The organism is Peptoniphilus raoultii, from assembly GCF_900099555.1.
Taxonomy (GTDB): domain Bacteria; phylum Bacillota; class Clostridia; order Tissierellales; family Peptoniphilaceae; genus Peptoniphilus_A; species Peptoniphilus_A raoultii.
Genome location: NZ_FMWM01000002.1, coordinates 288358 through 403700, shown reverse-complemented (window position 1 = coordinate 403700; position 115343 = coordinate 288358). Strand labels below are relative to the sequence as shown.

Genomic DNA, 115343 nt, shown 5'->3' with positions numbered 1-115343 from the left:
ATAATTTGAGGTTTTTATGTATAGTAGAAATAATATTTTAGAAACTGTCAATATGCTTGACAATGAACTTTTGGATATAAGAACTGTAACTGTTGGAATTTCTCTTTTGGACTGTATTGATTCGGATATTAATAAGTCCATAAAAAAAGTCTACGATAAAATTTCAAGGACCTGTGAAAATTTAACCGCTCTTACAGACAAAGTTTCCAGAAAATATGCAATTCCCATAATTAATAATAGAATTTCTGTAACTCCAATTTCAATTATTGGGGCTGCTACTGGCGAAAAGTCTTATGTCCCCTATGCAAAAATTTTAGATAAGCTTGCAAAGGACCTTGGGATAAATTTTATTGGCGGATTTTCAGCTCTTGTCCAAAAAGGTTTTACTAATTATGACAGAGTATTAATTGATTCAATCCCTGATGCCTTAACAGAAACTGATCTTGTCTGTGCATCAGTAAATGTTGGATCCACAAAAGCTGGTATTAATATGGATGCAGTTAAAAAAATGGGCGAAGTCATAAAAAAGGCTGCTTATTTAACAAGGGATACTGATTCTTCAGCCTGCACAAAGCTTGTTGTCTTTGCAAATGCCATTGAAGATAATCCCTTTATGGCTGGAGCCTTTCACGGTATTTCTGAAAGTGAAAATTCTATTAATATTGGCGTTTCAGGCCCTGGAACTGTCTTATCTGCCCTGAAAAAAATTTCTAATAAATCCTTTACTGAAGTTTCAGAAACTATTAAAAAAACTGCTTTTAAAATCACAAGAATGGGGGAACTCGTTGGCAAGGAAGTTGCAAAAGAATTAAATATTCCCTTTGGCATCATTGACCTTTCCCTTGCACCTACACCCGCTGTTGGAGATAGTGTCGGAAGAATTTTAGAAGAAATGGGAGTAGAACATGTTGGCGGTCATGGCACAACTCTTGCCCTTGCCCTTTTAAATGACTGTGTTAAAAAGGGAGGAATTATGGCATCATCTCATGTTGGTGGCCTAAGCGGAGCCTTTATTCCAGTTTCCGAAGATGAGGGTATGATTGAAGCTGCCACAAATTCCTATATTAATTTAGATAAACTTGAGGCTATGACAAGTGTCTGTTCAGTTGGCCTTGATATGATTGCCATTGCAGGGGATGTTCCGGCTGAAACCATTTCTGCGATTATAGGAGATGAAGCTGCGATTGGAGTTATAAATGCTAAGACAACAGCAACAAGATTAATTCCAGTCTATGGCAAAAAAGTTGGCGATACTGCAAATTTTGGTGGCCTTTTAGGATACGCTCCAATAATGGATATTGGATCTTATTCTTCAAAAAAATTAATTGACAGAACCGGACAAATTCCGCCACCAATTCATTCATTTAAAAATTAAAGGAAAAACATTATTGTGCCAGTTTTACATAAACTTGACATAATAATGTTTTTATCTTAAAATAAGTTTACTGTGTCCACGTAGCTCAGTTGGATAGAGCACACGCCTCCTAAGCGTGGGGCCGGAGGTTCGACTCCTCTCGCGGACGCCAAAAAACCGGGAACTTTGAATCCCGGTTTTTTTATATAATATTATCTAGGCATCAGACCTTGAAAAAGAATTTTTCATATATAGAGATGCTATATATAAAACCTCGTCTAAATACTTATCGGTTGCTTCTTTCGTAAAGTCTGCAACTTCTTCATTTGCTTTTTCAAGGAACTTTTTAATGTCCTTAATACTTCCTTTATTTTTCTTAAATTCCTTGTCATATTTATTAATAATTTCATGCCCCTTTGATAAAACTTTCATTTGGTAAGCTTCCGTTGAAGCTTGAGTTTCGGCAAAGTTTGAATCACAAAGGACTCCAATAATTCTATTGACCCAGTAAAAATTTTCACTTGTTGGTGTCAAGCTTGTGTTTGCAAGATATTTTGGAGTTTTTGAAATATTTGTATAAAATGGAATTAAGCCGTTAAAAACATTTGAACCAAAGGCAAGCCATTCAATGGCCTTAATTTCTTCATCAACATAAGGCCTAATTTGTGTAAGGGCCAAAACATCATCTCTATTAATTCCAATTGGCCTAAATTTTCCTCTTTGATCTCCTTGGCCATGTCTTCCATAGGGATCATAGGGCGTTCCTTCATAATGATTTGAAAGGATTGTCTTAACATCTTCAATTGTAATTTTTCCTTCAGGAACCATTGACCATGGAAGATTATTAGAAGATGGTTTGAATTCCGCATCAGGTCCATCAAAACTATAGGTATTTTTGTTAAAATATCTTAACATCACCCATGCACGAGGAGTGTTGTAAACATGGTCTTCATAACTATCTGAACCAAAGGCTTCTCTAGGATTAAAATTTCCCTTTAAGCTTAAATCTAAATGATTTTCCTTAATAAATTCTCTTAAATCTTCTGAACACATATGAGATTCTTTTTTTGAAAAAGCATCTTTAAAGTCAAATTCATCAATACCTAATTGGTTTGGCATAACAACATATGCGTCGTCAGGAACTTTCTTTGCTATCCAGTGATGACCTCCTATTGATTCAAGCCACCAAATTTCATTTTCATCTTGGAAGGCAACGGCATTACTTTCATAGGTTCCATATTCTTCAAGTAACTTTCCAAGCCTTTCAACCCCTTCTCTTGCTGATGAAATATAGGGAAGAACTATAACAATAAAGTCTTCTTCGCCAATCCCTCCCTTTTTAATTATTCCTTCTTCATATTCAACTAGTGGATCTGCTCCTAAAACCCTTTCATTTGTTGTAATTGTTTCTGTAGCTGTCATGCTAACATTTTTTTCATTAATTCCGCAAGCTCCCCAAACGCCTCTCCATTTTTTTACATTGGGAAGGCAGGTGTAAGAAAAAGATTTTTCAGGGAGTTTTATTTCGCAGTCAGTTCTAACAGATTTATAATCAACTACTTGATCTTCTGAAGATACATAGATAAATTTTTTTGCCTTAAACATACCTGAGGATGAATCTTCAATACGTGCCACCATAGTTGAACCGTCATAACTTGCATTTTTACCAATTAATATAGTTGTACACATAATATCTCCTTTTAATTTCCCTATCTAATTATAAAATATAATTACTCCTTAAAAACTTTCTTAATTTTCTAAAGGGATTATATTAATAACGGGTATTTCGTAGGGATGATTTTCCTTTATAATTCTAAAGGTCTTGTCCTTATTTTCACTTTTTATCCTAAATTCTAACTTTAATTCCTTAACTTCCTCTATTTTCATCTTTTCTCCAATAAAGGGATTAGAGTCCTCAAGGGGCCTAAAATGGCCAAGAACTTCAGTTGCTGCAAAAACATAGTCATAGGGACCATCAATTAAAAGTGAATTTTTATTTAATTCATCAATTAATTTCTTGCTATTTTCCTTAGGTATAAAAACTTCAAATTTAAAATAAGTCATAAAATCCCTCCATCTATTAATTATACTAAAAAATGTTTAAAATTCTAGTTTTTTGGATAAATAAGAATTGGAGGGATAAAAATGATTAAATTAATAATTAAAATTTTAGTTAGTGCTTTAGCTATTTTAATAGCTTCATGGCTACCAGGTGGCTTTACTGTATCTTCTTTTGGAACTGCAATTATGGCTGCAATTGTAATCGGAATTTTAGACTGGGCAATTAATAAATTTGCCGGTATTGACGCATCACCTTTTGGAAGAGGAGCTGTTGGTTTTATAGCTTCTGTTGTAATTTTATTTTTAACAGGAAAATTTATTAAGGGATTCCAAGTAACTTTATTAGGAGCAATTGTTGGTTCTGTTATTTTAGGAATCGTTGATATTTTCATTCCTGCAGATAAAAGGCCTATGTAATAAAAAAAATATTGTCCATCTTAGGCAATACTTTTTTTGGTATAAAAATCCCCTAAACCCTTTGATGTAACTAGGATTTGGGGGATTCTTCAATATACATTATACTTATCAATTATTTTATCAATTATTTCAGAATTTCTCCTATTTAAATAATACCAGGTATTATTTACCCTTATAGTCTGTCCGCCCTTCACAAATTCAATTTTCTTTCCAGTCACCAAATAAACATTTACATAATTAACCGCATCAACTGATGAGTCGGGGCTGGTTTTTTTGCCCCTTAATTTATTTAAGGACCCAGCTATATCCTTTATTTCCTTAGAATTTTTTATTGTCTTCATGACATCTGTTTTTCTGGCAATTATTTCAATATACTCAACTTCTCTTAAATTAATTTTTGCCAGGCTATTCCTCGATGAAATAATGCTTGTTCCAACAATTATAAGTAAGGCAAAAAAAAGGATTAAAACTATTCTCCATAATTTATTAGATTTTGAATTTCTCCTCATTATATCTTCAAAACTCCGTTCATAAAGCTATAAGCCCTGCCCCCAACTTTAACATCATTTGTAACTTCATTATATCCAGCAATTATTTTAGAAATTCTTCCCAAAAATTTTCCTTGATTTGAATAGATAATATTAGGTTTTTCCCTTAAATTATTGTGAAGATAATACATTGTTGCTGCTGTTGAAGTTCCTGATCCCATTTCTTCATTCATACCAATAATTGGAGAGAAGGTTCTTTGAGTTGTATTTTCCCCATCTTTTGTTGTAAAGACATTAAAGGAAATTATATTTTCTCTTTCAGAAAATTCTATAGCCCTATCTATATCTAGCTTAATTTTATTTAATATTTCCTCATTCTTAACGGGGATTATAATGTCCCCAAGGCCTGTTGAAATTTTTTCTGGATAGCAATCGCAAATTTCAAGTCCCACATCTTCCTTTTTAAGATTCAATATATTTAAAATCTTTGAAAAATCCTTAATTTTTTCTTCATTTCTAAGCTTTAAAGTCATAAATATATGCTTGATTTTATTGTCCCTATATTCAAGCTCAACTTTAATTTTTCCAGCCTTAGTATATTGTGTTATCTTTTGTATGCCTTCTTCCTGAGGAAGAATGTACTCATTTTCTGCTAATGCATAAAAAGTTGCCATTGTTGCATGACCACAAAGCTGTATTTCCTTTTCAGGTGTATAAAATTCCGTATTATAGACACCTGTATCCAGCCTCTTTATAAATACGGAAACAGGCTGTTTTATGTCTTTAGCAATGTTTTGTTTTTCTTTTGGGCTTAAATCACCTTTGTCAATTATAACTCCTGTTGAATTTCCCTTAAAGGGGCCATCTGTAAATGCTGACACCAAGTACATATTATAGAATCTGGCCATCTAAATCCTCCCTAAAATTAAATCGCAAATCCTTTGTAAATCATCTTCATTGTAATATTCTATTTCTAGTTTTTTGACCTTGCCTCTTCCTTTAAAAACAACTTTTGTTCCCAAAAAGCTTGTGAGTTCATCCTTAATGTTTTCTGTAAAGATATCAATACCTTGATCTTTTTTACTACTTAACTTTTCAGTTTTTGCAACTGATATAGAATTTTTTACAATTTTTTTTGCTTCCCTAAACTGTTTTTCCTTATCCTTTATTGATAAAAGAGCCTTTCCATGAGATGGAGAAAGATCTCCTTTAAAAATTAAATCAATTACCCTTTCATCTAAATTTAGAAGTCTAATTGTATTTCCAATATATTGACGGCTTTTGCCTACTTCCTTTGCAAGGTCTTCCTGCCTTAAATTATATTCTTCAATTAAGTATTTATAGGACCTTGCCTCTTCAATAGCGTTTAAATCTTCTCTTTGAATATTTTCTATTAAGGCAATTTTATCTGACTCTTCAGATTCTATGTCCTTAATAATTGCCGGAACCCTTTCAAGACCAGCAAGTTTTGCAGCCCTAAATCTTCTTTCTCCTGAAATTACTAGAAATTTATCGCCATCTTTTTTTAAGATAAGCGGCTCAATTATTCCATAATTTTTAATGGATTCAGATAGCTCCTTTAAGCTCTCCTGATCAAAATATTTTCTAGGCTGATTTTCATTGGTCATTATTAATTCAAGATTAATTTCCATAAAAATATTTTTTTCGGGATATATAATCTCATCAATTTCACTTTTATTTGATAAAAAATTACCCAGACCTCTTCCCAAGGCTTTCTTTTTTGTCATTTTACACCTACAACTTCCTTAGCTAATTTTAAATATGCCTTCGCACCCTTTGAAGATGAATCATAATCAAAAATTGTGACACCAAATGAAGGGGCTTCTGCTAATCGAACGTTCCTCGGAATTATTGTTTTAAAAACTTTTCCCTTAAAAAATTTTTTTACTTCCTCTGCCACTTGCTGAGATAAATTATTTCTCGGGTCATACATGCACATTAAAACACCGCCTATTTCTAAATTTTTATTAAAATTATCTCTAACAAGATTTATGGTGTCCATAAGCTGGCTTACTCCTTCTAAAGCGTAATATTCGCACTGAACAGGAACAATAATAGAATCTGTTGCTATTAATGACATCATTGACAAGATGCCAAGGGATGGTGGACAATCAATAATTACATAGTCATAGGAGTCCTTAATTTCATCAAGGGCCTCCTCTAATTTATATTGCCAATTTTCATCTCTTGCAAATTCAATTTCAGCACCAGCAAAATCGCTGCCTGAAGGTACAAGGCTAAGATTTTTATATTTAGTATTATAGACCGCTTTTTTTTCCTTAGAATTTAAGAAGTCATAAATCATATAATCATAATCTTTCAGATCAAGGCCTGAACTGGTGTTGGCCTGTGGATCCATATCAATAATTAATACTCTTTTCTTTAGTTTTGCTAGGCCGTGACTTAAATTAATAACAGTGGTAGTCTTGCCAACGCCGCCTTTTTGATTAAAAACAGTAATTACTTTCGCCATTTCAAACCTCATTTCTATTTATATGATAACAGAATTTTATAGATTTTTAAATATATAATAAAAAATGCTCCTTGTGGAGCGTAAAAATAAATTTTAATAAATCTTAAATCCTAGCCTCTTTATTGACGTTAATTAAAATAATCAATTTATTATTTTAAAAATTTTGTTTAAATGTTCAATTTATTTCTATACCATTTTTTCTCAAAATATTTTTAATAATTAATTCACTTACAAATAAAAAATGCTCCACGTGGAGCAATTGATTTTTTTAATTTATAAGGGCTTGTTTTTAGGTTTCCCTCCAGCCCTTGGATATTTTTTATCTGTCATATTTATTTTTTTAATTATTAAAAGATAGTGAGTTATTTCTAGGGGGAGTTTTATTTCAACTAAATCTTCCACTTGTCCTCCTAAAATATTAATAGCTCTTTTTCCTTCTTTTAATTCTTCCGCAGCTTCTGGTCCTTTCATGGCAATAAAATATCCGCCTACTTTTGTGAAAGGAAGACAGTATTCTGAAAGGGTCGAAAGTCTTGCAACTGCCCTTGATGTTACTATGTCAAAACTTTCTCTAAAATTTTCATCTCTTGCCATTTCCTCGGCCCTTCCATGGATAGGTCTAATGTTTTTTAATGCAAATTCTTCAATAACACTTTCCAAAAATTTTATCCTTTTATTTAAAGAATCTACCAGAGTAATGTCTAAATCTCTATTGTATAGTTTTAATGGGATTCCTGGAAATCCCCCTCCAGTACCAAGATCTAAAATTTTACTATCATTTTTTATTAAGCCAATTTTGAAAAGTGAAAGAGAATCTAAAAAGTGCTTTACATTAAATTCATTTTCATCTTCAATCCTTGTAATGTTAGTCTTTTTATTATATTGTAAAAGATACTTTCTAAATTTTTCAAAATCTGAAATATACTCTTCAGAAAGATTATAAGCTTTAAAATAATCACTTAAGTTCATTTTGTCTCCTCATCTGTTCAAGGTGAATTAATAAAACATTTATATCAGCGGGGGAAACTCCAGTAATTCTCATAGCCTGACCAATGGATTCAGGTCTTGTTCTTGCAAGTTTTTCTCTAGCCTCCAGCCTTAGACCTTCAATTTTTTTATAGTCTAAATTAAAATCAAGTTTTTTATTTTCAAGTTTTTTAAACTGTTTAATTTGAATTTCCTGCTTTTTAATATAGCCTTCATATTTTATTTCTATTTCAACATTATCTACTATATCTTTTCTTAAGTCAGGCCTTTCAGGGTCAAGGGTTTCAAGTTTTTTATAGGTTAGCTCCGGCCTTTTTAAAAGTTCCGCCAAACTAATTGTCTTTTTTAGGTCTGTTGAACCCAAATCCATTAAATTTTTATTTACTTCTTCTGTAGGATTGATTTTTATCGATCTAATTCTTTCAAATTCTTTTTCAATATTTTCTTTCCTATAGAGATATTTTTCATACCTTTCGTCATCAACAAGACCAAGCTTGCGTCCAATTTCAGTTAATCTTAAATCTGCATTATCCTGTCTTAAAGTTAATCTATATTCACATCTTGCCGTCATCATTCTATAAGGTTCTTTTGTTCCCTTTGTAACTAAATCATCAATTAAAACGCCAATATAGGCCTGAGATCTGTCTAAAATACAAGGGTCTTTTCCTTGAACTTTTAAGGCAGCATTAATTCCAGCAACAAGACCTTGAGATGCCGCTTCTTCATAACCTGATGATCCATTTATTTGACCTGCAAAAAATAATCCGTCAAAATCCATATGTTCTAAACTCCTCTTTAAAAGAGTAGCATCAATTGCATCATATTCTATGGCATAAGCTGGTCTTAAAATTTTACAATTTTCAAGGCCTAGAATTTCCCTATAAAATTTATTTTGAACCTCCACAGGAAGGGATGATGAAACACCTTGTATATACATTTCATCAGTGGTTAAGCCTTCAGGTTCTATAAAAACTTGATGAGAATCTTTGTCTTCAAACCTCGTTACCTTATCTTCAATTGACGGGCAGTATCTTGGACCCTTTCCAGTAATATCACCAAGAGATAGGGCAGACCTAGAAATATTTTTCCTAATAATTTCGTGACACTTTTCTGTAGTGTACGTTAAATAGCAAAGCTCCTGATCTATGTCCATATCCTTATCATAATTTAAAAAGGAAAAAGGCGTAACTTGTGGGTCGCCTTTTTGCTCTTCCATGCCTGAAAAGTCAATTGATGACCTTAAAACTCTTGCTGGTGTCCCCGTTTTTAACCTCATAAGTTTCATAGAAAAATCTTCCTCTAAAGATTTTGAAAGGTGATTTGCCGGTCCAAAACCAGTAGGGCCAGAAGAATAGTTAACTTCCCCCATATAAATCCTACCCCTCAAATAGGTTCCAGTACATAAAACAACAGCTTTAGCGCCATAGCGAGCCCCATTTCTTGTTAAAACGCCGGTGATTTTATTGCCATCTCTTAAAATTCTTATAGCTTCATCTTCTTTAAGGTCTAAATTTTTTTCATTTTCAAGGACTCTTTTCATTACTTCGTGGTATTTTCTCTTATCCGCTTGAGCTCTAAGGGAGTGGACAGCAGGGCCTTTTGAAGTATTAAGCATTCTTGACTGGATAAAGGTCTTGTCTATATTTTTTGCCATTTCTCCACCAAGAGCATCAATTTCCCTAACTAAATGACCCTTTCCTGTCCCACCAACATTGGGATTACAGCTCATAGATACCACTGAATTTAAATTTATACATAATAAGAGAGTCTTAGCTCCCATTCTTGCAGATGCAAGAGCAGCTTCACTGCCTGCATGGCCTGCACCGACAACAATTGTATCATAACTGCCGGCATCAAAATATTTTACTTCTGCCATAATACCTACTTTCCAATACAAAATTCACTGAAAACTCTATCTAAAACTTCTTCAGTCGTTATAAGGCCTGTAATTTCTGAAAATTTACTAATAACTTCTTCGAGATTTACTTCAATTAAATCCAAAAATATTTCATTTTCCAGGTCTTTCTTAGTTTCTTCCATAGAACTTAGAGCCTTTGTAAGGGCATTAATATGCCTTATATTATCAATATAAATTTGATCCTTTTGGACAATATCTCCTGCAAAAAACATTTCTCTAATTTTGTCCTCAATTAATTTTATCTTTTTAGGATCAATAACTGAAAGTTTTAGAAAATCTCTATTTCCAATTAATTTTTTAATATCCTCATCTGTAACTTTTTCTTCCAAATCATCTTTATTCATTATGATAATAGACTTTTTATTCTTGATTAAATTTATTATTTTATAGTCATCATCATTAAAATCCTTTGAAATGTCAAAAAGAGTGATTACAAGATCTGCATCCTTAATCTTATCTTTGGCAATTTCAACTCCAATTTTTTCCACCTTATCTTTAGTTTCACGAATCCCTGCCGTGTCGGTTATTTTTAATAAAAGACCATCTAAATCAATATAATCTTCAATTATATCCCTAGTGGTGCCAGGGATGTCAGTAACTATGGCCCTATCATATTTTAGCATGCCATTTAAAAGAGAAGACTTACCTACATTAGGCTTACCTAAAATTACTGTATTTATTCCGTCCCTTAATAACTTTGCTTTTTGTGAATTTTCTAACAAAAATTTCATCTTTTCAATAATTGAATCACATCTTGTCTTTAATTCCTTATAAGTTGCATCTTTGATTTCATCTTCAGGAAAATCTATGTTAGCTACAATTAAAGCCTGCATGCCCACTACTTCATCTTCAATTTTTTTAATTTCTCTTGATATGCTGCCTTTTAACTGGTCCATAGAAATATCAAATGCTGATTCTGTTTTTGATTTTATTAAATCTATCACAGCTTCTGCTTGGGTCAGATCAATTCTTCCATTTAGAAAAGCTCTTTTTGTAAATTCGCCTCTTTCTGCAAGCCTTGCTCCTCTTTTTAAAAGAGCCTTTAAAATTCTTCTTACGGCAACAATTCCTCCATGGCAGTGAATTTCAACAATATCCTCACCACTATAGGAGTGAGGTCCAAGCATTTTAACTGCCAAAACTTCGTCAATAATTTGTCCATCTTCATAAATATGACCATAGACAAATTTCCTATTTTTGCTTTCTTTTAAGGTCTTTTTATTTTTTGCCCTAAAAACTTCATCAGCAATTTTAAGGGCTTCTTCGCCGCTCATTCTCACAATGGAAATTCCAGCTTCGCCAATGGCAGTAGAAATGGCAGCTATTGTATCATAAGTTCCCATAATTCTCCTTCAAATAAAAAGGGACTTAAGTCCAAGTCCCTTAATACTTTCTTTCTTTTTGAATGACAACTTTTCTAAAAGGATCTTTGCCTTCCGAATGAGTTAAAATTCCTTCATAATCTTGAAGACTTTCATGAATAATCTTTCTTTCGTAAGCATTCATAGGTTCAAGTCTTATAGAATGGTTAGTCCTTAAAACTTTAGCTGCCATTTTATTTGCCAATTCTTCTAAGGTTTCTTTTCTTTTTTCTCTGTAACCGCTGGAGTCAAGGCTAACCTTAATATATCTTGAAGCTTTTTTGTTAACAATAAGATTTAAAATATATTGGATGGAATCAAGAGTTGCTCCCCTTTTACCAATAATAATTCCAAGTTTATTTTCATCTCCCATAACATTAATCTTTAAAAGATTTTCTTCAAGAATAGCTTCAATCTCAGCTTCCAAGCCAAGAGAATCTATAATCTTATCTATAAATTCTCTGGCAGTTTTTATAATATTTTCATTTTCATCATCTAAAGAAAGTTCTTTAGATGGTGAAACTTTATTTTCAATTTCTGTGTGAACCGTGGGTTCAACATGGCTCTCCTCTTTTTCAATATCTTCGTTAAATATTTCCTTTAAAATATCTTCTGTTGAATCTTCAATTTTAGTAACTTTTACTGTGGCTTCTTTGTTGCCTATTATGCCCAAAAAACCTTTAGTTCCTTCTTCAAGAACTTCGATTTTTGCTTCATCTCTTGAAATATTTAACTCACTAAGAGCCTCACTTACTGCTTCATCAATATTTTTTCCTGTTTTAATTACGTATTTCATCTGACTCCTCCGCTGACTGTCTTATACTTCTATTAACAAATAATTGTTGGAAAATTGCAAAGATATTTGAAACTGTCCAATATAAAATAAGTTCTGAATGTAGCGATCTACCCATAAAGAAAATCATAATAGGCATCATATACATCATAGTATTCATCATGGACTTTGCTTGATCTTGTCCTGGTCCTTGACTTGTAGTTTTTGTCGTTAAATAAGAAGTCAAAAATGTCGTTGCTGCTGCAAGTAGGGGAAGAATCATAGTCTTGTCAATTTGATCCAAACTTTCAATATAGAAAAAGTTCTTGTTTATAGAATTATAAAATCCCGGCTCTGTAAAAATAAATTTAACCGGTTCGTAAAAACATCTGTAAAACCCTATTAGTACAAATAATTGTACTATTAAAGGAAGACATCCACTTAAGACATTATAATTTGCGTCTTTATAAAGTTTTTGCTGTTTCATCGCAAGAGTTTGTGGGTCGTTTTTGTATTTCTTTTGGAGCTTTTGAAGTTCAGGTTGAAGCTCTGCCATCTTCTTTTGATTTTTCATTTGAGAAAAAGTAATTGGAAGAATTAATAACTTTAAAATTAAAGTTGTAATAATAATAGATAGGGCATAAAAAGAAATACTATCAGGTTCAGCCATAATATTTACAAGGCCATTATAAACCATTCTGATAAACATACCCAAAACGATACTTATTGGTTTTGTCATTTTACCTCCAAATTTTTAGATAAGAGGATCGTAACCGCCCTTGTGAAATGGATTACATCTTAAAATTCTCAAAATAGTTAGGTAAGTTCCCTTAAAGAAGCCATATTTTTTATAGGCCTCGTAAGCATATTGGGAACAAGTTGGTGTAAATCTGCAGTGACTGCCCACTAATATATATTTAGAAATAAATTTTTGATAAAATATAATTAAAAGTATGCAAATTTTACTCATTTAACCACCTTATTTTGCCTTTTTAAAACGTAAAAAAAAGATTTTTTTAGGTCCTCAAAACTTGCAGACGCAGCTTCCTTTTTTAGAACAAAAACATAATCATAAGCATTTGCTATAAGATCATAATTTTCCCTTAAAAGAGCTTTCATCCTTCTTCTCAAAAAATTTCTCTTAACAGCATTTCCAACTTTTTTTGTAGTGGTTATACCAAACCTCTTTTGCTTTAAAGAATTTTTTTTAGTGAAAAGTGTAAGGAGTTTTGAAGAAGAAATTTTTTTGGCCCTATAAATCCTTTGATAATCACTGTCTTTTTTTAATAACGAATTCTTATCCATTTTACTTAAGCTGATAGTCTCTTTCTGCCTTTACTTCTTCTAGCTTTAATTACATTTCTTCCAGCTCTTGTTCTCATTCTTGCACGGAATCCATGTTCTCTTTTTCTTTGTTTGTTTTTTGGTTGAAAAGTTCTCTTCATAATCTCACCTCTTTCTATCCTTAAAATTATATTTATAAATCCCCAATTTGTCAAGAAAATAGACCTTTAAATATGCTAGATATGAACTAAACCTGTTGATAAGTTATGGTTTTTTTGTTAAAATATATGTGGATAAAATTTATATGCTGTTTAAAACTTATAAATTGTTGATAAATAAAGTTATTAACAATTTGTTTATAACTTGTTAACAACTTTATTTTTATTAGTTTTTTTACTTAAATTTACTTATTTTTACTCTCCATACATAAATTTTTTCCATAAAATGTTAATAATTTAAACAAATTATCTACATTTGTGGTTAAAGTTATAAATAAATTTTACCCACAAATCAAAAAATGTTAATAGGAGGCAAGGATATGGAAATTTCTACAATTTGGAATTTATTTTTAAAAGAATTAGAAAAAAAATCCATGTCATCTGTTACATATAATACTTGGTTTTCAAGAATGATACCTAAATCTATTGACTATGAAGAGAAGAAAATTATAATTAGCGTCCCTTCAAAGTTTATTAGGGATTATTTAGCCAACAACAAAAGACATTTAGATCTTATTAAAAAATCACTTTTTGACGTTTCAGGCTATGATTTTGATATCACCATAATTTCGGAAGATGAAGACGAAGGACCTGCTATAAATATTAAGAGAAGTGAATCAAATGAATCAAGGCTCAATCCCAAATATACCTTTGAAAGTTTTGTAGTCGGCAAGAGTAATGAGTTTGCCCATGCAGCATCCCTTGCCGTGGCAGAAAATTATGATGATCCATCTAATGCCTTTTCAAATCCTCTTTTCATCTATGGAGGAGTAGGTCTTGGAAAGACTCACTTAATGCATGCAATTGGTAATTTTATTATGAGTCAGGATCTATCAAAAAAAATATTATATGTGACCAGTGAACAGTTTACAAACGAACTTATATATTCAATACAGACTAATAAAAATGAAGAATTTAGAAATAAATATAGAAAAGTTGACCTGCTGCTGATTGATGATATCCAATTTATAGCTGATAAGGATAGAACTCAAGAGGAATTTTTTCACACCTTTAATGAGCTTCATGAGCAAAATAAACAAATAGTTTTAACTTCAGATAAACCTCCAAAGGAAATTAAATCCTTGGAAGAAAGGCTGATTTCAAGATTTGCTTGGGGTCTTGTTGTTGACATTGGCCAGCCAGACCTTGAAACAAGAATTGCAATTTTAAGATCAAAGGCTGATGCCGAAGGTTTTGAAATTTCTGATGAAGTAATAAACTATATTGCAGAAAATGTAAAAAGTAACATTAGAGAGCTAGAGGGTGCTCTTTCACGAGTCGTAGCCTATTCAAAACTATCTGTAGGCCCAATAAATACTGAAAATGCTGCCATTGTTTTAAATGATATTTTTGAAGCTAAGAAAAAGAAGATTATTAATGCAAATTTTATAAAAAAAGTTGTGTCCAAAGAATATGATATTACAGTAGAAGATTTAAATTCCAAAAAGAGAACAAGACAAATTGCCTTTCCTAGGCAAATTGCCATGTATATTACAAGGGAACTTACTGATTTATCACTACCAAAAATTGGCGAAGAATTTGGCGGAAGAGATCACTCAACTGTTATTCATGCCTATGATAAAATAGAAAAGACTATGAGTGATGATCCAATTTTTAAGATTAAAATAAATGAACTAATTAATAAAATTAAGACCTAGTGGATAAAATTTAATATATTAAAAACTTATCCACAAGTTATTAAAGGTGAATAAAATAATAATCCCAAATATTTTAGGGTCTTATCAACATATTAACAGGCCCTACTACTATTACTACTTTATATACTCTATTAGGAGGAAAAGAGAAAATGAAAATAAAAGTTAATAGAGCTGAACTTGCTAAACATATTTTTATAGTACAAAGAGCAATATCAGCAAGGACAACAATGCAAATACTTGAAGGTATACTTATAAGGTGCGATAATAATCTTATAAATTTAACAGCAACAGATACTGAAATTTCTATTATTTCAAAGATGACTGCTCTAGTAGAAGAAGAAGGAGAAATTGTTGTTAATGGCAGATTATTTGGAAACATCATTAGAAAATTAAATGCTAATGATGTATATATAAAAGTAGAAAATTATAATATGAATATAAAATGTGGCAGTTCTGAATTTAATATTTCTTGTCAAAAGGCAGATGAATATCCAGAACTTCCGAAAATTGAGGAAGACAAGACCATTAACTTTACAAAAAATGAAATAAAAGAAGCCATAAGAAAGACTTCTTTTGCAGTTTCTCTTGATGAAACAAGGATTGCTTTTACTGGGGTTTACCTTGACTTTAAAAAGGATTATATAAATTTTGTGGCCCTTGATGGTTTTAGACTTGCTATAAAAAAACTATATAAATCTATTGATTTTGAAGGTTCAGCAATTGTTCCAGCAAGGTCTTTTAATGAACTTGTAAAGATTTTAGAAGATGGTAAAGAAGATTTAAAGGTAAAACTTTCTCACAATCATATAGTCTTTCTTTTAGAAGATACAGTATTTTATTCCAGCCTTATAAGTGGTGATTTTTTCCCCTATGAAAATCTTTTAAAGGGCAAGTATAAAATTAAAGCTGAAGTAATAAAATCAGACTTTCAAAATGCAGTTGAAAGGGCATCACTTCTTGCAAAGGAAGATAAGGCAAATTTAATTGAAATAAATATTAAAGATAATGAAATTTTTATAGATTCAAATTCTGAAATAGGGAATGTTCATGAGATTATTCCATGTTCCCAAACAAAAGAAGAACTTAGAATTGCCTTTAATTCAAAATATATATTAGATGGAATTAAGGTAATGGACACAGAAAAAATTCTTTTAAACTTTTTTGATTCAGTAACACCTTGCATAATTAATGAAGATGGAAATGACGACTATATTTATTTAGTCCTTCCAGTAAGGCTGGCAAGTTAAATGGAAAAGATGGTAAAAATAAATTCTGACTTTATAAAACTTGATTCTTTTTTAAAATTTGTAGGAGCTGTAAATAGCGGAGGCGAGGCAAAAATTTTTATAAAAGATGGAAAAGTTAAGGTCAATGGAAATATTGAATGCCAAAGGGGCAAAAAACTCCATAAGGATGACTGTGTGGAGTTTAATGGAAATAAATATATATTAGGTGACCAATGAAATTAAAATTTATAAGGCTCTATAACTTTAGAAATTACCTGAATTTTGAAATAAGTCCCCATGAAAATATAAATATTTTTTATGGAAAAAATGCCTCAGGAAAGACAAATTTATTGGAAGCAATTTATATGTCAATTAAGGGTCAAACATTTAAAAATGCAGGGGATAGTGAACTTATAAATTTTAATAATAATGAAACAAGTATTTATAGTCTTTATGAAAATCTATCCTACTTTGATGAATATAGGATTGAAATTTCAAGGGAGACCTTTAAAAAATACTATGTAAATGATGAAAGAAAAAATTCTAAAGAATATAGAAAAAATAAGTATTTAGTATTTTTTTCACCTGATCATTTAAATATAATAAAAAATTCGCCCTATGACAGAAGAAAATTTTTAAATGACTCTATTTCAAATTTTGATTTTTCCTATGAATATTATTTAGGTATTTATAGAAAAATTTTAATGGAAAGAAATAAACTTTTAAAAATTTCAAAAAATTTGGCTCTTTTGGAAATCTATGACAGGGAACTTGCTAAAAATGGGGCAAAAATTATTATTTCAAGGCTTAAAGCCATAAAAAAATTAAATGAATATGCCCTAATTCACTATAAAAATTTGACTAAGGGTGAGCTTTTAAAGACTACCTATCTTTCAACAGTTCCCCTTACAAACGATGAAGAAGAATTAAGAAAAAATCTTTATTCCTATCTAAAAGAAAACCAAAAAAAAGATTTAGAAAAAAAATTTACTTGCATAGGCCCTCATAGGGATGACATAGAATTTAAAATAGATGGAAAAAATGTAAAAAATTTTGGGTCTCAAGGAGAGCAAAGGTCTGTTGTTCTTGCCTTAAAATTAGCTGAATGTGACCTTATAAGTTCTTTATCAAGAAATAGGCCTATACTTTTACTGGATGATGTTTTTTCAGAAATTGACAATGAAAGATCAGTTTACTTACTTAATTCCATAAAAAATAGACAGACTTTTATTACAACAACAAACATAAAAACTTATTTTAAAAATAGCAATGCAAAATATTTTGATATAGAAAATTTGATTGAGAATAGGAGATAAAATGGCAAATACAAGACATTATGGTGCAGAGGATATACAAGTTTTAAAGGGTCTTGAACCTGTAAGAAAAAGACCCGGAATGTATATTGGATCAACAGGTTCTAGGGGACTTCATCATTTAGTTTATGAAGTGCTTGACAATTCTATTGACGAAGCCTTGGCGGGAATTTGTGACCATATACAAATAGTAATTGAAAAAGATGGTAGTGTCTGCGTTATTGATAACGGATCGGGTATACCTGTTGAAATTCACCCTGAAACTGGCAAATCAACAGTTGAAACTGTTCTAACAATCCTTCATGCAGGTGGAAAATTTGATAACAAGGCCTATAAGGTCAGCGGTGGACTTCACGGTGTTGGGATATCTGTTGTAAATGCCCTTTCAAAGCTTTTAATTGCAAGAGTTCAGAGAAATGGAAAAATTTATGAACAAAAATTTGAAAGAGGCAAGGCAATTTCCGAATTAAAAGTTATTGGAGAAACTGAAAAAGATGACACAGGAACATCAATTACCTTTATTCCAGATGAAGAAATTTTTGATACTGTTGAATTTTCTTTTGACATACTTTCAAAGAGATTTAGAGAAATGGCCTTTTTAAATAAGGGCATAAAAATAGAATTTATTGACAATAGGACGGATAAAAAAGAACTTTACCATTATGAAGGTGGAATAAAATCCTTTGTTTCCTTTATTAATGAGGAAAAAAAATTTAATCCTCTTCATGACGATATTATTTATATTGATGAAGTACGTGAAAATACAGCAATTGAAGTTGCCATTCAATATACAAATTCTTATCAAGAAACAGTTTTAACTTTTGCTAATAATATTAATACTGAAGAAGGTGGAACTCACCTTTCAGGATTTAGGTCAGCTATTACAAAATCTATAAATGACTACGGCAGAAAATATAATTTTATAAAAGAAAAGGAAGAAAATCTTTCAGGAGATGACGTAAGAGAAGGGATAACTGCAGTTATTTCTGTTAAACTTCCAAATCCTCAGTTTGAAGGCCAAACAAAGGCAAAACTAGGCAATTCTGAAACAAAGGGAGTTGTTGATTCAACTGTCTATGAAAGGCTTTCAACTTATTTAGAAGAAAATCCAAAAATTGCAAAAATTATTTTAGATAAGGCTTTGGCAGCAAGGCGTGCAAGAGATGCAGCAAGAAGAGCTCGCGAAATTTCTAGAGCTAAAAATAATTTAGATATGACTTTACCTGGAAAATTAGCCGACTGTCAAGAAATTGGTGAGGATGAAAGTGAAATTTTCCTTGTCGAAGGTAATTCAGCGGGAGGTACTGCAAAAGACGGCAGAAATCCAGTTCATCAAGCAATTTTACCCCTTCGTGGTAAAATTATGAACGTTGAAAAGGCAAATGAAGCAAAGATGCTTGATTCATCTGAAATTAAGGCAATGATCACAGCCTTTGGAACAGGATATGGAGAAAATTTTAATATTGAAAATTTAAGATATAATAAAATAATAATTATGACAGATGCCGATGTTGATGGTGCCCACATTATGACATTACTTTTAACATTTTTCTTTAGATTTATGAGACCTTTAATTGAAGAAGGTCATATCTATGTGGCCCAAGCTCCACTTTATGGACTTGAAAAAAATTCAAAAATTTTGAGATACTGCCACAATGAAGAGGAATTAAAATTGGCCTTAAATGAACATAAAAATGAAAAGAATGTAAATATAAAAAGATATAAGGGTCTTGGAGAAATGAATGCAGAGCAGCTTTGGGAAACTACAATGAATCCTGACAATAGACTTCTTTTAAGAGTAAATATAAATGATTTTGAAGAAACGGATTCAACTTTTAATATTCTTATGGGCCAAGATGTAAAACCAAGACGAGAATTTATTAGCGAAAATGCACAGTATGCTGATTATATAGATGCATAGGAGGAAGTATGACTGACACAAAAAAATTTGAAAATGGAATATTTGATGTAGATATAAATAAAAAAATGAGGTCATCTTACCTTGACTATTCAATGTCTGTAATTGTTGCAAGGGCCCTTCCAGATGTTCGTGACGGTTTAAAACCAGTTCACAGAAGAATTTTATATGGTATGAGCGAACTTGGCCTTGCTTCAAATGGCTCCTATAAAAAATCAGCAAGACTTGTTGGGGATGTAATGGGTAAGTATCACCCCCATGGTGACTCTTCAATTTATGATGCAACAGTTAGACTTGCTCAAAATTTTAATATGCGTTATCCACTAGTTGATGGCCAAGGAAACTTTGGTAATATTGACGGAGATGGTGCTGCAGCCATGCGTTACACAGAAGTTAAAATGACAAAAATGGCTGAAGAAATGCTAAGGGATATTAATAAGGATACAGTTGATTTTGTACCAAATTTTGATAATGACCAAACAGAGCCTGTTGTTTTGCCTGCAAGATTTCCAAATCTTTTAGTAAATGGATCATCAGGTATTGCAGTAGGTATGGCAACGAATATGCCACCTCACAATATGAATGAAATTATTGATGGTGTTGTAAAATATATTGACAATGATGAAGTAACTATAAAGGAACTTGAAGAAATAATAAAGGGGCCTGATTTTCCGACAGGAGCTCAAATTATGGGCAGGGAAGGAATTGATAAGGCCTACAGGACAGGCAGGGGAAAAATAAAAATTAGGGCTGTCTGTGAAATTGAAGAATCAAAAAAGAATAGGGATAGAATTATTATTACAGAACTTCCCTATCAAGTAAATAAATCAGCCTTAGTTATGAAAATAGCAGAACTAACCAAAGAAAAAACCATTGAAGGTATAACAAAAATAACAGACTCTTCAACAAAAAGAGGCATAAGAATAATAATAGATTTAAAAAGAGATGCTAATGCTCAGGTTATTTTAAATAAATTATACAAGGAAACTCAAATGGAAGTAACTTTTGGCATAATTAATCTTGCCCTTGTTAATGGTGAGCCTAAAGTTTTAAATTTAAAACAGCTTATAAGATATTATGTGGACCACCAAGTTGAAGTAATCACAAGAAGAACTCAATATGATCTAAACAAAGCTGAAAAAAGAGCTCATATTATTGAAGGACTTTTCATTGCCCTTGATAATATTGACAAGGTTATAAAAATAATTAGAGGGTCAAAAGATGATAGCGAAGTTAAGGAAAAATTATTAAAGGAATTTGGCTTAACAGATGAACAGTCTCAAGCAATTCTTGATATGAGACTAAGAAGATTAACAGGACTTGAAAGAGAAAAACTTCAAAGTGAATATGACAAGTTAATTGAAGACATTAAGAGATATAAAAATATTCTTGAAAATAATTCAGTTTTAATGGATTTAATAAAAACTGAACTTTTAGAAATAAAAGATAAGTATGGAGATTTAAGAAAAACTGTTATTTCAGCTGACGCATCAGATATTGAACTTGAAGACGTTATTAAGGAAGAAGATGTTGTTATAACTCTTACAAATATGGGCTATATAAAGAGGATGCCTGAAGGAACTTATAAGCCTCAAAAACGTGGAGGCAAGGGAATTACTGCTCTTTCTCAAAAGGAAGATGACTTTGTAAATGACCTTTTTGTAACTTCAACTCACGATAGGCTATTATTCTTTACAAATCTTGGAAAAGTTTATATCTTAAGGGCCTTTGAAATTCCAGAAGCAAGTAGAAGTTCAAAGGGCATGGCTCTTGTAAATCTTTTAAATCTTTCTAAGGGAGAATTTGTAACATCAGTAATTAATTCAAGAGAATATGATCCTGAACTTTATCTTTTAATGATTACGGAAAAGGGACTAATTAAGAAAACGTCTAATAAAGAATTTAAAAATATTAGAAAAAACGGACTTATAGGCATAAGCCTAAGAGATAAGGACCAATTAATTTCAGTTCACATTGTTAAGGGTGATGAGGAAATTATGCTTGTAACGAAAAATGGTAAGGCTATAAGATTTCCTATTGATTCAATAAGACCATCAGGCAGAAATGCTATGGGAGTAAAGACCATAAGTCTTTCAAAAGATGATATAATAGTTTCATCAGATCTTACAAATGAAGGTAAATATTTACTAACAGTTTCTGAAAATGGTTATGGCAAATTGACAGAACTTGAAGAATATAGATCTCAAAGCCGTGGTGGCAAGGGACTTATAACTTATAAAGTAACTAATAAAACAGGTTTTGTAACAGCTGGACGCATAGTAAATAAGTCTGATGATCTAATGCTTATAGCTGATTCAGGAATAATTATAAGATTATTGATTGAAGATATTTCTGTAAATGGAAGAAATACTCAAGGTGTTAAACTTATGAATGTTAAGGATTCAAAGATAGTAGCCATAACAAAATATATTGGCGATTAAGGAGGGAAAATGGATTTTAAAGTTGATTCTAAAGTAGAAGAAGACTCATTAATTTTAAGTCTTTTTGGAGAATTAGATGTCTATTCCACACCAAAATTTAAAGAAGAAGTAAAAAGTGCCTATGAAGAAAATAAATTGAATATTATTTTAGATTGCAAAAATTTGGAATATATGGATTCCACTGGTCTTGGTTCTTTAATTTATCTTTTAAAAATTGTTAATGAAGACAATAAAAAAATATCCATAAAAAATTTAAGCAAACAAATCCTAAAGCTTTTTAAAATAACAAAACTTGATGAGATTTTTGAAATTATGGTGGATTAAATGGAAAGAATAATTTATAACATACCAAATAATGCCAAATATTTTTCATCAGTAAGGCTTGTTGTAGGCTCAATATTAAATACCCTAATGCTGGACATTGAAGAAATAGAGGATATGAAAATAGCAGTAACGGAATGTCTTAATATATGTTTAGGACTTTGCCTGTCTCCGGAAATAAACATTAATTTTTCTATAGATTCTGACAAAATTGATATTAAGATTTCAAATATTGATTCAGATCTTTTAGAAAATTTTGATGACCTAAGACTTTCCCTTACTATAATTAAGTGTCTTGTAGATGAAACTCATTTTAATGAAATGAGCATCCATATAGTTAAAAATTTGTGATGCTTATGAATATACAACAATATCGTAATTTAAATAGAAAACTTACAAAAGAAGAGAGAAAAGAATTATTTAATGAATATTATGAAAATAGGGATCCTGATCTTAGAAATATTTTAATTGAAGAATACCTCTATATAGCAGAAATTCTTTCTAAAAAATATACAAATAGGGGCATAGATTACGACGACATCTTTCAAATCGCTTCAATTGGTCTTATCTATGCCGTTGACAGATATGATCCCACAAAAGGTTTTGAATTTTCATCCTTTGCAACGCCAACAATTATTGGAGAAATAAAAAAATATTTTAGGGACAAGGGCTGGACTATTAGAGTTCCCAGAAGAATTCAGGAGCTATCTAAAAAAATAATGCTTGCAAAAACAAAGCTCTCCCAAACCTATCAAAGAACTCCAACTATTGAAGAAATTGCAAATTACTTAAATGCAAGCCAAGAAGAGATTATAGAATCTATGGAGGCTTCAAAAGTTTATTCTCCTCAATCCCTTGATCTTGTTTACGATTCTAATGATGATAAGGAAATATCCTTTGCAGATTTAATTGGAGAAGAGGAAGAATATTTTGAAAAAATTGAACTTAAGGACTTTATAACAAAGTCCATGGAAGATTTAAACGAAGTAGAAAAGACAATTTTAATAGATAGATATTTTAATAAAAAGACTCAAGTTGTTATAGCAAAAAAATTAAATATATCACAAATGACAGTTTCGAGAATTGAAAAGAAAGTTTTAGAAAAAATGAGGAAAGAAATAGAAAAGTCAATGGAGGTATAATGAACTATAATAAATATGTAAGCTTTTTATACAAAATTGTAAAAATTTTTGAAATAGTTATATCAATCCTTTTAATTATTGGGGTAATAATTGCCATTCCCGATATTTTTAAGTATTTTTGGGAAATTTTAGTTTCAAATGAAATGAGATCCTACATCCTATTTCAAAAAGTCCTATCTCACATTCTCATTCTTGTAATTGCAGTTGAATTTTTAGTCTTAATGACAGCTCATAGGGACACTAATATTGTCCACTTAATTTTACTTGTAATAACAAGAAAAATGATGGTCTATTCTGATAATATGATAGATCTTTTAGTGGCAACAATTGCAATTTCAATTTTATTCTTTGTAAGAAAATATTTAATGGATATAGAACTTGAAAGTCCATTAAATGGCAAAAAAGACGAATTTTTTGCTTCTACAGAAATAGAAAAGATAAATAAAAAATATAACTTTAATATTAACTATAAGGATTTTCATACCTTGGGAGGATATGTATATTCTCTTTTAGAAAGAGATCATCTTCCCGTTGAAGTAAACCAAGTTGTCAGTGACGATTCCTATATCTATACAGTATTAAAGGCGAATAATGGTTTAATAGAAAGTGTTTCTATAGAAAAAGCATAAAAAAAGCTACGAAAAAAATCGTAGCTTTCTTTTTTTAAAAATTTATCCTTCAATAGAAGCCTTGTAATTTTCTTCAATAGAAAAATCTAAGGTCTTAGTAAATTCTTCATCACTTTGACTAGCATTTAATCCTTCTGTTAAGGCTCTTGAATAGGAAGCGATAAGGTCTTTATTTTTTGCTAATTTTGCATTTGCATCTTTTCTTGAATAGCCGCCTGAAAGGGCAACAACTCTTATAGTATTTTTATAATTATAAAGGTCATGATAAAAATTAGCTTCTTCTGGAAGACTTAATTTAAACATTAAAGGATAATCAAATTTAAAGGCTTCAAGTTCTTCAAGTAAATATTTCTTTAAAACTTTTTCAATTTCTGCCTTGTCCTTGGAATGGATATCAATTTCAGGTTCAATTATTGGAACAAATCCCTTAGATCCTATTTTATCAGCATATTCAAATTGCTGTCTAACAATTTTTTTAATTGCTTCAGGATTATTTTCCCTTATAAGGGATCTCATTTTTGTGCCAAAAATATTTCTTTCTCTGGCATTTTCTAAAAGTTCATCTAAATGTTTAAAGGGCTTCATTAGCTGAACTCCATCTTTTTCTTCATCAAGACCTTCGTCAACTTTTAAAAATGGGACAATTCCCTTTTCTTCCCAAAGATAATCTCCAGTATATTTATCATCAACTTTTGAATTCATAGTAACCTTAAATAAAATTGCTGCTAAAATTTTTTCACTTGTAAAGGCACTATTTGTGATAATTCTCTTTCTCATTTCGTGCACAAGTTTAAACATTTCTTCTTCATTTGAATATGCGTCTTCTCCAATGCCATAATTTTTTAGAGCCTTAGGAGTAGAACCGCCGCTTTGGTCAAGGGCAGCTACAAAACCCTTGTCATTTTTCATTCTTTCTAACTGTTTAGTATTCATAAATCCCTCCATTATTAAGTAAATTATATAATAAAGGAGTCTATAAAACAAATTAATAAAATATGGTAAAATAAAAATTTGAAAGATGAATATAATAAAATTAACTATAAATATTTGGAGGTTATCTTGTTTTATTATGCAGTAAAAATTGGAAAAAATCCTGGCATCTACAAAACTTGGGACGAATGCAAAAAAGAAGTAATAGGTTTTAAGGGTTCTGTCTACAAAAAGTTTTCAAATTTAGAGGATGCTGAAAATTTTGTAAATAATGAAAGTAGGCTTATAAATGAAAATAAGGACTTAAAAATTAATGAGGATGAATTTATTGCCTATGTTGACGGATCTTATAGAAATAATGATAAGTCTTTTTCTTATGGGGTATATATTTTTAATAAGAGGGAAGATTATTCTTTTTCTAAAAGATTTTATAAGGAAGATTCATCAATGAGAAATGTCCTTGGTGAAATTAGGGGAGCAATAAAAGCTATGGACTTTGCTTTAGAAAAAGGAAAAAAAAAGCTCTATCTTTATTATGACTATGAAGGAATAGCCGCATGGCCCTTGGAAAATTGGACTGCAAATAAAAAGGCGACAATTTCTTATAGGGACTATTATAAAAAAATTAAGGATAAGCTTGAGGTGGTTTTTATTAAGGTGAAGTCACACAGCGGCGTTAAATATAATGAATTAGTTGATAAACTAGCTAAGGAGGCAAAATGAGAAAATCGTGGAATGAATATTTTATGGAAATTACACAGCTCGTTGCTGAAAGATCAACTTGTGACAGGGCTTTTGTGGGCTGTGTACTTGTAAATAAGGACAATAGAATTGTTTCAACAGGTTATAATGGCACGGCATCCGGAAATCCTCACTGCATTGATGTGGGCCATAGAATGCGTGATGGCCACTGCATTGCCACAATTCATGCAGAAATTAACGCTCTTTTATATTGTGCCAAAGAAGGGATTGCCGTTAAGGGAGCAAAATGTTATGTAACTCATTTCCCCTGTCTTAACTGTACTAAGGCCCTTATTCAGGCAGGAATAACTTCTATTTATTATCATGAGGCCTATAGAGTTGATGATTATTGCTTAGAGCTTTTAGAGAAAAATAATATAATCCTAAAAAAAATTTAGGAGGAAAAAAATGAAAAAATTTTTAAATGAGTTTAAAGATTTTATAGCAAGAGGAAATGTAATTGACATGGCAGTTGGTGTAATTATTGGAGGTGCTTTTGGAAAAATTATTGCCTCTCTAGTAGATAATATACTTATGCCCCTAATAGGAATTTTAATTGGCGGAGTTAGTTTTGAAAGCCTAAGCATAACAGTTGGAACTGCAGAAGTTACCTATGGAGTCTTTTTACAAAACCTAATGGACTTTTTAATTATTGCACTTGTAATATTTATTTTTATTAAACAAATTGCAAAAGTTCAAAATAAATTTAAAAAGGAAGAAATTCCTGAAGTTACAGAAAAAACTTGCCCCTACTGTTTTAGTCAAATTCCTGTAAAGGCAACTAGATGCCCTCACTGTACTTCAGAAATTGTAGATAAATAATGCCAAAATACGGTTTAGTTTTAGAAGGCGGAGGAGCCAGAGGTTCTTACGAAGTGGGAGCCTATCTTGCCCTAGTAGAAATGGGTTTTAAATTTGATGCAATAGTGGGCACAAGTATTGGTGCCTTAAATGCAGCCCTTTTTGCTGGAGGAGATGCTTACAAGTGCTTAAAGGCTTGGAGATCACTTGATCTTGAATTTTTTAATAAAAATATTGCCATTTCAAATAAAAAATTCAAAGAAGAGGACTTTATTGAAATTATAAAGAACAAAGTAAAGGAAGTTGGTAGAAAAATTACTGACATTGGTATATCTCCAAAACCTTTATTTGATGTTGTTGAAAGTCTTGTCGATGAAGATAAGATAAGAAATAGTGAAGTTTCCTATGGCCTATGCACAGTAAATTTAAGTGATTTTAAAATTGAAAAATTATTTGCAGAGGATATTGAAGAGGGCAAATTAAAAAACTACATTATTGCATCTTGTTATCTGCCAATTTTTAAAATGTATCCCCTTGATGGAAAATATTACTTAGATGGGGGTTTTGCATCCCAAGCTCCAATTGATATGGTAACAGGAAAAAATCTGACTCCAATTGTTATAAGACTTAGAAACACACCTTCAAGAGATAATCTAAAGGATGCAAAATATATAATAAGTCCCAAAAAATCTTTAGGCGGACTTATGGATTTTGATCCTGACAAAAGTTACAAAATTATTCGCCTTGGCTATTTTGATGCTTATAAGGAAATTGAAGGTCTTAAAGGTGATGACTATTATATTAGACAAATCCCTGAAGAGGACTCCCTAAAATATATTTACCAACTTTTGAAAAATGAGGCAAAGAAAAATAATAGCCTTATAATGAAATATGTTGTGGAAAAACTAATACCTGATTTGGCAGATGAATTTAACTTAAAAGATTTTTATGACTATAGGGACATTTTATATAAACTTTTAGAAAGAGAAGCAAAGAAAAAGAGAATTGAAGAACTTAGGATTTATGATGTGGAAGAATTAGTAGGAGAAATTTTAAATGAGTAATTTTAAGGAAGAAATAAGAGCAATAGAAAATAAATTAAAAGGTAAAAAATCTCTTCCCATAGACATTAAAAATTATTTTTCTCTTCTTATTCCCCTTATAAATATTAATGGATCTCCCCACCTGCTTTTTGAAAATAGAGCCATGACTTTAAGAAATCAGCCAGGCGAAGTTTCCTTTCCTGGAGGAAAAATTGAAAAAGGTGAAAGCCCAAGGGAAGCTGCCATTAGAGAAAGCTGTGAGGAACTTTTAATTGATCGGAATAAGATAAAAATCCTAGGAAAAGGCAACTACTTAGTAAATCCCTATAGGGCAATAATTTATTCCCACATAGGTCTTCTTGATCTTGATTTTGAAAAAATTTCTCCCTATCCAGGGGAAGTTGAATCAATTTTTACAATTCCCCTTTCATTTTTTATGAAAGAAAAGCCTAGCCGTTATACAATGAAGGTAAATTTATTAAGAGATGATAATTTTCCTTATGAATTAATTATGGGCGGCAAAAATTATAAATGGCAAAGGGCAGATGAAGAAGTTTATTTCTATACCTATGGAAAGAATATAGTTTGGGGACTTACAGCCAAAATGACCTATAATTTCGTAAAGAATTTACAGGAAAAAAATTAAAAATTTATTTGTAACAAAACTGTAATATTGGAAAGCAAATGTCTAATTTTAGCGATTAAACCTTTGCTTTTCTTTTTTCATTAAATGAAATAAGGAGTGAAAAGCCCATTATGACAAAGGTTACAAAAGAGTTACAAAAAATTTGACAAGTTGGCCTCCATAATTTATACTTATAAAAGTAAAAGATTACAAAATAGTAACAATTACTATTTAGGAGGTTTTAAGTTGAAGAAAAATAAAAAAAGGAACAGCTATTTTAAAATCCTTACAGTAGCTATGTTTCTTATATCACTACTTACAATGGGTTTCTCAACTATCCTTGGTAAAAATATTATATTGATTAGAAATGGAGAGGCTACAGAAATCTTTACTTATTCAAGAACTGTAGAAGAGGTCTTAAAAGAAGAAAATATAAAACTTAAAGACAACGAAGAATTAAGCACAGATAAAAAAGATGAAGTTTATGACGGCATGGAAATTAAAATTGCCGAAGTTAAGACTTATAAAATTTTAGATGGAAAAAAATCTTACACCAAGCTTTCTAATGGAGCATCAGTTGCCGAGGTTTTAAGTAATTTAGGCATAAAAGTTGGTAAGCTGGATAGGGTAAATCCAAGCCTTGATACTGCAACAGATAAGGCTGTAAATATGGAAATTACCATTCAAAGAGTAAGAGAAGAAAACCTATCTGAAGAAAGTGAAATTGTCTTTAAAAAGACAATTAAAGAAAATTCTGATCTTGAAAGAGGTAATGAAAATATAATTACAAAAGGAGAAAATGGCTTAAGAGAAGATAAGATTAAAGAAACTTATGTCAACGATGAGCTTGAGTCAAGAGAAGTAATAGAATCAAGTATTATTAAAGAACCCGTTAATGAAATTGTAGAAGTAGGAACTAAAGAAGTTAAGGAAAGCCCCAAAGGCGACATATCTGGAAGATGCATAACAATGGAAGCAACAGCCTATGATTATAGTGCAGGAAATGTAACAGCCCTAGGAACCCAAGTTAGGGTTGGAGCCGTTGCAGTAGATCCAAATGTCATTCCCCTAGGCTCAAAACTATATATTGAAAGCACAGATTCATGGCCTTCATATGGCTATGCAGTTGCAGAAGATACAGGTGGAGCAATTAAGGGAAATAGAATTGATTTATTCTTTACAAGTTCTGAAACTTCAAATAATTTTGGCAGAAGAACTGTTAAAGTTTATGTATTAGACAAATAATTATAAAGAAAAGCAGATTATTAGGCTGCTTTCAGACTGATGATAAAGTAGGTGTGAAAAATAAAAATCATACCTACTTTTTTTACATATAGATAGCTAAAAATAGGTCAAGAACAAATGATAGCAAAAGAATTTCGTGGATTTATATAAACCAACATGATCCGATTAGCAAAAATGGACCTATTTTTATAAAATCATTAATTAGTATTTTAAAAAATCTAAATTTAATAAAAATATTTATGTGATATATATTTATGTATTTTTAGATTGCGTGAAAATTTAAAAAAGAGGGACTATCCATTGCGGCTTGTCATTCTTTACTGATATTTTTAGGCTCTATGTCAAATATTGGGGAGGCTTGATAATATCGGGTCTCTTCTTTTATGTAAAAATGAATATATAGAGGCAAATAATAATCCTAAGGGGAAATAAATAAAAAACTACTAAAAATAAACATAGCAAATAAAACCCCTAGGGGTTTTGCGAAATTTTTCCTGTTTTTTGTCACTACTTACAAGCAAACATAATTCTTTTTCTAAATAAATTAAAATTTTTCATACCAAAGCAATTTCTCTTTAAAGTCTTTATCTTAGTATGTGTGCCTTCAAGAGGACCATTAGACCAAGGATAATCAAAAGAATTACATATTTCATCAAACCAGTTATTAAAAGCAGTTATACAAGATTTAAATTCACTTAAATTAGATTCTTCGGCTCTTTTTATCCATTCTCTTAAAGATTTAGCTGCTCTAACTCTACTGGGTTGAGTAAGAACATATTGGTAAAACAGTTCCTTTAACCTATATGCCAATTTTAAATCTTCACTAATATTAAGCATTAGAGAAACATCTTCAGCTTGATCAGTTGTTAGCTTAGAAGCAGGCTTTGTAAGTAGACTCCTACTTCTCTTAAAATATTTTCTAAGCTTAGAAGAAATATCTTTTTGAATCCTCTTTCTAACATTCTCCAAAGCCCATGAAACTTGCCTAATGAAATGATACCTGTCAACAATATGGATAGACTTCTTAAAGAACCTATTCTTAACAGACTTAAAGGTATTAGACATATCACTTACAAAAAACTTAACAGCTTGTCTCTCCTTGTTAGGAACTTTTTTAAAGTAGCTGAACAAAAAATTCATATCTCTAGTAGGTAAAATATTAATGATAGAGTGTTTAGCTCCATTTAGAAGTGATGTTTGGTACTTAATATTTCCACTATCCCCTTTAAATTCATCTATACAAAGGACTTCAGAAAGCTTATCTCTCGAAACACTTAAACAATTTAAAATTCTAAAAACAGTGTTAGTAGAAACATTATACCTTTTAGCAATAGATGAGATAGAGTAGAGCTCATCAAACTCAGCAACAATAGCAAAAACAAGTCTATTAGTCATAGTATGACCCTTAGCAATAAAATTAAGTTCTCTTTCAAAACGACAGCCACAAGACTTGCAATCATACCTTGTTTTCTTTAAATGAATAAGACATTTCTTTCCACGAATGTGAGTATCCTTAATCTTTTGAATTCTATGATCATGAACCCAAATCTTTTTAGAACCACAGTGAGGACAAGCATTCATCTTTTTAACAGACGCATGAACATAAACAAAGTCATTATCCTCGTCAAAGCTATCAAAAACTACATCTTTAAAACCTAACAAATTAATGTTATTATTATTTTGCACTTATATGCACCTCCTAGCTTTGTTTGTTGTTATTTTAAGTTTAGGATTAAATGCGTATAAGTGCAAATTTTTTTCATAATAATATCTGTTAGAGATTTACTCCCCAACAGATATTATAGAGCCTATTTTTAAATATATAATCACAAAATACTTGCTATTTTTTAAAGAGATGCCTATAATTTAATTGCAATTATATAAAATAGGAGATGATTCCATTGGGAAATTAAAAAATATCTGTTTGAATATTTATAAAATTTTTAGGAGGAGTTATTATGAAAAAAGAGATAGTTTAAAAAGAGTTAGTTTTATATTAGTATTAAGTTTGTTGTTATCCCTTATGAATACCTTTGCATACTCAAGTAGAAATATTGATCCCTTACCATTAAATATTAACAATAATGTTTTATTAAGGGATAATCGATATTATTATACTATAAGTCATGATAATGAAAGGAATTATATAATGACTATAAGTGAAGATGAAGCGAGAAATGAGAAAATTTATGAGGATGCCATAAAGCTATATGCAACAACCGTTTTAGGAGTTTATGGTGCAACATTTAGTGCTTTTGTTGGATTTGTAATGCTTTTTTATAATGGATATAATTCAGCTGGAGATTATTATATAACGAAGTCAACTTGCAAAAGAATTAGGCATGATAGGCTAACTGGAGAAGAAAAGGTTGTAGATATTGGAAACGGATTTGAAATTTCCCATAGTGGAGTAACTAGGTCTGGAGATTTTTGGTATTAATGAAAAAGAATAAAAAAAATATTTATGTATCTGATGCATACTTGAGCGTCTTTTCGATTATTTATTTAATTTGCATGGATTATATAACTGTAAAATATCTTAATTCAAGTCCTAAATATTTTATAATTTTTTATATAATCTTTTTTGGGCATAAAATATATTTTAAAGATTACTACAAAACTCACACAAGTTTATCTTTAACTTTATATTTTGTATCTATGTTTATATTAATTACAATCGGATTTAAAATTCATTTTTTTGAGATAATATCTAATGAAAGAAGTAGAGGGCTATTTAATATTTCATATTTTTTTATGTCTGTATCAGTAACATCTATCATAGATGACTTATATAATATTTATAAAGATAAGAATTGGGAAAGTATGGAAAAATAGGTTCTTATAAAAGAAACTTAGACTGATGAAAAAGTAGGTGTGAAAAATAAAAATCACACCTACTTTTTTTACATATAGATGGCTAAAAACAAGTCTTTAGACTGTTTTTTTATTAAATTACTATCTTGCCTTTAGGACAAAATTATTTTTATAGTCATCATAGGAAGCTAAAACAATTTTATTTAGCATTATTAGACCAATAATATTTGGTACAACCATTAGAGAATTGAAAAAATCTGCTAAATTCCAGACAAGATCAATGGATTGGCTAGAGCCAATTATTATAAAGGCCATAACAAGAAATCTATATATGTTTAATTTTTCCTTGCCAAAAAGATAAATTACATTTGTTTCTCCAAAATAATACCAGCCGATAATTGTTGAAAAGGCAAAAAATGTTAGGCAAATTGTTAGTAGTGCTCCACCATAGTGACCAAAGGCTTTTGTAAAAGCAAATTGCGTAACTAAAGCACCATTAAGACCTGAAGATTCAGCTCCTGTTACTAAAATAATTAGGCTTGTGGCAGTGCAGACAATAATTGTGTCAAAGAAAACACCAACCATTGCTGAAAAGCCTTGAATGGCAGGATGGGCAACATGAGCTGTTGCGTGAGCATGAGGTGTAGAACCCATGCCGGCTTCATTAGAAAAAAGTCCTCTGCCAACACCCTTTGAAATAGCAGCCTTTAAAGTAATACCAAGACCACCACCAAGAGCAGCCTTAGGATTGAAAGCTGATTCAAAAATAAGTTTTATTGTTGGAAAAATATTTTCCCTAAATTTGAAAATAATAATAAGGGAAAGACCAATATATATAATTGCCATAAAGGGAACAATTAATTGGGCAAATTTTGCAATCCTCTTAATACCTCCAATAAAAATAAAAGCACCAATAAGAGCAATAATAATTCCTGAAATATAGGTTGAAATATTAAAAGAAGATTCAATGGCAGTTGCAATAGAATTTGACTGAACCATATTTCCTATAAAGCCAAGGGCAATAATTATAAGAACAGAAAAAATTCCGGCAAGTGTCCTTCCAAGTTTTGGATATTTTTTTCCAAGGCCATTTTTTAAATAAAAGGAAGGGCCGCCATAATAGTGACCCTTTTCGTCAATTTCCCTATAGCTTTGGGCAAGAATAGCTTCAGCAAAAATTGTAGACATACCTAAAATTGCTGCAAGCCACATCCAAAAAATTGCTCCAGGGCCTCCTGCAATAATTGCAGTTGCAACTCCTGCCACATTTCCCGTTCCAACCTGAGCAGCAATGGCAACAGCAAGAGCTGAAAAAGAAGATATGCCCTTTTCATTTTTCTTAAAGACATCCTTAAAAGTCAGCCTAAAGGCATTTCCTAGTTCCCTAAATTGAACCCCCTTGGTTTTTATGGTAAAAAAACTTCCACATCCCAAGAGGGAAACAATTAAAATAATGTCAGATAAAAATCCATTTATTTTTACTATAAGTTCGTTTAAAAAATCCATTTCTTCCCTCCTTAGATTTTGTATTCTATTGTAACTAATATTTAAAATCATTTCAATAGTTTAGCTGAAGAAGATATTTATATTTTTAAGGTCTTTAAAAATTCTTTTAAAAATTTTCATTTTATCATATTGCAAGAGGCCTTTTATCCCTTATAATATATATAGGATACGAAAAGGTGATTAAATGAAATTATTAGACAATGATCTTATAAATAGATATATATATTATTTATGCCGTTATATTCCCTACGATAAAAAAGAAAATGCCAAAGATGAAGTTTTGAAAATTTTAGAAGAAAATTTGTCTGAGGATTATGATGACAAGGATATTAAAACTGAATTAAATAAATTGGGCAATCCCTATGAAATTGGCCTTAAATATAATAGTAAGGGAAATTTCTTTTTAAGTGGAAAAAATTATGAAATTTTTCATTCACTTGTATATTTATTGGGTATTTCTGCCCTTATAGCTATGACCTTATTTTTCTTCAACTATTTTTCCAAACTTTCTAAGGGAAATATTTTTGAACTTATAAAGACTTTTGTGGTAACTATTATTTTATTTTCTATCTTTCCCTCATGGGTAGCTGAAAAGGTTAAGACCACAAAAATTTTAAGAACACTTATGGAGCCATGGACTGTTGATGACTTATTTGAATCAAAGGCATTGAAACAGTCGCCCTATAATCTTTTAAAAATTATTGCTTATGGTTCTATGTTTTTTCTCCTCCAGCTATATATGAAGACTTCAAACATTCAAAAGACAACTTATTATATAATTCTATCACTATTTTTTCTAAATATTTTAAGGGACTGCCTTAAAATTTCAGAAGATTCTCAGGTTTCAAATGTCTTTTATGTGGCCTTTATTATTGATCTTCTAACTATAGTTGTCTTTGCCATGCTATTAAGGGTTGCAATTCCAAATTTATTTTCCATTAGGATTATAATTTTTGTAAACTTTTTAGACATGGCATTAATGGGAAGGGACTTAATAAAAAATAGAAATATTATTAATCTTAGAAAAAAAAGAAGACGTGAAAAAATAAATAAGAAATAAAAATTATGTTAAATTTATTTTTAAATGATGACAAAATAAGATATTAAAAATATTTTAATATTAAGAATTTAAATCAAATTTTTAATATTAAATATTTATAAATTAAAAAACCGGGCATTAACCCGGTTTTTTCAAATTCTTCCAGCCCTTTTAAAGGCATAGAAAACAAGTCCCATTATTAAATAAAATATTATAAGGTAAAGGGTGTTTTTCTTCCTATCCAAATAAGTTAGGATCAAAAGGTCAAGCATGGTTAAAAGAATTAGGCCCAGCTGAAGATTTTTAAGGCCTTCGGGGATGACTTTACCAGCACTTTTAAACATTCTTCCCCTCCAAATAATTACCACTAAAAAGCTAGTAAGAAATAAGGTAAGCTTTGTGAATAAATTTTTTACTTTTTCCCTATTCATCTTTCCTTATATTTCTTTAATCCTTCCCTTAAAATTGCCATTGATTTTTTAAGGTCATCTACATTTAAGACAAAGGCAAGTCTAACCTTATTTTTTCCCTCATCAGAATTATAGAAAAATCCATCAGCTGGTGCCATCATTAGAGTTTCACCGTCAAGGTCAAAATCTGTTAAAAGCCATTTTGCAAAATCTTCTGTGTCATCAACGGGAAGGGTAGGCATAATATAAAAGGCTCCCTTTGGATTATAAACTTCAACTCCGTCAATTTTTTTAAGTTCTTCGTAGATAGTGTTACGTCTTTTTAGATATTCATCATTAACTTCTTTAAAATAGGATTCGTCACTTGTAAATAAAGCTGCTGCGCCCACTTGTTCAAGGGTTGGAGCTGCAAGCCTTCCTGTTACAAGTTTATTAATGGAAGTCAGGATATCTTGATTTTTTGTTACAATTGCACCAATTCTTGCTCCGCAGGCTCCATATCTTTTTGAAATTGAATCTAAAAGAATAAGTCTATCTTCAATACCTTCGATTTCTGCAAAGGATGTGTATTCTAAACCATCATAGACAAATTCCCTATAAACTTCATCTGTAATAATATACATATTATGTTTAATGGCAAGGGCTTTTAATCTTTCAAGCTCTTCTCTTGAATAAACAGCCCCCGTTGGATTTGTGGGATTAGAAATTAAAAAGGCAACAGACTTTTCAGAAATAACTTTTTCAATTTCTTCAGTTGAAGGAAGAGCAAAGCCATTTTTTGGGCTTGTGTCAAAGGCATTCATAGTAAGATTTAATTGATCAAAATAAGTCTTGTAATTTGAATAGAAGGGATTTGTTGTAATTATTTCATCACCTTCATCAGCAATAGTCATAAGTACAAAAAGAAGGGCTTCACTTGCACCGGATGTAATATAAATTTCATTAGCTTCAAAATTAAGATTTCTTCTCTTATAATAAGCTGCCCAGTTTTTTCTAAGTTCTTCAATGCCTGCAGCTGCAGGATATTTTAAAACTCTACCCTTAAAATTATCAATAGCTTCAAAAAAAGTTTCTGGAACTTCAATGTCAGGTGCACCTATATTTAGGTGATAAACTTTTTTGCCATTTTTTACTGCTTCTTGAGCGTAAGGCGTCAATTTTCTAATGGCAGAAAATTTAATTTTTGACGCTCTGTCTGATATTTTCATAATTTTCCTCCTCATTGCCATCTCAAATCTTCTCCGAAGAATTTAAGAGGCGTAAATTTTTGAAAAACCCTGGAAAAAACTCTATCCGTATAGGTTTTTGAAAGCTCCTTAGGTGATAAATTTGTAGAAATAATTGTTTTCTTACCCCTTATGAGTCTTGTATTTATTATGTTGAAAATTTCTGAATTTGTAAAGGTTGTTATTAGTTCAATACCCAAATCATCGACAATTAAAAGTTCGCTGTCAAATAAAAGTGAGTATTCCAAATTTTCAATCTTTTTAAATTTTTTATTTTCTAAAACTTCAATCATTTCATAGGCCGTTAGATAAATTACAGAAACATTTCTATCCATAAGCTCCTTGGCAATGCAGTTGATCATAAAAGTTTTGCCCTGACCTGTTGGTCCATAAAATAAAAGATTAAAATCATTATCTTCCTTAAAAGTAATAATAAAATTTTTAGAAAGGTCCGTAATTTTTTTAATATTTGCCCTTGGAGAGAGACCTTCCCTTTCATTTATTTCATCTGAAAAAAGATTAATATTAAATGTTGAAAAATTTTCCCTTAAAAGCACATGACTAAGATTAGAATTTTTATAGAGCTTATCAATAGTTAGTTTTTTAAGACAGGAACATTTGCTTCCATCTTCTAAAAATCCAGTGTCCTTACAAATATGGCAGTCATAGGGCATATCTAAATAATTTTCAGGATAACCCTTGGCCTTTAAAATTTTTCTCTTTTGGTCCTTAAGCTCTGAAATTTCCTGAGTTGCCTCTAAAACTAAAGAGGAGTCAGGCTTTGCAAAAATTTCCCTACAAGATTTTAAGGCAAGTTCACTTATAAAGGCATCTAAATTTTTAATGTCCGGAATTTTCCTATATATTTCATTTTTTCTTTGGCTTAAAAGATCCATATTTTTAAGCCTTATATTTTCATAATGAAGAGATATTTCTTGACCTAGTTCCATTAAATACCAAACTTTCTAAATGATTCTTCTCTTTTTTTCTTTGCCACATCTTCCAAATCCTCTTCACTATATTTATCAGTAATCTGCTTAAAATTGTGAAATTTTGTTTTGGGAGATGGGCTTTTTATCCTATCTTTTTCGGGAATTTCTTCCTTATTTCTTATATTTTTTTCCTTCCAAGATTTTAAAATCTTGTCCACATATTTTATATTGGGATTTGAAATGGCAGAAGTTCTTTTGCAGGCCTCTAAAACCATATCCATATCAAAAGTCATTTCATCAAACCATGAGCTGACAACATTAAAGTCCACTAAATTAAATTTTTTCCTTTCAAGGCCCAAAAAGGCCCTTACCTTAGAAAATCTATAATATTTTTCATCATGTTCAATATAGGATTTTTCCACATCTTCCATGGTTCTAATCCCGTCTTTTGACCAGTTTCTAATAATTCCTTCAATATATTTTATGTCATATATATCCTTAACTTCAGATGCATAATAAAAGGCCTCTTCAATTAAATCAGGGGGCATATTATAGACACTCACCCAAGAGGCAATGTCCATTTTTTTAAGGGGAGCAATGGGCTCTCTCATAAAAAATTCAGCCTTAGTGAGTAAATTTGCAATTTTTGGATCTTCAACAACTTCCGAATAGGGAGTCTTTTGACTTTCATCCTTTAAATTATAGACATCCCTAATATATAATTCCTTTAAATTTAAAAATTCAATTCCCTTATTTTCAAGGATTTTTATAATACCCTGCTTTTCCCAGTATTCCCATGCTCTTTCAATGTCAGACTCCAGCATATCCAACATATCAGCAAGAATTTTATTATCTATTTCTTCATTTGTGCCTTTCAGGGCAATTTTATAGGCCAAAAGATAGACCTTCACAAAATCCCCATTGGCATTAGGCATAAAATCATTAAAAAATATATTTGGAATGGGAGTTTCGTCAAAATCATATTTATTTTTTTCAAGTTTATAATTCATAATGAAAATCCTCTTTCTTAAGTTCCATTTTATAGGCATAAAAATAAGTTTTGCCAAAAATAATTTTAAAATTATCCCTTTCCCTTAAAAAATCCATATTTTTCTCATCAAAATCTCCATTAGGAAAGGCCATAAGGTTTTTTCTTATTATAGTAAAGCCAAGTTTTTTATAGAGGTGGAGGGCTCTTTTGTTATAGGAAGCAACTTTAAGATGTACTCTATTTAAATTTAAATCCCTAAAAGAATATTTTAAAATTGTCTTTAAGGCATCTTCTCCATAGCCATGATTTACAAGAGAGGGATTTAAAACAATGCCAATACTTGCCCTCTTAAAAATATTATTAATTGATTTAAGAGAAACATAACCAATAGGCACATTATCTTTTAAAACTGCAAAATAATGAGAAGAAGGATTTCTTGTCTTCCATTTGTACCATTCAATTATTTCTCTATCTGTTTTTGCGTAAAAATTATAGTCCCATAAAAGGACAGAGGGGTGTTTTGCCCAGTTTACAAATGAATATACATCATTTAAATTTAAATGTCTTAAAGAAATAATATTTCCCCTTAGCATATAACCACCTATCCATATTATATACTATTTTTTTCTTTTATCCTATTTACATTTTACAATTACTCATTATTTGTTGAAGTAAAAAAATCTATTGTTTTATCTTGTTTTTTTTAGCTAAGCGCTATAATAAACACGTACATTAATGTATAAATTTATTAATTTTTTTGGAGGTATATCATGAAAAAATCAATAAAGTATTTTTATTTACTTTTAATAGCATTTTCTCCAATTATAGCTGATGTTTTAATGACTTTTTGTTTTGAAATCACTTCTAGAATGACAGCGGGCAACATTGACCTAGGCATTTATTCAATTAGGCTAGGTGAAAGAATAGATGCTGTTCATAATTTCTTTTATATTTCCTCTATACTTGCCAGTTACTTACTCTATAAAATAAAATGTGACAAATAAAAATTTACCGACTTTAAAAATAAGAAATACAAACTTCTTTTTTTAAGTCGGTTTTTTGTACATTAGATTGTTTTGTATCTATAATATTTGCCAACAGTAAATAAGAGCAGATATTTTCAGCAATAAAACTTGGGAAAATAACTAATAGCAATACAAAACAAGCAATATATTTTCCTTTAAAATGACTCTTTATCAATTTACTAAATTATACAAAAAGCAATAAATCGGCTTCTTAGGTCCACACAAATAAATTTTACTTTATTTTCAGAAATATAATAAAAATATTACTAATAAAAAAAATTATAGCAATTTTTTTTGAAATAGTTTATAATTTAATTAAATGTAGTAAAGGAGAAAATTATGTTGGATGATATTGATTTAAAAATTCTTGAACTGCTTTCAGAAAATGGACGTATGAGTCATGAGGAAATTTCTAAACATCTAAATCTTACAAGGCCCGCCATCCATAGGAGAATTTATAAGATGGAGGAAGCCAAACTAATTAAGGGCTACAAGGTTATAATTGATTGGGAATCCATTGGTTATAATGTTGATACTTTTGTCCTTGCTAGGGTTAACACATCTAATTTTGACAAACTCATAAAAGAAATCAAAGATATCAAAGACCCATCCTTTAAAATTTTTGAATGCTTCAGAGTTACAGGCGAGCACTGCATTATGCTTAGGATTAAAACAGTTGCCACAAGCGATTTGAGAAGATTTTATGATATGGTTCTTGAGCTTGATGGAGTTTTGGATACAAAGACCCTCCTCATTTTAAAGACTGAAGAATTTGACAACACTATCTTTTATAACAAAAAAGAAAAGTGATTTTTAAGGGAGCCTAAGGGCTCTTTTTTTAATTACTTAAATTTAAGGAATTTTTAATCTTTTGAAGATCCCTTCAAATTTTTATTTGTAAATTTATATGATATAATACTTTAAAAGGTGGTTAAATGGATACAAAAATTTTAGTAGTCGATGACGAAAGTGCTATTGCAGATATAATAAAATTTAATTTTGAAAGAGAGGGCTATGCAGTTGATATTGCAAAAGATGGCCTTGAAGCTTTAGACTTTGTTAAAAAAACTTCTTACTCCTTGGTTTTACTTGACATAATGATGCCTAAATTAAATGGTTTTGATACATTAAAAGAGATTAGAAAAGAAAATGAAATGCCTGTCATTATGATTACGGCAAGAGAAGATGAAGTGGATAAAATTTTGGGCCTTGAACTTGGAGCTGATGATTATGTTGTTAAACCCTTTTCAATTAGGGAGCTTTTGGCAAGAGTTAAGGCAGTTCTCCGCCGTTTTACGGCACAAGCCGAAAATGCTGATCAGTTTTTGGAAATAGGAGAACTTGAAATAAATTTAAATAAATATGAAGTTAAGAAAAATAATAAAATAATAGAACTTACCCTTAGGGAATTTGAACTTTTAAAGTTTATGGCAACAAATGCCGGCACTGTTTTTTCAAGGGAGGAGCTTTTAGAGAAAGTCTGGGACTATGAATATTATGGGGACATTAGGACTGTTGATGTAACTATAAGAAGGCTTAGAGAAAAAATTGAAGACACTTCTAAGGACTATAAATATATAATTACCAAAAGAGGAGTGGGCTATTATTTTGACAAAGAGGCCGATTAATGTTTAAAAATGCCTTTCAAAGTATTAAATTTAGAATTGTATTAATATATTTTATTCTTGTACTTATTTCCATGTCAATTGTGGGATCTTTTATTGTCCAAAGACTTGAAAGTATCCAAAGGGATAAGGTTCAGGAAAATATGCAAAAAACTATATCTTCTATTGCAACGGCAACTTCAACTCTTTTAAATGGAGATAAGGCTTCTTTTTTAAATTTGGACAGAAGTTTAAAAAATTGGGGCCTTAGTTTAGGTCAAAGCGTATATATTTTGTCAACAGACAAAAATCCTAAAGTCCTTGCTAGTTCAGTTTCCCAAGATGCTGATCTTTTAAATAAATCTGCCTATGCCCTTCCTTTTTTAGAAGCCTCATTAATTTCAGGAGCTCTTGAGGGCAGAGAAAGTGAAAGAGTTGTAATGAGTAAAAAAGATCCTCATTCAGTAAAACATATTGCAAGGCCCCTTCTTTTAAGTGAGGGCAGCGTTGCAGCAATTATTTATATGACAGAAAACCTGTCTTCAATTTATGAAATGACCTCAGAATCTAAGGTCATTCTTTCCTATGCAACAATTATTGCCCTTCTTATCACATCAGTTTTAGGCTATATTATAGCAAATTCAATTACAACACCTATTCGGGACGTTACCAGAAAGGCCAAGGAAATGGCCAAGGGAAATTTTAATCAGAGAGTTGATGTAAAATCAAATGATGAAATTGGTCAATTGGGAACAATGTTTAACTATTTAACAGATGAGCTAAATTCTACAATTGCAAAAATTGGCCTTGAAAAGTCAAAACTTGACACAATTTTTAATTATATGGCAGAGGGAGTTATAGCCATAAATAGGAATAACACTTTGATTCATGCCAATAATATAGCAAAAAATCTTCTCTCTCTTACAGATGATAGATTAAATACAAAAATTGACATTTCAAAAATCGGCCTTAAAGATATTGACTATAATAATGAAAAAACTTTAAGGGGTGAGGCCCTATTAGAAATAAATAAATATTTTTATAAGATAAAATATGCTCCCTACAAATCAGATTTAGATGAAAATGAAGGCCTTATTATTGTTTTTGCAGACGTAAATAAGGAGCACAGGCTTGATGTTTTGAGAAAGGAATTTGTGGCAAATGTAAGCCACGAGCTTAAAACTCCTATAACAACAATTTCATCCTACACCGAAACTTTAATAAATGGAGTTGACAAGGCGGATGAAATAAAATTTTTAAGGGTAATTGAAAGGGAAAATAATAGGATGTCAAGGCTTGTAAAAGATCTTTTAGTCCTTTCAAATATAGACTACAAGAGAGAGCATTTGATAATCAGTGACTTTTCTACCTATGAATTTATTGAAGAGGCCCTAGAAAGTCAAAATCTTTTAATTTCTCAAAAATTCCAGGAAATTTCCATAGACGTACCCCTAAGAATTAGAAATATACATACAGACAGGCATGGAGCTGACCAAATTTTGACAAATATTATTTCAAATGCCGTTAAATATACAAAAGATCATGGAAAAATAAAAATTTCTGCAGAAAATTATGCCTATGACAATAAAAATTATATTTTAATTAAGGTTAGGGATAACGGCATTGGCATCCCCAAGGGCGACCTTCCACAAATTTTTGAGAGATTTTATAGGGTTGAAAAGGGAAGGTCAAGGTCTATGGGCGGCACAGGTCTTGGGCTTTCCATTGCAAAAGAAATGATAAAATCCCTTGGGGGAGATATTTTAATTGATTCAGTTTTAAATAAGGGGACAGAAGTTTCCCTATATTTCCCGGCAGGTGAATTTTATGAATTTTAAATCAAAGGATTTTTATAAAAATCTTGCCCTCTTTCTTTTAATAATTTTACTTCTTTTACAGGCATCCTATTTGTGGCTAAGATTTTCTATACCAAAAAAATCAGATGAAGGCGATTTTAAATCTCATGACCTTTCCGTGGAAGTTTTTATGCCGGTAAGCCTAGTAGTAAATTTAGGACCTAAAGAGCACTATATGCTAAATAATTTTAAGAATTATTGGAGGGCCTATGCAAGAGATATTTCTGAAATTATGTTAAATGTAAGATCAGAAAATGTTGTTCTTATAAGCCCTGAAGAATATTTATCCCTTCAGGACCAAAAATCCCTAGTCTTTAAATTTTCATCTCCCCTTTCAGGCTCAATATTAATAAATCTTATGGGCGAGGAAAAACTTGATAATAATATTAATATTTCAGTTTCTTCCATTTATATTTCAAGAGAAAATGAGGTCTATATTGGTGGGTCCAATAATTATTATAGGCTGACTGGTCTTAAGACAAATTTAAATATTCAAAGGCTCCTTGATAGTGCCCCGGAAAGAGGGAAAAATTACTTAAATTTTAAAGAAGTTTTTGGTATTAATAAGGACCTATTAATTCCCGATTCATTCTTTATTGAAAGCCAAAGAATTTATTATGAACCTTCAATTAATGAAATTGACGAGTCCATAAAAAATAATCTTGCCATAAGATTTTTGGGTTCAGATTTAGATGCCATAAGGGAAATTAAAGAATTTGACAAGACTTCCTATATTTTTGAAAATAAATATCTTTCCTTTAACAGCAATTCAATCCTAGAATTTTCAGACGAAAAATTAATTGATATAGGGGATAGAAATCTCTATTCTTCCATTGTTACATCCCTAAAATTTCTATCCAAAAATTCTGGTATGTATCAAAAAATTTATTTAGATAAAATTGAGCCATTAGACTTTCAAAATTCTAAGGGCTATAAATTTTACTATAATTTTAAGGAATCTGGGAAAAATTTAGTTTTTAATTCTAAGGACGGGGCCTTTATTGAAATGGAAGTTTTTTCAGATCATGTAAAATCCTATAGGGAATTTTATTATAAAAAAACCCAAGACCCAAATTATATGCCGGTAAATATAAAAATTTTAAGGATTGATGATGTGGTTTCAGAAAACCTTCCTTATCTTGAAGGGACAGACCCCATGGAAATTTTAAAAAATATAAGTGACTTAAATATAGTCTATATGACTGAAGATTTATATGAGGCTACTTCCCTAAATCTTGCCTATGAACTAACCTATGCAAATAAAAAATTTTACTTTGACATTTCAAATGGCAAACTTCTTTTAATAAGGTGATAAAATGGATTGGCAAAAATCAAAGACAACACTAATTGTTTCCTTAATAATTACAAATTTAATTTTATTTGTATTGGTCCTACTTAATTTTAGCGAATCCTTGGATCAGTCCCTTTCTCCAAAGTTCATAGAAAATACAAAAAAGATTTTAGAGGACTATGACATAGAAATTTCCTGTGCCATCCCCAAAAGGCATCCCAAACTTCCAAGCCTTTTAGTGGAATTTGAATCCTATGATGAGGATAGCCTTAAAAGGAGATTTTTTAACAATGCAGGCACAATTACTCATCCTTCCACAGATAGGGTTGAAATAAATTGGAATGATGAGCATATAAATCTTTTTAATTATAGAAGAATTTTTTATGAGTATTCGGGAAGTAAGGAAAAATATGAACTTGAAGACAAAAAAGATGCAGAAAAAATTGTAAATGATTTTTTAGTTAGCCATAAGTACCGTATAGATGATATGAATTTAAATTATTGCACTGAAGATGAAGGAAAATTTTATTTAAATTATACAAAAATCTATGAGAGGAAAATTTTAGAATCCTCCTACACAAATTTTGTTGTCGACAAGAGAGGGGTACTTTCCATGGATAGGTTGTGGCTTAATGTTTTGGAGAAATCAAAGAGAAAAATCACCCTATCATCAGCCACAAGAGCCTTACTTGGTCTTGTTGATAAGGAGGAGGCCTATGGCAAAAAAATAATTTCCATAAAAGACTGTTTTTATTTTAATCCTGAAGACCAAGGCTATATTGAAGATATAACAAAGGCCCTTCAAGGCAGGGCAATTGCATCTTGGAGAATTGAATTTGAAGACGGCGACAACATAGTTATGGATGAATATTAATTTAACAAAAATTTAGACCTATGTTAAAATTAATATTGGAGGCATTATGAAATTTATATCAATAGCAAGCGGTTCATCAGGCAATTGCCAGTTTTTAGAATATAATAATACAAGAATACTTGTGGATGCAGGCTTATCAGGCAGAAAAATTGAAGAAAATTTAAAAAGCGTTGGCATTGATCCCGAAACAATTGATGCAATTTTTGTGACTCATGAGCATACTGACCATGCAAAATCTGTAGGAGTTCTTTCAAGAAGGCATAATATAAAAGTATTTACAAACCTTGAAACTCTTCAGGCCATGGAAGTTACTGTCAAAAAATTAAAGGCAGAAAATGTCTATATATTTGAAAATAATCGACCCTTTAAATTTAAGGACCTATATATAAATCCCATAGATACTTTTCATGACTGTGCAAAGGGCTGCGGTTTTGCCATAGAAGGTGACAAAAAAGTTTCCCTGATAACAGATACAGGCTGGGTAAATACAGAGTCCCTTCAAAAAATGGAAGGGTCAAAACTCTATTATATTGAGGCAAACCATGATGTTGAAATGCTTATAAATGGAAGATACACTTGGCCCACAAAAAAAAGAATAATGTCAACAAAAGGTCATCTTTCAAATGAAAATTCGGCAGAAGTTTTAGAAAAATTATTGAAAAAAGAGGGCGAGCAAATTGTTTTGGCCCACCTTTCAACAGAAAATAATATGCCTGAACTTGCCCAAAAAACTTGCACAGATTTTTTAAGAGGAAAAAATATTTTAGAAGACATAGACTATAAATTAGACGTGGCACCGAGATATGTTCCCGGCAAAAGTTATGACTTATAGGAGGTTAAATGGAAATATTAGTTACAAATGACGATGGAATCTTAGCAGAAGGAATAAAGGTCATTGCCAAAAAATTAGTAGAAATGGGCCATAAAATTACAATAGCGGCACCAAATGTAGAAAATTCAGGAAAATCCCATGCCATAACTTTTAAGACCCCTCTTGTGGTTCAAAATTTAAAACTTGAAGGCCTTGAAGAAGTGGAAGCCATTAGAGTTTTTGGAACTCCAGCAGACTGCGTAAGGGCAGCAGTCCATTTATGTAAAAAGAGATTTGATTTTTGCTTTTCAGGTATAAATTCTGGCTACAATGCAGCCACAAATGTTTTATATTCAGGCACAGTTTCAGCAGCAATAGAGGCAAATCTATTTAATATAAGATCTCTTGCAGTTTCATCGTCCTATGTCAATGGTCAGGTAAATTATGAAAGTGCCGCCCAAATAGCCATGGATTTATTTGAAAAAATAAAGGACATTAAAATTAATCAGGTCTACAATTTAAATGTGCCCTATCTTCCCTATGATGGTATTAAGGGAATTAAAGTTGCAAAAGTTGGAAGAGATGTAATGAGCATTTATGATATAACTAGTGAAGGAAATGAATACAACCTACAGCTAAAGGGCTTTCCAAAACAGTTTAATGGCGATAGAGATTCGGATATATATTATTTAAACCAAGGCTATGCAACAGTAAGCCCCCTTATTTATGATTCAACAAATAAAAAATCCATAGAAAGTTTAAAGGAAATTATAGACTAAGGCTAAATACTAGCCTTATTTTTTTGAAATAAAATAAGGCTAAAAATTGCAAAAAAATAAGAGGGAGGTCCCTCTTAAATAAAAAATAATTATTTTTCACTAACATTATATCCCATATCCTCTAAAAATCTCCTAACAGAATTTTCCGGGGCAACATGGGCAGCTCCAATTACAACAAATATGATCCTGCCCTTTTTTTCTCTTAAAATCTCGTCAATTTTCTTTGCCATATATTCATCTCTGCCATCAGTAATTGACTTATTATATTCATTATCTGCCTCATTTGAAGCTTCTGTTCCAATTAAATTATTAAAATTTTTCAAATCATTTTGAATCCATGCTTCCTGTATTAAATATAAGCCCCTATTTATATTTTTATAGGAATTTTTGTCAAGCTCATCTAAAATATTTTTTATTAATTCTTTATAGGTTTCTGTGGAAAGTCTTGTAAAAAGTTTGGACTGCATTTGAGCATTCTCAAGTTCTCCAACTTCTTTGCCTTCTCTTTCGCTTAAAAATAGAAAATATCTTTCTACTCCAAGGACCTTGCCATATTTATTTTCATGGTCCATGGAAAGAGTGGAATAAATGGCCCATGGTCTCACTTTATCAAGATTTTTTATATTTAAATTTAATTTTTTTAAGCTTTCTTCCAGCCTTTTATAAAGGTCATCTCCCAAGTCTTTTTTAAGAGATCCTTCATCTTTATAAAACATTTCTTGGTCATAAAAATTTTGAAGGTCTGGGTCAGTTAAGTCGATTTCAAAATATAAAATTTCACTTTCCTTAAAAGCCTTTAAAATTTCATCTTTAAGAGGATACATTTCATTAGTCCCAAGGTGGATTGATCCCAAAAGATAGGCCTTTGATCCATCTTTTGTGGCCTCATAAAAGAAAGCCTTGGCAGCCTTGCCGCTTTCGTTTATTCTAATCCTTGTAGCTCTTGTATATAGGGAAATTGCCTCTTCAAGAGGAATCTTCACCATCAAATAATCATCTTTTTTTGAACCAAAGAAGATTTTTTGAGAAAAAGAGTCATCTGTATTTAATAAAAAATTTATGGAAGACAAGATTTCCTTTCTGCTAAAATCCTTAAAAATAAAATTTTCATTTTTAACAGAAATACCAAGTGCTCCTAATTTTTCCTTAGTGAATTTATAAAGGGTGTCTAAATCTTCCTTGTCAGCTATTCTTTTGTAGTCGGCCTTTGCCTTAATTTTATCTAAGGGATAGATCCCGTAAAAACCAGCATCATTTAAATCACTAACTGCCCAAGGGCTAATATTAATTTTTTGACTTTGGCCTTTATTTTCTCCCTTAACTTCTTGACCACTTACAAAAATCAAAGAAAAAAGTAAAATGAATAGATAAATTTTAAATATTTTTTTCATACAAAAGCTCCTTTAACTTTTGGCTAAAAATTTGATTAGAATTTTTATCTAAAAGACAAAATCTGAAATATTTTTCTGAAAGCCCCTTGAAATTTGATAAGTCCCTAATTATGATTCGGGACTTTTTTAGTTTTTCCCTAAGGTCTTTTGCAGAAAAATCTCCCTTTATTTTAACAAGGATAAAATTTCCATAGGATTTAAAAAGTTTAAGAGATGAAATTTCTGAAAGGTCTTCAAAAATTCTTTCCCTTTCATTTTTCATAAATTCATAGACTTTTTTAATATATTCTTTGTCGGAAAACATCTTTTGACCCATAAGGTCGGCACAAATATTTATTTGCCAGAGGATTTCCCTATTTTTAAAGGCTTCTAAAAGTTTTTTAGAGGAAGTTAATCCATAGCCCAGCCTAAGGCCCGGAACGCCAAAAAATTTTGAAGTCCCCCTAGTGACAAGAAGATTTTCATAAGATTTTGTCAAATCTCCTGCAGAATAAAGATTCATATCAGTAAATTCAACATAGGTTTCGTCAGTTAATACAAAGCTCTTAGTTTTTTCTAAAATACTTTTTATCTCATCCTTTAATAAAATTGACCCTGTGGGATTATTGGGATTAGCAAACACAAATAGGTCAATATTTTCTTTATTAATTGTATCTATTAAAAGATTTAGGTCTATGGCAAAATTATTTTTTTCCCTTAAAGGATAGTAAAAAATTTCAGATCTAGCTTTTTTTAATTCCTTTTCATATTCACTATAGCAGGGAGATAAAAGAAGGGATTTTTTAGGTCTTATAATTTCAATTGCATTAGAAAGCACTTCTGTTGATCCAAGGCCTAAAATAATATTTTGAAAATTACCGCCAGCATAGGATGAAATGGCAGCCTTTAAATCCTTGTAATTTGGATCGGGATAGGTCCTAATTAAAGATAGGTTTTCCCTTAAAAATTCAAGGGCTTTGGAGCTTGGACTCAGGGGATTGATATTAGATGAAAAATCCATAATATCTTCAGTTTTGCAGTCAAGTTCCCTTGCTAATTCAAAAAGATTGGCACCGTGAAAATTTTCCAAGCTTATCACCTCCTTTATATTTTATCAGTAATGAAATTAAAGTTAAATAAAAAAGGAAAAATAAAAGAGGAAAGCCTTAGGTAAAATTTTCTGAAGCAAAATTTACTAAAGACCGTCCTCTAAATAAAAAAGGACGCAAAAGCGTCCCCCAAAAAATATTTTTACATCATACCGCCCATTCCTGGATTCATAGGCATTTGTGGTTTATCTTCTTTTATATTTGCAACAGCTGCTTCTGTTGTTAAAATCATAGCTGAAGCTGAAGCTGCATTTTGAAGGGCAGATCTTGTTACCTTTGTTGGGTCAACAATACCTTCTTCAATCATATTCACATAAGAATTAGTAAGTGCATTATAACCAACGCCTTTTTCTTTATTTTTAATATTTTCAACGATAATTGAACCTTCAACACCAGCATTTTCTGCAATTTGTCTTACAGGAGCTTCAAGAGCCTTTAAGATAATATTTGCACCAGTTTTTTCATCGCCTTCTAAAGATTCTACAAGTTTTTCAACTTCATCACAAGAGTCAAGAAGAACAGTTCCGCCACCTGGAACAATACCTTCTTCGACAGCTGCTCTTGTTGCAGAAAGGGCATCTTCAATACGAAGTTTTCTTTCTTTTAATTCAACTTCAGTTGCAGCACCAACTTGAATAACAGCAACTCCGCCAACAAGTTTTGCAAGTCTTTCTTGTAATTTTTCCTTGTCAAAATCAGAATCAGTTTCTTCAATTTGTGATTTAATTTGACCTATTCTCTTGTCAATTTCTCCTTTATCTCCAGAACCATTAACAATAACAGTAAGTTCTTTTTCAACTCTAACCTTGCCGCATCTTCCCAGCATATCAATTGTAGCTTCTTTTAATTCTTGTCCAAGGTCTTGGGAAATAACTTTGCCGCCAGTTAAGATTGCAATATCTTGCAGCATATCTTTTCTTCTGTCCCCATAGCCGGGAGCCTTAACGCCAACAACATTTAAAGTTCCTCTTAAAGAGTTAACAACAAGAGTTGCAAGAGCTTCTCCTTCAATATCTTCAGCAATAATTAGAAGAGGTTTAGATTGTTGAAGAACTTGTTCAAGTAAAGGCAAGATATCTTGGATATTTGAAATTTTCTTGTCAGTAATTAAAACAAATGGATCGTCAAGTTCAGCAACCATTTTTTCAGAATCAGTTACCATATAAGGAGATAAATATCCTCTGTCAAATTGCATACCTTCAACAACTTCAAGGCTTGTACCCATAGATTTTGATTCTTCAACAGTAATAACACCGTCATTGCCAACTTTTTCCATGGCTTCTGAAATAAGATTTCCAATTTCTTCGTCAGCAGCAGATACAGATGCAACTTGTGCAATTTCATCTTTTGAATCTACAGATTTTGAATATTTTTTAATAGCTTCAACAGTTTTGTCAACAGCTTTTTTAATACCCTTTTGAAGAATCATAGGATTTGCACCAGCTGCTAAATTTTTCATACCTTCTAAAATAATAGCTTGGGCAAGAAGAGTAGCAGTTGTTGTACCGTCACCAGCAACATCATTTGTTTTTGTTGCAACTTCCTTTAAAAGTTGTGCACCCATATTTTCAAACTTATCTTCACATTCAATTTCACGAGCAATAGTTACACCGTCATTAGTAATCAGCGGAGTTCCATATTCCTTATCTAAAATAACATTTCTGCCCTTTGGGCCAAGAGTTACTTTTACTGTATTCGCAAGTTTATTAATGCCTTCAATAAGGCCAGCTCTTGCATCTTCTGCAAATTTAATTTCTTTTGCCATATTTATCACCTTTCTTCTTATTCAATAACTGCTAAAATATCTTGGAACTTAATAATAGTAAATTTTTCCTTTTCAATTTCAATTTCGCTACCCGCATATTTTGAAAATACAACCTTGTCTCCAACTTTAAGAAGACCTTTCATATCTTCATCCTTGTCAATTTTATTGCCAAGGGCAACAATTTCAGCAACATTTGATTCTTCCTTTGCACTTGATGGAAGAACAATTCCTGACTCTGTTCTTTCTTCTTTTTCTATTTTTTTAATAACTATTTTGTCATCTAAAGGTCTTAAATTCATAATATACCTCCAATTCCATACCTTTTAACTTAGCACTCACTTGCTTCTAGTGCTAACACTTATTATAATAATATATTTATAGGGAATTTGCAAGAGAAAAGGAGCTGAAATTTAAAATTTAACAAAAATTTCACATTTGTTGAAAAAATCTAGGGACTGTCACCGTAAAAGAAAACCTGGGGACTGTCCCTTGTGGACGGTTTTCATAAATTAAGAAATGTAATTATCATAAAATAAAATATAAATAAATATAATTCAAAATAAAACAACTTTAAAAAAAGAGGGACAGTCCCTCACACTTAAAAAAAATAAAAATTAAAGAAAAATAGAAAAATAATTATAAATAATTCATAAAAAAAGCGGACAGTCCCTCGCATTTTTAAAATAATATAAAAACTATCTTATTAAATTAATAATAAATTCATAAATAAGAGGAAATAGAAGTGCTGGCAGGGTATTGGCAATTTTAAAATCTTTAACATCAAGCATTTTAAGTCCAATGGCAAAAATCATAATGCCGCCAATGCCTGATATATTTGCAATAACACTTTCAGAAAAGATTGGTGCTAAAAATCCTGCAAGAATGGTAAGCGTACCTTGGTAAACAAGAAGTGAAAGAGAAGAAAAGACAACACCAAGACCCATTGTTGTTGCCAAAATAAATGATGTAATTCCGTCAATTGATGCTTTGGCAAATAAAATGTCATAGTTTCCAGAAATTCCTGCATCAAGGCATCCTAAAATTCCCATGGAACCCATGCAAAACAAAAGAGTTGAAGTAACAAAAGCATCTACAAAATTTGCGTTTTTTGAATCGCTGCCCTCTTTAATAAAAAATTTTTTAATCCTTATGCCTAGTTTATTAACTGCCCCTTCAATGTCAAGGGCCTCTCCAATAATTATTCCAAGAACAAGGGATACAATAATTACTATTGTATCGCCCTTAAGGCCGGCATTAATTCCTATCATTGATATGGAAATAGGTATAAAGGATAAAATTGTTTCTTGAAAAGTTTTTGGGATTTTATGGCCCAGCCTATAACCTAAAAAACTTAAAATTAAAACAGCAAGTGCATTTGCTATAACGCCTATCATTTTTTTACTCCTATTTTATTGTCACGTCCATAATAAAATAAGTATTGGTTGGCAAAACCGGCATAGGGTCCGAAAACTTTCCTTCCATAGTCTGCCACCTTGTTTTTGGGAACTTTCTTATTTAAATAAAGTTCTTCCATAACTCTTTTTATCCAAACATCAACAGGGAAGGATTCATGTCTTTTAAAGGCAAAAAGGAGAATGCAGTCTGAGACTTTTGGGCCAACACCAGGTAGGACCTGCAAATTTTCCCTTGCATCTTCAAGATTCATTTTGTCAATTTCCTCTAAATCAATAAGACCTTCATCAATCATTTTTGCCGCCTCAACAATTCTCTTGTCCCTAAAGCCAACTCCAGTTTTTTGCCTTAATTCTGCTGGGTCAACATTTTTTAAAACAGATGGAGAGGGAAAGGAATAGTAGGCCCTATTGTGATCTGCTCCCAAAAAATCACCATATAAATTGGAAATTTTTTCAATTGATCCCCTAATTCTTTTTATGCCATTATTGGCAGAGATTATAAAGGAAATGACAGTTTCAAATTTTTCTTGATTTAAAATTCTTATGCCTTCGCCATATTTTATGGCTTCATCCATAAGATAAATTTTTGAAAGATCATCCTTTATTTTTTTGTAATCTCTATTTAAATCAAAATATTCTTTCCAAATATTATTAAAATCCTCTTCATTTGTTCCTTTTATAATAAGGCCATGAGATGTTTTTTTAAGATTAATAACCCTTTTGTGGGCAACAAGGGTAAAAGACTTATCTTCTTCTTCATAAAATCTAAAGGTCTGACCGCAGGTCAAGACATCTTTAGGGTCAAAAGAATCAGCATTTTCTATAAGTACATAATCAGGGAAAATTTTAAAATCCATAAAATTTAATTTTCCTCTTCTTCTAACAAATTCTTTAGATAATAGGAAAGAATGAGAAGAGAATCATTAAGTCTAACATTTTCAACCACAACCCCATCAGGAGTTTTTAAGTCATGGGGAGAAAAATTCCAAATTCCTTTTATGCCTGATGAAATCACAAGATCGCAAACATCTTCAGTGCTAGATGCCGGAACTGTTATTATTGCAACTTCAATATTATGATCACTTACATATTTTTTAAAATCTTCCATTGGAAGAACAGGAAGCCCCTCCACATCGTCAATTTTTTTAACATCAAAAAGTGCCATAATATTAAAACCTGAAGTCCTAAAACCGCTATATCTTGCAATAGCACCTCCAAGTCTTCCTGCCCCTATAAGCACACTTTTATATTCACGATTAATTCCAAGTATTTTGTCAATTTCTTTTCTTAATTCTTTTGTATTATAGCCATATCCTTGTTGGCCAAAGCCTCCAAAATTATTTAAGTCTTGTCTTATTTGCGATGCAGTAAATCCTGTCAGCTCACTTAACCTTTGAGAAGAAACACGATTTTCACCTTCATCAATAAGATTTGATAAATATCTATGATAAATAGGCATTCTTCTTATTACCGTATTTGAGATTTCCTTAGATAATTTAGGCATAATTCACCCCCAACTTAAAATATTATAACAATCTTTTAAAGCTTTGTAAATTCTGTTAAAATACAAGAGGAGGTTACTATGCCGGATTTATCCTTAACAAACATATCAAAAACTTATATAGATAAAGAAGTCATAAAAAAAGCAGACCTAATTGTGGAAGAGGGCGACAAAATAGGCTTGATTGGCACAAATGGGGCTGGAAAAACAACTCTTTTTAAAATAATTTTGGGAGAAATATCCTATGACGGTGGAGAAATTTTTAAGAAAAAGGATTTGTCTATGGGATATTTAGAGCAGCAGCTAAATTTAGAATTAAAGGGAACAGTTTATGAAAACTGCCTAGAAGTTTTTAATCATCTTATTAAAATGGAAAAGGACCTTTCAGAACTCACCAAAAAAATTTCTGAAAATCCCGAATCTCTTGACCTTTTAAATTCCTATGCCCATCTTTTGGAAAAATTTAATGAAAGAGGGGGCTATTCTTACCCTTCAAAAATCAGGGGGACCTTAATTGGTCTTGGCTTTACAGAAGATGAATTTTCGAAGGAAATAAAAAAATTAAGCGGCGGGGAAAAGGCAAGAGTTGCCCTTGCAAAACTTCTTTTAACAGACTCCTCACTCCTACTTTTAGATGAACCGACAAACCATCTTGATATAGGAGCCATATCTTGGCTTGAAAAATTTTTAAAGGACTATAAGGGGTCATTAATCTTAATTTCCCATGACAGATATTTTTTAAATAACGTTGTAAATAAAATAGTTTTGCTGGACCATGGAGTTTCCCATTCCTATAGGGGAAATTATGATACCTATTCTTCCCAAAGAAAAAAAGACCTAGAACTTTTAAAGAAACAGTATGAAAATCAGCAAAAAGAAATAAAAAGGCAGGAGGAAATAATAAAAAGATATTTGAGCCTAGGCAGGGACAGATTTATTCGCCAAGGTAAGTCAAGGCAAAAACTCCTTGACCAAATGAAAAAATTAGACAAACCCCTAGAAGAAAAAAAGGGGAAAATCAGCTTTTCCACTCAAATTGAATCAGGAAAAGAAGTTTTAAAAATTAAAGACCTGTCAAAATTTTTTGGAGATAGAAAAATTTTTGAAAACCTATCAGCAAATGTCTATAAAAAAGATGTGGTGGGCTTAATTGGATCAAATGGTGTAGGCAAATCAACACTTTTTAAAATAATTACAGGGAAAATTCCTCAAGATAGCGGAGAATTTATTATAGGAACCAATGTAAAAATAGCCTATTTTGACCAAGAAATGGAAAATTTAAATTACGAAAACACAGTGATTGATGAAATTTGGGATGCCTATCCCCTGCTTAATCACTTTCAAATTCGTTCTTATCTTGCTCAATTTTTATTTGTTGGTGATGATATTTTTAAAATAATTTCAGATTTATCAGGGGGCGAGAGGGCAAGACTGTCCCTTTTAAAAATAATGCTATCAAAGGCAAACTTCCTTTTACTTGACGAACCCACTAACCACCTTGATATAGATTCAAAGGAAATTTTAGAAGATGCTATAAAATTATATGAGGGAACAATTTTAACCATCTCCCATGACAGATACTTTTTAAATAAGGTGTGCAGCAAAATTTTTGCCATGAGTGGAGACGGCATTGATGAGTATCTTGGAAATTATGACTATTACTTGGAAAAAACAGAAAAGGAAGAAGAGGAAGAAGTCTATATTTCCAAAACAGAAATTCAAAAAAAGAAAAAAGAAGACCAAAAAAATCGCAGGGAAAAAAAGATTCTAAATGATAAAAAGAAGAAGCTGGAAGAAGAAATAAAAAAACTTGAAAAAGATTTATCCACAGTCGATGAAAAACTGGTTAATAATAAGACCTACGACGATTTTTCTTTAATTTCATCACTTTCAAAAGAACGTGAAGGCCTTGAAAAATCAATAGAAAATCTTTATGAAGAATGGTTTAGTTTAGATGAGAAAAGTTAAAAAACTTTGAAGAATTTTCCACAGGCAAATAAATAGGCCAATACTTTATCCCCAAAGTTATGAACATTATCCACATAAAAAAGGACCTTTTAGGAAAAATTTATAAACATTTACTGTGAATTTACAATTCATGGTCCAAAATATTAAAATTTATAGTTTTCCCCAGCCTATTATCAATTAACATTAAAACTTATCCACAAAAATAATTAACAAATTAATAATTTTTTGAAGCAGGACAGCCTTACGCTCATTTTATTCGCTAAAGACAGCCCTGCTTTTTTCTACTTTTTTGTCCTGCTTTTAAACATAAAAAAGAGGGACTGTCCACCCGTTCGCTAACGCTCATTCATTAAAGACAGCCCTCCAATATTAAAAAACAAAAAAATTAAATTTTTCCAACTAAATCAATGCCAGGCTCTAAAGTATCATCGCCTGGTTCCCAAGCTGCAGGACAAACCTTGTCGCCATGTTCATAAACAAATTGAGCAGCTTCAACCTTTCTCAAAAGTTCTTTAGCATTTCTACCAATGCCAGGTGAGTGAATTTCATAAGCCACAATTTCAAGATCAGGATTTACAATAAAAGTTCCCCTTAAAGCTTGACCTTCTTCTTCAATTAAAACACCAAAAGATTTAGTAAGTTTTAATGCCCTATCACCAATCATAGGGAAGTTAGTTTTACCTACAGCTTCAGAACTTTCGTGCCATTGTTTATGAGAAAATTCAGAATCAGTAGAAACAGAATAAACAGTAGTATTAATATTTTGGAATTTATCATAAATTTTAGCAATGTCTTCTAATTCAGTAGGACAAACAAAAGTGAAGTCGCCTGGATAGAAAAAGAAAACAGACCATTTTCCCTTTAAATCATCTCTACAAACATCAATAAATTTTCCGTCATAATAAGCCGGAACCTTAAAGTCTTCAATTACTTTACCAATAAAATTTTCGCTCATTTTTTCCTCCTTCTTTCTATTATATATAACTTATATTGCTTATATATAGATAATATACCACAAGATTATATTTTTAAATCAGAATTAAGGACATAAAATTTAAATAAATGGAAGAAATTTTAGTTCTGAAAAATAAACACACCATTATATATATCTTTGAAATAAATATAAGAAAGAAATTTTTTATACAGTATTATAAAAACAAAAACTTATTTTTTATAGATTAAAAAGCAAAAATTTTTTTAAAATTTATAGCAATTTTTTAAAAAAATTAGTTTTTCATAATGGAATTTTGAAAGTAATATTTTACAAAAGTCAAATATTACTTTCAAAACCCAAAAACAAAAAGAAAAGATTTACTAAAAGAAAATAAAAAAAAAAAAAACAACAAAAACGTAGAATTTCTAGTAAATCAGCATCAATTGCAACTTTAATGCTATAATTAGGTTGTAGTGTACGAGTATACTTTTATTAATAAAAGTAGTGCCCTAAATTTTTTATAAGGAGAGATAATATGAAAAACAAAGTTATTTCAATGTTACTGGCATTTGCAATGATTTTCTCTATTCTTGCACTTCCATTAACAGCTCTTGCACAAAATGATCGAGGAGATGATCAGAGAGAAAAAACAACAGGCTCTGTAACATTGCATAAGATGTTACTAAAGGAAAAGGGAGCAGCTGAATACTTTGGCAAAGAAGGCAAGCAAGAAGGCTTTAAAGAAGTAGATGGCAAAAGAATCAAATACACAGGTGAACAAATCACTGATATTGGTAATTATTTTGGTGAAGGTGCTTCAGAAATTGCAGGAGTTTACTTTGTATGGCAAAGATGGACTGCAGCAGATAACGTAGACAAAAATAGTGCTGAAGAACAAAAGAAAGATGCAAACTGGTCTTATATTAACGTAGATGGGGATGAAATAGAACGCAACCCAGGTGAAAGTGAAGCTGATTATACAAAAAGAGCTTTAGCTCAAACTGATATTATGGGGAAAAAGACTGAAACAGGTGGTGCGGTTTTTCAAACTCAAGGTTTTACAGGACTTTATAGAATCCTTGAAGTAAAAGAAAAATCTACTTACAAGGGAAATGTTGATGGAAAAGAAACATCACTAACAGGAATGTATGCAGTACCAGTTATCTTAACTCTTCCCCTTGTAAATGAAAAGGGAGTAGTTACAGATGCTCATGTTTATCCAAAGAACACTGAAGATGCTCCAAAAATTGACAAGAACTTCAAAGGAAATACTGCAGAAGCTACTGATACTGAAATCAAGTATGATCAAAACCAAAGAGTAAAAGATACTGTTAGTAGAAAAATTGGCGATGTAGTAGAATACGTAGTTCAAACTGAAATTCCAAAAGATGCTGACTACAAGTTCTTAACATGGAATGACTCCATGATGGATGGTTTAACTTATAAGAAAGATTTAGTTATAAGTGGAAAATACACAGAAGGTGCAGACGAAAAGACCTTAACTTTTGATAAGGGAACTGACTACACAGTTCAAGAAGATGCCAGAGGATATAAGGTTGACTTTACAGAAGCAGGACTTAAAAAAGTAACAGATGCTGCAAAATTTAGTGCAGTTACATTAAACTTTGCATATTCTGCAATGCTTAATAGGGATACTCCTGTTGAAGTTCCACAAGCCAATGACGTTATCTTCTATTATGGACACAAACCACAAGTAAAATCAGAACCTAAGACTGGTAATCCTAAAGACAAAAAAATTAGTGTAGAAAAATCTTGGGATAGAGATGGCGACAACAAAACAACTGAGGCAGACGCAAACGCAATTGTAACCTATACTCTTTATGAACAAAAAGGAAATGATTGGGAAGAAGTTAAGTCTGTAACAGTTGGTGCTAAAGAACAATTTAAATATACTTTTACAGATCTTGACGATAATAAAACCTATAAGGTTGTAGAACGTGTTGCAGGTTATGAACCGGAATATGTATCATTTGAAAATGGTGTTGTAAAAATTACAAACAAAGGTGACAAGGACAATCCGAAGCCACTAAATCCATCAGAACCAAAGGTTGTAACTTATGGTAAGAGATTTATTAAAATCAATAACGTTGATTTTAATAATGATGGAACTCAAGAAAAAGTTGAAAGATTATTTGGTGCTGAATTTGTAATTAAAAATGATGGAGGAGAATTCCTTGCTTATTTAGATGATGCAGAAAAAGCTAAAGCAGACGAAAAGATTAAAACTGCTAAAGAAACCTTAGACAAAGCTGTAGAAACCTACAATAAGTTAGAAAAAGATAAACAAACGGATGAAGAAAAGCAAAAAGTAACTGCTGCACAAGATGCTTATAACAAAGCTGTTCTTGCAAAGACTGAATACAAGTGGGTTAAAAAACAAGAAGATGCCATTAAATTTGTTTCAGATAATGAAGGTAAATTTGAAGTAAAAGGACTTGATAAAGGTTCATATACTTTAGTGGAAACTGCTGCACCAGAAGGATATGCAAATAACAACAATACTTATACATTTGTAGTTGATGAAGGAACTTACAATGGAACAGCTGCAGAAATGAAGTACGAAAAAGAAATAAAAGATGGTGAAACTCAACATTACGGTCAACAAATTAAGAATAAGAAGGTAAGTATTCCACAAACTGGTGGTATTGGTACTTTAGTATTTGCACTTGCAGGTATCTCTCTAATGGGTGGTGCTGCATACGCAATGAAGAAGAATAAGGTAGAAGACCAATAATTTTTAGGGCAAGATTTTAAATCTTATAAAATAATTTAGAAAGTAGGAGGAATTATGAAAGAGAAATTTAATTTAATAAACAAGGCTCTATTTGTCCTTATTTTCCTCCAAGTGCTTTCTTTAACAAATGTTTTTGCATATGAAGATAAGGGGAATGTTACTATAAAAATTCCCCTATCTCCTTATATGCAGGACCTTGAAGGAAGAAGTTTTGAAATCTATAAGATTATGGATGCTCGTCCCTCAGATGAACAAAAACTTTTGTCTGAGCTCTCAAAAAAATCTGATGATGATCTTAAAAAGACCTATGATCATTTTTTGGTGGGGCCAAGTATACTTAATGAAAGTAAGGATATGGGCTTAATTACTTTTGAATTAAAAGATGGAACTTATCTTGTAAAGGAAACTAATGATGGCAAGTCTCCAAAGGTTGAGGCATTTTTAATTATTATGCCTTCAAGAGATGGCAGGGATTTTGATGTACTTCCAAAGTATGAGTACAAAAAACCTAAAAAGCCGCCTGAATATCCACCAGATAAACCTCCTAACCCACCACCAAAATATAGGGTTGAACTTTATAAGCTTTCAGATGACGGAAATAAACTTCCGGGAGCTGTTTTTAAACTATATAAGGTTTTTGACAAGTCTTTGGAAGAGGTTAAACTTTCTGGAAATTCTTATGATGATAAGGGAGAGACAAGGGAGCTTGTTACTGATGATAATGGGCTGATTGCCATTGAAAATCTTCCTGAAGGCAAATACATTTTTAAAGAAATCAAAGCCCCTAAGGGTTATGTAATTGTTAATGAAGACACTTCCTTTGAAATTTACGGCAATGAGGGCACAAGACTTGAGGTCGTAAATAATAAAAATCCAGGGAATTTTGGCAGCTATAAGTTTATTAAGGTTGATGAAAATAATAATCCCTTAGAAGGAGCTTATTTTAAAGTTCTTAAAGTTACGGAAGATGGTGAAGAGCCCCTTCTTGTAAATGGCAAGGAATATGTTTTAAAATCTGATGTCAATGGCAATTTTACTGCTGAAAATTTGGCATTTGGAGATTATATTCTTTGGGAAACCATGGCTCCGGAAGGTTATATCATCAGCAGTAATAAAATTAATTTTACTGTAGATGAAAATTATTTTGAAGAGGCAAAAAAAGCAATTATTAATAAGAAGGATAAGCCTAGGGTAAAGATTCCAAAAACTGGCGATATTACCCAAATAGTTGCAATTATTTCAGGGTCTATACTTATAGCTATGGGCTGTGTGTTTATTTTTTCTAAAGAAAAATCGTAGTTAGTTAGGAATTTATATAAAAGCGGCAAGGAGTTTTATGGACAAAAAGAAAAAAAGAAAGACGCCTTTAAAGGTTTGGATTTTAAGATTTGTATTTCTTTTAGGTTTTTTAATTATGTTATATCCTTTGGTTAGCCGTTTTTATTATAGAATTGAAGCTAATAATCAGGTTGAAGATTTTGATGAGGGAAAAAAGGAACTGACAAGTGAAGATATTAAAAATCGTATAAGGCTTGCAAGGGCTTATAATGATTCTCTTCTAAATGTTGTTTCTGAAGACCCCTATAACAAGGAAAGACTTGAAAGCGGCAGGGCTGAATATGCCAGGATGCTTGAAATTCATGAAAAAATTGGTCACGTTGAGATTCCAAAAATCGGTGAGGACCTTCCCGTTTATGCGGGCACTTCCGAAGAAGTTTTACAAAAAGGCGTTGGTCACTTAGAGGGCACCTCCCTTCCAATAGGAGGCAATAGTACACATACAGTATTGACTGCGCACACTGGACTTCCGGAAGCCAGACTTTTTACGGACCTTACTAAAATGGAAATTGGCGACAAGTTTTATATTCACAATATTGAAACTACTCTTGCCTATCAGGTGGATCAAATTAAGGTTGTCCTTCCTAGTGAATTTAATGACCTATTAATTGTAGAAGGTCATGATTATGCAACTCTTTTAACCTGCACTCCGATTATGATTAATACCCACAGGCTTCTTGTTAGAGGCCATAGGATTGACTATGTTCCTGAAATTGAAGAAAAAGATATTAAAGAACACAGAGCAAATAACATCTATAAAAATCTTTTCTATGCTTCATTAGTCTTAATATTAATTATGCTTATCTTAATTTTAAGACTTAGGAAGAAGAAAAAATTAGCTGAAAAGAAGTTAAAAGATTTAAATAGTGGTCCAGCTGATGAAAATAATATTAATAATAATGTTAATAATGAAAGCACAAGGACAAAAAGTATTTTTGATTTAGATAAAAATAATTTGAGAGCAAGAGGCAAGACAGATGAAGAAGATAAATAAAAAAAATATTTTATTCATTTTAGTCTTTATTATAGGCTTCTTACTTACTGTATATCCTCTTATCAGCCAATGGTATTACAGGATTGAAGCCAAGGACGAAGTCGATAAATTTAATGCCGGCACAGAGGAACTGGATTCTAGTGAAATTCAAAGAAGAATTGAACTTGCCAGGGCCTATAATAGTTCTCTTGATCCCTCAAAACTTTCTGATCCCTATACTGAAAAGGAAAAAGAAGGCAGGGCTGAATATGCCAGAATGTTGGAAGTTGAAGAGATGATTGGTCACGTTGAAGTTCCAAAAATTGGAGAAGACCTTCCCATATATGCAGGGACTTCCGATGATATTTTGGCAAGAGGTGCAGGCCATTTGGAAGGCACATCCCTTCCTGTTGGAGGGGCAAGTACTCACGCAGTTATAACTGCTCATAGAGGGTTGCCGTCTGCAACGCTTTTCAGACACCTTGACGATTTGGATGAGGGCGATGTTTTCTTTATTCATAATATTGAAACAACACTTGCCTATAAAGTTGACCAAATTACTACTGTTGAACCTTGGGATTTTGAAAAAGTTCTTGTTATTAGTGGCAAAGATTATGTTACTCTTTTAACCTGCACGCCTTATATGATAAATTCTCATAGGCTTCTTGTTAGGGGCCACAGAATTGAATATACACCGGCTGTTCAGGAAGAGGCGCTAAAGCAAAATAAGAGAAAAATCAATTATTTAAAACTTTTAATAATTTCACTAATTATTCTTATTGTCCTAATTATTATATGGTTTAGGGAAAGAAAAAAATTTAGATCTTTAAGAAAGAGGTAGGCCCATTGAAAAGTAAAAAAAGTCTAAAAAAAATCATAGGCTATATTTTAGTAATTGTTGGAATAGGACTGCCTTTATATGGATTTTTAGGAATGTCTATATCTGAAATTAGGAGTAACAAGGCTTACAATGATTTTTTAGAGAATCAAAGACAAAAAGAAGAAGGCACATTAGAAGAAGAAAATAAAAAGGCTTTAGCTTATAACAAAAGCATTAATGGTGATGTACAGGCAGTGGATCCTTTTGATGCCATTGATTATGAAAGTATAAATAAGATACAAAAAAATAATGAAGTTTTTGCCTATCTTTCTATTCCATCACTTGATATTAAAAAACCTATCTATATAGGGGCAAGTGATGCAAATATGGCAAAGGGATTGGCAACTGTTGATGGGACGGCTCTCCCTATTGGTCAAGTGGGAACAAGATCTGTTATTGCTGGTCACAGGGGTTATTATAAGGACCTTATGCTTTTAAATCTTGGCGAAATAAAAAATGGCGACAAGATTTATATAGAAAGAGGAGGAAAAGGCCATGTCTATGAAGTTATAGGCCAAGAAATTATATATCCTAACGAATGGGAAAAACTTGCCCCCATAGAAGGCAAGGATATGATAACTCTTTTAACCTGTTCACCCTTAAAACCGCCGAGGAGACAAAGGCTTTTAGTCAATGCTGAAAGAGTGGCGGAAGATGATAAGAAAGTTGAGCAAGTAAAAGAGGAAATAAAAACTGACAAGAAGGTCAGTAATAGAATTAAGCTAGTAAATATTTTATCTATAGTTGGACTTTTAGCAGAAATTTTTGTAATAGGACATTTTATAAAGTTTTTGCTATGAAAGTGAGGAGGAATTAGGTGAAAAAGACAATTAAATATTTCATAATACTTTTACCTATATTCATTCTTGGACTTCTCCTTGTTTTTATTACTTATTATTCTAAGATGAAATCTCGTGAGATTGCTAGCGTAAATGGCAGAGGGATTTTAGCTGATGATTTTAAAAAAGAGTATGAGATTAGGAAGAAGTATTATATAAAAAAGGCGGGATCTTCGGATTTCTTAAACAAGCCTTCCGGCAAGGGTGGTTTAACTATTGACGAATATTTAAGAAAAAAAGTCTTAGACGACATGATTATCTATAAGTTAATAGAAGAAGATTCTAAAAATAAGGGCATAGAAATCGAGGATACTTGGGCTAAAAATGAAATTTCTCAACTTAAGAAAAATAAAAATTTAAAAAAAGAATTGGAAGAAGAAGGAATTAGTGAAGGCTATTATAAGGACAAACTAATCAGAGATAAGATAAAAGAAGAACATGAGAAGCTGATTGTAAAGGGCTTTAATATTAATGAAGACCTTATGAAAAAATATTATGAAGATCACAAAAATGATTATTTCTTAGCCAAAATTTCTCATATTCTTTTGAATAGTCTTGAAGATGCAAATAAAGTAAAGGGCGAGATTGGCACTCACACCTTTGAAGAACTTGCAAATAATTATTCAGAGGATAGAAAAAGTGCTGACCAAGGAGGATTTATTGGAGAATTCAAGCCAGGTGTTATGGAAGAAGTTTTTGATGAAACTATAAAAAAATTAAATCCTGGTGAGATTTCAGAACCTGTAAAATCCAAGTTTGGCTACCACATTATTAGACTTGATGATAAACTATTTCAGCCTTTTAATAGTGTGAAAGATGACATAAATCAAAAAATTAAGGATGATATGTATCAGGAATATGTAAAAAAGCTGAAAGAGAAGGCAGATATAAAAATGTATGTGGATGAAGTTGGAAGTAAGGACAATAAAGAGATTAACTTGAAAATGAGTAAGGAGGATAAACTATGATAAAAAAAATTACATCTTTTATGCTGGCAATTCTCATGCTAGTTGAAATTTTTCCAAGTAGTTTTGTTTTTGCAGCATCAGATAATTCAAGTTCTAATAATTCTAAAACAGGTTCTATTATCGAAACAGACAGTATTTTAGATAGAGAAGTAAAAAATGACTCAGGAGATGCATCTTCATCTATTATAAAAGATGGAATTATAGATAGGGAAAATGAATTATCTGAAGAAAAGCCTATTATAAATAATAATGACAATAGAGAAAAGAATATTGAAAAGAGTAATGATGGAAAAAGTGATTTTAATTCAAAGGCAAATGAAGAAAAAGAATTAAATAGGGACGATGAACTTGTCTTAACGCCTGCGAATTTAGATAAGAAAGATCAAAATAATAGTTTTAAAATTAATGAAGATATTCAAAATAAAGAAGATATAGAAAAGAAGGCGGAAGAAGTTCCGGAAATCAAAAAAATCGAAGGTACAAATCTTGAAAATGAGGAACTTTTAAGTAAATTTTATGAAACTCGCAATTTTGAAAATAATAATAGTGAAAATAATGGAATTGAAGGCATTTATAAAGTAGACTTAAAGGATATTCATTATAGGGAAGATAGGGACGGAAACTGGACCTATGAAACTGGTTTAAACTGTTATTATAATATTCCAAATACAGTAAATCCCGGAACTGAATTTAGCCTTGATTTGCCAGAAGAATTAAAATGTGGCGGCATTAATAATTCAGACATTAGCCTTGGCATAATTAAGAACCAAAAAGGCACAGGCCTTATAAATGTATATTTAAATAATAACAGGGTTACTTTTAAGCTAACAAATGAAGGGGCAGAAATTATTAAAAATACACCCTTTGGAATTTCAGGTGAATTTTTAATAGGACTTAAAGAAAATCCTGAAGACCTTGTTAAAATTGATGACCTTGACAATGAAGACTTTTCAAATTTTGAAATTTATAAGGGTATTAGCATTGACAAAAAATTAATTGACAAGGCTCTTGAAGCTGGTAAAACAGCAAGTTTACTTGAAGGCAATAACTCCTACAATGGAGAAATTATTGATAAGGATGAAGTAAAACTATCCTATATTTCAACATTTGGCGATAAGGAAAATAGACTTGAAGATAAGTTTAAATTATATGGCAGCAGGAATTTTGATGCCAAGACAAAGTATATTTATACTTATGACACAAGTCTTGCAAAAGATGGGGATGACTATATAAAAAGTCAAGCTTTTGAAATTAATAGATTTAATCTATTAAAAAAGGCTGAAGGAAAAAATTCATCAAAAATAAAAGTAAGAAGAGAAAATCAAGAAGAAATCCCCTATGGTATTGAAATTTATGATGATGAAAACAATAGACTTTATCCTGGAATTTGGGATGAGAAAGTAAAACTGCAAAAAGACGGATTTGATATAAACCTTCCTACAAATGGCAGCGACCTACCACGTTTCAGCTTTATTTATAAAACAAAAATTGCAGATTTAAAAGAAGACACAAAAACGGAAGTAATTCTGGCTGATAAATTAGTTGCTGAAAATGACTTTTTTAAGAATTATAAAAATATAAGCATAAGTCAAAAACTTGATTCTGGCAGAGAAGTTGAGAATAATCTTGAAGAATATAATAGAGAATATTTTACAGAAAAAACACCTCTAAAGGAAAAATTAGCTACAAAAACTGAAGTAAGTTTATTATCCACAAAATCATCTGAAGGAAAAGATGAAATTATGGATATGATTATGATGGCAAGAGAAGCAGGCAATTTAAATCTAATGGCAAGCCCTAGTGCCCAAAAATCTGAAGAACAAATTTGGCTTGAAGGTGAAATTAAAAAGTTAGGCAAATACTATGGAGAAATGACTCCTGAAGAAAAGGCGAAGCTAAAAAATGATTTTACCCAAAGATACCAAAGCAAGTATCCTAATAATGTTGAGGCAGAATTTAATAAGCTTGTAGCTGAAATATCTAAACATGATGAACAAATTTGGCTTGAAGGGCAAATTTTAAAACAAGGTAAACCTATAAGAAAATTTACTAATGATGAAAGAAATACTTTAAAAAATGCTTTTATTGCAAAATTTTCAGATTTAGCTCATCAAACTGGTACAGAAGAAAATTTCAATAGATTTATTGTTCAAATAAATAAAGAAGATGCCCAAAATTGGATAAATGAAAAACTACTTGCTTTAAAAAATCAAGGGAAATTAAATTCAACTGAGATTTCAAAAGTTAAAGACGAATTTAAGGCGGAATTTCCAGACCTAAATCTTAATGATTTAAATTGGCAAGAAAGTCCTGAAGGAGAAAAAACAACATATCCCTATCAATTAGCATATAAATCCAGCCAAAAGCTTTGCTATAAAGACGGGGTAGGCATAAATTATGGAGCTATTGATTGGACTAGAGAGCCACAAGTTTGGTGGGATATTGAAGTTGATGTTAGTGATTTAAAAAATAATCCTAATATAGAATATAATTATTTAAATCTTGCTTTATATGCGCCAAGAGGTCAAGGGCTAAAAGAATTTGAATTTGGAGCAGGATATAATTATGACAATATACAATTTACAAGAGCGCTAGCACTTGGAAATGAATTTGATGCAGGATCTTTGAAAATCACAAAGGAACAACTGCAAAATGCAACTGATAATAAAATAAGAATCAGGGCTAAAGCATCAATAGAAGAATTGCATTCAGAATACTCCCTAGGTCTTAGATTAAATCCAGATCAAAATTATATAAAAAAGATTTTAGATGATTTTAAAGCTGAATTTAATAAAATTCCGGTAATAATTAAATGGATGGAAGGCGTAGAAGAAGCCGAAAAATATGCAAGTCAGCCTTTCAATCTTATTGATGCAAGAATTATTGCAAAGGGAATAAAAAGTGAAACAAAAACTGAAAACTTTTATATGGATCCAACGAGAACTATTGTTGCTGAAACCAAGGGTTCAAAAGGCTACTGGATACTTACAGACCTCTTAAGAATTGGTGAAAAACCTGATGAAGGAATAGTCACAAGCACTGGAGAAAAAAAGGTACAATTAAATCCAGATACATCCTTTGACGGACCTATAGTTTATGTTCCATTAATAGATGGTGGCTATAAAAAAGTAAATTCTCTATCCGAAGCTAAAAATTCTAATGGAGAGTATTTTCCAGGCACTCTATTATTTTATAAATCAGGGAACCAACCTGTAGACAAAGGTAAGAAAATTGAAATAAATGTGGATTTACAAAACAAGTATACAAATCAATCAAGTTTAATTGCACAAGAAGGAGAAACTACTGGAGGTTTTAAACAGCTTTCTGTTGAAACAAAAACTCAAACGGATCTTAGTTCTGAATACAGAATGTATTATGAAACACCTTTCTCTTCTCGTGTTTTTAGAATAAATAAAACTTTTGAAATTGTTGTCTGCATAAATTATGGTGTTCCAGATCCTTCAACAACGGAATCTTATGAAACAAGACTTACAAGAACTGAAGACCCTTCAGGGCAATTAATTTTTAATTCCATTAGTAATAGAAATAGGGGACAATCAACTCTTACGCAAAAAGTTAATAATCAATACAATGTTGGTGATAGGATTAATTATTATGATCCAAAGATTGGAACTACAGAAGAAAGAGTAAAAGACTTATTAAAAAGAGTTTATTATTATACTGACCAATTTAAGGCTCAGTATGAAAAAGATACTGGCAAGAGATTGCACAGGGTTTATGAGTCACAAATTGTTCAGCTACTCGTCCATAATTTAACAGATAATAGGGACATAAGCTCTTCAGTTACACCTTTTTTAGTCGATACAACAAACCCATATACAGCTGGGCAATATTCTGATTTCTATTCAAGGAAAATTTTATTTGGAACACTAGATGCTGAAAATAGAACAACACTATTTCCACAAAATATTCCTGATGGTGAAGCCGAATTTGGCTATCAGTATAAAAATATAAATGACAGCTTACATGATTATAGAATTGCAAGAATGGCAAGAATGATAAGGGAAGATGTTCGTAAGTCTTATAACTCTAATGATGATTGGACTAAAGAAAAAGCTGACTCTGTTGATCTTGTACTTTACACACATGGTTCTCTAAATGACTACCAACAATTAATCGGGGCCTATGTTCATAGACCTGTAAAAGTAACAAAAGTCGATAAAGATAATAAAGAGTTGGTAGGCGCAAAGTTTAGAACAATCAATAGGGAAACAGGAGAAATAAAGGAATGGACATCAAAAGGGACTGAAGATAAAGTTTATTTAAAGGAAGGAAAGTATAAACTTGAAGAAATTCAGGCTCCAGAAGGTTATGAACCAATTAAGCCTGTTAATTTTCAAATTTTCAAAAAGGAAGAAAATGCACGTGATGCATACTATCCATCAATAAGAGGAGATATACACATCAATGACTATGTCCACAATGTATTAGATATTGATGGTAAAGCTGAAATTCCTGTGGCTTCAGATGGAACAATTTTAATGGAAACCGATAATGAACTAACTGTTAAGATTAAAAATATTCTTGATAATTTAGGAGAATTAAGGTTTACAAAAACTGACGGCCATAGACCTTTAGATGGTGCCGAATTCACACTTACTAAAGTTGATGATAATGGTCAAAAAATTTTAAAAGATGGAAAAGTTGTATATGAAAAAATTTCAAAGGGAACTAAGGGTGAATTTGTATTTGATGGTTTAAGTGAAGGAACCTATATTTTAGCAGAAACTAAAGTACCAAAGGGTTTTGAAAAGCATAAAGATTTAAAAGTTATTGTTAAAAAAATTGATGGGCAAAAGAAACCTGTAGTTATATTTGAAGATCAAACAATTGAAGAAAGCAAAAATATTGTAGATGTCCCAATAAAGACTGAAATAGAATTTCAAAAATATGATTCAATTGCTAATACTCCATTAAATGGGGCAAAGTTTAGACTTTATCAAAAGTCAGGTACTGGGTATTCCTATGATAAGACAGCAACATCTGAAGTAGTAGGTATAAAAGAACAAGCTCCAAAAGAAATGCATTCTAAAGATGGAAAAATCACAATAATAACTTCTTGGGAGCGTGGCAAAGATCAAAAAGATACTAGCCCAGACACAAAGGTTAAAAGAATATATAAATTGCAAGTTAAAGATGATTATGGAAATTGGCAAGATGTTAAAAGCCTTGAAGGAACAGGAAGTTCATCTAATATAGTTTTTGATGGCCTTGATGACAATAAACTTTATAAAATATTTGAAGAAATCAATGGATATTATGTAAAACATGAAACAATTAAGCAAGATGGTGAACTGAATCTTATCAATAAAGAAGTAAATGAAAAACTTGGTACTTTTAAATTTGATGACTTATCAGCCGGGGAATATATTCTTGAAGAAATTGTTGCACCAGATGGCTACAAAACCCCAGAAAACACAAAATGGCTTGTAAAAGTTTATTTAAAAGATAAATATGACGGTACAGGAAGTCCCTTGACTTACGATGTAAAGGTCCTTAATTATGATAAAGAAGGGAATGCAGTTGAAGGAATCCCTATTATTGAAAATGGAGAAAATAAGTTAGTCTATAGAATAGATAATGAGGCCTTTGTAACAAGTTTAAAATTTAAAAAGTATGTTGAAAATGATCAAGGTGGCATAGATGCATTGCCAAAAGATAGACTTGTTGATGCTGAGGGAAAAGATGTTGCATTTAATTTATATAATGCGGATTATTACGGACAAAAACTTCCAGCAAAATTCGGAGATACTGAAATTAAACCTATTCAAGAAAATATTACTGCTGATGCAAATGGTGATTTTAATCTTACTAATCTAAGAACTGGTATGTATTACAAACTTGAAGAAGTTAATCCTCCGGATGGATATGTAAAAGATAAAACTGGATTTGTACTTCACGTTGTATCTTATGGTGGACCTAATCTTAAAGTTATAATAAGAGATGCTTCAAATAATGCAAAAGTAAGCCCAGATAATATTTTGGAAGGAGTTATTAATAGAAAGCCAGGTCTTGGCAAACTAAGAGTTAGAAAGACTGGTTCTGCAATTCCACCTGCAACTGGTGAAATCGGAATTAGACGTGCGACATTTAGGCTATGGTTCGCAAATGAAAATTTTATAAAAACAAAAGATCCAAAATCAGGTCAAGATTATATTCAAAAGGTAACTGAAGGCAAGGCTCAAACAGATATCCCAGATCCTAGTAAGCAAGATGAAAATCAAGGACTAGCTGAATTTGAGAATTTAAAACCAGGTTACTATGTTCTTGAAGAAAGTAGAGGCCCCGCTGGTTATGAGAGGACAACTGATACTTGGAATGTAACAATATTTGATGATGGAAAAGTAACAGCAGAATATGTTAAAGGTCATGGTAAAAATACAGATGTTTCTGGAAGGTCAAGAGCACCTTTAAAAAAGAATTTGGAACTTGAAAATTTAATAAGAAATGAAGGGCGTTCAACAAATTATAGTGGAGATTTTAATGAAGTGTCTGAAAATGGTCTTTATCTTTATAATAATCCTCTTGTTACAACAAGGGAATATTCAGAAAGGCTTAACTATGCAAGGGTTGTAACTAATAATAATTTAAGAGTACCAGCGAATAACGGCGGCAGCATTTTATATGATGATGATAATATCCAAGTTACTTTTGACAAGAGTCAATATGAAACAAAAAATGGTAAGGCACAAGTTACACTTGAATTAATAGGCAAGGGAAAGAAAACAAAACCCAATGTTTTGATTACACTTTTAGTAGATAGATCTATGGATTTTGCAGAAAATTATGGTAATAATACTACTAATAGCACACAAGACAATAATATTAATTATTTTATTTCGCAAATGGCAAAAAAAGCTAAAGATAAGGCTAATTTATATTTTACACTTATTGAATATGACGCTGATGCTTCAAATATAGTTGTGGGTGCTTATAATAGAAGTCTAATGTCTTTAAATGAAATGGAAGAGAACAGTGGATTTATTAATTACAAACTTGCTGAGCCTGGAGTTGAAAAGTTACCAGGAAACACTATAGAAAGCAATGTTGTAAATTATGGACCAGAAATTCAACTGAAAAATTACCTTGGGGCGTTAGATATTAAAAATAGAATCAATAGAGGAAATGATGGTAGTGCACACTTATTAAGTTTAGTAAATTCTGAGAGAAATAAATATTTTGGGGACGTAAATAATAAATATGTTGATGGTGTAAAGTTTAATGAGACCTATTTATTTAATTTTCAAAATACAACAGGAGCTCCCCAAAAAAGGGGAGGATCCTATTATATGGACCAAGTCTTCACAAATCTTAGTAGCGCTAACTATGATGGGATTTATTTCACATACCAAGGCAATTTTAGAGAGGATAATAATTTAATAAAGCTTTATAATCAAGCGATGGGAAACCATAGTGATATAAATTATCGTTACTATAATGGAAATGTACAATTTATTAGACCTTATGGAAGCGCAAATGAATTAGGCGTATTTTATCAACTTGACTTGCTAAATAGCTTTTTAAATGATATAGACAATGGTAATGTTTTTAGAAAAACAGCCGAAGGACAGGATGCAATTAATCAAGGTTATGTATCTATAAGTCCTAAAGATAATATAAAACTAAAATTAATAAGAACCACGAATAAAGATGGTGAGAGTGCTTATGTAAACAATAGAGATTATAATAGGTATTTTGAAGGATTGGATACAAGTACGGAACTTGGTAAATGGAAATTTGATTTATTAAGGTTAGTTGGCATAAATTCAACAGGTAGTTATCAAACTGGTTTTAACTTGGGTAAGGGTGAAAGGATTAAATTAATTTTGGAAGCTGAAATTATTAATCCTACAGATGATACACCCTATGATGTATTAAGTTTAAAAGTTAAGCCAGAGAAAGATAAAGTAGAATATGAAATAGATAATATACCAACTATAAAAAAATTAAAAGAAGAAGAGCACCCTCCGGCTAAAGACTCCTATAATGCAGAGATTAGCTTTGTTTATACAGACTATATTAAAGCAGGAGATCAGTCTACTGCAAAACCAATAGGCGAAGTTGGAAAAATGACTCTGCAAAGGAAGGATGGCTCATCATGGAATGATGTCGATAATTATAAAGATATTCCAGTAGAGGCTGAGGACAAAAAGTTAATTAAAGATTTAGACCCAAATGGTGATTATAGAATTAAATATGTCCTAAATGAAAATTTAAGAAGTAATTGGACCTATCCGAGAGGTAAAATTTATGATGATTCTTATGACATAGAAAATGGAAAAAGAGTAAGAAAAAGTGATGTAGACTTTTATGAACTTAATTTTTCAGATGCCAAAGCTCAAGGTGAAGGAAAAGCTAAACTTCTAAAACTTGAAATTCAAAATGGATCCGTATTAAAAATATTTAATATTAATGAAACGGGTTGGAGAATACCCCTAAGAATTAAAAAATGTTCTGAAGCAGGCTATGCTCTTGATGGCTCTGAATTTAGAGTAAGAAAAATAAAAAATGGTAAGCAAGGTGAAGCATATTATAATGAACCTTATGATCAAATTTCATCAGCAACTGGACTTCAAGGTGATAATTATTTTAGAGAACTTACACCTGGTATCTATGAATTAACAGAAACAAAAGTCCCTAAAGGATTTAGAGAAGATGTTAAAAATCAAAAATGGTATTTTAAAGTTGAAGCAAATGAAAATGTTCTACCGACTGAAGCAAATTATATGAAAGTTATTTTTGATTTCGCTGAAGAAGTTGAAATTAATGGAAAAACAGAAAAAATTTACGGTTTAGGTCATACAGATTCAATTGCAAAGTATAAGGACTATATAAATCTTGTTCCTCATGAAAAAGATGATGGAAGATCTAACCCAGCAAGACCTGATGCTCCATATCCAACTATTGATGAAATAGGGGTTACAAATTTTAATGATACGACGACTTTTGAATTCCAAAAATTAGATGAAACTGGAAGAAATTCACTTTCTGGTGCGAAATTTGAACTTGTTAAGGTTGACGAAAAAAACAATCCTATCACTGGAGATGAAGCATATAAGAAAGAAGTAACATCTGAAAATGAAGGTGGTAAAGTCATCTTTAGAGGCCTTACTATTGGGAAATATAGGTTGAAAGAAATTGAACCGCCTAAGGGCTATCAATTAAACAAGGAAGTATATTATATAGAAGTAAGTATTGATGCCAATGGGAAGTGGATAACAAAATATTTAAAGGATAAAGAAGATCCTAATATTGTTGATTCAGATAGAGATGGAGCCATTGATGCAATTAAAAACAAACTTCTTGATACAGAACTTAAATTTGAAAAGGTTGAGGCTGATGGTTCACCTAATGGTAAACCTGTGAAGTATGCAAAATTTAAACTTGAAGGTATTTATAAGGATGGAGAAAAGGCTGGCCAAGTTATTCCTGAAGGTTCTAATGGATATTATTTTAATGAACAAGAAGGAGAAATTGATTGGAATTTATTAGAGGTCACAAAACACATATTTACTTTTAAAAATTTAAAGGAAGGTAGGTATAAGCTTACCGAAACTGATTCTTCTAGTTATTCAAAGCCAAGATCTTGGATTTTTGATATTGATGAAGTAAATAATGGCACGGAAACTAAATTGAAAATTAAACTTGTAGATACTGATAGCATGAGAAATGATATAAAATTTAGTGATAGTTTAGATACAAGTGATTACCATGAAATTCAAGAATTTAAAATAATTAATTATAAAAAAGTAGACTTAAAACTTGAAAAGCTTGATGAAAATGGAAATCCATTAAAGAACTCAGCTTTTGCTCTTAAAAAGACCTATGCAGAGCCGCCTAAAAATTTATCAGGTAGTTATGGTATTGGTATAGGAGAGATAATTTATAGTGGAGATAAAAATCCTATAGCTACAGAAGTTCGATTTAGTAACCAAGAAATTATTAGGGGAGATGAGGCTAAAGACTTTGGCTACTATAAACAAAATTCTCTTTTAGGTTTAAGTGAAACAACTTTTAAAGACTTATCTGAAGGGATTTATGAACTTGATGAAATTGAAGCGCCAACCGACTATGAGACTACAACATATCAAAGAAAGTGGGTCTTAATAGTTAAAAAGGATTCAGATGCTAATAACAATCCAACAGGGCTGAAGATAATTCATAATAAGGACTTCGAGTCACAATATTTGCACCAAAAATATGACGATAAACCTAGGTTCAATGTAGCTGATGATAGGACAGAATTAATCGCTATGGAAAATAAAGGCCAAGGGGATAATGAGACTTATAAATTTGGATCTAAAGTTAAGATTACAAATAAAAAAGTTACAACAGAAATTGAATTTACTAAAGTTGATAGTAAAAATGAGAATGAGAAACTTAAAGATGCTGAATTTATTCTTTATAAATTAAGCAAAGACCCTGATGATAGTAAAATTGATAATGTTTATGCCAATACTGATTATAAGAGAAATTCATTAAAAACAATTAGTGCAATTTTCTCCGAAGATCAAGGTAAATTTGTTATTGATGACTTAAATGTTGGCTTGTATTTACTAGAAGAAGTTAAGGCACCAAAAGACTATAGCATCGCCAATAGGAAAATAGCAATTCAGGTTAAGGAATATTCTATACTTCAAAATTTTCCTGGATTTCCAATAGTTACAAATAGTCCCAAGGTTACAAGATTTGAAATCAAACTTTATGAGTGGGAAGAAAAAAATGGCAAGGGAGTTTTAATTAAGGATGAAAAAGACTTTAAGTATCTGAAAGTTAAAAATGAAAAAATTGATCCTGCTACAGGTTATGAAACATTAGATACTAATAATTTTAAGTATAAGGCCGACTTTGCCAATAAAAAAATAGGCTTTAAGTTTTTAAAAGTATTCTTAGAAGATAAGGATAAAAAGACCTATAGCCCTGTGAAGAGAGGAAAACTGACCTTGAAACTTGAACATATTGGCAAAGACAATAAGGTTGATAAGACTTTGACAAAGGAATTTGACCTTTTAGACTTAAACGATACAAATCAAATTAAATTCATTGCAACAAAAGACTTTGATGGCGAATGTATCTTGACAGAAGAAAAGGCACCTTTTGGATTTGGGAAGACTGTTAATAAATATAAAATAAAAATTGATGCCGAAAATGAAAAGTCATATTTATTAGAAGTTCTTAATGAAGAAAATAAAGCTCTTGTGAATGATAAAAATCAAAAAGTTACTGATACTGGAGTTATAATTCCCAGTGGTGGTCTTGATATTAGTCTTGATGCAAATGATGTTAACTTTAAGATTGTAAATGATAGAGGTGTGTTCCCTCAATCAGGTGGAATTGGGGATTTAGTATTCTACGGTGGAGGATTTGCTCTAATGATTTGCGGAGCTTATATGTACCTTAGAAAGAGAAAATATGCTGAATAAATTTTAGATTTATTCTAAAGAAAATAAACCGAAGGCAATAATATGTCTTCGGTTTATCATTTTATTTTTTATATTATCTATTTACAAAAAGGATGTTTAGGCTATGCTCTTGTAAATGGAATTAAGTATTTAAGGCTATTATAAAGTTTTTATGGCATTAGGGTTTTATGGGAAATCCAGCCCCAATATGAATTGCCATCTTCTTGATTTTTGGCCTGTACATAGCACCATATTCTTTCCTTGCCTTCAATTTTTGTTTCTTCAATATAAAGGTCAGTTCCCTTTTTTAAAATTCTAACTATATCAGCATCAACACTCGGGTCTGTTCTTAAATTTGCCTTTTCTGCTGTTACCTTTTGAAAGGTGTGAAGGAGGGAATCTGAAAGTTTATTAATTTCAAGGCCATCTTTTCCCCTTTTTTTGTCCTCTTCAAATTCTTCTTTAATATCCTTTGAAAGCCTTGCTTCCCTATCGCTATTTATATCTGCCAGTAAATTTGATGCTCTAACAGATTCTGGAGATATAATAAGATATTCATTAAGCATGAAAAGTGCCTTATCTTTATTTCCTTCCCTATATTCATTAAGGGCCTTTTCTAAAATTAAATTTTCAAGCATTTCCATATTTTCTCCTGCTTGCCTATAATTTTTTTCATCCTCTCCTATAACTTTTTTGTAGTCTGAAAAGGCTGCAAGATATTTTCCTGTCAAGACTTTTTCCTTAGCTGAGTTGAAATTATTATCTGACTCAATAAGTTCTTTCACTTTTTGGATTTCCTTATCCATATCCTTCATGGGATTTAAATAAGAAATTTTTTGGTAGCTTTCATAGGCCTTTTGATATTCGCCGCTTTCTATCATACTTTTGGCAAGGGCAATTTGCCTTGCGGTATATATATTTCTGCTAAGAAAGACTAAGATTATAAGGATTAAAAAAGTGCCAAAAATTTTTTCTATGCTCTTTAGGGAAAATTTAGATTTTTTGGCGGGTTTAAGTTCAGCGAGGTCCTCTTCATTTACCCTTGTATCTGAAATTTTTTCTGCATTTGGTGCAACTTTTGTGATATGATCCCTAGTTAAGTTTCTTTCAAGGTTTTCAATTTCTATTTTTGATTGGGTTGAAGTATTTTGGATAATATTTACGATTTTTGAATTGATTAAAGGCTCTGTTAAATTATTTAGGACAAAATTTTTGTGTCTGCCACAAAATCTGCATTTTTCTTCTTCTATGGGATTTATGGCTGTGCATACGCATGACCAATAGCTTATGTGATTTTCGCCATAGGATTTAATTTCCGGACCCAAGGTTTCTCTTATCTTTTCAAGTTTTTTTTCAGGAATTAGGGGAAGATTTATGGGAATTTCATCTGTAAAATCAGCGTGGACTCCGCCCTTATCTGTTATGTAGGAAAAAATTCTTATGTCAAGGCTACGGGCATCTGCAAAACGCTCGTCAAGGGAAAAGGGTTTTAAAAAATAGGTGGAATAGGGGCCAAGGTTAACATCTGCTGTAAAATAAAATTCGCTGGAATTTAAAAGATAGGCTCCTGAAAAGTTTTTAAATTTCACACCAAGGGTAATTTTTTTTATTATTTCCTCAGACATATTTATTATGTCACAGGCTAGGGAAAAATATCCTGACACAAGTTCAGCATTAGAAATTTGAAGGCTTTCTTTTGGATTAAAATATATGGTTGTTGGGAGGGTTCTAAAATTTTCCATTTATTATCTCCTTTATTTTTTGTTGGAGGCTGTCCTCCTTTGTATTTTATTATTTATCTTTATAATTTTATTTTAAAGTGGGACAGTCCTGCAAGTTTTTATAGATACATAATTCCGGTTTCTAAAGCTATGCCCAAAACTGCCCCCATAATTATTAGTTTAAATAAATTGACTTTTTTATTATATAAAATTAGGGCAAGGATAAAGCAAATGCCAGCTGGCACGCTTAAGTTTTTAATGGTTATAGCTCCCTTAAAGACAGAGCTTTTAAAAAGATCAAGGGCGGTAATAAAAATTAAGGGAACTATGCCGGCCTTTATTCCAATTAAAGAATAGTCTAAAACTGCAAATTTTTTATTTTTAGTGAATAGGTAATATCCAAGGAGCATCAGAAGGATAAATTGAGGAAGGACAATGCCTCCAGTTGTTATTAAGGCTCCTCTAAGACCCCAAATTTTTTGGCCCACAAAGGTTGCGGCATTTATGGCAATAGGGCCGGGAGTCATTTGTGAAATTGAAATTAAATCCACAAGCTCCTTCATTGTAAGCCAAGCATTTTCGTGAACCACATATTTTGAAATTAGAGGTATAACTGCATAGCCGCCCCCAAAGGATAGGCCACCAATTGCAATGAAAATAAATAATAATTTGAGAATCATACTTCATACCTCCTTTTTAAAGTAGAAAAAGTTGATATGCCAATAACTGCTGAAAATAAAATTAATATTCCCGTATTTATTCTAAAGAAGTAAGCTGCAACAAATATAAGAGCAATTAAAATTAAAGTAAAGCCTGGATATTTTTTGTAGGATGCTATTCCCATTTTTATGACAGTTATAAATAAAACGGCAGAAATTACTCCAGATATTCCTTCTAAGGCCGATCTTATATAAAAATTATTTTGAAATTCAATATAAAATTTTGAAATTAAAGATAGGATTATTAGGCAGGGAAGGACGCTTGCCAAAAGGCAAACCAAAGCTCCCTGGGGGCCTCTTAATTTATAGCCAGTTAAAATAGAACAGGAAATTGCCATAGCACCAGGGCTTCCCTGAGATAGGGCAACAATATCCATCATCTTGTCATTATCAATAAGTTTTAAATCTTCTACAAATATATCCTTAATAACTGGGACAATGGTATATCCTCCGCCAAAAGTTATGGAGTTAATTTTAAAAAATGTTGTAAATAATTTTAGAAGCGAAATTTCCTTCATCTCATCACCTATAAATATTATAGCACCCATAGAAATTTTTATTAAGTATAAAAATATAGTATAATAAAGTAAGGTGATGAGATGAAAATTGGAATTATAGGCTTAGGATCTATGGGATCAGCCATTACAAAAGGAATATGCAAAAATGGGGTCAAAGTAAATTTTCACTCCCCCCATTATAATGAATCAAGAAAAATTGAAGGAGCAGAATATTTTGATTCAAATTCAAAAGTTGTTGAAAATTCTGACCTAATTATTCTTACAGTAAAACCTAAAATGTATGAAAAAGTTTTAAATGAAATTAAGGATTCAGTAAAAAATCAAATTATTGTTTCTGTAACCTCATCTTTTGGCTTTGAAAAATTAAAAAACATTTTAGGAGCAGGAAGATTTTTATTAATGATGCCAAATACTCCTGCCATGGTTTCTGAATCTATGACGGCAATATGCCCAGGAGAAGGCATTTCAGAAGAAGAAATAAAGGAAATTAAAAAATTATTCTCATATTTTGGAAAGGTAACGCAAATTGAAGAAGAAGATTTTTTAACTTTTGAAGCAGTCTGTGGCTGTTTGCCAGCCTTTATATATGTAATTATTGAAGCCTTAAGTGACGGGGCAGTCCTTCATGGGATGAAAAGGGATGAGGCCTATGAATATATTTCTCAAACTGTTCTTGGCTCTGCAAAAATGGTTTTGGAAACAAAGACTCATCCAGGTCAGCTGAAAGATAGGGTTACAACACCAAAAGGCTCAACAATTGTTGGCATAAAGTCCCTTGAAAATGACGGATTAAGAGGAATTTTAATAAACGCCATTGATAATATAATAAAATCAAGGCTATAAAATTAAAAGAAATGGGTAGAAATTAAGTAAGAAAGGAGAAGGGGTATGAAAGATTTATTAGTTTTATTGGCAGATGGTTTTGAAGAAGTTGAAGCACTAAGCGTGGTTGATATAGCAAGGCGTGCAGGGCTGGTTTGCGAAACATGTTCAATTAGGGAAAGCAAAAAAGTGAAAAGCGCTCATGATGTTTGGATTTTGACAGATACAAATTTAGATTCAATTAATATTGAAGACTACAGGGCTTTATTTATCCCTGGAGGAGGTCAAGGGGCAAATAATTTAAAAAATGATCCAAAGGTAATTGAAATCATTGAAGTCTTTAATCAAGATGAAAAAATTCTTGCCGCAATTTGTGCAGGTCCGTCAGTTCTTGATAGGGCAGGAATTTTAACTGATGGAGAATTTACTTGTTATCCTGGCGTTGAAAAGAGAATGTCTGTAGAAAATCCTAAAGATTTGCCAGTATATGTTAAAGATAATATAATTACTGGAATGGGACCTGGCCTTTCTCCATACATGGGATTAAAAGTTGCGGAAGCATTGGCGGGAAAAGAAAAAATGGAAATGGTTAAGGAAGAATATCTTTTGAATAAACTTGAAAATTTTATAAAAAAAGATAAAATTTCATAAATACTTCTAAAAAGCAGCTCTTCGGAGCTGCTTTTTTAAGATAAAATAGATTTTCCTAGTTTTTAATAATCTAAACTTTTAATTATTTTTTGGAGGGACATTAAGGGCTTTAGGCTGCCTTTTTTTTAATTGTAAATTTTTTTCTCAATTGTAAAATCCCAAAAGAATTGTAAAAACTTTGCAAAATATTTACAAATATTATAAATAAACTTTAAAAAACAAATATTTTATATTAGAATAAATTATATAAAATTTTGTTAATTAGGCTTAAAATAAGCGATTTTAAGCCTTTTTATTTTTTCCGTCAAAAACTGGTCAAAAACTTAAATTATCGAACGGATAAACTCAAATTTATTCTCCATATTATCTTTATTTATTTCCACATATCGCCTCATTATGGTGTTTATGTTATCTCCAATTACATATGCAACAACTGTTAAATCCATTCCCGAACTTACAAGAATTGTCGCCCTGGTATGCCTAAAGCAGTGTGGGGAAGTACCATATCTATTTAAATGATAGTATATCATGTTGTAGGAGACATCATAAAATATGCGACCTTGGATATCAAAGGTTGCTTTCTTTAATTTTTTATATAGATCCTCCGAAATTGGAACTGTCCTATAAGAGTTTTTTGTTTTTAACTCATCAGTCAGCACTCTTTTATCTCTTAAAAATTGCCTCTCTATTTTAACTGAACTGTCGAAAACACTTTGTGTGCAAAGACCTAATGCCTCACTAACTCTTAAACCTGTCTCATAAAGAAGCTGGATTAGTAATTTTAATTTATCTTTTTCTGCACCCTGGAGGATTTTTTGATATAAATCCTCTGTGATAAATTTAATCCTGGAGTCGTTATCTGACTTGTCATAATATAGTAAATCACAGGGGTTATGCTCACAAGCCTTGACTCTCTTTATAGCGAAATTAAACAAAGTGCTTAAAAAGGATATATTAACATTGTATTTATATCCAGTAGATTGTCTTTTTTCCTCTATGAAATTAAATAATTCAATGGATTTTATGGAGCTTATTTCTCGTTTCATAAAATCAGAGAATATTGATATTTGATTACGATATAATTCTTTAGAGATTTTTGAATTTCCATTATTGGATTTACTCATCCTTGCGAGATAGAGTTCAAAAACTTCTTCAAGAGTATATTCATTTCCTAAGATGCCACTTTTTTCCAATTTTTGTAGCTCAAAAGACATTTCATTAGCCCAAAGGTTGGCATCTTTTCTTTTCTCAAACCCACCTTTGGATTTTTGCAGCCATTTCCCTTTTTTGTTTTTATAGCTTATTATGGCTTGCCATTTTCCATTTTCTCTTTGTCTGATTATTATATTCATAACTACCTCCATTTTCTATGGAGTAACACTGGGGAATGTTTTATGATATAATCTTTTTAAGGGAAAAATTTTATATTTTTTTTAAAGGGGATATTTTAAAGTATCCCCTTTTTTTATTTAAATATCATAAGTTACAGTAATTTCTTCGCCGACATTTTCAAAGTTTGAATTTAAAGGACTTCCTAAAACAAATTTCACATTATTAATTTCTTCAGCATTAGAATCTAATATAAATACGATATTTCCTTCCTTTACTACTTTTCCTATGAAATCACCGCCGACTTCATCAGATAAGAAAACTTCAGCTTCTTTTTGTTCTTTTGTGTTAGTTACGACTGTTCCTTGGTCAGGGTAAAAGCTTATAGTTTCGTCACTTGTATTTTCAACTTCTACTGCTAAAACCACGGATGTAACTTCATCTTTATCGCCGAACATAGACTTATAATCTGGCTTAGGGTTAACTTTAGAAATTTGAATATCAGTTACAGTTAGTTTAATAGGTCCACTTTCAAATAGGTCATTAATATTTTTCTTTTCTTTGATGACCTCAAGCCTTCCAAAGTCACTTTCATCTACATTTCCAACGCTAGAATCTGTTTTTTTATTATTTTCGACAGATGCTGCAACATTGGTTTTGTTTTCTTTTTCAGGTTCGTTTTTCACCTCATTTGTTTTTCCACCACAAGCTGTTAAAAGCAATGCAATAGATCCAACTGCTAATACATTTTTAAGATTTTTGTTCATTTTGTTTTCTCCTTTCTATTTATATAAACCTTTAAAGTTTATCCTAACTTAAAGTACCATTTCTTATTTTGGTAATTAATTTTCTTGTAAAAAGTTCGTCTTGATACATTTTCCCCATCCTAGTGTTTATCATCTCAGTACTTACACAGAAAGTATTTTTAATAACCTTTTGGTTGTTTGCTTTATAAAATTTTTTATATTTTATTGGCAACAATAGATTCTGTGCAAATATATCTGCTTGTTGCTCCCATATTCCTTTTTTATCGGGACTATGCATTAAAATATAATTGTCAATATATACATGATGATATAAATATATGTGTCCTATTTCATGGGCTATGGTAAACCTATATCTTTCATAACATTTATTTTTCAATTCTGGGTTATACATTATGAAGAAGTTATTCCCATCTTTTATAGTAAATCCATCTTTTGAAATTGAAATGAAAGTTTGAAATTTATCTGCAGGATAGGGTATCAAATACCAGCTTTTTTCTTTACATAATTTTTCAAGGTTAGTATTAACTCCAATTTTATTTTCGTGTGAAAATTGCATTATTTTATAATATAAATAATCTTTGCTTTTCCAATTCAATCACATCACCCAATATTATTAGTTTTCTTAAATTCGTCTATAACATTTTTAACAACCTGTAATTGCTCTTTTGTCAAATTGTTAGCATCACGGGCAAGTAATAGGGTTTCAGAATCTTCGCTTGGTTCTTTGCCAGTTAGCAAATAGTCCATTGATGTTCCTAGAATCCTAGAAACTCTTTGGAGTTTATCAGCTGCAGGAATTGATGTATCCCATCTCCTAATAACTCCATTTGCTATTTGCGCCTTCCTCTCAAGTTCAGATATAGGCATACCATGAAGCCCACACAAATCTTTAATTCTTGTAAGAATGTTTGAATTATCCATATTTCACACCTTTCTAAAATGGTGCAAATAATTTAGAAAAAAACCTAAAATAACTATTGACATTTAGGTTATAATCCATTACACTTAATTTAAGCTAAAAAATTAAGCATATAATCAGCACCTGGATTTTAAAAACTTTTGATTAAAGTGGGAACTTATAATCATGTATTGTTTTTTATGCTCAAATATTAGCATATAATCTAAAATAATTCAATAGATTTTAGAAAATAGTAAAAATAAAGGCAGGTGAGAATATGGCAATTAAAGATTTAACCTTTGAGGAGAAAGTGAAGATTTCCATGAAGAGAAAAGGCTACACATATCAAAAGTTAGCTGATGAAATGGAAATTAGTATTGGTTATGTTTCTGACATTATCAGAGGGAATAGAACTAATGAAAAACGATTAAAACAATTAAGAGATATTTTAGAGGTTTAAAAAGTAACACTGGGGAGTGTAAAAAAATGAAAACATTGTTAAGTAGAAGTGAGTTAGCCGAAAGGTGGGGATATGAAATATCCTCAATAACCAGATTAGAGCAAGAAGGCATAATTCACAGGGTCAAAAATTTACAAGGTGTTAGATACTCAATAAGAGAAATTGAGCAAATAGAAAGCCTTGGGAAAAAAGATTTGAGAGAAATTTCATTTTTGGATTACAAAAAATTAGAAAATGAAAAAGATTTTTGGAAGGGGGAATACTTAAAACTTAAAAATGCAATTAGCAAAAGCGCTAATGATTTGGTAAAAGTCTTGGCAAGTGGTGTGGAGCTAATAAAGTGAGGTTTTTATGGAAGTTAAATTTTTAGAAAAAGGTGAGGTTAAATGAATAAAAAAGAAAAATTTATAAAAAAAATGAAAGACCTATATGGCTTAAAACTGCCATATGATAAATCTGATGTCTTTAACAGGCACAGAAATACCATATACACAGAAATTCCCGAATCAGAAACATATGCATTAAGCTCTATAGCTAATGATGAGGAAGTAAGGAATGTAGAACAACATATAGGTAATAAGGTGTGGATACACCTAAAATAGGGAGATAAAAATGACCGAGGAAATGAAAATTTTAATTACTAGAAGAAATTATCTTAAGAATCAGGCTAAAAAAGATGAAGAGTTAAAGAAGAAAACTGCTGTGCTCTTAGAAAAAAGTAGAAAAAAAAGAAATACTATTAGGGGGATCACGATTATGTTTTACACGGGTTTAGGTGTTTTAGGAATCTATATCAGTTTTTTCATGGGTTGGGTTTGCTTTGGTTGAGGTTAGAGATTTTAAACTACACAAGGGCAAGAAAAAAGTCCAAGGTCGGCAAAAACTCAAGGACTTAAGAATTATTATCTTGCCTTTATTATAACACAAATAAAGGCATTTTGAAGGAGAAAATTATGGACTTAAATAAAATTAGAAAAGTTATTGCATATACAGACGGACAAGGATTTTATCCAACTGAGCAAGAAGCTATTGAAGCTGTAAAGCAACAAGAAATTGAAAAGATAATTTACAGTTGTTTAAATAGCGTTTTTGACTATGACGAAAAATATTTGCAAGAACAAATTGCAAAAAAGTTAGTAAGTAGAATTGATGAAATTATAGAGATTATGGAGGCATAAAATGAATATTAGCTTATACGAACTTAAAGATATGTACTTGAATTTAATGGACTTAGATTTAGAAGACAAAGATTTAAAGGCTGCATTAGAAAACATTGATGATGAAATCGAAGTTAAGGCAGAAAATTATGCAGGGCTTATTAAAAACTTAGAAGCCGAAGCAGAAGCCTATAAAAAAGAAATCGAAAGAATGACAAAAATTAAAAAAGCCTTAGAGAATAGAGCGTTACTTTTAAAGAAAAATCTTGAGGAAGCCATGATTGAACTTGATAAGAAAAAATTTAAAACTAAATTATTTTCTTTCAACATTCAAAGAAATGCACCAAGCGTGCAAATTCTAAATGAAGACAAGGTTCCGGAAGACTTTGTGGAGTATGAAAGAAAGATAAAAAAGAACGACTTAAAGAAAGCAATACAAAATGGGTTAATTACTGATAGTGCCATATTAGTTGAATCTGAAAGCTTAAGGATTAGGTGAGGAAATGAGTGCTATTTTAGAAAAATTAAACATTATACAAAGCAAGTTAAAAGCACCGAAAGGACAGTATAACAAATTTGGGGACTATCCTTATAGAAGTTGCGAGGACATACTTGAGGCTTTGAAGCCTCTCCTTGCAGAAACTAAAACTGTACTAGTGATAAGCGATGAAATTGAGTTTATGGGAGATAGGTTTTATATAAGGGCGACTTGTAATTTATTTGATGTTGAGAGTGGAGAAAATATATCAAGTTCAGCCTTTGCAAGAGAGCCAGAAATCAAAAAGAAAATGGATGCTGCACAAATTACAGGTAGTGCCTCATCTTACGCCAGGAAGTATGCTTTAAATGGGCTTTTTGCCATTGATGACACAAAGGATAGTGATAGCAACGAAGATCAAGGACAAACTAATTCTGTGAAGCCTGCTAATGGGAATGGGCAAGCTGTAAATGTGCAAAAAATCAGAAATGAAATTGCACAAATGTTAAAAGTCAAAAATTATGACTTTAATAAATTTGTCGGTTATTTAAAGCAAAATTACGGAATTGAAAAAATAGAAGCATTACCAGTTGAAAAACTTATGCAGCTTAAAAAGACAGTTGCTAGTTGGTAAAGGAGAAGATTATGGAAAGAGGTTATTACTCAATTTTACCTGCAAGCATAAGGTACGATAAAAACTTGAACGCTAGTACAAAATTATTTTACGCAGAATTAACTGCATTAGTAAATGAAAAAGGATATTGTTGGGCAAGTAATGGGTATTTTGCAGAATTATATGATGTAACGAAGCAGACTATCTCAACTTGGGTTAAGTTATTAAAAGAAAAAGGATATATAAGAATTCAGTTCGAATATTACGAGGGAACGAAAAATATTAAAAGAAGATTAATTTTTATTAACGATACTTTTTCAAATAATTTTAACGAAGAAATTGAAGAAAAAATTGAAGAAAAAATTGAAGAAAATACCCCATCAAATAAATCCGATACCCTATCAAATAAATCCGATACCCTATCAAATAAATTTGATGACCTATCAAATAAATTTGATGACCTATCAAATAAATTTGATGACCTATCAAATAAATTTGATGACCCTATTAAGAAAAATCTTAAAGAGAATAATATAAATGAATATTATAGTATTAATAATATAACTAAGGGTAGCGAGGATGAAAGTGATTTAGCTTTAAATGAAATTAAATCCATAACAGCTGATAAAGAAATTCAAAACACAGTTATGCAATTTACAAAAAATGATTTAGAAATGATTGATGCTTTGAGAGAATTTTATAGAGCAAGAAGTAAATTAAAAAAACCACTAACAGCACGAGCCTTAAAGTTAAACATAAAGGCTCTAGAAAAATTATCACAAAATAGAGATGAACAGATTGAAATTATAAATCAGTCCATACAAAAAGGGTGGCAGAGTTTTTACGAACTCCCAAAAGATCACCCGTTTCAAAAGAAAAAAGCCGTGAAGGAGAGTGGCAAGTATGGATACGTATTTTAGCTTAACGAAAAAAATATTAAATGCTAATGTAGATTTATTTACCAGGACAAAAGCAATTTCAATCGACGAAATGAACATCTACAATAGCACAGTAGGAAATGAAACCAATTGCAGCAAATGTAATGGGCGAGGATATATTGCAGAAGTTATCAGTGAAAAAAATATCAAGGGCCATGAAATTAGGTGCTATATGGTATTAAGGGAATGTGAATGCTTAAACGATAAAAAGGAAAACAGAAAAGCACAAAATAGTGGGACGCAGCCTTTATTGCAAAAAACATTTGAAAATTTTATGGCGAGCAGTCCGTGGCAAAAAGGAATTAAAAGTCTTGCAGAAGAAAATGCGAAAGGAAAAGATTGGTTTTTTATTGGAGGTCAGTCTGGAGCAGGCAAAACTCATATTTGCAGTGCAATTACAAATTATCAATCTAGAAACAAGATCCAAGTTAACTATATGATTTGGAACGACCAGATAAACGAATTAAAAAACTTTGAAGATAATACGATGATGGAAAAGTTAAAAAGAGTTGAGTGCTTGTATATTGATGATTTATTTAAAAAGCCTAGAGGGCAAAATGGACTTCCGAATTTATCAACACCAGATATTGACAAGACTTGGGAATTACTTAATTTTAGATATTTAAATAAGTTAAAAACTATTATTTCATCGGAATTGAATTTAGAAGAAGTGTTGAAAATTGACGAAAGCATGGGAAGCAGAATAAAAGAAGCTGCAGGAAAATTTATAATCTCTGTTAACGGAAGCGAAAGAAATTTGAGGTTACAGTGATTTATCAAGAAGCATTAAAAGCAATGAAAAAAAGAATTCCTGTCAAAGCAGGTGGAATTGTTTATAAGAGAATTAATGCAATAATTTTTAGAAAAACTGACACAAGAGAATATATACAGTTAGAATTGCAAGATAAAAAGACACAAAATTCTATAACGATTGTAAATATAAACCAAGCAGAGGCGAAAGATGAAACTTAAAGGAAAATTAACAAACTTAAATTACAGTTTAGAGGGTAAGCCACAGGCTACCTTCGAACTGGAAAGATATTTAGACATAAATAGAATTGCAGAACTTAAAGGGATTGATTTGCTCAACTTAAATATTTCAAACGCACGAAAATCCCGTACACTTGACCAAAACAATTTACTCTGGGCGATAATTTCAGATATCGACAAAAAAATAAATGGTATACCCTCAGAACTCACAAGGTGGGATTTATATGTTGCAGGAATTGAAGAAGCAGGAGTTGAATTTCAAGACATTCAAATTCCAAAAAAGAGTTTAAATATTTTCAAAAAAGCCTTTAGAGCCTACAAGATTTTAGATGAAAAAGAAGATGAAATTATCCTTAGATGTTATGTAGGCTCAAGTCAATTTGACACAAAACAGATGGGAGATTTAATAGACTACTTTATAAAAAAAGCGACAGATGTAGGAGTAACGATTGTAGATTATAGGGCAGAATTTGAGAGGTTATTTATTTGAAAGAGCGTGCAGAATGTGAGATTTGTGGAAGATATGAGTATTTAGAAGAACATCACCTAATACCAGGGATTGCAAATAGAAAAATAAGCGACAAATATAAACTGACTATAAAAATTTGTAGAGCTTGCCACCAAAATATCCACAGTAAAAAAGAGTTGATGCAGTGGAGCAAGGAAAAAGGGCAAAGACTATTCGAAAGAAAACACTCAAGAAGAAAATTTATTGAAATGTTTGGAAGGAGCTATCTTTGAGGAGTAAATACAACGCAGTTAAAACTTTAGTTGACGGAATAAAATTTGACAGTAGGAAAGAAGCTAAAAGATACCAAGAATTAAAACTTTTAGAAAGAGCAGGAGCAATTAAAGAATTAGAATTGCAGCCAAGGTTTTTATTGCAAGATAAATTTACATTAGACGGAAAAACTTACAGGAAAATAGAGTATGTAGCAGACTTCAAGTTTTGGGATAATGGGAGAAGAAGTTGGATAGTTGAAGATGTAAAAGGTGTAAAGACAGAAGTTTATAAATTAAAGAAAAAAATATTTCTCAAAAAGTATGGAGAATATTATAAATTTTATGAAATTTAAAGGAGCAAAAAATGAACAAGGCAATTTTAATAGGACGATTGACAAGAGATATTGACCTTAAATATACACAAGGCGGAATGGCGATAGGTCGTTTTACTTTGGCGATAAATAGAAAAATGACAAGAGAAAAGAAACAAGAGGCAGAAAGAAATAATCAACCCACTGCAGATTTTATAGGCTGCATAGCATTTGGGAAAACCGCTGAAACACTTTCTAACTATGTTGGCAAAGGAAATCAGATTGGAATTGAAGGACATATACAGACTGGTAGTTATGAAAATAAAGAAGGTCAAAGGGTTTATACCACAGATGTTATTGTAGATGGATTTACCTTTATAGATTCCAAAAATAAAAATGGTGGAGATTCAGAAGTGCAAGACGAAAGCTATGACGGATTTTATCCTACAGACAATGACGATATACCATTTTAAGGAGAAGATGTGAAGGTAAAAGTATTATTAAAAGATATTCTAATGATTATATTACCGATGGCTATGGTTTTCTTATTTACCTATCAAGCGATACATTCAAATACAATTATAGAAATGATATTTTGGCTAATAATGGCATATATGCTAAATGGAGCAACGTCAGTATTAATAGTTAGTACAATAGAATATTGGAATAAAGAAAGGAAAAACAAATGAAAATAACTTTGTACAACCCATACATTGAAAAGAAAATATTCGTGGAAGAAAACAAAAAATTATTACGAAAATGAATTACAAAAAACATACGATAACGAAATAGATTTTATTATTTTTACTGACGCAGAAGCAAAAAATCCAATAACAATAAGACCTAGCAATTGGGCGATGATAGAGGTGGAAGAATGAAAAAATTAAAAGTTAAATTCACATATGAATGTGAAGTGGCAGTTAAACCAGAAGAATTAGAAATTTTAAAAAAAATCTCAATAACCAAAAAAATATTGATGGCTTAGTCGAGGAAATTAACGGAATATTCCTAGCTGGAGATGGCAGAACTGAAGCTGGAGCAGTTACAAATTATACTTTTGAGGTGGAAGAATGAAGACAATAACACTTAGTGATTTTGAATTAAATTTAATTCATGGGCTTTTAGCAGATGAAGAAATAAGGTTAAAGAAAGCCTATAAGATTCTTTCAGGTCATGAAGATAAATTTGAAAAAACAAAAAAATATATAGAAAAAGTAAATAAACTAAGAAAGAAATTTACAGAAATAGATGATACGGAAGATTATTTTGAAGTTGCTGATAGAATCGAAGATTACAACTTAGATAATAAATAAATTGAGGTTGAAGAATGAGAGCGTGGATATTAAGTTCAGATGAGAGTCCAGAAAATTATAGTAGCCTTGTATGGGCTGAGTCAAGAGGTAGAGCAAAAGCACAAGCTAATTATGATAGTCCTTATGCGTACCAATGCAATCTAGAGGTAGATGACTTTACAAGTATAAGGGCAATTAGAGCAAAGAGTTTAGATAATGGTGAGGAATTATCGGAGCAAGAAGTTTGTTTGCGACTTATAAAAGACTATGGGTGGAGTTTTTATATAGGGAATGAAATTTATGACGAAGATAACATTGAAGAATTTGAAAAACTTTTTGAGGCGGAAAAATGAAAAAACATTTAATTATTAAGTACTTTGACACATACCCAGAAAATAAATTTTATTTCGACAGCAAAGAAAAAGCAGAAAAATTTCTTGAAGAGAAAAAGAAAAATAATACAGGATATTTAACAACATACGAATATAGAGGAATTATTAAGGTGGAAGAATGAATTACAAAACAAATAAAATTAATCGTTTTTTAAAAATATCTCTTGATAGTGCGGATTTAGTTGAAACCTTTGACATCATAAACCCATTTACAGATGGACTTGGCTTAGGAATAAGAATTTATCCCGAATATATAAGGCAGGGAGTAAAAGAAGTTATTGACTTAAAACAAGAAAATATGGTTTTAACAAATAATTTAGAATTTACAAAAGATTTATTAAGGAAGTATAGAGAAATTATCACTTTAGATATTAATGATTTAACGGACGAAAACAAAGAGAAAATTAAAAGGTTTTGTGAAGAATTACTAGATGAGGTGGAAGAATGAAAAATAAGGAATTAACTCTTAAAGATAAAGTAAAAGGCTTTATTATACTGAATTATCATTACATGGATTTTCACATTAAATACTTAAAAAAAGAATATAAAATTGGGAAAATATCAAAAGATTATTTAGATGGATATTTAAAAGGGGTTACAGATTTTAAAGATGCACTAATGGAATCTGACATGAGCATTATAAAATAAATTGAGGGTGGAAGAATGAAAAAGACCAAAGAAAAGAAAAAGAAGACTCCAACTTATGTCATGACCTATGAGCAGATAGAGGCAATTAAGAAAAAGGCTTTTGAAGATGGATTTAAGAGTGCCATAGATAGGGCCTCAAAGTGGAGTATGTATGCACCAATGATGGTCTTGAGAGACTTCTTTGGATTTGGCGGTCAAAGACTTAAGAGGTTTTACTTGGCACTAATCGATATGTATGACAGTATAGATAAGAATTATCTGGGCCTTGAGGACATCAGAAAAACCTTGAGAGAGGAAGCAGGGATTGACTTAGAAGTTTAGGCGGTGGGTGATGCAAAGGTGCTTATTAATTCCCTACAAAACAATTAGGGATAAAATAAAAATTGTAAATTATTATAAAAATCGTGGCTATTATGTAGAAACTTGGCAAGATTATATATATTGCTCTAGGGGGTAAAGGAGATGCAAATTGGATAAAAAAGTTTTATCGCAGTATATGGCACTATTAAAAGAAATTGAGGATTTGAGTTTAAAGATTGAAAACTGCAAAGATGAAATAGTAGCGGATAGCGTAAAAAGTTCAAATGCAAACTTTCCTTACCAAGAAATAACAACACAAATAATAGGAATTTCAGAAAATAAACACCGAAGAAAACTTTATAAGATATTAAATAAAAGGTTGGAGCAAGCAAGAGATTCGAGATTAAGCATTGAAAAATTTATAAGCGAAATTGACGATAGCCAGATGAGATATATTTTTGGAAAAAGATATATTGATGGTTGGAGTTGGAATAAAATCTCAAAAGAGTTAGGAAAGTATTATGGCGACTATGCAAGAGTAAAACACGATAGATTTTTAAAAAGTTTATGATGTTCGTTATGTTCGGTTTTTCTGTGGTATGATTAGATTGTAAAAATATATAGAAAACAGAACCTTTGCAGAAGCAGAGGTTTTTTTATAGGAGCTTTTAGATGGGAACATACAAGCGTTGAAAGACTGGGGTGGGAGTTATGGCTTGTAAAGGAGATAAAATGCAAGGCTTAAAAATAATTTATAAAAAGGTTGATGAATTGATACCTTATGAAAACAATCCAAGAAATAATGACGGAGCAGTTGAGGCAGTCGCAAAAAGCATAAAAGAATTTGGATTTAAAGTACCAATTGTAATAGATAAAGAGGGAGTTATTGTTGCAGGACATACGAGATTAAAAGCTGCAAAAGAACTAGAACTTGAAGAAGTACCTTGTATTATTGCGGATGATTTAACTCCAGAACAAATAAAAGCTTTTAGATTGGCAGACAATAAGGTTTCAGAATTTGCTGAATGGGATTTTGAACTATTGGAATCAGAACTAGAAATGCTTGAAATAAGCGAACTGGATTTTGATATGTCAGAATTTGGATTTAATTCTGATGATTTAGATGAAACTTTTAATGTGGATGCATCTATGAATATAAATGATGAAGGATTACAGGGAAACACAAATGATGAAAACAAGCTGATATTTGGCAAAACTAAAGTAATAATAACTGAAGATGAATTAGAGATGCTAGAAAATAAATACACAGAGTACATAGACCTTAGAAAGGTGTCTTATGGATTTGTGAGGTGGCTATTGAGTGATAATTGAAAAAATTGATGTCAACAAGATACATGGTGCAGAATATAACCCTAGAAAAATTGAAGAACAAAAAATAATTGAATTATCTGAATCAATAAGAAAACTAGGATTTATTTTGCCTATATTAGTAAATAAAGAAAATAACACTATAATTGCAGGTCACCAAAGAACAAAAACAGCAAGAAAAATTGGAATAAAAGAAGTGCCTGCTTTTTTTATTGAAAACATAACAATATCAGATGAAATTAACTTCAACCAGATTCATAACGGCTCAGAGTGTCAGTGTCAAGAGCCTGCGAAGTTGCTGAAAAACTATGAAGTGGAAAAATATCACTCTATAAACTGTGATGATTTTGAAATTATCATAGAGTCTCTGAATATGGCAATAGTAGACAGTTTATGTAAAATGATTGTTAAATACGGAAATGTCTTTTTATCAATAATATGTAAAAATGAAGTGCTGTTTCAAAATGAATATATATATGCATGTAAATTACTGAACGTGTCTTGTAATGTCTATATTTGCGATGATAAAAAATACGATGATATAAAATATTACTTTTCACAACAATATGGCGAATATAGCTATGACCATATAAAGAAAAATACCTATGTGCAAGGATTGGCACAGCTTTTTAGAAAAGTTAATACAAATACAGATAAACGAAGAAACCGCTCTATATTGTATGAGGAAATGGTTATGCCGTTTTTAAATAAGCATAAAGCAGAAACAATATTTGATTTTGGATGCGGAAGAGGCGACTATATAAATTATTTAAAAAGACTAGGTTACAATGCGTATGGATTAGAATTCTATAATCATAATTTAAAGTCAATAGATGTAGTAAAAGGAAACAAACAGATTGACGAGCTAGTAAAATATCTAAATGAAAACAAAACATTTGACATCGTCATTTGCGACAGTGTACTGAACTCAATAGACAGTTTAAAGGCAGAAAAAAGTATTATGGATTGTTTAAATTTATTTAGTAGTAAATATGCATTCATTAGTGGAATAACTATTGGAAAAGCTGTAAGACAAAATGAAGGTACGAAAAGACAAAGAGTTGATAGTAAATTGAGATTCTTTGACAAAGATAACTTTACTGCATCATTTAGAAAAGGGCAGTGGTACTACCAAAAATACCACTCAAAAGAAGATGTTTACAGAATAGCAAGAGAGAGTGGATTCAAGGTTATTGAATACAAAGAGATTAACGGAGCATTTAAAGCATTATTAGAGAAAATAAAAAACTTGCCTGCTGAAAGATATGTAGAGGCGGTAAATTTTGAATTTAATTTACCTTTGCCAAACGAACAAAGTTACAACAGGCAAGATGATGTTTTAAAAGCTTTAGAACTTATTTGATTTTAAATAGTGGGCAAATTGCCAGTTTCTACAAGTATAGAATTCTTTCTTATTGAAGTTAGGATCATTGATGTCTATATACTTTTCAGATATTGGAAGTCTTTTAGCATTTTTAATAATTACGGAAACACCGTTATTTGAGTATTCTATATTAGAATTCTCTGAATATTCAAAAGCTAAATGGAAGTTATTGTTCCAATTATAAGGCAAAGATACACCGCATAAGTACCATATACCATTTGCAAGATTTAAATTTTCTAAGTGCTTTGTATGTTTATTTATATTTGAGTTATAATCACCGAGTAAACATTTGGCGCAATGCTGTTTTAAATTTACACCATTTACTTTTTTTAGCCATAGATACATCATAGGCTTAGTTACATTTAAATTTTCAATTGTTATCATAATTTATCACCCACTATTATTATACCACAAAATAGGCTGTAAGTATTGGAATACAGCCGTTTATTTGTGAAAGGCGGTGAATAAAATGTATGAATTTATTAATGATTTGAAACGTTACAGAAAGAGACTTCCAAAGAATGTTTTAAAAACGATTAAAGGACAGGCAATAGCAGGTGATATAGAAGGAGCGCGAAAATGCTTAGAAAAAGCTTTATATAAATATAATTACTTAACAAAACTAGAACAGAGCAGAGCAGCTAATTATCACAGTTAGTTGCTTTTTTTAATTAAGGGGTGAGGTGATGGCTAGAGCAAAATTTAAAGAGTGGTTAGAAGAAGAAAAACTAATACTTATAAATGGTTGGGCGAAAAAAGGTCTAACCGAAGAACAGATTTCAAAAAATATGGGGATTTCTTATTCCACCCTTAGAGAATGGAAGAAGAAATATCCAGCAATAGAGACAGCCTTAAAAAAGGGAAAAGAGGTTGTAGACTATGAAGTAGAATCTGCACTCTTTAAAAGAGCAATGGGTTATGAATACGAAGAAGAAAAAACTTACATTCAAGAAGTCGACGGAAAAGTAACAAAAAGAAAAGAAATAACAAAAAAACATATGCCAGGAGACACGACAGCACAAATATTCTGGTTAAAAAATAGAAAGCCAGAAGAATGGAGAGATAGACCAAAAATATCAAATGAATCAATGTTTAGCAAACTTGATGAAGTATTGGCAAGTATTGAGAGTGGTTTCTAATGGGATTTAGTACAAAACAAAAAGATTATTTTTTAAATGCAACTAAAAGATGGAACATAAAATCTGGAGCAACAAGAAGTGGAAAAACCTATATGGATTACTTTGTCATACCTAAGAGGATAAGAAAAACAACTGATGAGGGATTAATTGTAATTTTAGGAAATACTCAAGCGACAGTAGAAAGAAATATTTTAGACCCTATGAGAAAAATCTGGGGAGATGCTTTAGTTGGCACAGTAAAAAATGACAACAAGATAAATTTATTTGGTAAAGAATGTTATGTACTAGGAGCAGACAAAAAGAATGCAGTGTCAAAGATACAGGGGGCAGGAATTGAGTATGCTTACGGAGATGAAATTACAACTTGGGCTGAGCCAGTATTTCAAATGTTAAAATCAAGACTTGATAAGCCGAATTCTGTTTTTGATGGAACTTGTAACCCAGATAACCCCAAACACTGGTTCAAAGAATTTTTAGACAGTGGAGCAGATATTTATCAACAGCATTACAAGATAGATGATAACCCTTATTTGAGTAAGGCCTTTGTGGATAGTTTAAAGAAAGAGTATCAAGGCGTATATTATCAAAGATATATTTTAGGGAATTGGGCGAGAGCCGAGGGTTTAATCTATGACATGTTTAATCCAGATGAGCATATAGTTGAAGACCTACCAGAAAAACTTGAAGATTATTTTATTGCAGTAGACTATGGAACACAAAACGCTACTGCCTTTTTATTATTTGGAAGATGCGACAAAAAATGGTATGTAGTCAAAGAGTACAGATATTCTGGGAGAGATAGCAACAGGCAAAAAACAGACAAAGAGTATTCAAAAGACATGCAGGATTTTATTGAGGGAGATTTTTCCATCCCAATAATTGTAGACCCGTCTGCAGCAAGTTTTATAACCCAACTAAAAAGAGACGGCTTTAAGGTTTACAAGGGGAATAACAATGTTATTGATGGCATAAGATTTACACAGACTTTATTTTCCACTGAAAAATTATTTATCCATAAAAGTTGTAAAGGACTAGTTGATGAATTATACAGTTATTCTTGGGATAGCAAGGCTGCAGAACATGGAGAGGACAAACCTATAAAAGAAAACGACCACTCTTGCGACGCTTTAAGATATGGAACATATACAATTATTAGAAAAATGACTGCAAATACTATTTCTAATTTTTATAAACACGGACTATAAAGGAGGGATAAATTGATATACGAAAAGAAATTTGTTTTAAATGAAGATGAACTCACAGACGAGTTACTAATTGGATTTATAAGCGAACACAAAAGATTAAATTTAAGATATGAAGAATTGGAAAGAATGTATAAATCAGATCATGACATTTTATATCAAGAAGAAAAGACAGACTACAAGCCAGATAATAGGTTGGTGGTTAACTTTGCAAAATATATAGTAGATACCTTTAATGGTTACTTTATGGGGATACCCGTTAAGACTTCCCACTCAAATAAAAAAGTATCAGATTTTATTCAGTTTTTAGAAGCCTATAACAATTTAGACGACAACAACGCTGAACTATCCAAAAAATGTGATATTTATGGCCATGCTTACGAACTTATTTATTATGACGAAAACTCACAAATAGGAATTACTGGAGTAGACCCGAGAGAAGCCTTTTTAATTTATGATAATTCCATAAGAGAAAGAGTTCTTTATGGTATCAGATATCAGGAGGACAAATTAAAAGAAATTAAAGGCTCAATATCTGATGCAAATAAAATTAGATATTTTAGGATTAAAGACGGAAAGGTAATTTACGAAGAAGAAAAGCCTAACGTTTTTGGAGAAGTGCCAATAGTTGAGTATGTAGAAAACGAGGAAAGGCAGGGAGCATTTGAACCTGTTGAACTTTTAATCAACGCATACAACAAGGCAATATCAGAAAAGGCAAATGATGTTGATTATTTTGCCGACGCATATATGAAGATATTAGGGGCAGAATTAAAGAACGAAGACCTTTTACAAATAAAAAGAAACAGGATTATAAATTTAGCCAACTTTGATGACTCTAAAATTACAGTCGAATTTATGGAGAAACCTAATGCAGATGAGACTCAAGAGAATTTAATCGACAGAATGGAAAAATTGATATTTACAATTGCTATGGTTGCAAACATCAATGATGAAAACTTTGGAACATCATCTGGGATTGCTCTTAAATATAAATTACAGTCAATGAGTAATTTGGCAAACACAAAAGAGAGAAAATTTGTTAAGGGAATGAATAAAAGGTTTAGTATTATAGCTAATGCGCCTACATCTAAAATAACAAAAGATGATTTAATAGACTTAACATACCAGTTTACAAGGAATATCCCGTCAAACTTACTAGAAGAAGCACAGACAGCACAACAGCTTGTAGACATAGTAAGTGATGAAACAGTTTTAAAAACGCTCTCTGTGGTGGATAATGTGCAACAGGAGCTAGAAAAGATAAAAGAGCAGGAAGCGCCGATAGTGGAGTATGACCATGAAAGATTTGAAGAAGATTGAACTCAAGGGCATAAACACAAAAATAAAAAGGGATAAGGACTATAAAAAGAAAATTGACGAACTCTACACAAAAAACATAAAGGCTGCACAAAAAGAAATTGAAAGAGTTGTTTCCAAAAATAGTGGAGACAAAGTTGATATAAACAACTTAAAAACAAGGGCAGATGTAGAAGATGTAGATAGCCTTGAAGAAGATTTTGAAGAGTACCAAGACCAGGAACTTAATTATTATGAGAAAGAGCAAATAAAGAATACTAGAATTAATAGGCGTATGAGTAAATTGGAATACTTATACGCATTTGCACTTTTAAAAACCTTTAGAAATTCAAGGCAAGAACAAAAAAGCCTTGAAATGCATTTAAGGGCAGAAGTAAAAGAAGAAAAGAAAAGACTGCAGGAAGACTATGGATTTAAACAATTAGCCCTGCCACCAGATGTTATTGAAAGGTTTTTTAAAGAAAGCCGATACTCTGATTATATATGGGCAAATCAACAGGACTTAATCGCCGACTTAAAAAAAGGCATTAGAAGGACAATTTATAAAGGCGAACACCCTTATAAGTGGAGTAAGACCTTAGAAAAACACTTAAAGAAAACAGTGGACAATTACACCTATGCGGCGCACAGAATTGCAGTTACAGAAACAACTAAAATTCAAATAGCTTGTCAAATAGAAAGTTTTAAAGAAAATGGATATACAAAAATGATGTGGGTGTGCGAGCCAACAGCTTGCCACGATTGTATGCCATTTGACGGAGAAATATTTGATATTGGAAGCAGCCACGAAGTGCCACCAATGCACCCGTTTTGTATGTGCAGCTTAGCACCAGTTTATAGCGAGTAAATCGTGAGTTAATCGTGGGCATTAAAAACTGAAAAAGGCTTTAAATAGCCATTTATATGTTAATTAATCGTGAGGAATCACGATTATTTTATTGTGCAGGCTTGGAAACACATTAAAAGCTAAGGGGAAGTTAAGCATTATAACTATAAATTATGGAGGATTAAATGAACGAAGAAACTAAAGACACAAAAGTCGAAGAAGAAGTTAAAACAGAAGCAGAACAAAAAGAAGAACAGCAAGAAGAAAAACACGAAGAAAAGAAATACACAGACAAAGAAGTAGACGAAATTGTAAATAAGAAATTTGCAGATTGGAAAGCTAAAGAAGAAAAAAGAGTTAACGAAGCCAAAAAACTTGAAAAGATGAATGCAGAAGAAAAAATCAAATATGAAAAAGATAAGCTGCAAGAGGAACTTGATGAGTTAAGGGCAGAGAAAAATAAAAATGAAATGATAAAAGTTGCTAGAGGAATTTTAGCGGAAGAAAACATATCAATTTCAGATAATCTTTTAGAAGTTTTAGTAGATCAAGAAGCAGATAAGACAAAAGAAAATATTTCAAACTTTGTGGAACTCTTTAACGCTGAGGTAGAAAAAGTTGTTAAGGACAAGTTGAGAGGAACTACACCGAAGAAAGGTGGAGGCTCAAAATTAACTAAAGAAGAAATTATGAAAATAAAAGACTCAGTCCTTAGACAGCAGACGATAGCTGAAAACTTAAATTTATTTGAATAAAGGAGAAAAAATTATGGCAGAAAACTTAACAGAAAAATTAGTAAAAGCACAATCAATTGATTTTGTGGAGAATTTTGGAAATAGCATTACATCCCTTTTAACAATGCTAGGAGTACAAAGAAAATTTCCAATGGCTGCAGGTTCTGTAATTAAAACTTACAAATCAAAAGTTACACTACAAAATGGAGAAGTAGCTAAGGGAGAAATTATCCCACTATCAAAGGTGGAAATGGAAGAAGCAGAACCTATTGAACTTGCTTACTCAAAACACAGAAAAGCAGTAGCAGTTGAAGATATCCAAAAATACGGATTTGCAAGAGCAATTGCAATGACTGATGAAAAACTTGTAAGAGAGTTACAAAAAGAAGTTAGAGGAAATTTCTTTGCTCAACTTGGGAAAGGTACAACTGCAGTTGACGGAGAAGGATTGCAAGGTGCATTAGCACAAGCATGGGGAAACGTGCAGACTAAATTTGAAGATGATGGAGCAATTACAATCGCCTTTGTAAATCCTATGGATGCATCAGATTATCTAGCAAAGGCAAATATAACTATACAAAATGAATTTGGTCTTAACTATGTTGAGAACTTTTTAGGAGTAAACATTGTAATCATCACTCCACAAGTAAAGGCAAAAACTGTATATGCAACTGCTGCAGAAAATCTTTGCTTTGCATACCCAATTGTTAATGGTGGAGAAATTGCAAAGGCAGGATTTGACTTTACAACAGACGAAACTGGAATTATTGGCATCACTCACGCTATCAATAAGGAAAGATTGACTGCTGAAACTACAACTCTATCTGGTGGAGCTTTATTTGCTGAAAGACTTGACGGCATTATCAAGGTTACAATTAAAGCCGCAGCTACTCCAAGCGTATGATAGTTAGAGTTATAAGAGAATACAGGGATAAGGGCGAAGGAAACACGCTTCGCCTTTTAAATTCTGTTATTGATTATAAGGACGAGGAAAGAGCGAAGGAACTAATCCAAAAAGGATTTGTAAAGGAAATTGAGATTATAACAGTCAATAAAAAAAGAGTAAAAAGCAAGGTGATTTAATGACAATTGCTGAAAGAGTTACTAATTTAATATTTATTGATGGGATAGTTGATGAAAAGCAAAAAAAATTAATAGATTTAATTGTTAACTTAACTCAAGAAAAACTTATGGCACTGCTCCCAAAAGAGATCAAAGAAATTCCAAAAGAATTAGAGTTTATAGTCGTTGAGATTGCAGTTAAAAGATACAACCGAATAGGTAGTGAGGGGATGACCTCTGAAACTGTTGAAGGGCACAGTATCAACTTTAGTACAAGCGACTTTGACGAATATGCAGATTTTATAGACAAGTTTATAGAGGAACTTGATGAGGACTTTAAAAATAAAAAGGTTGTGCGTTTTTTGTGAGATATAGCGACATAGTGAAATTTGTAAAAGAGGAAGAATTTTACAATCGAGATAGTGGAGAATATAGCGTAGGGAATATTGTACAAACTGAAAGATATGCTGACATAACGGATACTGGAACAGAAGCAATGAATTTGCTATACGGAAAAGTGATCCAGGGATCAAAGACCATAAGAATTAAAGCGAAAGTTACTGAAGATTTTGACTATGTTTTAATTGATAAGACAATTTACTTAGTCAAGATGATTAGAACTTTAATGCAGGAACAAGTCATGCATTTGGTGGTGAAGCAATGAGTTTTAATTGTACTTTTAGTGGGTTTGAAAAGCTGACAGAATCTTTAAGTGAAAAAATATTAAGGGCTGAACTTGCAAAACAAATAGTCAAAAGAAACGGGGCAGAAATGCACGAAAAGGCTCAAAGGTTCGCACCAGTTGACACAGGAACTCTTAAAAGAAGTATTTCGCTTGATATTGTAGACGAAGGAAGAACTGCAATAGTAAGAGGAGATAATGTTGATTATGGAGTTTATCAAGAGTATGGCACAAGGTATCAATCTGGGACACCCTTTGTAGGTCCTGCATTTAAAGAACAAGTAGGGAAATTTAAAGAAGATATGAGAGGTATTTTGAAATGATATCACCTCAACAAAGCGTTTTTATGTTATGCAAAAATACGGCTTTAGATGTTTTTGATGGCAAAGTTTATGATTACTTGCCAGGAAAAGAAGTAGCTTATCCTTTTATCTTTATTGGAGAGCAATTCTCAAATGATATAGTAAATAAATCTGTTATCTTTGCAAATGTAACTCAAAGAATACATTTTTTTCATAACGATTTTAGAGAAAGAAGAAGTATAAGCGACTTAATCTTAAAGTATATGCAGACTATAAGAGAAGAAGAATTAGCATTTAAAAGAAACATTTTAGTAAAAGAAATGAATTATAGAATGCTTACTGATAATACAACTGATACTCCACTTATGCATGGAGTTTTAGAAATCACATTTTTAGTAAATTAGGAGGAAATATGGAAGCATTAAAAGGTAAAAATTTAATATTATTATTTAGACTTTTAGAAGATGCAGCAAAAAACAAGGCTGCAAAATTAGCATTTCAGACTGAACACTCTGTCGACAAGTCAAGAGATAGTGATGTTACAGAAACAAAAGATGGGCCAGTAACAGTTGGTCAAGGAATGGAAGAAGAAATATCCTTTAACTGCATTATGGCAAAAGATGACCCAGTAGCTAAAATGCTTGATAAGGCACTTGTTGAAAATAAAACTGTCGAAGTATGGGAAGTTGATGTTACACCTAACAAAGGTGGTGGAAACAAATATCCTGCCATTTATAGACAAGGGATAGTTACAGAATTTAACAAGTCAGCAAATGTTGAGGATTTAATTGAACTTGAAGCAACTTTTGTGACATCTGGTATTGGACAAGAAGGCGAAGTTACCTTAACGCAAGAACAACAAGAAGTAGTCCAATATAAATTCACAGATACAGAACCAAAGACAGTATAAAGAGAGTGGTAAAGATCCACTCTTTTTTTGAATTAAGGAGAAATTATGATATTAAAACTTGGGAATAAAGATTATGAAATTAGAATGAGTTTTGCCTCAATAGATTATTTGGATCAGATTTACAAAGTAAATGTTGATGGAATGATGGATTATGGTGTTGGCTTGAATATGCTTGTTTTGGGATTACAACAAGAAGATTTAATGGTGGCACTTCATTTTATAAAAGCGGGAACTATTTTAGAAAAACAAAAGCCATCAAATGACGAGATTGAGGAATATTTTGGAACTTTAGATGAAAAAGGATTTACTGCATTTTTTAAAGAGGCTTTAGACTGCCTAAAAAAGCAACCTCTTACAAAAGTGAAAGTGAGCAAAATTCTAAAAATCAAAGAAAAGCAAGCGGAAAAAGCGAGCGAATAACATATTTTGATGTCCTTGTACTGGTAAAAAGAATGTATCCTCAAATGACTATTGAGGAAATAAAAGCAACGACCTTAGCTGATTTTGAGGTGATGTTAAAGGCATATAGTTTTAATCAAGTTGATAAAAGATACATGGCATCACTTATTGCTTGGCAGAGTGCCTTGGCAAAATCAAATGATAAAAAAGGAAAGCCAGTATATAAAAAATTCAAAGATTTATTTGATTATGAAAAAGAATTAAAACAAATTGAGGACAGGAAAATAGAAATAAGCGAAAAAGATATTAGCCTTTATAGCAAGATAAAAGAAATGAATGGGGGTGAGTAGATGGAAGTTTACGAAGTAAAAGCCATGTTGACTGCAGACTGGAAATCATTTGAAGCAGGGCTAAAGGGAGCGATGGCCTCTATAAATGAATTTAAAAGTAGTACAGGGGATATGGCAAGTGTTGGTAGTGCCTTAAAAGGAGTTGGAGCAGGATTAACTCTTGGCGTCACTGCACCCTTAGTTGGTATTGGTGCTGCAAGTGCAAAGGCTGCAATATCATTCGAAAGTGCTATGGCAGGTGTAAGAAAAACAACAGAACTAACTGACCAAGAGTTTAAGGAAATGGGCGATGGAATAAGGCAAATGGCAACAGAAATTCCCGCAACGACAACAGAAATTGCAGGGGTAGCAGAAGCAGCAGGACAACTAGGCATTGGTAAAGAACATATTTTAGATTTTTCGAGAACAATGATTGACTTGAAAAACACTACAAACCTAACATCAGAACAAGCTGCGACAAGCTTTGCAAGATTTGCAAATATAACTCAAATGCCACAATCAGCATTTGAAAACTTAGGCTCAACAGTTGTAGATTTAGGTAATAATTTGGCTACAACGGAAGCAGAAATTGTTGACATGGGAATGAGGCTTGCAGGTACTGGTAATCAAGTTGGGCTATCAGGGGCTCAAATAATGGGTCTTGCAGGTGCTTTATCATCGGTTGGCATTGGAGCAGAAGCAGGGGGCTCTGCTTTTAGTAGAGTTATGCAAAAAATGAATACTCAAGTTATAAGCAACGGAGATAAATTACAAGGTTTCGCAGCTATAGCGGGAATGTCTGCGGAAGAATTTGCAAGCAAGTGGAAGACAGCACCACAAGAGGCTATAACATCTTTTGTATCAGGTTTAGGAAAGGCAAAAGACAGCGGTGCTGATGTAGTTAGCATGTTAGGCGAACTTGGTATAAACGGAATTAGAGAAACAGATGCATTATTAAGATTATCTGGTGCAGGAGATTTACTTGCCAACTCCTTTGATATGGCTACAACATCTTTTGAGGAAAACACCGCATTAAGTAAAGAAGCTCAACAAAGATATGAAACTTTGGAATCACAATTAAAAATTACGATTGAAAGTTTCAAAGATGTTGGGAGAACGATAGGAATTTATTTAATGCCATACATTAAAGATTTTGCACTTAAATTAAAAGAGTTAGCTGATAAGTTTAGAAATTTATCGCCAGAGCAGCAAGAAATGATTATAAAAATTGGATTGTTGGCAGCGGCGATTGGTCCTCTATTAACGATAATTGGAAGCGTAATTGGAAAATTTACTGCAATAACATCAACTGTAAAATTAGTTGCAGGTGGGTTTATGAAATTATTTGGTCTATTTGCAGCCAACCCTTGGCTACTTTTAGTTGCAGGAATAGCGGTTGCAGCAGTAGCTATTTATAAGCATTGGGATGAGATAAAAGAATTCATGTCTCAAACTTGGCAAGCGATAAAAGAAGGCGCTAGCGACCTCTGGGACGGAATAACTGAAAAAGTTGGAAGTGTAGTTGATGGCATACAAGAAAAATGGAGTGGCTTTAAAGAAAAAATGTCTGAAACTTGGTCTAATATCAAAGAAGGTGCATCTACTGCCTGGGACAACATAAAAACAACAGTATCAGATAAGGCTACAGCAATAAAAGATAGTGCAAAAGAAAAAATAGACGGGCTAAAAGAAAAAATAGGAACAACTTGGGATAATATAAAAACCGCTGCGGGAACGTCTTGGGACAATATAAAATCAACTGTTACAGACAAGGCATCAACAATAAAAGATGGAGCAAAAGAAAAAATTGGTGGCTTAAAAGAACAATTAAGCAGCGACTGGGAAGGAATGAAATCTAAAGCTAAAACGTCTTGGGACAACATTAAAACCTCTGTAGTCGATACTACAAATAATATAAAATCAAAGACACAAGAAATCTGGACAGCTGTAAAAACAGATGCAAAGGCAAAGTGGGACGGAATATCTAATCAAGTTAAATCATCTACCAATACCATGAAAACTAATATTCAATCTGGATTTGGCAACATGAAAAGCGCCGTCAACACAAAGGTTACTGAATTTGGAAATTCTGTTAAAAAAGGATTTACGGATATGGTAAGCAAAGCTAAAAGTTCAATGTCACAATTAATTAGTTCAGTAAAACAAGGTTTTGCACAAGCGGTGAGTTCAGCTAAAGGCTTTGTAGGGCAAGCAATATCAGCAGGAGGCAATTTAATAAAAGGATTTGTTCAAGGTGTAACTCAATTTGCAGGTAAATTAATTAGCGCAGTTAAAGATGCAGTTGGAAATGCAATTAGTGCAGCAAAAAGACTTTTAAGAATTGGCTCTCCGTCAAAAGTGTTTAAAGAAATTGGTGGATTCACAATGGAAGGTTTTGCCATAGGAATTGACAAAGAAAGCAAGACAGCAGTCAACAGTATGAAAAATGTAGTTGATGATGTTATTGGAACTTACAAGCCAATAGACAATATACCTCAGCTTGACAATTTAAAGAGCAAGGCAACATCACAGATTGAGTACCAAGTTAACGACAATTTAAGTCAAAAGCAGCCTGCAACAATTAATTTGAGATTAGGCGATAGAAACTTTAGGGCAGTAGTTGATGATATTACAAACATACAAGGTAAAGTTGCTAATTTTGAAGAAGTATATAGTTGGTGATGAAAATGTATGATTTTAGAAATATAGATCAATGCGCTTACCCAATAGAAAGCAAGGTACAAACTATTATTGATGGAATTAATTTAGATGAAACGATTAATGGATTTATGACCTTGGCAGTCTATGGGCGAGAATTGGTTGGAAGAAATATAGAAACATCGGAGTTTAAAAAAATTCAAGTAAGTGGAAAAACCAGAACTTACACGAGCAAAAACAATGTAAGTGCGGGTTATAATAGCAGGTTTATCTCCTCAAGCATTGCATCAAGAGAGTTTACAGTTAAATTTGTTTTAATGGCAAAAGACGAAGAAGATTATTTTAGTAAATTCGAAGAACTTAATTTTTATTTAGACAAAGAAGATGTACAAATAAGATTTACGGACGACATAAACTTTTATTATTTGGGGACAGTAACAAAGGTTGAAAGTCCACAAGAGGATAATTTGCAAGCCATCTGTAACATCAGCATTGAAGTATCAAACCCTTTTAAATTTAGAGTAGATTCTGAAAAAATAAACTTTAACACGAGAACAAAAATTATAAAAGATACAAACTATCCTTTAAAAATTGAAAAAATAAAAATTGATTTAAAGACTTCTGGAAATAAATTAATTTTAAAAAACCTTACAGATGGAAGAAGGATAATCTTTGATAAAAACTTTGCTGCAGGCGATTTTACCATCATTGACTTTAACGATTGGAGTATAAGAGGAAAAGGAGACGAAAATTTTTATAAGTATCTGGATATCCACTCACAACTAGAAGAGTTTACAATTAGCACCTATGACGAGATTGAGACCAACTTAAACTGTAATGTGGAGATTGAGTATAGAGAGGTTAGATTATGATTTATTTATTCGACCACAAAGAAAACTTATTGGGAGAATTAAAAACTGATGAATTGAGGTTTTGCCAACAGGAAGAAAACCTTAATGGTTTGATGACTTTGGACTTTGAAATACCCTTAAATTTAAAAGACCAGATGAAAGAAGTTGAATTTGTAGCACACGCAGACGTAAATAATGAAAATGATTTTTATTTTTACAAGCTGATTAATTATGCAAATTCAGACACTTCTTATCACTATAAGGGCATTAACATAGCCTATGATGACTTTAAAGGCTATGGGTATTTAAGAGAGTTTAGAATGCAAAATACTACTGGAGCGAAGGCACTTGCGACTATTTTAAATGGTAGCAGGTGGGAAGTTGGAATTGCAGAAGGAACAGTTGAAAGAGACTTTTATTTATATGATATTACAAGGCTTGATGCACTTGGAAAACTTATAGATACCTTTGGAGTGGAACTTGAATTTAAAGTAAAAATCAAGGGGAATAAAATCACTAAGAGAATTGTAAATATGTATAACAAGATGGGCTACATCACTCATAAAAGATTTGTTTATGGACACTCTGCTTTAAGGGTTGTTAAAGAAGAAGACCAACAAAATATATTTACAGCGGGAATTGGAAGAGGAAAAGGTGAAGAAAAATTTGATGCAGGTGGAGAATCCACTGGCGGATTTGGAAGAAGAATTGATTTTAAGAAAGTCGAGTGGAGCAAGGCAAAAGGAGACCCAGTAGATAAGCCTTTAGGTCAAGAATATGTTGAGATAAAAGAACTTACTGAAAAATATGGATACTCTGACGGAACACCGAGATTTAAGCTAGTTGTAAAAGATAAAATTGAAGATGCAAAAGAATTGTTACAAGCAACTTATGATGAGTTAGTAGCAAATAGTAGACCTCTGGTACAATTTGAGGCAGATATAAGCGACTATGGAACTGTTTATTTAGGCGACACTATAAATATCATTAGACACGACTTAGACATTTATTATTCAGCAAGAGTTTTTAAAATTACAAGAAACCTTTTAAATCCAAGTGCAACAAAAATTGAATTGGGTGACAATTTAGAGTACAGCCAAGGAAGAAAAAATAAGCAGATTTTAAACGGATTAAAAGATTTGGATAGCAGGGTTACAGAAGTCGCGAATAATGCTAACTTGACCTTTAACGATGTTATAAATGAGATGAGGGAAGGCTTAAAAAATACTTTCTTCAACGAAGATGGTTATAATTACGAGTTCAAGGCAGGCAACAAATATGGACTTCCTGCAGGTTATTATTCCTTTGATAGACCAATAGACAAAAGCCCAACAAAAGTTATTTACATTGGAGCAGGTAAAATGGCAATAGCAAATCAAAAAGACTCCAACGGACAATGGGATTTTAAAACATTTGGAACAGGAGATGGAATACTTGCAGAAAGAATTGTAGGCACTCTTGGTGAATTTGCAAAGGTAAATGCTGAAAATATTATTGTCGGATCTGACTTTTACAACACCTCTATCGGCAAGGAAGTTGAAAAGGTAGCTGCAGACAACAATGTGGTGCAAATAGACAAAGACGGGATTATGATTTACCAAAAAGACGGATATGAGTACACCATAGACTTAAACAAGGTAAAAGATGGAGTAGCAGATGTTAAAAAGGCAATAATCCAAGATAAGTTGTATAACGGGATAAAAATAAACACACAAGAGGGATTCCAAGCGGTTAGAAGTGATGGACTTGTAAAAGTTGAAATCAATGCAACAAAAGGATTTAGTATTTACAATAGGGAAAACAAAAACAAGAATTGGGAGTCTGTTTTATGGCACGAAACAGACGGAAGCACTTCCTATGGCGGAAATATAAAGTTTATAAATCCTGGCAATGAAGAATATTTAGGTGCAATTTATAAAAGTTTTGGACAGTTTGTTATTGCACACGGGAAAAATAATGGCTTCGTTATTGCAGATGGCAAGGGTTTGGCATATATGCAATTTAATCGCAATGGATACTACGACAATGCGAACAAAAATTTTGATATTAACTTAATTGGGAATTTAGGTTTTAGAATTCTTGAAAATTCGCAATGGGCAAGAGATTTTGCAATTATGAAATATAGGGAATTAAACTATCTACCATATGGTATGTTTATTGGATTTTTGAACGACAGCAATTCAAATGGATTAAGTTCAGGAATTTACATTAATCCTTACAATGCATATGTAGTGTCTAAAGATGGAACAATGACAATGTTGGGTTAAAGGAGGGATAAGATGGTACAAGATGAAGTATTAAAATTAAAATTTGACAACTCCTATGGTGGGAAGTTATTTGCAACTCAAACCGACACTGGGAGAACTTTTACAGTGCAGATATTATCTGATAGAAATGACATCATAGATGTTACTGGAATGAGTTTAAGGCTTTATGTGGGAAATCAAAAAGAAGTAACTTACTGTGATGGGGAAATAGTTGATGCAGGAAAAGGGATATTTAAATTACAATTATTTAATTCTCAGCTTAAATATCCTGGCATACAGCAAGCACAATTTATCCTAAAAAAAGATGATAAAAAAATAGGCTCAAAAATCTTTGAAATGCACATTGAAGAAGGTGTTGAAGCAGGTTCTTCTATGGGGACTAATCTTGTTATTATGTATGACGATATAAAAGAAGCTAAAGAGTTTTTAAAAGATTGTGATAGAACTTTAGAAGAAGCTAAAAAGGTTGACTTGTCCTTAAAGGTTGGAATAAAAGAAGGCACAGATACAAGGGAAGACCTTGCAAGCTGCAAAAAGAAAGCACTTGAAATTAAAAGTAATTTAGAGACAACAACAACAAATGCTCAAAACATTTTAAACGAGGCAGTAGGTTTTAAAGATGAAGTAGAAAATATTAAAAACACTTTAGTTGAGGAAAACACGAAAGCAAACTCAAATTTAACAAATTTAGATGCTAAAATTGCAGATGGAAAACAAACTGCAACTAATCTTGAAAATAAAACATCAGTTGCTAAAACAACAGAAGGTCAATTAGAGCAAGCAAATACTGCTGCATCAAATACAAGACAATTTTTAGAAGCGACAACTTCTGCTGCGAATGAGGCAAAGACTAAGTTGGATAATTCAACTAGGATTGGAAATTCAGTCTCTAATGATTTATTAGATAAAATCAGTCAAGGGGATACTTTAAACTCAAATCTTGCTACAAGCATAAGTAGTGCCAATAGTGCTAAAAGTAATTTAGATGGAAGTATAAGCAACGCTGAAAGTACAAATACAAGTTTAAAGGCAACAGACACTGAAGCTAAAAAAACTGAAAATCTTATAAGAGATTTGATGAGCCAATTAAACCTTACAAAAGATGAGGTGCAGGGCATAATTGCAAGTGGAAATCTAGACCAATATATAACTGACCCTAAGTTAGAGGAAGCCTTGAAATCTTATGCAACTAAGGAAGATTTATTAAAGATTGATGTTACAAGCCAACTGGTGGACTATGCAAAGAAAACAGAAATCCCTACAAAGTTATCACAATTGAATAATGACAAAACTTTTAAAACTGAAATTGAAATACAAACTATGATTAACAATTCTGCAAAATTAAAAAAAGAAGTTGTTACTTCTCTGCCTTCTTCTGGTGTTGATGATGTGGTTTATCTTTTAAAGAATAAAAGCGACTCTAATAATGTCTGCACTGAATATTTATGGATAAATGGAAATTGGGAAATCGTTGGAGACACTAAAGTTGATTTAATTGATTATGCTAAAAAATCTGAAATTAAAACAAAGCTATCTGAAATGATAAGCGATAGCACGCATAGAACTGTAACTGACACCGAAAAAAAGACCTGGAATAATAAGGTCGATGCGATAGAGGGCAAAAGCTTATCCAGCAATGACTTTACAGATGTAGCTAAGGAGAAAGTTGATGCTATCCCGTTAAATCCTAAGTACACTGACACAGTAACTCGTGTTTTAGGGAAAACTGGAGATATAACAAAAGAAGATTTTGAAGGTCTTGGACTTGGAGGAATTTCTGAAGATGAAGTCGCTGCTATTTCGTGGAAGTTAATTTATAACGACTATATATTTAATGAAGCGAACAACTTGTACAATAAGTTAAATTTAATAGCCGGTACAAATTTTTCACCCACAATACAAACAACTAAAGACTTAGTTAGCTCTGAAGTTGCTATGAAGGAATTAGCAAATAATAAAATAGCATTAGATTATGCCTTTCAATCGAATGCGTTTATAAACGCAATGATAAATTCAAGTGTTGGAATAAACGCGTTTATAAATTCGTATAATATGCTAAATTTAACTACTAACTCAAGTTTTATAATGAATATTTTATTAGAATCTAAAAAGTTTATAAAAATTGAATCAACTACTAACAAATCATGTTGGGACAACCCCTATAAATTAAAGGATGGACAAATCCCAGTTTATGCTTATATTCTTAGTCCAACATCGGATGGGAAAAAACCAGAAAATGCGGCGATTCTTTCTATTAGGGTAGGTTCTTATGCCATACCAGTGGACACACTTAACGCCCCAATAATACTTGGTGCAAAATACAAAAACACTGAAATTAAAGTCTATTACGCCGGATCTTATGTTTTAGTATTTAACGGATAATATTAGGTGGTAACAATGAAAAAATATTTATATTATGAAAATGACACAATTATTTTAATTAGTGATAAAAAGTTAGATTATTTAGGGGACAACTTTATTTTTGAAGAAGAGCCTGAATTTGTCGAAAATGGAATCCTTAAGATAAATAAAGACAAGAAACCATATTACGAGAAGCCTATCAAAGATACAATTGAAAAAACCATAACAAGAGAAATTTCAAGTCTCAAAATAGATAGCATGAAAGAAAAAATGATAAATAAAAAGTTAGGCCAAGAAGTAGCTAACTTGAAACTAAAGCTCATGGAAATTGAAAGGAGTAATAAGTAATGGATTTTTGGAAAATGGCTTATGATTTAAGCTGGATTGATATTGATGTTTTAAGACAAGCAGTAATTACAGAAACCAATCCGTTTGGGGACATCAGCAAAGAGCAGTTTAAAGAAATTACTGGGAAAGATTTTTAAGTGAGAGAGGATAAGACCTCTCTCTTTTTTATAAAGAAGGTGACATATGGAAGAAAGATTAACAGACCATGAAAAGAGATTATCTTTGGTGGAAAAAATTGCGGAAAGACACGAGGCTACCCTTAAAGACCACGAGGTTAAAATAGATAAAATTGCAACAGATAACTCCATACAAGACACAAATATCAAACTCTTTCAGAAAGACTTAGATTTTATCAAAGAACAGTTAAAGACAATGAACGCAACACTTATAGAGATTTCTGATAAGCCTAAAAAGGCTTTTGACAAGTACAAGGACACAATAGTTACTATTGTAATTACTGCCATTGTGACTGGCATAATAGCAAAGTTAGTTAAGGGGTGAGTTATGCGATTTTTATATAAACTTATTAGCAATAAAAAGCAGATAGGTAAAAAAAGACCTTACAGCGACATCAAGTGGCTAGTTATCCACTACACGGGAAATTACTCCAAAGGTGCAGATGCCATGGCTCACTTTAGATACTTACAGACTGCCACAAGATATGGCTCTGCACACTACTATGTAGATGATAAACAAATTATACAAGTGATAGGAGATAGCTTTGTAGCTTGGAGTGTAGGAGATAATCAAGGACATGGAAGATACTTAAATGGATGCACAAACTCAAACTCTATAAGCATTGAGATGTGCGTAAACTCTGACAGCGACCAAACTAAGGTATATAAAAATATCTTGGAACTCACAAAAAACTTGATGCAAAAATTTAAAATTCCTGCAGAAAGAGTTTGCCGCCATTATGATGTGTCGAGAAAAGACTGTCCTCATAACTTTAGAGCCAATAACTGGGCGATGTGGTGGCAGTTTAAAGATGATATCAAAAAACCTATTGAATGGCAAATAGACCTATCTCAAAATAGTGAGTTTGGGGGAGATATAAAAGTGCAAGAAAAAGATTATTTTACAACAAATGACTTAAAAATCATAAAGACCACAGCAGATAAAATTTATATCCAACAACTCGGTGGCAAAACACTTAGACAAGTTGGAGCCTATGGAATTAACGGTACTTTTTTTGACACAGCAAAGCCAGAACTTAAAGAATCCACTTGGGGAATAGCAGTAAATAATGGTAAGCCTATCGGTCCAAATGCTGATAAAAACCACTGGAAGAAAAACATCAAAAGAGCCACTATGATTTATGGAGATGGCAAAGTTACAGTCGAGTATGCAAATAATTTATCCGACATCAAAAGAGATAAAATCGACTGGGCTATAGGTGGAGTCGGTCTTTATCCATCATATAATCCAAATTATGAGCAAGTGCCTAAAGACATTTTAAGATGCACAACTCATACTGGCATAGCTTTTAAAGGCAAAGAAATTTATCTCATAGTATCCGAGCCTTGCTCTATGGCAGTTTTTAGAGATAAAGTAAAGGCTTTAGGTATAGACGGAGCAATTGCCCTTGATGGTGGAGGCTCAACGCAGATGTTTTATAAAAATAATTTTGGAGTCCACACGAGCCGAAAATTAAACAACATCATAGGAGTGAGGTCGTGAAGCTAAGTATAAAATTTAAGCCAAGGTGCGACGAAAGACCTTGGCTGCTTGTAAGAGTTGACGGGGAGTACGAGCAACACGCTCACCTTAAGACAAAAAAAGATGCAGTTAAAGTAAGAAATTTAATTGATGCCTGGAAATATCCTTACTGTCCAGAGTATAAAGTCGCTATGAAAAGACTTTTGACAGAGGAAGAATTTAAAAGTTTGGATAAAAAGTTGAGATACTTTAACCCAAGCAAAAAAGAGCGTAAAGCTGTAAATTAAGGCATATAAAGGTATCAATTAAAAATAAAAACGCAAATACGGGCAATCTGGAGCGAAACTCTTGAAAGCCTGCATTTGCCATGATTTGAAAGGAGTTGAAGAATGAAAAAGGAAGATTTGTTGAGAAAGTTAGGTAGTAGAAAATTCTGGGCTTGCATCAGTGCAGTTGTAATTGCTTTAATTGCATTTACAAATGCTGCACCTGAAACAACAGAAAGAGTAGTTGCTTTAGTATCAGCTATAGGTGGTCTATGTATCTATATGCTTTCAGAGGGCATAGCAGATAGCAAACCAACTGATGTCACAAATATAATCAACACCGAAGACTACAAAGAAGATTAATATAGTACGATTGAAACTTATGTAAAATTTAGTTTTTAATACTTTTTAGGATAAATTAGCCTGGAGAGAAATCTTCAGGCTTTTTTTAGTGCAAATAAAAAGAGAGTGCCATTATAGCACTCTCTAAGAATTTGTACATGGGTGTTAATGCAATACATACTTTGACATATACAAGTTAAGTATATCATCAAAAATAATTAAAAAAAATTTTTTAAAAAAGTGTTGACTTTATACGTTATAACGTATATAATATAGTCAGGAGGTGAGGAAACGAGCAAGAAGAAACCTAAAAAGGGTAATAAAAAAGAGCTACTAGAATTAATAATACTTTTACTAAATCTGTTAATCGGCATTATCGGATTGATAAAAGAAGCATTAAAATAGTAACTCAAAGAGAGGGAAATTCCCTCTCTCCCTTTAAGGGTATTATATTATAAAATGCTCATTGAGTCAAAATGAAAAAAATAGATGCGAATATAATTTTATTAAGTGTAATCACTGCGATAAATGTGATAAGTATTTTTAAAAATTTTGGAGTAATTAGCAATGTATTAGTTATTGTTTTATGTTTACTTTTAATAGTTAAAATTAAGAAAGGAAAAAATGAAAACTGAAAAAACACCTCAAGAAAAAGCAAGAGATAAGTGGAACGCTGAAAACAAAGAGAGAAGAAAAATTTATGTAGCTAAAAGTGCTTGCAAAAGATATATAAGAGATTTTGCGAAACTTGATGATTTAGAAGAGGTTAAAGAGTGGATAAAAGAAAAAGAAAAAAACTTTAAAAAACTTTAAAAAGTGTTGACTTTTATATATGCCCGTAGTATAATAAAGGTACAGTTAAGGAAGACTTAACGAGTTAGAGCAAGAGGGAGGAGTAAAATGCAAGAAGAAATGACGAGATTAGAATTATTAACTGTTTTATACTCTTTACAAGCTTTGCTAAATGCAGATAAGACAGAAGAAGCAAAAACAGTTATAGAAAAAATAATTAAAGAAGCAGAAAAAAAGCCTAACGAATAATCGCTAGGCACACACAAAATATAAGATGGAGGGACTTGCTCCCCTCTTTCTTATAAAATATTTTATCATTGGAGCAAGAAAAAAACAAGGAGTGGTAAAATGAACTCAAAAAATTCAGTGTCAGATGCCCAGAAAAGAGCATCAAGAAAATGGGACGCCGCTAATAAGGAGAAAAAGGATAAAAGTAGAACTAAGAGTGGGTGTAAAAAATATATAAATAATTACGCAACATTGGAAGATTTAGAAGAAATTAAATCATGGTTAAAAGATAGAGAAAAATTTTTAAAAAATAATTAAAAAAATTTAAAAAAGGTATATCAAAAACTGATAAAAAGGTTGAAAAAGTACAGAGCTTATATCAACCTAGGTGGTAACCAAAAACATTTAGGCTTGTATAAGACTTTAGAAGAAGCAGCAAAGGC

Annotated in this window: 130 protein-coding genes and 1 tRNA gene (2 of these 131 only partly in view); 93 read left to right on the top strand and 38 right to left on the bottom strand. The window is 31.5% G+C overall.

Going from position 1 to position 115343, the window contains the following annotated elements; all coding sequences use genetic code 11:
* The 3 genes from BQ4446_RS01915 to BQ4446_RS01905 form a co-directional block, all read left to right on the top strand.
* Nucleotides 1-9: the end of an ACT domain-containing protein gene (locus BQ4446_RS01915; RefSeq protein ID WP_071026184.1), read on the top strand. The gene continues 261 nt to the left of window position 1, outside the view; the window shows 9 of its 270 coding nt (coding positions 262-270); its start codon lies off the left edge, out of view; the stop codon is at nt 7-9.
* A 7-nt stretch (nt 10-16) separates the two neighbouring features.
* Nucleotides 17-1375 carry a PFL family protein gene (locus BQ4446_RS01910; RefSeq protein WP_071026183.1) on the top strand — a complete coding sequence of 453 codons (1359 nt, stop codon included), beginning with the start codon at nt 17-19 and terminating at the stop codon, nt 1373-1375.
* Between the two features lie 74 nt (nt 1376-1449).
* Nucleotides 1450-1526: transfer RNA gene (locus BQ4446_RS01905), tRNA-Arg, on the top strand.
* A gap of 44 nt (nt 1527-1570) precedes the next feature.
* On the opposite strand, the gene BQ4446_RS01900 is transcribed toward BQ4446_RS01905, so the two are convergent.
* Together BQ4446_RS01900 and cutA are read right to left on the bottom strand one after the other, a co-directional pair.
* Nucleotides 1571-3043, bottom strand: coding sequence for a C69 family dipeptidase (locus tag BQ4446_RS01900; RefSeq protein ID WP_071026181.1), 1473 nt, complete (start codon nt 3041-3043; stop codon nt 1571-1573).
* Nucleotides 3044-3103: 60 nt separating this feature from the next.
* Nucleotides 3104-3418 (bottom strand): divalent cation tolerance protein CutA, encoded by a 315-nt coding sequence (cutA, locus tag BQ4446_RS01895; protein ID WP_071026180.1) that lies wholly within the window; start codon nt 3416-3418, stop codon nt 3104-3106.
* Nucleotides 3419-3499: 81 nt separating this feature from the next.
* Here cutA and BQ4446_RS01890 point away from each other — a divergent pair, with 81 nt between their 5' ends.
* On the top strand, nt 3500-3832 hold the full coding sequence (locus tag BQ4446_RS01890; protein WP_071026178.1) for a phage holin family protein: 333 nt from the start codon (nt 3500-3502) through the stop codon (nt 3830-3832).
* Nucleotides 3833-3921: 89 nt separating this feature from the next.
* Here the strand turns inward: BQ4446_RS01890 and BQ4446_RS01885 are convergent, their stop codons facing one another.
* The 12 genes from BQ4446_RS01885 to rpmH form a co-directional block, all read right to left on the bottom strand.
* On the bottom strand, nt 3922-4341 hold the full coding sequence (locus tag BQ4446_RS01885) for a hypothetical protein (protein ID WP_071026176.1): 420 nt from the start codon (nt 4339-4341) through the stop codon (nt 3922-3924).
* Nucleotides 4341-5228, bottom strand: a complete 888-nt coding sequence (locus tag BQ4446_RS01880; RefSeq protein ID WP_071026174.1) for a PhzF family phenazine biosynthesis protein — start codon at nt 5226-5228, stop codon at nt 4341-4343. Before BQ4446_RS01880 ends, BQ4446_RS01885 begins: the two co-directional genes overlap by 1 nt.
* Nucleotides 5229-6068 (bottom strand): ParB/RepB/Spo0J family partition protein, encoded by an 840-nt coding sequence (locus tag BQ4446_RS01875; protein ID WP_071026172.1) that lies wholly within the window; start codon nt 6066-6068, stop codon nt 5229-5231.
* Nucleotides 6065-6814 (bottom strand): ParA family protein, encoded by a 750-nt coding sequence (locus BQ4446_RS01870; protein WP_071026170.1) that lies wholly within the window; start codon nt 6812-6814, stop codon nt 6065-6067. Before BQ4446_RS01870 ends, BQ4446_RS01875 begins: the two co-directional genes overlap by 4 nt.
* Nucleotides 6815-7087: 273 nt before the next feature.
* Nucleotides 7088-7783, bottom strand: a complete 696-nt coding sequence (gene rsmG, locus BQ4446_RS01865) for a 16S rRNA (guanine(527)-N(7))-methyltransferase RsmG (protein WP_071026169.1) — start codon at nt 7781-7783, stop codon at nt 7088-7090.
* Nucleotides 7770-9677, bottom strand: coding sequence for a tRNA uridine-5-carboxymethylaminomethyl(34) synthesis enzyme MnmG (mnmG, locus tag BQ4446_RS01860; protein ID WP_209019089.1), 1908 nt, complete (start codon nt 9675-9677; stop codon nt 7770-7772). The genes rsmG and mnmG overlap by 14 nt, the downstream gene beginning before the upstream one ends.
* A gap of 5 nt (nt 9678-9682) precedes the next feature.
* Entirely contained in the window at nt 9683-11062 is a 1380-nt protein-coding gene (gene mnmE / locus BQ4446_RS01855) for a tRNA uridine-5-carboxymethylaminomethyl(34) synthesis GTPase MnmE (protein WP_071026165.1), read from the bottom strand.
* Nucleotides 11063-11102: 40 nt separating this feature from the next.
* Nucleotides 11103-11876: an RNA-binding cell elongation regulator Jag/EloR gene (jag, locus tag BQ4446_RS01850; protein WP_071026163.1), complete on the bottom strand. Its 774-nt coding sequence runs from the start codon at nt 11874-11876 to the stop codon at nt 11103-11105.
* Nucleotides 11860-12591: a YidC/Oxa1 family membrane protein insertase gene (locus BQ4446_RS01845; RefSeq protein WP_071026162.1), complete on the bottom strand. Its 732-nt coding sequence runs from the start codon at nt 12589-12591 to the stop codon at nt 11860-11862. The genes jag and BQ4446_RS01845 overlap by 17 nt, the downstream gene beginning before the upstream one ends.
* Nucleotides 12592-12606: 15 nt before the next feature.
* A complete protein-coding gene (gene yidD / locus BQ4446_RS01840) occupies nt 12607-12822 on the bottom strand; it encodes a membrane protein insertion efficiency factor YidD (RefSeq protein ID WP_071026160.1) in 216 nt (71 codons plus the stop codon).
* Complete coding sequence (gene rnpA / locus BQ4446_RS01835) at nt 12819-13157, bottom strand: ribonuclease P protein component (RefSeq protein WP_071026158.1); 339 nt, start codon at nt 13155-13157, stop codon at nt 12819-12821. Before rnpA ends, yidD begins: the two co-directional genes overlap by 4 nt.
* Nucleotides 13158-13162: 5 nt before the next feature.
* Complete coding sequence (gene rpmH, locus BQ4446_RS01830; protein WP_071026157.1) at nt 13163-13297, bottom strand: 50S ribosomal protein L34; 135 nt, start codon at nt 13295-13297, stop codon at nt 13163-13165.
* 377 nt (nt 13298-13674) lie between these two features.
* On the opposite strand from rpmH, the gene dnaA reads away from it, so the two are divergent.
* From dnaA to BQ4446_RS01780, 10 genes are all read left to right on the top strand, one after another.
* Nucleotides 13675-15012, top strand: coding sequence for a chromosomal replication initiator protein DnaA (gene dnaA / locus BQ4446_RS01825; RefSeq protein ID WP_135100574.1), 1338 nt, complete (start codon nt 13675-13677; stop codon nt 15010-15012).
* 149 nt (nt 15013-15161) lie between these two features.
* A complete protein-coding gene (gene dnaN / locus BQ4446_RS01820; protein WP_071026153.1) occupies nt 15162-16259 on the top strand; it encodes a DNA polymerase III subunit beta in 1098 nt (365 codons plus the stop codon).
* The gene (locus BQ4446_RS01815) at nt 16260-16475 is read left to right on the top strand and encodes an RNA-binding S4 domain-containing protein (protein ID WP_071026151.1); all 216 of its coding nucleotides are present in this window, start codon (nt 16260-16262) and stop codon (nt 16473-16475) included.
* Nucleotides 16472-17554, top strand: a complete 1083-nt coding sequence (recF, locus tag BQ4446_RS01810; RefSeq protein WP_071026149.1) for a DNA replication/repair protein RecF — start codon at nt 16472-16474, stop codon at nt 17552-17554. Before BQ4446_RS01815 ends, recF begins: the two co-directional genes overlap by 4 nt.
* Before the next feature lies 1 nt (nt 17555).
* Entirely contained in the window at nt 17556-19472 is a 1917-nt protein-coding gene (gyrB, locus tag BQ4446_RS01805; RefSeq protein ID WP_071026147.1) for a DNA topoisomerase (ATP-hydrolyzing) subunit B, read from the top strand.
* An 8-nt stretch (nt 19473-19480) separates the two neighbouring features.
* Nucleotides 19481-21910, top strand: coding sequence for a DNA gyrase subunit A (gene gyrA, locus BQ4446_RS01800; RefSeq protein ID WP_071026145.1), 2430 nt, complete (start codon nt 19481-19483; stop codon nt 21908-21910).
* A 9-nt stretch (nt 21911-21919) separates the two neighbouring features.
* On the top strand, nt 21920-22234 hold the full coding sequence (locus BQ4446_RS01795) for an STAS domain-containing protein (RefSeq protein ID WP_071026143.1): 315 nt from the start codon (nt 21920-21922) through the stop codon (nt 22232-22234).
* Nucleotides 22235-22582, top strand: a complete 348-nt coding sequence (locus BQ4446_RS01790; protein WP_071026142.1) for an ATP-binding protein — start codon at nt 22235-22237, stop codon at nt 22580-22582.
* Between the two features lie 5 nt (nt 22583-22587).
* The gene (locus tag BQ4446_RS01785; RefSeq protein ID WP_071026141.1) at nt 22588-23373 is read left to right on the top strand and encodes a SigB/SigF/SigG family RNA polymerase sigma factor; all 786 of its coding nucleotides are present in this window, start codon (nt 22588-22590) and stop codon (nt 23371-23373) included.
* The gene (locus BQ4446_RS01780) at nt 23373-24002 is read left to right on the top strand and encodes a transporter associated domain-containing protein (protein WP_071026139.1); all 630 of its coding nucleotides are present in this window, start codon (nt 23373-23375) and stop codon (nt 24000-24002) included. Before BQ4446_RS01785 ends, BQ4446_RS01780 begins: the two co-directional genes overlap by 1 nt.
* Before the next feature lie 42 nt (nt 24003-24044).
* Here BQ4446_RS01780 and BQ4446_RS01775 read toward each other — a convergent pair whose 3' ends face one another.
* Nucleotides 24045-24935 carry a fructose bisphosphate aldolase gene (locus tag BQ4446_RS01775; protein ID WP_071026137.1) on the bottom strand — a complete coding sequence of 297 codons (891 nt, stop codon included), beginning with the start codon at nt 24933-24935 and terminating at the stop codon, nt 24045-24047.
* 126 nt (nt 24936-25061) lie between these two features.
* On the opposite strand from BQ4446_RS01775, the gene BQ4446_RS01770 reads away from it, so the two are divergent.
* The 6 genes from BQ4446_RS01770 (at nt 25062) to BQ4446_RS01745 (ending at nt 29387) form a co-directional block, all read left to right on the top strand.
* The gene (locus BQ4446_RS01770; RefSeq protein WP_071026135.1) at nt 25062-25655 is read left to right on the top strand and encodes a ribonuclease H1 domain-containing protein; all 594 of its coding nucleotides are present in this window, start codon (nt 25062-25064) and stop codon (nt 25653-25655) included.
* Complete coding sequence (locus BQ4446_RS01765; protein ID WP_071026133.1) at nt 25652-26071, top strand: deoxycytidylate deaminase; 420 nt, start codon at nt 25652-25654, stop codon at nt 26069-26071. The genes BQ4446_RS01770 and BQ4446_RS01765 overlap by 4 nt, the downstream gene beginning before the upstream one ends.
* Nucleotides 26072-26081: 10 nt before the next feature.
* The gene (gene mscL / locus BQ4446_RS01760; RefSeq protein WP_071026132.1) at nt 26082-26495 is read left to right on the top strand and encodes a large conductance mechanosensitive channel protein MscL; all 414 of its coding nucleotides are present in this window, start codon (nt 26082-26084) and stop codon (nt 26493-26495) included.
* Complete coding sequence (locus BQ4446_RS01755; RefSeq protein ID WP_071026130.1) at nt 26495-27538, top strand: patatin-like phospholipase family protein; 1044 nt, start codon at nt 26495-26497, stop codon at nt 27536-27538. Before mscL ends, BQ4446_RS01755 begins: the two co-directional genes overlap by 1 nt.
* Nucleotides 27531-28163 carry an NUDIX hydrolase gene (locus BQ4446_RS01750; RefSeq protein ID WP_071026128.1) on the top strand — a complete coding sequence of 211 codons (633 nt, stop codon included), beginning with the start codon at nt 27531-27533 and terminating at the stop codon, nt 28161-28163. Before BQ4446_RS01755 ends, BQ4446_RS01750 begins: the two co-directional genes overlap by 8 nt.
* A gap of 225 nt (nt 28164-28388) precedes the next feature.
* Nucleotides 28389-29387 carry a 3D domain-containing protein gene (locus tag BQ4446_RS01745; RefSeq protein WP_071026126.1) on the top strand — a complete coding sequence of 333 codons (999 nt, stop codon included), beginning with the start codon at nt 28389-28391 and terminating at the stop codon, nt 29385-29387.
* A gap of 507 nt (nt 29388-29894) precedes the next feature.
* Here the strand turns inward: BQ4446_RS01745 and BQ4446_RS01740 are convergent.
* A complete protein-coding gene (locus tag BQ4446_RS01740; RefSeq protein ID WP_071026124.1) occupies nt 29895-31073 on the bottom strand; it encodes an ISL3 family transposase in 1179 nt (392 codons plus the stop codon).
* A 463-nt stretch (nt 31074-31536) separates the two neighbouring features.
* On the opposite strand from BQ4446_RS01740, the gene BQ4446_RS08205 reads away from it, so the two are divergent.
* On the top strand, nt 31537-31827 hold the full coding sequence (locus BQ4446_RS08205) for a hypothetical protein (protein WP_135100573.1): 291 nt from the start codon (nt 31537-31539) through the stop codon (nt 31825-31827).
* Between the two features lie 515 nt (nt 31828-32342).
* Here the strand turns inward: BQ4446_RS08205 and BQ4446_RS01725 are convergent.
* Nucleotides 32343-33707 carry an alanine/glycine:cation symporter family protein gene (locus BQ4446_RS01725; protein WP_071026118.1) on the bottom strand — a complete coding sequence of 455 codons (1365 nt, stop codon included), beginning with the start codon at nt 33705-33707 and terminating at the stop codon, nt 32343-32345.
* A 184-nt stretch (nt 33708-33891) separates the two neighbouring features.
* Here BQ4446_RS01725 and BQ4446_RS01720 point away from each other — a divergent pair, with 184 nt between their 5' ends.
* Nucleotides 33892-34767: a hypothetical protein gene (locus tag BQ4446_RS01720; RefSeq protein ID WP_071026116.1), complete on the top strand. Its 876-nt coding sequence runs from the start codon at nt 33892-33894 to the stop codon at nt 34765-34767.
* 131 nt (nt 34768-34898) lie between these two features.
* On the opposite strand, the gene BQ4446_RS01715 is transcribed toward BQ4446_RS01720, so the two are convergent.
* The 5 genes from BQ4446_RS01715 to BQ4446_RS01695 all read right to left on the bottom strand — a co-directional run bounded on the left by BQ4446_RS01715 (nt 34899) and on the right by BQ4446_RS01695 (nt 38898).
* Entirely contained in the window at nt 34899-35090 is a 192-nt protein-coding gene (locus BQ4446_RS01715; RefSeq protein ID WP_245149639.1) for a hypothetical protein, read from the bottom strand.
* An 83-nt stretch (nt 35091-35173) separates the two neighbouring features.
* The gene (locus BQ4446_RS01710; RefSeq protein ID WP_071026112.1) at nt 35174-36364 is read right to left on the bottom strand and encodes a pyridoxal phosphate-dependent aminotransferase; all 1191 of its coding nucleotides are present in this window, start codon (nt 36362-36364) and stop codon (nt 35174-35176) included.
* 11 nt (nt 36365-36375) lie between these two features.
* The gene (locus BQ4446_RS01705; RefSeq protein ID WP_071026110.1) at nt 36376-37332 is read right to left on the bottom strand and encodes an ATP-binding protein; all 957 of its coding nucleotides are present in this window, start codon (nt 37330-37332) and stop codon (nt 36376-36378) included.
* Nucleotides 37332-38324 (bottom strand): DnaD domain protein, encoded by a 993-nt coding sequence (locus BQ4446_RS01700; RefSeq protein WP_071026109.1) that lies wholly within the window; start codon nt 38322-38324, stop codon nt 37332-37334. The genes BQ4446_RS01705 and BQ4446_RS01700 overlap by 1 nt, the downstream gene beginning before the upstream one ends.
* Nucleotides 38314-38898: a GNAT family N-acetyltransferase gene (locus BQ4446_RS01695; RefSeq protein WP_071026106.1), complete on the bottom strand. Its 585-nt coding sequence runs from the start codon at nt 38896-38898 to the stop codon at nt 38314-38316. Before BQ4446_RS01695 ends, BQ4446_RS01700 begins: the two co-directional genes overlap by 11 nt.
* 177 nt (nt 38899-39075) lie before the next feature.
* On the opposite strand from BQ4446_RS01695, the gene BQ4446_RS01690 reads away from it, so the two are divergent.
* The 8 genes from BQ4446_RS01690 to surE all read left to right on the top strand — a co-directional run bounded on the left by BQ4446_RS01690 (nt 39076) and on the right by surE (nt 46545).
* Nucleotides 39076-39309 carry a hypothetical protein gene (locus BQ4446_RS01690; protein ID WP_071026104.1) on the top strand — a complete coding sequence of 78 codons (234 nt, stop codon included), beginning with the start codon at nt 39076-39078 and terminating at the stop codon, nt 39307-39309.
* A 360-nt stretch (nt 39310-39669) separates the two neighbouring features.
* Nucleotides 39670-40140, top strand: coding sequence for an Lrp/AsnC family transcriptional regulator (locus BQ4446_RS01685; RefSeq protein ID WP_071026102.1), 471 nt, complete (start codon nt 39670-39672; stop codon nt 40138-40140).
* Between the two features lie 125 nt (nt 40141-40265).
* Nucleotides 40266-40958 (top strand): response regulator, encoded by a 693-nt coding sequence (locus BQ4446_RS01680; protein WP_071026100.1) that lies wholly within the window; start codon nt 40266-40268, stop codon nt 40956-40958.
* Nucleotides 40958-42772 (top strand): HAMP domain-containing sensor histidine kinase, encoded by a 1815-nt coding sequence (locus tag BQ4446_RS01675; protein ID WP_071026098.1) that lies wholly within the window; start codon nt 40958-40960, stop codon nt 42770-42772. Before BQ4446_RS01680 ends, BQ4446_RS01675 begins: the two co-directional genes overlap by 1 nt.
* Nucleotides 42762-44102, top strand: a complete 1341-nt coding sequence (locus tag BQ4446_RS01670; RefSeq protein ID WP_071026097.1) for a hypothetical protein — start codon at nt 42762-42764, stop codon at nt 44100-44102. The genes BQ4446_RS01675 and BQ4446_RS01670 overlap by 11 nt, the downstream gene beginning before the upstream one ends.
* Nucleotides 44103-44106: 4 nt before the next feature.
* On the top strand, nt 44107-44955 hold the full coding sequence (gene yycI, locus BQ4446_RS01665) for a two-component system regulatory protein YycI (protein WP_071026095.1): 849 nt from the start codon (nt 44107-44109) through the stop codon (nt 44953-44955).
* A 46-nt stretch (nt 44956-45001) separates the two neighbouring features.
* The gene (locus tag BQ4446_RS01660; protein ID WP_071026093.1) at nt 45002-45787 is read left to right on the top strand and encodes an MBL fold metallo-hydrolase; all 786 of its coding nucleotides are present in this window, start codon (nt 45002-45004) and stop codon (nt 45785-45787) included.
* Nucleotides 45788-45795: 8 nt separating this feature from the next.
* The gene (gene surE, locus BQ4446_RS01655; protein ID WP_071026092.1) at nt 45796-46545 is read left to right on the top strand and encodes a 5'/3'-nucleotidase SurE; all 750 of its coding nucleotides are present in this window, start codon (nt 45796-45798) and stop codon (nt 46543-46545) included.
* 89 nt (nt 46546-46634) lie between these two features.
* On the opposite strand, the gene BQ4446_RS01650 is transcribed toward surE, so the two are convergent.
* The 7 genes from BQ4446_RS01650 to BQ4446_RS01620 form a co-directional block, all read right to left on the bottom strand.
* Complete coding sequence (locus tag BQ4446_RS01650) at nt 46635-47936, bottom strand: TraB/GumN family protein (protein WP_071026090.1); 1302 nt, start codon at nt 47934-47936, stop codon at nt 46635-46637.
* The gene (locus tag BQ4446_RS01645) at nt 47920-49005 is read right to left on the bottom strand and encodes a pyridoxal phosphate-dependent aminotransferase (protein WP_071026088.1); all 1086 of its coding nucleotides are present in this window, start codon (nt 49003-49005) and stop codon (nt 47920-47922) included. Before BQ4446_RS01645 ends, BQ4446_RS01650 begins: the two co-directional genes overlap by 17 nt.
* A gap of 161 nt (nt 49006-49166) precedes the next feature.
* A complete protein-coding gene (groL, locus tag BQ4446_RS01640) occupies nt 49167-50789 on the bottom strand; it encodes a chaperonin GroEL (protein WP_071026086.1) in 1623 nt (540 codons plus the stop codon).
* 17 nt (nt 50790-50806) lie between these two features.
* The gene (locus BQ4446_RS01635; protein WP_071026084.1) at nt 50807-51088 is read right to left on the bottom strand and encodes a co-chaperone GroES; all 282 of its coding nucleotides are present in this window, start codon (nt 51086-51088) and stop codon (nt 50807-50809) included.
* A 396-nt stretch (nt 51089-51484) separates the two neighbouring features.
* Entirely contained in the window at nt 51485-52183 is a 699-nt protein-coding gene (locus tag BQ4446_RS01630; protein ID WP_071026082.1) for a DUF554 domain-containing protein, read from the bottom strand.
* A complete protein-coding gene (locus BQ4446_RS01625) occupies nt 52180-53061 on the bottom strand; it encodes a DNA-3-methyladenine glycosylase family protein (protein WP_071026080.1) in 882 nt (293 codons plus the stop codon). Before BQ4446_RS01625 ends, BQ4446_RS01630 begins: the two co-directional genes overlap by 4 nt.
* 5 nt (nt 53062-53066) lie before the next feature.
* The gene (locus tag BQ4446_RS01620) at nt 53067-53708 is read right to left on the bottom strand and encodes a redox-sensing transcriptional repressor Rex (RefSeq protein ID WP_071026078.1); all 642 of its coding nucleotides are present in this window, start codon (nt 53706-53708) and stop codon (nt 53067-53069) included.
* 78 nt (nt 53709-53786) lie between these two features.
* Between BQ4446_RS01620 and BQ4446_RS01615 the strand changes: the two genes are divergently transcribed.
* Nucleotides 53787-55673: an ABC-F family ATP-binding cassette domain-containing protein gene (locus tag BQ4446_RS01615; protein ID WP_071026076.1), complete on the top strand. Its 1887-nt coding sequence runs from the start codon at nt 53787-53789 to the stop codon at nt 55671-55673.
* 385 nt (nt 55674-56058) lie between these two features.
* Here BQ4446_RS01615 and ahpC read toward each other — a convergent pair whose 3' ends face one another.
* Nucleotides 56059-56628 carry an alkyl hydroperoxide reductase subunit C gene (ahpC, locus tag BQ4446_RS01610; protein ID WP_071026074.1) on the bottom strand — a complete coding sequence of 190 codons (570 nt, stop codon included), beginning with the start codon at nt 56626-56628 and terminating at the stop codon, nt 56059-56061.
* Between the two features lie 514 nt (nt 56629-57142).
* Between ahpC and BQ4446_RS01605 the strand changes: the two genes are divergently transcribed.
* The 7 genes from BQ4446_RS01605 to BQ4446_RS01575 are packed head-to-tail and all read left to right on the top strand — an operon-like array spanning nt 57143 to nt 75804.
* Nucleotides 57143-59362: a pilin N-terminal domain-containing protein gene (locus BQ4446_RS01605; protein WP_083329009.1), complete on the top strand. Its 2220-nt coding sequence runs from the start codon at nt 57143-57145 to the stop codon at nt 59360-59362.
* Nucleotides 59363-59416: 54 nt separating this feature from the next.
* Nucleotides 59417-60661 carry an MSCRAMM family protein gene (locus tag BQ4446_RS01600; protein ID WP_071026072.1) on the top strand — a complete coding sequence of 415 codons (1245 nt, stop codon included), beginning with the start codon at nt 59417-59419 and terminating at the stop codon, nt 60659-60661.
* A gap of 37 nt (nt 60662-60698) precedes the next feature.
* Nucleotides 60699-61694 (top strand): class C sortase, encoded by a 996-nt coding sequence (locus BQ4446_RS01595; RefSeq protein ID WP_071026070.1) that lies wholly within the window; start codon nt 60699-60701, stop codon nt 61692-61694.
* A complete protein-coding gene (locus BQ4446_RS01590) occupies nt 61678-62514 on the top strand; it encodes a class C sortase (RefSeq protein ID WP_071026068.1) in 837 nt (278 codons plus the stop codon). Before BQ4446_RS01595 ends, BQ4446_RS01590 begins: the two co-directional genes overlap by 17 nt.
* A 5-nt stretch (nt 62515-62519) precedes the next feature.
* Complete coding sequence (locus BQ4446_RS01585; RefSeq protein WP_071026067.1) at nt 62520-63353, top strand: class C sortase; 834 nt, start codon at nt 62520-62522, stop codon at nt 63351-63353.
* A gap of 17 nt (nt 63354-63370) precedes the next feature.
* Nucleotides 63371-64360 (top strand): peptidylprolyl isomerase, encoded by a 990-nt coding sequence (locus tag BQ4446_RS01580; protein ID WP_071026065.1) that lies wholly within the window; start codon nt 63371-63373, stop codon nt 64358-64360.
* Nucleotides 64357-75804 carry a SpaA isopeptide-forming pilin-related protein gene (locus tag BQ4446_RS01575; protein WP_071026063.1) on the top strand — a complete coding sequence of 3816 codons (11448 nt, stop codon included), beginning with the start codon at nt 64357-64359 and terminating at the stop codon, nt 75802-75804. Before BQ4446_RS01580 ends, BQ4446_RS01575 begins: the two co-directional genes overlap by 4 nt.
* 149 nt (nt 75805-75953) lie before the next feature.
* Here the strand turns inward: BQ4446_RS01575 and BQ4446_RS01570 are convergent, their stop codons facing one another.
* The 3 genes from BQ4446_RS01570 to BQ4446_RS01560 form a co-directional block, all read right to left on the bottom strand.
* Entirely contained in the window at nt 75954-77525 is a 1572-nt protein-coding gene (locus tag BQ4446_RS01570) for an SH3 domain-containing protein (RefSeq protein WP_071026061.1), read from the bottom strand.
* 98 nt (nt 77526-77623) lie between these two features.
* Nucleotides 77624-78184, bottom strand: a complete 561-nt coding sequence (locus BQ4446_RS01565; RefSeq protein ID WP_245149638.1) for a chromate transporter — start codon at nt 78182-78184, stop codon at nt 77624-77626.
* Complete coding sequence (locus BQ4446_RS01560) at nt 78181-78741, bottom strand: chromate transporter (protein WP_071026060.1); 561 nt, start codon at nt 78739-78741, stop codon at nt 78181-78183. Before BQ4446_RS01560 ends, BQ4446_RS01565 begins: the two co-directional genes overlap by 4 nt.
* Nucleotides 78742-78822: 81 nt before the next feature.
* On the opposite strand from BQ4446_RS01560, the gene proC reads away from it, so the two are divergent.
* Nucleotides 78823-79584 carry a pyrroline-5-carboxylate reductase gene (gene proC / locus BQ4446_RS01555; RefSeq protein ID WP_071026058.1) on the top strand — a complete coding sequence of 254 codons (762 nt, stop codon included), beginning with the start codon at nt 78823-78825 and terminating at the stop codon, nt 79582-79584.
* Nucleotides 79585-79629: 45 nt separating this feature from the next.
* Nucleotides 79630-80214: a DJ-1 family glyoxalase III gene (locus tag BQ4446_RS01550; RefSeq protein ID WP_071026056.1), complete on the top strand. Its 585-nt coding sequence runs from the start codon at nt 79630-79632 to the stop codon at nt 80212-80214.
* A 323-nt stretch (nt 80215-80537) separates the two neighbouring features.
* On the opposite strand, the gene BQ4446_RS01545 is transcribed toward BQ4446_RS01550, so the two are convergent.
* The 4 genes from BQ4446_RS01545 to BQ4446_RS01530 all read right to left on the bottom strand — a co-directional run bounded on the left by BQ4446_RS01545 (nt 80538) and on the right by BQ4446_RS01530 (nt 83231).
* Complete coding sequence (locus tag BQ4446_RS01545) at nt 80538-81566, bottom strand: site-specific integrase (RefSeq protein ID WP_071026054.1); 1029 nt, start codon at nt 81564-81566, stop codon at nt 80538-80540.
* Nucleotides 81567-81683: 117 nt separating this feature from the next.
* The gene (locus BQ4446_RS01540; protein ID WP_071026053.1) at nt 81684-82310 is read right to left on the bottom strand and encodes a hypothetical protein; all 627 of its coding nucleotides are present in this window, start codon (nt 82308-82310) and stop codon (nt 81684-81686) included.
* 43 nt (nt 82311-82353) lie between these two features.
* On the bottom strand, nt 82354-82905 hold the full coding sequence (locus tag BQ4446_RS01535; RefSeq protein ID WP_071026051.1) for an ImmA/IrrE family metallo-endopeptidase: 552 nt from the start codon (nt 82903-82905) through the stop codon (nt 82354-82356).
* A 5-nt stretch (nt 82906-82910) separates the two neighbouring features.
* Nucleotides 82911-83231, bottom strand: a complete 321-nt coding sequence (locus BQ4446_RS01530) for a helix-turn-helix domain-containing protein (protein ID WP_071026048.1) — start codon at nt 83229-83231, stop codon at nt 82911-82913.
* 254 nt (nt 83232-83485) lie between these two features.
* On the opposite strand from BQ4446_RS01530, the gene BQ4446_RS01525 reads away from it, so the two are divergent.
* From BQ4446_RS01525 to BQ4446_RS01415, 24 genes are all read left to right on the top strand, one after another.
* Nucleotides 83486-83668, top strand: coding sequence for a helix-turn-helix domain-containing protein (locus BQ4446_RS01525; protein ID WP_071026046.1), 183 nt, complete (start codon nt 83486-83488; stop codon nt 83666-83668).
* 26 nt (nt 83669-83694) lie between these two features.
* Entirely contained in the window at nt 83695-84012 is a 318-nt protein-coding gene (locus tag BQ4446_RS01520; RefSeq protein ID WP_071026044.1) for a hypothetical protein, read from the top strand.
* Between the two features lie 42 nt (nt 84013-84054).
* Nucleotides 84055-84270 (top strand): hypothetical protein, encoded by a 216-nt coding sequence (locus BQ4446_RS01515; RefSeq protein WP_071026042.1) that lies wholly within the window; start codon nt 84055-84057, stop codon nt 84268-84270.
* Between the two features lie 10 nt (nt 84271-84280).
* Nucleotides 84281-84496 carry a hypothetical protein gene (locus tag BQ4446_RS01510; RefSeq protein ID WP_071026040.1) on the top strand — a complete coding sequence of 72 codons (216 nt, stop codon included), beginning with the start codon at nt 84281-84283 and terminating at the stop codon, nt 84494-84496.
* A gap of 125 nt (nt 84497-84621) precedes the next feature.
* Nucleotides 84622-84846: a hypothetical protein gene (locus BQ4446_RS01505; protein ID WP_071026038.1), complete on the top strand. Its 225-nt coding sequence runs from the start codon at nt 84622-84624 to the stop codon at nt 84844-84846.
* A gap of 1 nt (nt 84847) precedes the next feature.
* Entirely contained in the window at nt 84848-85324 is a 477-nt protein-coding gene (locus BQ4446_RS01500; protein ID WP_245149637.1) for a siphovirus Gp157 family protein, read from the top strand.
* 4 nt (nt 85325-85328) lie between these two features.
* On the top strand, nt 85329-85937 hold the full coding sequence (locus BQ4446_RS01495) for an ERF family protein (RefSeq protein ID WP_071026036.1): 609 nt from the start codon (nt 85329-85331) through the stop codon (nt 85935-85937).
* Between the two features lie 11 nt (nt 85938-85948).
* Entirely contained in the window at nt 85949-86836 is an 888-nt protein-coding gene (locus BQ4446_RS01490) for a helix-turn-helix domain-containing protein (protein WP_071026034.1), read from the top strand.
* On the top strand, nt 86820-87626 hold the full coding sequence (locus tag BQ4446_RS01485; RefSeq protein ID WP_071026032.1) for a DnaA ATPase domain-containing protein: 807 nt from the start codon (nt 86820-86822) through the stop codon (nt 87624-87626). The genes BQ4446_RS01490 and BQ4446_RS01485 overlap by 17 nt, the downstream gene beginning before the upstream one ends.
* A complete protein-coding gene (locus BQ4446_RS08355; RefSeq protein ID WP_071026031.1) occupies nt 87623-87826 on the top strand; it encodes a hypothetical protein in 204 nt (67 codons plus the stop codon). Before BQ4446_RS01485 ends, BQ4446_RS08355 begins: the two co-directional genes overlap by 4 nt.
* Nucleotides 87816-88334 (top strand): hypothetical protein, encoded by a 519-nt coding sequence (locus tag BQ4446_RS01475; RefSeq protein WP_071026029.1) that lies wholly within the window; start codon nt 87816-87818, stop codon nt 88332-88334. The genes BQ4446_RS08355 and BQ4446_RS01475 overlap by 11 nt, the downstream gene beginning before the upstream one ends.
* Nucleotides 88331-88585 (top strand): hypothetical protein, encoded by a 255-nt coding sequence (locus BQ4446_RS01470; RefSeq protein WP_071026027.1) that lies wholly within the window; start codon nt 88331-88333, stop codon nt 88583-88585. The genes BQ4446_RS01475 and BQ4446_RS01470 overlap by 4 nt, the downstream gene beginning before the upstream one ends.
* On the top strand, nt 88582-88920 hold the full coding sequence (locus BQ4446_RS01465) for a DUF1064 domain-containing protein (protein WP_071026025.1): 339 nt from the start codon (nt 88582-88584) through the stop codon (nt 88918-88920). The genes BQ4446_RS01470 and BQ4446_RS01465 overlap by 4 nt, the downstream gene beginning before the upstream one ends.
* Nucleotides 88921-88931: 11 nt before the next feature.
* Nucleotides 88932-89351, top strand: a complete 420-nt coding sequence (locus BQ4446_RS01460) for a single-stranded DNA-binding protein (RefSeq protein WP_071026023.1) — start codon at nt 88932-88934, stop codon at nt 89349-89351.
* 9 nt (nt 89352-89360) lie between these two features.
* The gene (locus tag BQ4446_RS01455) at nt 89361-89567 is read left to right on the top strand and encodes a hypothetical protein (RefSeq protein WP_071026021.1); all 207 of its coding nucleotides are present in this window, start codon (nt 89361-89363) and stop codon (nt 89565-89567) included.
* Between the two features lie 381 nt (nt 89568-89948).
* Nucleotides 89949-90191: a hypothetical protein gene (locus BQ4446_RS01450; RefSeq protein ID WP_071026020.1), complete on the top strand. Its 243-nt coding sequence runs from the start codon at nt 89949-89951 to the stop codon at nt 90189-90191.
* A 14-nt stretch (nt 90192-90205) separates the two neighbouring features.
* Entirely contained in the window at nt 90206-90523 is a 318-nt protein-coding gene (locus BQ4446_RS01445; protein WP_071026018.1) for a hypothetical protein, read from the top strand.
* Nucleotides 90520-90684, top strand: coding sequence for a hypothetical protein (locus BQ4446_RS08350; protein ID WP_167632531.1), 165 nt, complete (start codon nt 90520-90522; stop codon nt 90682-90684). Before BQ4446_RS01445 ends, BQ4446_RS08350 begins: the two co-directional genes overlap by 4 nt.
* On the top strand, nt 90681-91010 hold the full coding sequence (locus BQ4446_RS01440; protein WP_071026016.1) for a hypothetical protein: 330 nt from the start codon (nt 90681-90683) through the stop codon (nt 91008-91010). Before BQ4446_RS08350 ends, BQ4446_RS01440 begins: the two co-directional genes overlap by 4 nt.
* Nucleotides 91007-91210: a hypothetical protein gene (locus BQ4446_RS01435; protein WP_071026014.1), complete on the top strand. Its 204-nt coding sequence runs from the start codon at nt 91007-91009 to the stop codon at nt 91208-91210. The genes BQ4446_RS01440 and BQ4446_RS01435 overlap by 4 nt, the downstream gene beginning before the upstream one ends.
* A 15-nt stretch (nt 91211-91225) precedes the next feature.
* On the top strand, nt 91226-91531 hold the full coding sequence (locus tag BQ4446_RS01430) for a hypothetical protein (protein ID WP_071026013.1): 306 nt from the start codon (nt 91226-91228) through the stop codon (nt 91529-91531).
* A 148-nt stretch (nt 91532-91679) separates the two neighbouring features.
* Nucleotides 91680-92081 (top strand): hypothetical protein, encoded by a 402-nt coding sequence (locus tag BQ4446_RS01425; RefSeq protein WP_071026011.1) that lies wholly within the window; start codon nt 91680-91682, stop codon nt 92079-92081.
* Between the two features lie 140 nt (nt 92082-92221).
* The gene (locus tag BQ4446_RS01420; protein ID WP_209019088.1) at nt 92222-92842 is read left to right on the top strand and encodes a ParB N-terminal domain-containing protein; all 621 of its coding nucleotides are present in this window, start codon (nt 92222-92224) and stop codon (nt 92840-92842) included.
* Nucleotides 92832-94202 (top strand): ParB N-terminal domain-containing protein, encoded by a 1371-nt coding sequence (locus tag BQ4446_RS01415; RefSeq protein ID WP_071026009.1) that lies wholly within the window; start codon nt 92832-92834, stop codon nt 94200-94202. The genes BQ4446_RS01420 and BQ4446_RS01415 overlap by 11 nt, the downstream gene beginning before the upstream one ends.
* Here the strand turns inward: BQ4446_RS01415 and BQ4446_RS01410 are convergent.
* A complete protein-coding gene (locus BQ4446_RS01410; protein ID WP_071026007.1) occupies nt 94188-94607 on the bottom strand; it encodes a hypothetical protein in 420 nt (139 codons plus the stop codon). The genes BQ4446_RS01415 and BQ4446_RS01410 overlap by 15 nt on opposite strands.
* An 85-nt stretch (nt 94608-94692) precedes the next feature.
* Here BQ4446_RS01410 and BQ4446_RS01405 point away from each other — a divergent pair, with 85 nt between their 5' ends.
* The 29 genes from BQ4446_RS01405 to BQ4446_RS01275 all read left to right on the top strand — a co-directional run.
* Nucleotides 94693-94881 carry a hypothetical protein gene (locus tag BQ4446_RS01405; RefSeq protein WP_071026006.1) on the top strand — a complete coding sequence of 63 codons (189 nt, stop codon included), beginning with the start codon at nt 94693-94695 and terminating at the stop codon, nt 94879-94881.
* 28 nt (nt 94882-94909) lie between these two features.
* Complete coding sequence (locus BQ4446_RS01400) at nt 94910-95362, top strand: transposase (RefSeq protein ID WP_071026004.1); 453 nt, start codon at nt 94910-94912, stop codon at nt 95360-95362.
* Nucleotides 95362-96567, top strand: coding sequence for a PBSX family phage terminase large subunit (locus tag BQ4446_RS01395; RefSeq protein ID WP_071026002.1), 1206 nt, complete (start codon nt 95362-95364; stop codon nt 96565-96567). Before BQ4446_RS01400 ends, BQ4446_RS01395 begins: the two co-directional genes overlap by 1 nt.
* 12 nt (nt 96568-96579) lie before the next feature.
* Nucleotides 96580-97887 (top strand): phage portal protein, encoded by a 1308-nt coding sequence (locus tag BQ4446_RS01390; RefSeq protein ID WP_135100571.1) that lies wholly within the window; start codon nt 96580-96582, stop codon nt 97885-97887.
* Entirely contained in the window at nt 97865-98731 is an 867-nt protein-coding gene (locus BQ4446_RS01385) for a minor capsid protein (protein ID WP_071026000.1), read from the top strand. The genes BQ4446_RS01390 and BQ4446_RS01385 overlap by 23 nt, the downstream gene beginning before the upstream one ends.
* 164 nt (nt 98732-98895) lie before the next feature.
* Nucleotides 98896-99465, top strand: a complete 570-nt coding sequence (locus BQ4446_RS01380; protein WP_071025998.1) for a DUF4355 domain-containing protein — start codon at nt 98896-98898, stop codon at nt 99463-99465.
* A gap of 13 nt (nt 99466-99478) precedes the next feature.
* A complete protein-coding gene (locus tag BQ4446_RS01375) occupies nt 99479-100348 on the top strand; it encodes a hypothetical protein (protein ID WP_071025996.1) in 870 nt (289 codons plus the stop codon).
* On the top strand, nt 100345-100527 hold the full coding sequence (locus BQ4446_RS01370) for a hypothetical protein (RefSeq protein WP_071025994.1): 183 nt from the start codon (nt 100345-100347) through the stop codon (nt 100525-100527). Before BQ4446_RS01375 ends, BQ4446_RS01370 begins: the two co-directional genes overlap by 4 nt.
* Entirely contained in the window at nt 100527-100874 is a 348-nt protein-coding gene (locus BQ4446_RS01365) for a phage head-tail connector protein (protein ID WP_071025992.1), read from the top strand. The genes BQ4446_RS01370 and BQ4446_RS01365 overlap by 1 nt, the downstream gene beginning before the upstream one ends.
* Nucleotides 100871-101170: a hypothetical protein gene (locus BQ4446_RS01360; protein ID WP_071025990.1), complete on the top strand. Its 300-nt coding sequence runs from the start codon at nt 100871-100873 to the stop codon at nt 101168-101170. Before BQ4446_RS01365 ends, BQ4446_RS01360 begins: the two co-directional genes overlap by 4 nt.
* Nucleotides 101167-101511: an HK97-gp10 family putative phage morphogenesis protein gene (locus tag BQ4446_RS01355; protein WP_071025988.1), complete on the top strand. Its 345-nt coding sequence runs from the start codon at nt 101167-101169 to the stop codon at nt 101509-101511. Before BQ4446_RS01360 ends, BQ4446_RS01355 begins: the two co-directional genes overlap by 4 nt.
* Complete coding sequence (locus BQ4446_RS01350; RefSeq protein ID WP_071025987.1) at nt 101508-101894, top strand: hypothetical protein; 387 nt, start codon at nt 101508-101510, stop codon at nt 101892-101894. The genes BQ4446_RS01355 and BQ4446_RS01350 overlap by 4 nt, the downstream gene beginning before the upstream one ends.
* 8 nt (nt 101895-101902) lie before the next feature.
* Entirely contained in the window at nt 101903-102400 is a 498-nt protein-coding gene (locus BQ4446_RS01345; protein ID WP_071025985.1) for a phage major tail protein, TP901-1 family, read from the top strand.
* Between the two features lie 45 nt (nt 102401-102445).
* On the top strand, nt 102446-102820 hold the full coding sequence (locus tag BQ4446_RS01340; RefSeq protein WP_071025983.1) for a tail assembly chaperone: 375 nt from the start codon (nt 102446-102448) through the stop codon (nt 102818-102820).
* Between the two features lie 32 nt (nt 102821-102852).
* A complete protein-coding gene (locus tag BQ4446_RS01335) occupies nt 102853-103149 on the top strand; it encodes a hypothetical protein (protein ID WP_083329006.1) in 297 nt (98 codons plus the stop codon).
* Nucleotides 103150-105810: a phage tail tape measure protein gene (locus BQ4446_RS01330; RefSeq protein WP_071025981.1), complete on the top strand. Its 2661-nt coding sequence runs from the start codon at nt 103150-103152 to the stop codon at nt 105808-105810.
* A 5-nt stretch (nt 105811-105815) separates the two neighbouring features.
* Nucleotides 105816-106658 (top strand): distal tail protein Dit, encoded by an 843-nt coding sequence (locus tag BQ4446_RS01325; protein WP_071025979.1) that lies wholly within the window; start codon nt 105816-105818, stop codon nt 106656-106658.
* Entirely contained in the window at nt 106655-108904 is a 2250-nt protein-coding gene (locus BQ4446_RS01320; RefSeq protein ID WP_071025977.1) for a phage tail spike protein, read from the top strand. Before BQ4446_RS01325 ends, BQ4446_RS01320 begins: the two co-directional genes overlap by 4 nt.
* A 12-nt stretch (nt 108905-108916) precedes the next feature.
* Nucleotides 108917-111286, top strand: a complete 2370-nt coding sequence (locus BQ4446_RS01315) for a BppU family phage baseplate upper protein (protein WP_071025975.1) — start codon at nt 108917-108919, stop codon at nt 111284-111286.
* 15 nt (nt 111287-111301) lie between these two features.
* The gene (locus BQ4446_RS01310) at nt 111302-111613 is read left to right on the top strand and encodes a hypothetical protein (RefSeq protein WP_071025974.1); all 312 of its coding nucleotides are present in this window, start codon (nt 111302-111304) and stop codon (nt 111611-111613) included.
* Complete coding sequence (locus tag BQ4446_RS08055; protein ID WP_083329004.1) at nt 111613-111750, top strand: XkdX family protein; 138 nt, start codon at nt 111613-111615, stop codon at nt 111748-111750. The genes BQ4446_RS01310 and BQ4446_RS08055 overlap by 1 nt, the downstream gene beginning before the upstream one ends.
* Nucleotides 111751-111796: 46 nt before the next feature.
* Nucleotides 111797-112114 carry a hypothetical protein gene (locus tag BQ4446_RS01305; protein WP_071025972.1) on the top strand — a complete coding sequence of 106 codons (318 nt, stop codon included), beginning with the start codon at nt 111797-111799 and terminating at the stop codon, nt 112112-112114.
* 3 nt (nt 112115-112117) lie between these two features.
* Complete coding sequence (locus BQ4446_RS01300) at nt 112118-113293, top strand: N-acetylmuramoyl-L-alanine amidase (RefSeq protein ID WP_071025970.1); 1176 nt, start codon at nt 112118-112120, stop codon at nt 113291-113293.
* Nucleotides 113290-113559, top strand: coding sequence for a hypothetical protein (locus BQ4446_RS01295; RefSeq protein ID WP_071025968.1), 270 nt, complete (start codon nt 113290-113292; stop codon nt 113557-113559). Before BQ4446_RS01300 ends, BQ4446_RS01295 begins: the two co-directional genes overlap by 4 nt.
* Before the next feature lie 120 nt (nt 113560-113679).
* Complete coding sequence (locus BQ4446_RS01290; protein WP_245149636.1) at nt 113680-113901, top strand: hypothetical protein; 222 nt, start codon at nt 113680-113682, stop codon at nt 113899-113901.
* Between the two features lie 603 nt (nt 113902-114504).
* On the top strand, nt 114505-114693 hold the full coding sequence (locus BQ4446_RS01285) for a hypothetical protein (protein ID WP_071025965.1): 189 nt from the start codon (nt 114505-114507) through the stop codon (nt 114691-114693).
* A gap of 87 nt (nt 114694-114780) precedes the next feature.
* Nucleotides 114781-114921 (top strand): hypothetical protein, encoded by a 141-nt coding sequence (locus BQ4446_RS08345; RefSeq protein ID WP_167632530.1) that lies wholly within the window; start codon nt 114781-114783, stop codon nt 114919-114921.
* 99 nt (nt 114922-115020) lie between these two features.
* Complete coding sequence (locus BQ4446_RS01280) at nt 115021-115218, top strand: hypothetical protein (protein WP_071025963.1); 198 nt, start codon at nt 115021-115023, stop codon at nt 115216-115218.
* A 39-nt stretch (nt 115219-115257) separates the two neighbouring features.
* A protein-coding gene (locus tag BQ4446_RS01275; protein WP_135100570.1) for a hypothetical protein crosses the window boundary here: on the top strand, nt 115258-115343 show its 5' portion. The gene runs 175 nt beyond the window's last position; 86 of the gene's 261 nt are visible here — the first part of the coding sequence; the start codon lies at nt 115258-115260; the stop codon falls past the right edge of the window.

Excerpts from the sequence above, each read along its gene's own strand:
- BQ4446_RS01870 (WP_071026170.1), bottom strand. The coding sequence starts at position 6,814 with ATGGCGAAAGTAATTACTGTTTTTAATCAAAAAGGCGGCGTTGGCAAG.
- BQ4446_RS01635 (WP_071026084.1), bottom strand. The coding sequence starts at position 51,088 with ATGAATTTAAGACCTTTAGATGACAAAATAGTTATTAAAAAAATAGAA.
- BQ4446_RS01525 (WP_071026046.1), top strand. The coding sequence starts at position 83,486 with ATGGCAATTAAAGATTTAACCTTTGAGGAGAAAGTGAAGATTTCCATG.
- ahpC (WP_071026074.1), bottom strand. The coding sequence starts at position 56,628 with ATGAGCGAAAATTTTATTGGTAAAGTAATTGAAGACTTTAAGGTTCCG.
- dnaA (WP_135100574.1), top strand. The coding sequence starts at position 13,675 with ATGGAAATTTCTACAATTTGGAATTTATTTTTAAAAGAATTAGAAAAA.
- BQ4446_RS01315 (WP_071025975.1), top strand. The coding sequence starts at position 108,917 with ATGGTACAAGATGAAGTATTAAAATTAAAATTTGACAACTCCTATGGT.
- BQ4446_RS01495 (WP_071026036.1), top strand. The coding sequence starts at position 85,329 with ATGAGTGCTATTTTAGAAAAATTAAACATTATACAAAGCAAGTTAAAA.
- BQ4446_RS01880 (WP_071026174.1), bottom strand. The coding sequence starts at position 5,228 with ATGGCCAGATTCTATAATATGTACTTGGTGTCAGCATTTACAGATGGC.
- BQ4446_RS01550 (WP_071026056.1), top strand. The coding sequence starts at position 79,630 with ATGAAAGATTTATTAGTTTTATTGGCAGATGGTTTTGAAGAAGTTGAA.
- BQ4446_RS01365 (WP_071025992.1), top strand. The coding sequence starts at position 100,527 with ATGACAATTGCTGAAAGAGTTACTAATTTAATATTTATTGATGGGATA.
- BQ4446_RS01685 (WP_071026102.1), top strand. The coding sequence starts at position 39,670 with ATGTTGGATGATATTGATTTAAAAATTCTTGAACTGCTTTCAGAAAAT.
- proC (WP_071026058.1), top strand. The coding sequence starts at position 78,823 with ATGAAAATTGGAATTATAGGCTTAGGATCTATGGGATCAGCCATTACA.
- BQ4446_RS01310 (WP_071025974.1), top strand. The coding sequence starts at position 111,302 with ATGAAAAAATATTTATATTATGAAAATGACACAATTATTTTAATTAGT.
- BQ4446_RS01775 (WP_071026137.1), bottom strand. The coding sequence starts at position 24,935 with ATGAATACTAAACAGTTAGAAAGAATGAAAAATGACAAGGGTTTTGTA.
- BQ4446_RS01515 (WP_071026042.1), top strand. The coding sequence starts at position 84,055 with ATGAATAAAAAAGAAAAATTTATAAAAAAAATGAAAGACCTATATGGC.
- BQ4446_RS01900 (WP_071026181.1), bottom strand. The coding sequence starts at position 3,043 with ATGTGTACAACTATATTAATTGGTAAAAATGCAAGTTATGACGGTTCA.
- BQ4446_RS01475 (WP_071026029.1), top strand. The coding sequence starts at position 87,816 with ATGAAACTTAAAGGAAAATTAACAAACTTAAATTACAGTTTAGAGGGT.
- yycI (WP_071026095.1), top strand. The coding sequence starts at position 44,107 with ATGGATTGGCAAAAATCAAAGACAACACTAATTGTTTCCTTAATAATT.
- BQ4446_RS01280 (WP_071025963.1), top strand. The coding sequence starts at position 115,021 with ATGAACTCAAAAAATTCAGTGTCAGATGCCCAGAAAAGAGCATCAAGA.
- BQ4446_RS01790 (WP_071026142.1), top strand. The coding sequence starts at position 22,235 with ATGGAAAGAATAATTTATAACATACCAAATAATGCCAAATATTTTTCA.
- BQ4446_RS01795 (WP_071026143.1), top strand. The coding sequence starts at position 21,920 with ATGGATTTTAAAGTTGATTCTAAAGTAGAAGAAGACTCATTAATTTTA.
- rpmH (WP_071026157.1), bottom strand. The coding sequence starts at position 13,297 with ATGAAGAGAACTTTTCAACCAAAAAACAAACAAAGAAAAAGAGAACAT.
- BQ4446_RS01765 (WP_071026133.1), top strand. The coding sequence starts at position 25,652 with ATGAGAAAATCGTGGAATGAATATTTTATGGAAATTACACAGCTCGTT.
- BQ4446_RS01670 (WP_071026097.1), top strand. The coding sequence starts at position 42,762 with ATGAATTTTAAATCAAAGGATTTTTATAAAAATCTTGCCCTCTTTCTT.
- BQ4446_RS01540 (WP_071026053.1), bottom strand. The coding sequence starts at position 82,310 with ATGAACAAAAATCTTAAAAATGTATTAGCAGTTGGATCTATTGCATTG.
- BQ4446_RS01450 (WP_071026020.1), top strand. The coding sequence starts at position 89,949 with ATGAAGACAATAACACTTAGTGATTTTGAATTAAATTTAATTCATGGG.
- BQ4446_RS01335 (WP_083329006.1), top strand. The coding sequence starts at position 102,853 with ATGTATCCTCAAATGACTATTGAGGAAATAAAAGCAACGACCTTAGCT.
- BQ4446_RS01400 (WP_071026004.1), top strand. The coding sequence starts at position 94,910 with ATGGCTAGAGCAAAATTTAAAGAGTGGTTAGAAGAAGAAAAACTAATA.
- BQ4446_RS01430 (WP_071026013.1), top strand. The coding sequence starts at position 91,226 with ATGAAAAAGACCAAAGAAAAGAAAAAGAAGACTCCAACTTATGTCATG.
- BQ4446_RS01705 (WP_071026110.1), bottom strand. The coding sequence starts at position 37,332 with ATGGAACTAGGTCAAGAAATATCTCTTCATTATGAAAATATAAGGCTT.
- BQ4446_RS01340 (WP_071025983.1), top strand. The coding sequence starts at position 102,446 with ATGATATTAAAACTTGGGAATAAAGATTATGAAATTAGAATGAGTTTT.
- BQ4446_RS01420 (WP_209019088.1), top strand. The coding sequence starts at position 92,222 with ATGGCTTGTAAAGGAGATAAAATGCAAGGCTTAAAAATAATTTATAAA.
- BQ4446_RS01715 (WP_245149639.1), bottom strand. The coding sequence starts at position 35,090 with ATGTTTAAAAGTGCTGGTAAAGTCATCCCCGAAGGCCTTAAAAATCTT.
- BQ4446_RS01845 (WP_071026162.1), bottom strand. The coding sequence starts at position 12,591 with ATGACAAAACCAATAAGTATCGTTTTGGGTATGTTTATCAGAATGGTT.
- BQ4446_RS01380 (WP_071025998.1), top strand. The coding sequence starts at position 98,896 with ATGAACGAAGAAACTAAAGACACAAAAGTCGAAGAAGAAGTTAAAACA.
- BQ4446_RS01395 (WP_071026002.1), top strand. The coding sequence starts at position 95,362 with ATGGGATTTAGTACAAAACAAAAAGATTATTTTTTAAATGCAACTAAA.
- BQ4446_RS01710 (WP_071026112.1), bottom strand. The coding sequence starts at position 36,364 with ATGAAAATATCAGACAGAGCGTCAAAAATTAAATTTTCTGCCATTAGA.
- BQ4446_RS08055 (WP_083329004.1), top strand. The coding sequence starts at position 111,613 with ATGGATTTTTGGAAAATGGCTTATGATTTAAGCTGGATTGATATTGAT.
- recF (WP_071026149.1), top strand. The coding sequence starts at position 16,472 with ATGAAATTAAAATTTATAAGGCTCTATAACTTTAGAAATTACCTGAAT.
- BQ4446_RS01385 (WP_071026000.1), top strand. The coding sequence starts at position 97,865 with ATGAAAGATTTGAAGAAGATTGAACTCAAGGGCATAAACACAAAAATA.
- BQ4446_RS01485 (WP_071026032.1), top strand. The coding sequence starts at position 86,820 with ATGGATACGTATTTTAGCTTAACGAAAAAAATATTAAATGCTAATGTA.
- BQ4446_RS01510 (WP_071026040.1), top strand. The coding sequence starts at position 84,281 with ATGACCGAGGAAATGAAAATTTTAATTACTAGAAGAAATTATCTTAAG.
- surE (WP_071026092.1), top strand. The coding sequence starts at position 45,796 with ATGGAAATATTAGTTACAAATGACGATGGAATCTTAGCAGAAGGAATA.
- gyrB (WP_071026147.1), top strand. The coding sequence starts at position 17,556 with ATGGCAAATACAAGACATTATGGTGCAGAGGATATACAAGTTTTAAAG.
- BQ4446_RS01910 (WP_071026183.1), top strand. The coding sequence starts at position 17 with ATGTATAGTAGAAATAATATTTTAGAAACTGTCAATATGCTTGACAAT.
- BQ4446_RS01325 (WP_071025979.1), top strand. The coding sequence starts at position 105,816 with ATGTATGATTTTAGAAATATAGATCAATGCGCTTACCCAATAGAAAGC.
- cutA (WP_071026180.1), bottom strand. The coding sequence starts at position 3,418 with ATGACTTATTTTAAATTTGAAGTTTTTATACCTAAGGAAAATAGCAAG.
- yidD (WP_071026160.1), bottom strand. The coding sequence starts at position 12,822 with ATGAGTAAAATTTGCATACTTTTAATTATATTTTATCAAAAATTTATT.
- BQ4446_RS01505 (WP_071026038.1), top strand. The coding sequence starts at position 84,622 with ATGGACTTAAATAAAATTAGAAAAGTTATTGCATATACAGACGGACAA.
- BQ4446_RS01520 (WP_071026044.1), top strand. The coding sequence starts at position 83,695 with ATGAAAACATTGTTAAGTAGAAGTGAGTTAGCCGAAAGGTGGGGATAT.
- BQ4446_RS01575 (WP_071026063.1), top strand. The coding sequence starts at position 64,357 with ATGATAAAAAAAATTACATCTTTTATGCTGGCAATTCTCATGCTAGTT.
- BQ4446_RS01750 (WP_071026128.1), top strand. The coding sequence starts at position 27,531 with ATGAGTAATTTTAAGGAAGAAATAAGAGCAATAGAAAATAAATTAAAA.
- BQ4446_RS01680 (WP_071026100.1), top strand. The coding sequence starts at position 40,266 with ATGGATACAAAAATTTTAGTAGTCGATGACGAAAGTGCTATTGCAGAT.
- mscL (WP_071026132.1), top strand. The coding sequence starts at position 26,082 with ATGAAAAAATTTTTAAATGAGTTTAAAGATTTTATAGCAAGAGGAAAT.
- BQ4446_RS01590 (WP_071026068.1), top strand. The coding sequence starts at position 61,678 with ATGAAGAAGATAAATAAAAAAAATATTTTATTCATTTTAGTCTTTATT.
- BQ4446_RS01620 (WP_071026078.1), bottom strand. The coding sequence starts at position 53,708 with ATGCCTAAATTATCTAAGGAAATCTCAAATACGGTAATAAGAAGAATG.
- groL (WP_071026086.1), bottom strand. The coding sequence starts at position 50,789 with ATGGCAAAAGAAATTAAATTTGCAGAAGATGCAAGAGCTGGCCTTATT.
- BQ4446_RS01885 (WP_071026176.1), bottom strand. The coding sequence starts at position 4,341 with ATGAGGAGAAATTCAAAATCTAATAAATTATGGAGAATAGTTTTAATC.
- BQ4446_RS01440 (WP_071026016.1), top strand. The coding sequence starts at position 90,681 with ATGAATTACAAAACAAATAAAATTAATCGTTTTTTAAAAATATCTCTT.
- BQ4446_RS01330 (WP_071025981.1), top strand. The coding sequence starts at position 103,150 with ATGGAAGTTTACGAAGTAAAAGCCATGTTGACTGCAGACTGGAAATCA.
- BQ4446_RS01890 (WP_071026178.1), top strand. The coding sequence starts at position 3,500 with ATGATTAAATTAATAATTAAAATTTTAGTTAGTGCTTTAGCTATTTTA.
- BQ4446_RS01675 (WP_071026098.1), top strand. The coding sequence starts at position 40,958 with ATGTTTAAAAATGCCTTTCAAAGTATTAAATTTAGAATTGTATTAATA.
- BQ4446_RS08350 (WP_167632531.1), top strand. The coding sequence starts at position 90,520 with ATGAAAAAACATTTAATTATTAAGTACTTTGACACATACCCAGAAAAT.
- BQ4446_RS01410 (WP_071026007.1), bottom strand. The coding sequence starts at position 94,607 with ATGATAACAATTGAAAATTTAAATGTAACTAAGCCTATGATGTATCTA.
- BQ4446_RS01615 (WP_071026076.1), top strand. The coding sequence starts at position 53,787 with ATGCCGGATTTATCCTTAACAAACATATCAAAAACTTATATAGATAAA.
- BQ4446_RS01545 (WP_071026054.1), bottom strand. The coding sequence starts at position 81,566 with ATGAATATAATAATCAGACAAAGAGAAAATGGAAAATGGCAAGCCATA.
- BQ4446_RS01560 (WP_071026060.1), bottom strand. The coding sequence starts at position 78,741 with ATGAAGGAAATTTCGCTTCTAAAATTATTTACAACATTTTTTAAAATT.
- mnmE (WP_071026165.1), bottom strand. The coding sequence starts at position 11,062 with ATGGGAACTTATGATACAATAGCTGCCATTTCTACTGCCATTGGCGAA.
- BQ4446_RS08345 (WP_167632530.1), top strand. The coding sequence starts at position 114,781 with ATGCAAGAAGAAATGACGAGATTAGAATTATTAACTGTTTTATACTCT.
- BQ4446_RS08205 (WP_135100573.1), top strand. The coding sequence starts at position 31,537 with ATGACTATAAGTGAAGATGAAGCGAGAAATGAGAAAATTTATGAGGAT.
- BQ4446_RS01605 (WP_083329009.1), top strand. The coding sequence starts at position 57,143 with ATGAAAAACAAAGTTATTTCAATGTTACTGGCATTTGCAATGATTTTC.
- BQ4446_RS01530 (WP_071026048.1), bottom strand. The coding sequence starts at position 83,231 with ATGGATAATTCAAACATTCTTACAAGAATTAAAGATTTGTGTGGGCTT.
- BQ4446_RS01355 (WP_071025988.1), top strand. The coding sequence starts at position 101,167 with ATGAGTTTTAATTGTACTTTTAGTGGGTTTGAAAAGCTGACAGAATCT.
- BQ4446_RS01350 (WP_071025987.1), top strand. The coding sequence starts at position 101,508 with ATGATATCACCTCAACAAAGCGTTTTTATGTTATGCAAAAATACGGCT.
- BQ4446_RS01435 (WP_071026014.1), top strand. The coding sequence starts at position 91,007 with ATGAAAAATAAGGAATTAACTCTTAAAGATAAAGTAAAAGGCTTTATT.
- BQ4446_RS01785 (WP_071026141.1), top strand. The coding sequence starts at position 22,588 with ATGAATATACAACAATATCGTAATTTAAATAGAAAACTTACAAAAGAA.
- BQ4446_RS01720 (WP_071026116.1), top strand. The coding sequence starts at position 33,892 with ATGAAATTATTAGACAATGATCTTATAAATAGATATATATATTATTTA.
- BQ4446_RS01780 (WP_071026139.1), top strand. The coding sequence starts at position 23,373 with ATGAACTATAATAAATATGTAAGCTTTTTATACAAAATTGTAAAAATT.
- BQ4446_RS01300 (WP_071025970.1), top strand. The coding sequence starts at position 112,118 with ATGCGATTTTTATATAAACTTATTAGCAATAAAAAGCAGATAGGTAAA.
- BQ4446_RS01345 (WP_071025985.1), top strand. The coding sequence starts at position 101,903 with ATGGAAGCATTAAAAGGTAAAAATTTAATATTATTATTTAGACTTTTA.
- BQ4446_RS01500 (WP_245149637.1), top strand. The coding sequence starts at position 84,848 with ATGAATATTAGCTTATACGAACTTAAAGATATGTACTTGAATTTAATG.
- dnaN (WP_071026153.1), top strand. The coding sequence starts at position 15,162 with ATGAAAATAAAAGTTAATAGAGCTGAACTTGCTAAACATATTTTTATA.
- BQ4446_RS01490 (WP_071026034.1), top strand. The coding sequence starts at position 85,949 with ATGGAAAGAGGTTATTACTCAATTTTACCTGCAAGCATAAGGTACGAT.
- BQ4446_RS01445 (WP_071026018.1), top strand. The coding sequence starts at position 90,206 with ATGAGAGCGTGGATATTAAGTTCAGATGAGAGTCCAGAAAATTATAGT.
- BQ4446_RS01700 (WP_071026109.1), bottom strand. The coding sequence starts at position 38,324 with ATGAATTATAAACTTGAAAAAAATAAATATGATTTTGACGAAACTCCC.
- BQ4446_RS01695 (WP_071026106.1), bottom strand. The coding sequence starts at position 38,898 with ATGCTAAGGGGAAATATTATTTCTTTAAGACATTTAAATTTAAATGAT.
- BQ4446_RS01570 (WP_071026061.1), bottom strand. The coding sequence starts at position 77,525 with ATGGAAAATTTTAGAACCCTCCCAACAACCATATATTTTAATCCAAAA.
- BQ4446_RS01405 (WP_071026006.1), top strand. The coding sequence starts at position 94,693 with ATGTATGAATTTATTAATGATTTGAAACGTTACAGAAAGAGACTTCCA.
- rnpA (WP_071026158.1), bottom strand. The coding sequence starts at position 13,157 with ATGGATAAGAATTCGTTATTAAAAAAAGACAGTGATTATCAAAGGATT.
- BQ4446_RS01460 (WP_071026023.1), top strand. The coding sequence starts at position 88,932 with ATGAACAAGGCAATTTTAATAGGACGATTGACAAGAGATATTGACCTT.
- BQ4446_RS01660 (WP_071026093.1), top strand. The coding sequence starts at position 45,002 with ATGAAATTTATATCAATAGCAAGCGGTTCATCAGGCAATTGCCAGTTT.
- BQ4446_RS01650 (WP_071026090.1), bottom strand. The coding sequence starts at position 47,936 with ATGAAAAAAATATTTAAAATTTATCTATTCATTTTACTTTTTTCTTTG.
- BQ4446_RS01285 (WP_071025965.1), top strand. The coding sequence starts at position 114,505 with ATGAAAACTGAAAAAACACCTCAAGAAAAAGCAAGAGATAAGTGGAAC.
- BQ4446_RS01690 (WP_071026104.1), top strand. The coding sequence starts at position 39,076 with ATGAAAAAATCAATAAAGTATTTTTATTTACTTTTAATAGCATTTTCT.
- BQ4446_RS01595 (WP_071026070.1), top strand. The coding sequence starts at position 60,699 with ATGGACAAAAAGAAAAAAAGAAAGACGCCTTTAAAGGTTTGGATTTTA.
- BQ4446_RS01370 (WP_071025994.1), top strand. The coding sequence starts at position 100,345 with ATGATAGTTAGAGTTATAAGAGAATACAGGGATAAGGGCGAAGGAAAC.
- BQ4446_RS01565 (WP_245149638.1), bottom strand. The coding sequence starts at position 78,184 with ATGATTCTCAAATTATTATTTATTTTCATTGCAATTGGTGGCCTATCC.
- BQ4446_RS01320 (WP_071025977.1), top strand. The coding sequence starts at position 106,655 with ATGATTTATTTATTCGACCACAAAGAAAACTTATTGGGAGAATTAAAA.
- mnmG (WP_209019089.1), bottom strand. The coding sequence starts at position 9,677 with ATGGCAGAAGTAAAATATTTTGATGCCGGCAGTTATGATACAATTGTT.
- gyrA (WP_071026145.1), top strand. The coding sequence starts at position 19,481 with ATGACTGACACAAAAAAATTTGAAAATGGAATATTTGATGTAGATATA.
- BQ4446_RS01755 (WP_071026130.1), top strand. The coding sequence starts at position 26,495 with ATGCCAAAATACGGTTTAGTTTTAGAAGGCGGAGGAGCCAGAGGTTCT.
- jag (WP_071026163.1), bottom strand. The coding sequence starts at position 11,876 with ATGAAATACGTAATTAAAACAGGAAAAAATATTGATGAAGCAGTAAGT.
- BQ4446_RS01375 (WP_071025996.1), top strand. The coding sequence starts at position 99,479 with ATGGCAGAAAACTTAACAGAAAAATTAGTAAAAGCACAATCAATTGAT.
- BQ4446_RS01815 (WP_071026151.1), top strand. The coding sequence starts at position 16,260 with ATGGAAAAGATGGTAAAAATAAATTCTGACTTTATAAAACTTGATTCT.
- BQ4446_RS01600 (WP_071026072.1), top strand. The coding sequence starts at position 59,417 with ATGAAAGAGAAATTTAATTTAATAAACAAGGCTCTATTTGTCCTTATT.
- BQ4446_RS01725 (WP_071026118.1), bottom strand. The coding sequence starts at position 33,707 with ATGGATTTTTTAAACGAACTTATAGTAAAAATAAATGGATTTTTATCT.
- BQ4446_RS01875 (WP_071026172.1), bottom strand. The coding sequence starts at position 6,068 with ATGACAAAAAAGAAAGCCTTGGGAAGAGGTCTGGGTAATTTTTTATCA.
- BQ4446_RS01305 (WP_071025972.1), top strand. The coding sequence starts at position 111,797 with ATGGAAGAAAGATTAACAGACCATGAAAAGAGATTATCTTTGGTGGAA.
- rsmG (WP_071026169.1), bottom strand. The coding sequence starts at position 7,783 with ATGAACTTAAGTGATTATTTTAAAGCTTATAATCTTTCTGAAGAGTAT.
- BQ4446_RS01625 (WP_071026080.1), bottom strand. The coding sequence starts at position 53,061 with ATGGATTTTAAAATTTTCCCTGATTATGTACTTATAGAAAATGCTGAT.
- BQ4446_RS01630 (WP_071026082.1), bottom strand. The coding sequence starts at position 52,183 with ATGATAGGCGTTATAGCAAATGCACTTGCTGTTTTAATTTTAAGTTTT.